We start from the raw sequence: 115,343 nt of genomic DNA on the forward strand, positions 1-115,343 counted from the left end.
ATGGTTATCGTCTGTATTGTAAAGCAGCGTAATTTCCGGCAATTCACTCAAACCTTCTTCAGCCAATCCTTCAGCAAGAAGCTTCTTGGCTTCTTCGACATTGTCCGTGAAATAATTGTCCGGATACGCTTCACGGAAATCTTGTCCTCCAGGAACAGAGATGCTTGGTGGCACCATTCCGTACGCCGGTTGTTGATTCGCTTGCGCAACATTATCTACCAGAGATTGACGATCAATAGCCATAGCGAACGCTTTACGAACCTTTACGTTATTGAATGGCGGTTTTTCATTGTTAAACAGGTAGTAATAAAGCGATGCGACCGGTGTTACTTCAGCTTTGCCGTCCTTAATCAACTGCTGTGTCAGGTCGGCAGGCAAACTTCCTGCTTGAGCACCAATCCAGTCGATTTTGTCCGTTTCGAACATTTGGTAAACCGTGTTGTTGTCTACCACAATGGAAATTGTGACTTTGTCGAAGGAGATGGCATCCTTGTTAAAGTAATTCGGATTTTTCTCCAACACCAACTTGTCCCCATGCGCCCAACTCGTCAGAATAAAAGGACCGTTGGATACGATGCTCTTCGCTTCAGACGCCCAATCAGGCGCCGCTTCCACGGTTGCCTGATGAACCGGCAAATAAGTGTAATGGGCAATAAGGCTTGTGAAGTACGGTGCAGGAGCGTATAGTTTGACTTCCAACGTGTAGTCATCTTTAGCTTTAACGCCTACTTCATCTGCAGTAGCTTCACCATTATTGTATTTCTCGCCATTCTCCAAGTAGTACAACATGTATGCATATTCAGAAGCCGTTTCAGGGTTCAAAGCACGTTTCCAAGCATATTCGAAATCATGCGCGGTTACGCTGTCGCCATTACTCCACTTTACGTCGTTACGAAGTTTGATTGTGTACGTCTTTCCGTCTTCAGAGACTGTAATATCTTGGGCAATCGCGTTTTCTGGTTCGCCTTTCGTGTTCAGACGAGTCAGACCTTCATACAGACCCGCAGCCACGATGCTGGACTGCGCGTCCGTCATTAAGGCAGGGTCCAAGCTTGGCGGGTTGCTTCCAAGCGTGAAACGGAATTCTTGCGGAGCTTTTGTTTCTTCATTGCTTGCATTTGTGTTTCCTTCGTTCGCGGTTGGCTTGTCTCCGTTGTTTGTACAAGCTGAGAGTAACATACTGATGGCGATGACAAGAATAGACAAGAACTTCGCAGACTGTTTGAACTTCCCTTTCATACACATCATCTCCTATATATATCATTTTGTTAAAACCGATACTATCGACATAAACTAAATTAGTCATGTTATGAAAACTAACATAAGGAAAATATACATCTTTAGTTTTAGTATTGTCAACATACAATCACCAAATTTTTTCCACTTCATTGCGTATAATGCACTTCATCTCCATAATAAGTTTCATTTAATGTACATCAACTCCCATGTTTGTTATAATTGATTAAAAATTTCGAAAATTCAAAATTGTAAGATAAATAATTGTGTAATAAAAATTAACATGGACAATTTCCCTTTATTGTATAAAATATACATCTTCAATTTACAAATTGTCAATATAAAATCACCAAAATCTTTCCATTTTTATCGTACATAACGTGCTTCACCAATTGAGCAGACGGGCTGTTGAAATTGACCAAAATACGCAAGCGAATCATTTTCCAGAATGTCGACATGCGTGGTGCACGCAAAAAGCCCGTTGCTCTAATCCTGTTAGCAACGGGCGTTAAACTATATTTCAACTATATGTTTATGCTTAAACTTATACCATTACTTTGCAAATATTGTTGCTCAGCTCAACCGGATCCTCGATTGATAGACCTTCAATTAGCAATGCCTGGCTGTACAGCAGCTGAGTGTACAGCTCAAACTTCTCTTTGTCCTGCTCAAACGCAGCTTTAAGCGAGTTGTAAACGTCATGATTCACATTAATCTCAAGCACTTTATCTGCCTGGATGCCGTTTGCATCTGGCATAGCCTTCAAAATTTTCTCCATTTCTATGGAAAGCTCTCCTTCAGCTGACAAGCAAACCGGATGGCTTTTCAGGCGTTTGGACGCCTTAACGGTTTTAACCTTGCCTTGCAGCAGCTCGCCCATGCGCTGGAACAGCTCTTTTGCTTCCTCTGTTTCAGCTTCAGCTTGATCTCCCGCTTCATCAACGTCAAAGCCCAAATCACCGCTGGCAACGTTGCGGAATTCATTTTCCTTGTAATTTGCGATTACTTTAATGGCAAATTCATCGATATCATCTGTCAGGTACAGCACCTCATAGCCTTTGTCGAGCACCACCTCAAGCTGAGGTGATTTTTCAATGCGAGCTACTGATTCGCCAGTCGCATAGTAAATATATTTTTGCTCCTCAGGCATGCGCTCTACATATTCTGTCAAGCTGACAAGCTTTTTCTCTTTGGAAGAGGTGAAAATAAGCAGATCCTGCAGATCGCCTTTATTCATGCCGTAATCATTATAGACGCCAAACTTCAATTGACGACCGAATGCAGCAAAGAACTTCTCATATGCTTCGCGCTCATCCTTCAGCATGGATTGGAGCATAGATTTAATTTTGTTTTTAATATTTTTCGCAATCAGCTTAAGCTGGCGGTCATGCTGCAGCAATTCGCGGGAAATATTTAGCGACAAATCCTCGGAATCGACCATCCCTTTAACAAAGCTGAAGTAATCAGGCAGCAAATCGCCGCACTTCTCCATAATGAGCACGCCATTGGAGTACAGCTCCAGCCCTTTTTCAAATTCCTTCGTATAGTAATCAAACGGCGCATTTTCCGGAATGAACAGAATCGCGTTATAAACAACCGCACCGTCAGCACTAATATGCACATGCTTTAACGGCTTGTCGAAGCCATAGCGCTTATCCATATAAAACTGCTCATAGTCCTCATCCTTCAGCTCGCTTTTGTTGCGACGCCAGATCGGCACCATGCTGTTCAGCACTTGCTCCTCGGTAACTTCCTCAAATTCGCCCTCCGCATCCTCTTTCGGCTTCTGCGTAGTCATATCCATTTTAATCGGATAGCGAATGAAGTCAGAATACTTTTTAACAATCGCTTTTAAGCGGTAAGGCTCCAAAAACTCATCGTACTGCTCTTCTTCCGAATTTTCTTTAATATGCATAACGATTTCAGTGCCGACAGTCTCTTTTTCCGCAGGCTCAATTGTATAACCGTCTGCACCTGCCGAAATCCAGCGGTAGGCTTCATCGCTGCCCAGAGCACGCGAGGTGACAACGAGCTTATCTGCAACCATAAAAGCAGAATAGAAGCCCACGCCAAACTGCCCAATAATGTTATGTCCATCTTGAGCTTCAACTTCTTTTTTAAATGCTAGTGAGCCGCTCTTGGCGATTACGCCCAGATTATTGTCAAGCTCATCCTTCGTCATACCGATACCTGTATCAGTAATAGTAAGGGTACGAGCGGATTTATCTACTGCAATTTTAATATAGTAGTCCTCTTTATTGAATACCAAGCGATCGTCGGTTAAAGCTTTATAGTAAATTTTATCAATCGCATCACTTGCGTTAGATAGAAGCTCCCGCAGAAATATTTCTTTTTGCGTATAGATGGAGTTAATCATCATTTCCAGCAGTCGCTTCGACTCAGCTTTAAATTGCTTTTTAGCCATAGTTGATTATCTTCTCCTTTCAATCACCATTACTTTTATTTTTGTTAGCACTCACTAACCAAGAGTGCTAATCTCTATAAGATATATACCATATTTTGAAATTCATTGTCAATCATGATACCCGCCGCAAGTCAATGAAATACGGCGTTTGAGCAATTCTACAAATCTATTAGACATCGAACAACACAAGCTTTACATCGTTGTGTTAAATGCATGCAGCAGCGTGTACCGCTCCGGACGTACATGGTGAGCACTGCGAAGCGCTTCTTCCGCGAGCTCCTGAGAGATTCCGAGCTCGGTTACCGTTGTAGCGCCGCCAACCTTGCCTAGCATCTCCTTTAATGCCACTGCGCTGGGCATCTCAGCTACCAGCTCTTTAATTTGCTGCCAATTTTCGCGTACTGAGTCTCGTACTCCTTGCCGCAAGCCAAAATCCTCTGCTGCAAGCCTGTGATAAAGCTCGGCGATGAGAATACAGCTTACGCCAACCTTGGCACCGTGCAGCAGCTGCTTGCGCCCTTGCTTGATGAAGGACATTTCCCAATAGTGGGATACATGATGCTCTGCACCTGACGCAGGATGAGATTTGCCGAAAATAAGCATCGCAATGCCTGACTCGATTAGTCCGCTCATTAAATAGGCAATCCCTTCCTGATCTCCTGCTTCAATGAGCGAAGCCGCATGCACACATTTATGAAGCGCTTGCTTTGTAATCGTATAAGCTTGCTCCATATAAGGCTCCGCATTCGTCAAACAGCCAAATTTCCAGTCAAACAGCGACGTGTATTTGCCAAGTATGTCTCCAAAGCCAGCCGCAATCAGCCTGCGCGGAGCTGCTTGCAATATATGCAAGTCGGCAAAAACAGCATTGGGGCCAATCGATACAATTGTCTTTTTCTCGCCTCGAACGATAATCGGAGCTCCCTTGGAATTAAAGCCATCAACTGACGGCGCTGTTGGCACAGATATAAAAGGCAGCTCAAATAGATAGCCTACCATTCTAGTAATATCGTGCAGTGTTCCGCTGCCAACTGCGACAAGCACCTCCGGTTTATGCTGCTTGGCTGCTAAAGACAGCTCTATGAGCGACTGCTCGTCGGCCACCACATCATCAACAATGTTAGGTGTAATAAAAACAGTATGCAGACTTTGGGCATCGCGCTTTAGCTCGCCTTCTAATTGCTGGCCAGCTACCTTGTATGTATGTTCATCAACGACTAGCATAATACGCTGAAAGTGCTGCAGCACGTATGGAGCCACCAGCTGCAAAGCGCCTGCTTCTATTACAATTTTATCCATGCCGATGCTCGCCTGCACTTCCGGCTCCAATCCTTTCATGATCGCGTCAATATCTGCTGTATAGCTCATCAGCTTCACTCCTAAATGAATATATTTATTTTAACTGCTTGCAAGTTGACAAAAGGAGGCCGCTGCCCAAAGCAACTTGCACATTGGACGTGACCTCCTTTTATTATAGCCCTAGTTATGACCTGCGTCATGCTAATCAGCAATTATTATGCGCCGCCAAAAACATAACCTCTAACTAAATAAACCTTCTCTTCCATTGCCTCGGAATCCCATAATGTAAGTCGATACAATACATCCCCATATGAATCGAGCAAAATCAAATGATTGCCGTCCATATCTGGCGTGATCTCGATCCATTCTCCTTCAGCATTATATTCGAGTCGTACGATTGGAGCGGAAACAGGCTGCACGTATAAATAATATGGCAGAGTCCAAGCAAAAACATCACCAAGATTCAGTTCACGGAAATACTCCCCGCTTTGGTCCTCACTGCTGGAATACGGCTGCTCCCAATATTCGCTTAGCTCCGACTCAACGTGTCCTACATAAAAACGGACAGGCATATTCGTTTGATCCGGGGTAATGTTCAATTGCAAATAGAATGTCGCATTGCCATATTCCGGATGCTCCATGTCAACGATGAGATCGAGCGTCCAATATTCTGGATACACAAACCAGGAATAACGGCCTTCTTCTCCCCAAATTGACTCGCCATTAATGGAGATATTCTTAATCGAATATTCCCCGGAGGATGACTCGAAATAAAGCTCAGAATCCGCCAAGACTTCGATTGGCTCTTCTACAACCAACGTATAGTGATCGAGATCATGACTGTAGCTAATCGGTACAGCATTCATACCATTAGTCAGCAAAATGCTGATTGGATTATAAATCGTTTCCCAGCTCGGCTCTACATACGATGCATTGCCTTGCAGTACAAATTGCGTTGTGCCATACAGCTCATGGCTCATCACGATCGTCGCTGTAAACTCCAGAGATTCCATCGGCATTAGCCAACTATAATTTCCTTGCTCCTGCGATAATGGCTCGCCATTGACCTCTACATAGGTAATCGTTAGGTCTTCTGCTGCTGGCTTGAATACGATGGACAAGCCTGCTGTTCCATCAATCGATTCGTCCAGCATAAAGCTTCTATCTGCGCTTTCCCCGCTATAGCTCAACGCTACATCTCCGTTTGACTGCTGCTGCTCCACAATAAATGGTACAGCTACATCATCCCAGCTTGGCGGCACTTCATACAATGCACTGCCCTGCAGCTCGAATAGCGCTGAGCCATACAGCTCATGACTCATCTCTAACAATACGGTAAACTCTTGCGATTGCATTGGCATTAGCCAATAGTAATTTCCTTGCTCCTGTGATAATGACTGTCCATTAACGGCCACAGACGTAATCGTAATGTCTTCTGCTGCTGGCTTGAATACGATGTACAAGCCCGCTGTTCCATCAATCGATTCATCCAGCATAAAGCTTCTATCTGCGCTTTCCCCGCTATAGCTCAACACTACATCTCCGTTTGACTGCTGCTGCTCCACAATAAATGGTACAGCTACATCATCCCAGCTCGGTATCGGCGTTGCGGTCGGTGTTGCCGTCGGCGCTAACGTCGGCGTTGGTGTTGCCGTTGGCGTTAACGTTGGCATCGGTGTTGCCGTTGGCGTTAACGTTGGCATCGGTGTTGCCGTTGGCGTTAACGTCGGCGTTGGTGTTGCCGTCGGCGTTAACGTCGGCGTTGGTGTTGCCGTCGGCGTTAACGTCGGTTTCGGTGTTGCCGTCGGCGATAATGTCGGCGTTGGTGTTGCCGTCGGCGTTAACGTCGGCGTCGGTGTTGCCGTTGGCGTTAACGTCGGTTTCGGTGTTGCCGTCGGCGCTAATGTCGGCATTGGTGTTGCCGTCGGCGTTAACGTCGGTTTCGGTGTTGCCGTCGGTTTCGGTGTTGCCGTCGGCGCTAACGTCGGCGTTGGTGTTGCCGTCGGCGCTAATGTCGGTTTCGGTGTTGCCGTCGGCGCTAACGTCGGCGTTGGTGTTGCCGTCGGCGTTAAAGTTGGCGTTGGTCTTGGTGTTGGTACAACAGTTGGTGCCGGAGTATAGGTGCCTCCTCCGATTAGACGATCACGATCCTGTATAAATTTATTTTTGTCTGCCTCGTTCAGCGAATCCAAATACTTTTCCAAAGCCTGCTGCTCACGCTTTTTCTTTTCGTCCTCTAGCGCTTGCTTTTGCTGCTCACGCAGTCTTTCCAGCTCTGCTTTTTTATCTCCCAATTTATTGGATTGCTCTATTTGCTCAAGCATTTGCTGAGTTTTTCGGTTTAACATAAAGTCATAGTTGTTGTTCGGGTCAACTCCAACAAGTTTATCAATCGGATCGACCGCAGCAGTGCTGAACAACTCTTTCATTTTGGCATCCATCTCATTTTGCGATATAAGCTGTTTGTCCAGTGCTGCTCTCAGAATGGCCGACGCTACTCTTTCAATATTGGTTTGCAAAACATCATCCTGCAGCAAGCCTGATAAATTAGGAGCTGAATCATTTCCACTATAGCCTTCACGAATTTTTTCAAGCATTTGCTCGTTTTCCTGCTGAATTGCTTTTAAGTTTTCAAGCACTGCCTGCATTGTTTGCGGCGAGGTGAGCTGAAGAATTTGCTCCAGCGACTGGTTGGACATTAATCCAATCATTTCGCCATCATCCGGACTTGTAAAAAAGATTTGTGCCGGAAAAATCTGTTGAATGCCGGAGTAGTTATCCTCCCTTGATTGAAGATCTACAACGCCAGCAAACATCCCAAGCACAGACTTTCCATTGTTTGGATCTATCCCGATGAAGAAGTTTGTACCGCGCACGCCCATTATCGCTGTCGGAGTTTCTAGTTGAAAATCATCTGAGCTGTTCGAAATCGACTTCACATCGACCCAGGCTTTGCCGCTTTTCATTTTTACTTTTGTAACAGTGCCATCTTTGTTGGAAAGCTTGCTGAAGGTTACTTCGGTGTTGCTTTCGAGAACTAATGTATCATCGGTCGAGCTTCCGTTGGAAAATTTCAGCTCGACGCTGCTTTTATCGCCAGTGGAGACAATATCGCCTTCATTAAGGCTCATATTTTTAAATCCTTTAAGCGTCTTCTTGCCGCCTGACTTTTGGACCTCAACTGTGCCTTCCAGCTTGGAAATGATCGCAACCCGTGAGGTCGAAGCTTCTGCCAAGCCTGCATTGGCGGTTAGTGCAACAAATGCGAATAACAGCGTGAAAGCCAGCACCAGATTCCTTTTCATCTCGTCTGCTCCTCCTTCTTAAATTTTATTCTGTAAATACTGCCGAGCGAACAACGACATGCTTGCTGCTGGCATCCCATTGCACATCAAAGCCAAGCTGCTCCGTAACAAAGCGTACTGGAATGAGCAGGCGATTCTGATATGTTATGCTGACAGCCTCCAGTGCCTTATCGCCATCTGCAGTCTGCTTTACAATGTTATGATCCTCCTCAGAAAACCTGTAGGAAAGCCCCTCATTAATTACGAGGCTTACCTGTCCATTCGCCTGATTGTAGCTCACAGCATAACCAAGCTTATCCGCCAATGCCCGCAAAGGCACATAGGTACGGCCATTGAACATTTGTGGGGCAACATCCGTTTGTAGCAGCTCTCCTTCAATAATGACATGAATGAGACCATCTTCTTCATGCACTGGCGCCTTATAGCGCTGGATGATGCGTATTTTATTGTTGTTTGCATCTGCAACCGCAAGCGAGCCATCGCTGAGCTCGATTACATCGCTCGGCTCGTTAAGCATTGCTGCTGACAGAATGCCATCCGCCTTGCCATGCTCTGCGCCTTGACCAGCAAGCGTGTAAACATTGCCGTCCGCCAGCATCCGAATCGCATGGTTATTGCGGTCAGCGATGAGCAGGGAGCCGTCTGCGGCAACTGTAATCCCCATCGGGCTGGAAAATCTCGCTTCTCCTGCTGCTCCGTCCTGATAAGCTCCTTCTACATATAAAGAGTCTTTCGCGTACTCGCCGCCTCCTGCAACTGTCGTTACCGTTTGCGCAGCAAAATCAATATAGCGAATGCGCTGATTGCCTGTGTCGCTCACATACAAATTGCCGTTTCGATCAACGGCCAATCCTGAAGGCTCGTTGAATAGCGCTTCGGACAGCTTGCCGTCCTTGTAGCCTCCAGAATCCGCAACCATGCCTGGGTAAAACTCGACAACACGCTCAGGGCGCATGTTCAGCGTCGTTACCTTACCAGCCTGATCTATTTTGCGAATCGTATGATTGAGCGTGTCAGCAACATAAATGTTGCCCTGCTGATCTATCGCAACGTCAGACGGATAAAAGAACCGCGCATCCTGCTTGCTGCCATCCAAATCTCCAGGCAAGCCGCTGCCAGCAATCGTTTTTACCTCTCCAGCTGCCGTAATCTGGCGAATGCTGTGGTTGTTGCTGTCAGCAACATAAATATTGCCTGCCGCGTCTTGAGCAAGACCGCCGGGCTCATTATAAAACGCTGTGTCCAGTCTGCCATCGTGATAGGCTCCGATTGGATTGCCTTGATCGTCAAAGTCAAGAATAAGTCCGCTGTAGGTCGTTAGCTGATCGTCCTCCAGCATTCTCAAGCGATGATTATCCGTATCGCTAATTAATAAACCTCCATGATCCAGCTCAATAATAGATGTAGGCTTAAAGAGACTTGCTGTTTTTACTGAACCATCATTGAAGCCAGGCTGAAACTGACCCGCCAAGGTTCGCAGCTCGTAGAGCTCTTTCTTGCCATACACTTGTTGGTTGGCTGCCGCTGAAAACGGCATTAGCATGCATGCACTGCATGTTGCAAGCGCAATAGCTAGACGTATTCCTTTCCTCACCTTGTCACCATCTCCCTATCTTGCCCGGCATTTTGCCAGCTTTGCTATGCCAGGCTAAATTTATATTAAAGTGTTTGAAACCGCTTTTCAGTAATCTAGCTCTCAGTTTCATCGTTTTTCTGTATTTGCTTCGGCGCCAGCAGCTCATAGATTTGAATGGGGTGCGATTTTCCTTTAAACAGCTTCGCTTCTCCCTTGCTATAGTCAAAATAGTGCGACGTTGCCTCGTAAATATCCTCAGATACGAGAATTTGTCCTGCGGTCGTGCCCGATTCAATGCGCGAGGCGATATTTACGCTGTCGCCAATCGCCGTATAATCCATGCGCAAATAAGAGCCGATGTTTCCGATTACGACATTGCCGGTATGGATGCCGATGCCGATAGCGACCTCAACGCCGTACTTTTCCAATAGCTGCTCACGAATCGGCTTCATATTTTGCTGAATATGGTAAGCGGTCAGCACAGCCATCCGCTCATGCTCCTCCACATCCAGCGGCGCATTGAACAAAATCATCGCCGCGTCGCCAATGAATTTGTCGATCGTTCCATTAAATTGCAGCGCTGTATTTGTAATCATCGTAAATTTCGTATTCAAAATATCAACAACCTCGGCAGGAGAAAGCTTTTCGGATAATGATGTAAAGCCGCGAATATCGAGAAATAAAATGGTAATACGCTTCGAAATGCCGCCAAGCTGTATATCAATTCCTTGATCAACGATGCTTTTAACCAGATGAGGCGAGATATAACGGCCAAATTGTCGAGTTACAAAGTTTTTTTGCTGCTGCTCTTTATACGATTTAAGAGAAACATTAAAGATATATACAATTAAAATAGCGCCGATCAAATAGACAACGCCAAGCTGATAGTTGTATTGCTTGAACAGCCAATATTGCAGCGCATAAAGCGAAACAATCGCTAGCACCGCTACAATAAATGTATATTGGTTTTTAAAGCGCCATGGCAGCCAGGCAAATATAATCGCGGCCGCGATAATGAGCAGAACCTCAAGCCAATTGGGAGCAAAGATGATGGCGGTTCCTTCAAGCAGCTGATTGGCGATGTTGGCATGCACATAAACGAGCTTGGAGTCGCGCTCAAGCGGGGTAGGTCCTGAGTCTTGACCGCTTTCGCCAGAAAGCCCCGCTGCGGTTACGCCAATAAATACAATCGCATCCTGGAAGGTTTCAGGCGGAATTTCTCCGTACAGCACGTCTACAAATGAGATCGTTAAAAAATCATCGGTGACAAGGTTGTAATCAATGGTCATCGTATTTTTGGCTAGCTCATCGCTCGTTTTTTTACGATCGGTCCAATTGTCATAGCGCGACAAATCTGCTCCTGTCATCTCGACAGCTTTATAAGCAAGAGACGGGATAACTTTTCCGTCAGGCGCTTGCAGCTTAAGCCAGGCTTGACGGATGACTCCATCGTGGCTAACTACCCGGTTAATATGGGCGTTTTCAGTATGCTGGGAAAATAAATCGTAGGCGTAGGATATTGCATAGGCTTGCAAATACTGTTCTCTGCTTACCGCAGTAGTGCGAAAAACATCACCCGTTGTGATGCCCACAGCAGGCAATATAATATTCGAATAGGAGGCTAGTGCTTCGGCGAAAATGTGATCGCTGTCCTCGTTGCTCGGATCAGCAAACACGATATCGAACGCAATCGCTTTAGGTTCAAAATCAGGCTCGTTGATAATAGCCAGCAGCGAAGCATAAATCGAGCGGTCCCACGGGAACATGCCAAGCTCACTTATAGAACGGTCATCAATGGCGATAACGACAATATGAGGGTCGGGATCATGACTCGCAGTTTGCTTCATATTATGGTCTATCATTATCGACTCTAGCTTTTGGAAGGTATGTAGGGAATAGCTGAGTAGTAAGACAAGCACAATTAATAAATTGACGATCATAAACATGGTGCGGATGGAAGCTTTCAAAATACCCCCACTCTCTAATCATTTATTTGGTAGCTTCTATACCATTATTAAACCTATCATTTTTCTCGTCAATAGAAAGCTGGTCAACTTGATTGAATTAAATGAGGATGAAACAAAAAAGAGACAATTATCGCCTAAATTCAAGCCATAATTGTCTCATATTGTCATTGCTGCTTGCTCAGATGCTAGCTTAGTTGCACGATGACTTCGATTTCTACAAGCGCATCCTTTGGCAGTCTTGCCACTTCAACGGCGCTGCGGGCCGGATACGGCTGTGCAAAAAAGCTGGCGTACACCTCGTTAACCGTTGCAAAATCGTTCATATCCTTAAGAAACACAGTTGTTTTCACAATATCATTCATCGTTGCCCCAGCAGCCTCTACAATCGCCTTCACATTTTCCAGAGATTGCTTCGCTTGCTCAGCCACTGTTGCAGGAAATTGCCCCGTTGCAGGATCAATTCCCAGCTGACCGGAAGTAAATAATAGATTGCCTGCTTGCACGGCCTGTGAGTAAGGGCCAATTGCTTGCGGCGCTTGCTCCGTATGTATCGGTTTCTTCATGCTACATTACCTGCCTATTCATTTATATTATCGTTGCTTTAAAACTATTATAGCTTATTTTTGAACGGACGAAAAATAAGCTGCAGCACTTAATTGAGATGAAGCGACATTTGAATATGAGGAATTCCATCCTCGATATAAGGCTCGGACTCAACTTGAAAGCCGACCTTCTCATAAAAGCGGGTTAACCGCTGCTGCGCAGAAATCGTAATATGCTGACCGCCCCAATGCTCGGCAATAAATGCCACCCCTCTGCGCACCAGCTGCTCGCCATAGCCTGTTCCGCGAAGCTGCAGATCGATAATCACTCTGCCGATGGAATAACTATCGTAGCTGACACCTCGGTCAAGCATTCGCAAATAACCAAGCAGCTGATTCTGCTCATCTCGAAGCTGTAAATGGTAGGCGTCTAAATCCTTATTGTCGCAATCGGAATAAATACTTTCCTGCTCAACGACAAACACTTCTGTTCGCAGCTTAATAATCTCATAAACCTCAATATTAGTTAGCTCATTAAAATGCTTAATACTCCATTTCATGCTGACTGCCTCCTTCTGCTTAAATCAGCGATACTACCGTCAGCGGCAGTGCCTGCCTGCATTGACTTCCTTCTCAATCATACAATGCCTATACCACTTGAACAATCCTCGTATTCTACTAGCGCACACTCTTCCTGGTCCTGCACTCAAAAAAGCTACAGCGGAGGATGCTTTGCTCCGTAGCGCTGAACCTCCACCATCAATCGAAGCAACGCATACAAAGAAAAAGCACCAGCGGAGGAGCAAAGCATCCGTAAAACGAAGTGAGTCGCCTTTAACATCGTAATGCGACCTTCAACATTCCAATAAGGAGGCATTACGATTTAAAAAGCGACTGAAGGATGCTTTGCTCCGCAGCGCTGAATAGAGCTTTGCTTTGCATGCAAGCATCGCTTATACTATTGACTAAAAGTGTACTCGGGAGTGGAACAATGAACTTATTATTCTCCAAATTCAAAAGATTTACTAGCGTAGCGCTAATCGCTCTGCTTGCCTTGCTTATCGGCGTTATAACGGGCTGCGGCAATTTGCTGAACGATCCTGCAGCTACTAACAACAGCACAAGCACAATCAACCACCAATCGGCCGGTCAAACAGAAAGCAAGGCTGACGATGCTCCTTTAACCTCATTTGAAGAGGTCGCGGCCTATATTCGCGAGCATGGCAAGCTGCCGGACAATTTTATTACTAAGAAGGAAGCGCAAGCATTAGGCTGGGTTGCAGCAGAAGGCAATTTGCATGAGGTTGCACCTGGGAAAAGCATCGGCGGAGATCGTTTTGGCAATCGAGAAGGGCTGCTGCCTGACAAAAAAGGGCGTATATGGTATGAGGCCGATATTAACTACAACGGCGGACGCCGCAACGCTGATCGAATTGTATTTTCCAATGATGGCTTAATCTATATGACTACGGATCACTATAAAAGCTTTACTGATATAACGGAGGCGACGAAATAATGGCTCATACCGTTACATTACTGCAATCTCAGCTTGCCCAATATCCGTCCGTGCATCACTGGCTGGCTGATCAGCTACAATTGCCTGAGCATTACGGCCATAATCTTGATGCATTATGGGACTGTTTAACCGGCTATGTCAGCTTGCCGCTGCATATTGAGTGGCAGCAAGATTGCGATGATCATACCGACTATTCCAAATTCATTCAGCTGTTCGAGGAGGCTGCCGCAGAGGTAGACGGCCTGTCCTTCCGCTACATTACAACGCAGCAATAATTGCACAGCTTCGCACTCATCAGCAATCAAATGTAAAGCATCCTTGCTCACCTGAAGGCTCAGGTCCTATTCAGGTGAAGGCAGGATGCTTTTTATTTTTACATATAGCAACGCATATTGCGCTGCTCTTATTCAGCAAGCTTGATTTGTTGCAGGAACGATGCAATGCCTTGCTCGATATTCGATTTTGCCCATGACAAATGCCGTTCATCTGTATAGCCGCGATAATGGCATTCCACATACATAATGAGATCGAGACATAGCTTGTAATATAATACCCGCTTCTGCTCATTCGGCGACAGCTGCTCATACTTTCCATAGCCTTGAACAAAGCTTGCCGCGTCAAGCGTTGTATTGCTAAAGTAATGCTCCATCAGCGGATCGGCCCATAATGCGCGTTCAAAATCGATTATGCCCGTAATTTTGCCATCCTTCACAAACAGATTGCCATCCCATAGATCCCAATGTATTAATGAAGGCGTTGTCACATCACTCATACAAACGCTGTGGCTGTACAATATATCTCTTAGCTCTTGATAAGCAATCGGCAACGACAAGCCTGCCTCCTCTCCATCATCCAGCACGCTATTCAGCAGAATGAGAAACACTTCCCGCCAGCTCATCGTTTCATCCATAGGAGCGCAGTATGGACCAAAGCCTGTGCCTTTAATATCATGCATCAATCGAGCATAACGTCCCAGTTCACTTTCAACTGAACTGCGTTCTTGCTCAGTCATGCTTTCCTTCAATTTATTATAGGGCGCGCCCTCCAGCTTCTCCATAATAAAAAATTCGCCATCGAGCAAAGTGCGAGAACGGTCGAACGCGATCACCTTCGGTACAGGAATTTGATCTACCTGACTCAGCAAGTATAATACCTCGACCTCTGTCTTCATTAATTCATACTCGTAACGCATTAATTGCGTGGATGTCGGGGGAGAAACCTTCATAATATAGCTTGCCCCATCCTCCATGCTCAACTCATAAGCGCTATTGGCCCAGCCATCAGGCAGCTCTTGAATCTTTACCGCCTTGCATCCATATACGATATGTAGAGCATGGTTAATTTGTTGTTCAGACAGCTTTTGTTTATTAAGTCCATACATGCAGCAAGCACTCCCTTCGTCTTATGATACCTATTGTATCGACAAAACCTGTAAAAATTCTGAATAATGCATCGTATGATGCTTTTTTACATAAGCCCTTGCTTCTCAATTTATACATTCAGCATGCATTATTTCGCGCACACTTGAATATTTATACAATATAATGTATCATTATACATGTTGTTGACAAGGAGGGAATCATGATGTCATTGCCGTTAAAACAATTAGAAGAGCTGAGCCTGACGCATTGGCCAGCTTTAAATACAGAATTTATGGATGGCTGGAAGCTTCGTATGGCTAACGGCTACACAAAGCGCGCCAACTGCATTAGCACACTAAAAAGCACAAGCAAGCAGCTGCATGTTAATATTGCGAGCTGCGAGCAAATATACAACTCAGTTAAGCAGCCTACTATATTCAAAGTTACGCCTTTTTCGGAGCCGCAGCTTGATGAAACATTGGAAAAGCTCGATTATACGATGCTGGACCCTTCGTTAATGCTGACGCTTGATCTAAAGCAGCTTCCGCATACGGAGCCGAAGGTAAAGCTAAATGAAACCGATAAACTTGAGCTTTCGCTTCAGGAGCATATTTCTTTACGCTGGCTCGAGCAATATTGTGAGCATAGCGGCGTTGATCCTCAGTACATTCCTACGATGATTGATATGATCGCTGCTATGCCCGGACAAGTGCTGCTTGCAAGCAGTTTGTTGAATGGTGAAACTGTTGCACTAGCTATGGCGGTTATTGATCAAGGCGTCGTTGGCATATACGATGTCATTACCGCGGCACCATATCGCAACCTCGGTCTATGCAGTCATTTGCTATGGCATGTACTGCAGCAGTGCAAGAAGCAGGTCAGCCTCAGCTATTTAGCTGTGCTGGAGTCCAATACAGCGGCTCTAAGCGTATACAGCAAGCTGGGGTATAAGGAAGCCTATCACTACTGGTACCGCATTAAACCACAGCTCGACTTTGATGACGATGTAACTTCTTTGTAGTATAGTCGACGGCGAATATGTCACGCTACCGAGTAGATTATGCTTCCGATGTATGTTTTCTGCGAAAACATTGAAGGTGCTCACGTAGCTTTTTGCCTACGCTGCGCTCCTCGCCCTCTAGTATCGTGCCATCTTCTTGGTCCTGAAAGCCGAGCTTTTCAATTAGCTTTGATGACGATGTAATTTCTCTGTAGTATAGTCGACGGCGAATATGTCACGCTACCGAGTAGATTATGCTTCCGATGTATGTTTTCTGCGAAAACATTGAAGGTGCTCACGTAGGTCTATCTACGCTGCGCTCCTCGCCCTCTAGTATCGTGCCATCTTCTTGGTCCTGAAAGTCGAGCTGTTGAATGGGCACTTAGCATTCATAAAATAAACAAAGGCTGCTTGGAAGGTCAGTTTTCACTGGCTTTCTAAGCAGCCTTTTTATTTATTGGGCTTTGTCTGTTGATTCAAGTACAACCATGTCGTACCCATAATATTTTTAGCCTCCGCATACAGCCTTGTGCCGCGGAATGAATCGAGAAACGGCGAAAGCAGCGCATTAATAATGCTGTATCTTAACTCCTCTTTTTCCAGCTCCTGCTTCAACCCTTCTGCCAGCTCAAGCTGAACCTTGGTCAGCTGCGAATGCCTAATAATTTCATCCAACAGCTCAAGCACTTCTTCACGCTTTACTTGCTCATGCTCGAAATTGGACTTGAAAAATACGATTCGTTCAGGGTCTAAAATAGCGGTCCCTTCATGAATCAAGCTATTGATAATTAGCCGCATGTAGTGGAATACTGACTTTACAATCTGCTCAGTCGTAGTGCTGCGCTGGTTCGTTAGCTTTGCTGCAAAATGCAAATGCTGCTGGATGCCAAAATAAATAACAGCCGCTTCTAGTGCATGCGGCGACAGATCGTCTCCGAATACTTCAACAAAGCGTCCTGCAAGCCATTCAATTTCTTGCAGCCGATAATTCATAACAACCTTTTTTAATTCTTTATCTCCAGAATGCATAATCTCTTCAAATAAACCACTTATGCCCTGCTGTTCATTTGCTCTTGTAAACATGCAAATTTGTTGAATTAAAATATGCAGGTCCTTCGGGTTATTTTTTAACAGCAGCTCGAGCCTGCTGACGGTAATTTCATAGTACGATTGCTCTAAAATAGCGGATATGCATTCATCTTTCGAGGAAAAGTAATTGTAGAATGTTCCTTTGGAAATGCCGGAACGCTCTATAATATCTTGAATTGAGGTTTGTTGAATCCCTTTTTCCAGGAAAAGCGCCTTTGCGTGATCAACGACAATTTTTTTTCGCTTGTTCATTGAGCGCCTCCTTACTGTTTATTAGCTATAGTATAACCATCATTTCAGATCATTTTCAAGGTATTTGGACTTTGAGTTCAAAAAACTTGATAAAATTGTACTCATGATATAAAATCATCAAGTGACATTAAAAATTGAGATAGGAGCGACTAACACAATGAGCGAGTCTTTACAGCAATTAAAGAAACCTCCCTACTTTATGTTGGGAATTTTATTTTTCGGTGCATTCGTTTCTTTCTTGAATAACTCATTAATGAACGTTGCCTTACCGACCATTATGGCCGACTTAAATGTTGCTTCCTATGCAACAGGTCAATGGCTGTCAACAGGCTATATGCTTGTTAGCGGCATTTTGATTCCAGTCTCCGCCTTTTTGCTTACCAAGTTTACGAATCGTCAGCTATTTATTACAGCTATGCTATTATTTACACTTGGTACAGCAGTCGCGGCATTAGCGCATAGCTTTGGCATGCTGCTGGCTGGACGCATGATTCAAGCGGCTGGCTCTTCCGTTATGTCGCCGTTGCTGATGAATGTTATGCTGATTAGCTTCCCGCGTGAAAAGCGTGGAGCGGCAATGGGTGTTTTCGGGCTTGTTATGATCGTTGCCCCGGCACTCGGCCCAACCCTGTCAGGCTATATCGTTCAATATTACGACTGGCGCCTGCTGTTTGAAATGGTATTGCCTTTTGCGATCCTCAGCCTGGTGCTTGCCATCTTCAAGCTGGAAAATGTAATGCCAACTCGTCCAACTTCTTTGGACTATCTTTCTGTTGTACTTTCAACGCTCGGCTTCGGCGGCTTGCTGTACGGCTTTAGTGAAGCGAGCACGACTGGCTGGGGCGATCCGGTTGTAATTACAACCATTGCAGTTGGAGCAGTAATGATCGTATTATTTACGCTGCGCCAATTTAAAATGAATGTGCCCTTACTTAACCTGTCGGTTTACAAATACCCGATGTTTGCTTTGAGCTCCTTGATTTCTGTTGTTAACTCAGCGGCACTTTTCTCCGGGATGATTTTAACGCCAGCCTATGTGCAAAGCGTACGTGGCATTACAGCGTTTGAATCTGGTCTGATGATGCTGCCAGGTGCGATTGTAATGGGAATTATGTCGCCAATTACAGGCAAGCTGTTTGACAAGTTCGGTCCGAGAACACTCGGCGTCATCGGCTTGCTCATTACGAGCATTACAACGTATATGATGACCATGTTCGATACGGAAACAACGTACACGCATATTATTGCGCTTTATTCTGTTCGCATGCTGGGGATTTCCATGCTAATGATGCCGATTATGACCAATGGTCTTAACCAGCTGCCGACCCGTCTTAATCCGCATGGTACTGCGGTCAACAATACACTGAACCAGGTGGCAGGCGCACTTGGTACGGCGATCTTCGTCTCGTTGATGAACTCCCATGCAGAAAGCAGCATTGCCGAGCAAATGAGCAAGGTCGATTTGACGACGATAACTGATGCAGAAAAAGCGCATATTGCACAGCTAGGCTTGCTCGATGGCATTCAGTTCTCATTCTTGATTGCAACCTTTACTACCCTGGTCGCGCTCGTACTAACGCTGTTTATTAAACGTGTTGATGTGAGCAAGGAAGCGATCGCCAAGCTTGAAGCAGAGGATGCAGCTGCGAATCAGGCATAAAACGTGAAATGACTGCATATATTGTTAAAGGACACGGCAGTAAATGCAAGGGGAGCGAATGGCATACTCGCTCCCCTTTGGCATTTTCCTTGCAGATACAATCTTTCGTCATACGGTCTACGTATGCTGGCGAAGCATATAGACCAGCTCTGACGCAACGAACAATACCGAGTATATAATCACGTAAGGCGTCAGCTTTTCTTTCTTTTTCTTCAAATAGCGAATTTCGGCAACCATGACGATGGCGAAAATCATAGCGATCAAAATCATGCGTTTTCCTCCATTTGCTCATTTTTCCCCTTGCCTCGTATAATATCAACGATGTAATAGAACAATGGAATACATTCAATGATATAAAAGCTGGTAATCAGCATCGGGTTGTTGAAGATAATAAACTGAAGAGGCGACTTTGCAAAATGAATCGCGCCTACTCCTACAAATATGGCTAGCGGATAAACAATCGACTCATCGTACTTCAAATTAAATATTTTAGATATAATTTGGCTTGTTATTAGCAGCATAAAGCTCATTTTAATAAATATGCTGATCAGCCATAGGCATATAATAATTGGATCCAATGTTTCCAGGTATGATCCACTGCGAATAAGCCTAATCATCTCCAACTCAGGATAATTGAGGTTTGCAGCCAGGTCTGGTCCGATCACTAAAATTATCGAAATCAGATGAACGAGAACAAGCAGCATCGTTAAAGGTATTAAAAACCATATCGTTCTGCCTGTACGCTCCTGCTTGCTCAAATACGGAAAAACATAAATAATTAGCGCAGTTTCCCCAAATATTGAGCCGATATAATATCCTTCCGATGTTGTCCTTACAAAATCAATTTGCTTAACAAAACCTTCTATCATAAACCATTCCACATTGGATTGCACAAGGAATGGAATGATAATAAACGAGAGCATGCTTATGTAAAACAACCCTTCTGCTGCTCTGAAAACGGATTTTACGCCAAAGCGCGCAGTATATGCGATACATAAACCGCACAAAATAATTACAATAAATGGTGGAGTATCCAGTAAGTAAAACTGGAGCAAGAAATCCTGTATATTCCATAGATCAAGCACAATAATAATCAGATTGACGGCAACTACAATCATAATGAGCGGATAATGGACCCAACGTGACACGATATCCGCTCCATAACACGCAAAATGCTGTTCTGGACGACGCTGTGCAAATTTAACAGTTAAAAGAGTGATAACTAAAGCGATGATGCTCCCGAAAATAACACCTGTAGGGGCGCTGAAGCCGCCAATTTGCAGCATTCGTCCTGTGAGAAATGCAACCACTGTGGCAATCAAATGCAAGGTAAAAAACTTCAATACCTGTTTTTGGGTGATCAGTATGTTATTCATTGTTCAGAGCCTTCTTTCTCATGGGCGCTTTGATGCTTATTCCGAAATGACCGGACAACAGAGCCTTTGCGACGCAAATTAATAACGTTTTTGATATCCACGACAAGCTGATCCCGATAAAACTCCCGCCAATCTGCTTGAATTTTATTAAACTCGCGAGGGTACTTAGCGCTAAAATAACGGTCAAAATGAAAAACATCAGCTCCTGTCTGCTGAATGATACTCATTGTTTCCCTGAGCATATTATCCCCGAACTCTTCTATTTTTTTCTCCATCATACGAGTTTGTTCATACTGTGAAAAATCAATATTAGAGTTGTTAGAAAGCACAAGTACTTCAGAGGTAGGATTGACAATAACATGATATTTATTCTCTTTTCTTGTAATCCGGGTCTTTACGTTGACTATTGTGCTGTAAAACCCGACAGTATTGCCATCTGTTGGTGACGCAACGCTATAATAGTACTGTCTTAATTGATTACGTATGCTCTTTGCCCCCGATGTTTGCTCAGGAGTCAATAAAGGCTCTATTAATTTGCCATTGCGAAATATGCCCGCGCCCCCAGTGCCAACGGTAGAAGCAGTGCCGACAACTGCACCTTCCGAAATCTGCGAAAACTTAAGAATCGGAATAAGCCCATCGCCACCGCTTGTATTGGAAATAATAAGATCCCTAACGGTGGTTTGCATGGATGTTTGCTGTTCGATATATTTGTTTAAAATTGTAGCCAAAAAACGTTCCGATACTACCGTAGCCTTCGTAACCTCATCCTTGGCATAGCCGTCAACCATAAACAGATTCGTGTTTAACCTTAAGAATGGATTGTTGGAGGAAAACTCCAGAATTGGAGAAATCCCACTTTCTGCATATGCTCTACCAAAAATAATGTTGCGGTTCTGTCCAAAATTTGCTTTGCGTGACAGATCTCCTTGTACTTTTTGCAGAGCATCCTCGAAGGTTGTCGCTGTACGGCTAAAAAAACCAAATTGCTGGTTTCCTAAGGATTGTCCGCCAGCATCCCCTACAGCCATGTTGTTAGTCAATGGCAGGCCAAGTGTTACCTCAACGCCTTCCTCCGTTTTATCTACAATAATGACACTGACAAACGCTTGGTCATTGAGCTCCTGTGAAGACCAGCAGCCGGTCAGCAATAGCATAAAAAGTAAAATCAACAGCAGCTTCCTCACGATTGATCCCCCTCTTTTTGTGTCCAGCCCCGATTATCGTCAGCTTGTCTTTTCTTTTGATTTGACAAAGCAAAGGTTGGTCGGCTTTTCAGCTTCCACCAAGGCGCGCGAATCAGCACATCCTTCATCGACCCGTAGCTACTCGGTGCCCAAGGCGACAAATAAGGCACGCCGAACGACTTTAGATTCAACATATGGGTATAGATGAGAATCAAGCCGCAAGCGATGCCGAAAATGCCCAGAAAGCCTGCCAAAAGCATAAGCGGAAAGCGCAGCAAGCGGAAAGACAGACTCAGGTCAAAGCCTGGAATAATGAACGATGCAATGCCTGTAACCGATACGATGATGACCATCGCAGAGGATACAATTCCAGCCTGAACAGCCGCCGTTCCGATAATAAGCGCTCCGATAATCGATACCGTCTGGCCGATATATTTCGGAATTCGCACAGATGCCTCACGCAGCGCTTCAAATGAAATTTCCATAATAAAGGCTTCAAGCAAGGCGGGAAACGGAACGATTTCTCGCGCCGACGCAACCGAAATTAACAGATTGAACGGAATCATCTCCGCATGAAAGGTAGTAACTGCAATATAAAAGGATGGCAGCATAATCGAAATAAAGGAAAACAGAAAGCGAACAATTCGAATAAAGCTGGTCGCAATAAAGTTTTGGTTGTAATCCTCCAGCGACTGCATTTTCATAAACATCGTAGCTGGAGCGATCATCGAATCTGGCGTATTTTCCATCAAAATCGCTATTCTGCCTTCCAGTATAGCCGCACTCACCACATCAGGACGTTCGGTATGCTGCATTTGTGTAAATAAGCTGTGAGGATTGTCAGCCAACATTTCCTCGATTTGTGTAGCGGCGATTACGCCAGCATCGTTAATATAGCTTAATCTATTTCTAGCTTCATGAATAAGAGACGGCTTGCATACTCCCTCCAAATAAGTGAGTATAACCTTGGAGGAGGTGTACTCGCCCAACTCGAACACCTCTGTTTTCAGGAGGTGAGTTTTTATTCGTCTTCTTATTAAGCTAAGATTCGTTTGCAGATCCTCAACAAACGCTTCACGAGGTCCGCGAATTACAGTCTCGTTAGGCGCCTCCTCAATTCCCCTCTTCTCAAATTTGCTGAACGGAAAAAGCAGTATTCGCGAATCTCCATCGAAAAAAAAAGCGCCATGACCTTGTAAAATGCTTTTTCTCGCTTCTACTCCATCCTCCACCCATTTCATCTCTGTAATAGGCAACTGATGGAGCCTGTACAGATATTGCGTTAATTCTTGTCTCGTATAAAAGGTACGCCCCAGCAAAGGCCTCAGCACGTGATGCTCAGCTTGATCGATATCAAACATCCCATTCATATAAATGAGTACAGCATTATAATCACGAGCTCCAATCCCCGCATTGATTGAAAAATTGTGGAAAACGAGCTCCGAACAGCGGTCAAACTGCTGCTCGAACCATTCCAGCCGCGGCTGGAGTTCATCTGTCATAATATACTCGATTTCCTGCTGATTTCTGGCAGCTTCAGCTTCATAATCTGATAATTGTGAGTGATTGCCTGACTGCTGGTATTGCGGATTCGATTGTAGACCTTGATATCCGACAGATTGATTCTGTTGCTCGGCCTGCTGTGAATGCTGCGCTCCATTTTCTCCTTGTTTACTTGACGCAGCTGTTTCGTTATTCATATCTTTCCCGTTCTGTTTATCGCTCATGATCATTCACCGCCTTCGTATATAACTTTCATTAGTTTGAACAATATTTGTAAAAATATGAGTCTTTCTTGCAGGATCAGCAGAAAATAATATTCCGCTTATTGCATTCTCAACTCCAGCGCAACCGTTTTTCAGCAGCAAAGCTGAAGCTGATGTACTACAATAGATATAAATAGCAAAGAAAGCTTCCGAGCAAATCTGCTCAGCTTTCAAAAAAGGAGAAGAGGATGACAAAGCACGCTATCACTTCATGGGCCAGGCAAATGCATATCGTTGATTATAGTAATCAACTTGCAAGCAATGATCCTTATTTGGCATTTGCAATGGATGAGTGGCTGTGCAGGCAAGCAGCGCAAAGCGGGATCAGCATTTGCCATATTTGGCGTCATCGCAATGCATTTATTTTAGGGCAGCGGGATGCCCGTCTGCCGCGCGCAGAACAAGCGGTGGAGTGGCTGCGTTCGAACAATTGGTTGCCGATCGTACGCAATTCGGGCGGGGCAGCTGTGCCGCTTGATGCTGGCGTAGTCAACATCTCGCTAATATTTCCGCTGCAGCAACCTGCCAGCTTTCATCAGGATTTTGAAAAAATGTTTGAGCTGATTGCGGCTGCATTAGCGCATACAGGAGCCTCGGTACAAAAAGGGGAAATTTCGGGAGCTTACTGCCCTGGAGATTATGATTTGAGTATAGACGGCTTGAAGTTTTGCGGAATTGCTCAGCGCAGACAGTTGCATGCGTACGCTGTACAGGCGTTTATCATCGCGTCCGGAAAAGGGAAGCATCGTACAAAATTAGTACGTGAATTTTATGAGAGGGCCGCAGTTGGCGCCGAGCAGTCCAGCTATCCGAATGTAACGGATCAAAGCACAGCAAGCCTGGAGGAACTAGCCGGGCTAGGCGCTCTAGCTCATCACAGCTTTGCCGAGGCGATCAAGCAAACGATACAGTCCAATCAAAGCGCAGAGCTGCGCAGGCTGCAGCAACCACTGAACCTTAGCAGCCTTATTAGCCTGCCGGAGAACGAGCAGCTTGCAGCGATTGCAGCCCAGCTAAGGCAGCGCTACTACAAGCTCCACTCCCGGTCCTGAGGCATGCGTGTTATAGCGTATATGCTGCAACATTTTTCAACTAATTTTTTTGCAAGGACTACTATACCTGTGACACATAATGTTATATAATTAACGTGTTGAGAGATACAATATAAAGGCAATGCTACCGCCACCTATGTTCTATGCTTTGCATGAACGTTTTATTTTAGGAAAAGGTACAACCTCGGACTTAAATGAGCCCAGGTTGTACCTTTTCTTATTTATTACACATTTTAAGGAGGAATTTTAATGTTGCTGGAAGCGGTATATCACAGACCGAAACAAAACTGGTCGTACGCCTACGACAAGCAAACGGTCCATTTGCGGATCAGAACGAAAAAGAATGACTGTATCAAGGTAGAAGCCATTGCAGGAGACAAATATGCGTGGGCCTTCACCATGAAAAGCATGGAAATGCGTGTATTTGCTCAGGATTCGCTTTATGACTACTGGGAAACGACTGTAGTCCCGCCTTTTCGCAGACTTCGCTACGCCTTTCGTTTAACTGACGCTAGCAATGGCGAGCAGCTCATTTTTATTGAAAGCGGCTTTATTAAGGAGCTGCCGGAGGACCCGAAAAACTTTTTCGAATACCCGTTTATTAATCCTGTAGACGTGTTTGAGCCGCCAGCATGGGTTAAGGATGCCGTATTCTATCAAATTTTCCCTGAGCGCTTTGCCAACGGCGATCCATCGCTTAATCCGGCAAATGTGGAAAAATGGGGCGGCAAACCAACTCCATCCAATTTCTTTGGCGGCGATCTGCAGGGAGTTCTTGATCATCTGGATTATATTGCCGAGCTTGGCGTTAATGCGATTTATTTTACGCCTGTTTTTGAAGCAACAACGAATCATAAATACGATACACACGACTATTTGAAGGTTGATCCTCATTTCGGTACAAATGAAAAGCTGAAGGAGCTGGTCGCAGCTTGCCATGAGCGCGGCATCCGCGTTCTGCTTGACGCTGTTTTCAACCATTCCGGACGCACCTTCCCGCCATTTGTCGATGCGCAAAAAAATGGCAAGGACTCCAAATATGCAAGCTGGTTCCATGTGCGCGAATGGCCGCTGCAGGTGGTCGATCGCGTTCCAAGCTATGAAACCTTTGCATTCGAACCTCTGATGCCAAAGCTTAACACAGAAAATCCTGAGGTTAAGGAATATTTGCTGCAGGTAGCCCGCTACTGGATTGAAGAGGTCGGCATTGACGGCTGGCGGCTTGACGTGGCGAACGAGGTTGACCACCAATTTTGGCGTGAATTCAGACAAGTCGTAAAAGGGGTAAATCCGGAAGCCTACATTCTTGGCGAGATTTGGCATGACTCCATTATGTGGCTGCAGGGCGACCAGTTTGACGCTGTAATGAACTATCCGTTCACGAATGCGGTGCTTGATTTCTTCGGTCATCAAACGCTAAGCGCACAAAGCTTTGCAGACGCTATCGGCAAGCAGCTTGCCGCATATCCGCAGCAGGTTACTGAAACAGCCTTCAACCTGCTGGACAGTCATGATACACCGCGCCTGCTTACGATTTGCGAGGACAATGAAGCCGCTATGAAGCTGGCAGCCTTGTTCCAGCTTACGTACCCGGGAACGCCTTGCATCTACTATGGAGATGAGATCGGCTTGAATGGCGCTGGCGATCCGGACTGCCGCAAATGTATGATATGGGAGTCAGAGAAGCAAAATCAAGAGCTGCTCAGCTTCTACAAGCAGGTTATTGCGCTGCGCCATAGCTATAAAGCGCTGCGCAGCAGCGACATTTCCTTCCTTCATACAGGCGCCCAAGAAACAGATGGCACACTCGTCTATGAGCGTCGTGACGGAGACGAGCGACTACTGATCGCCCTCAATGCCCGCAAGCAAGCATCGAAGCTGGAGCTTGCCAATAGCTCTGGCTCAAGCTGGACAAAGCTGCTTACCGAAGGGGGCGCCGAGCATGCGAATGATCAAGCAGCTAATGCGCTCAGCCTGTCATTGCCCGGCTTCAGCTTTATTGTCCTGAAATGCGAAAACTAGGGCGCGTCTGAAAACTAAATTTATCGTTAAATAATAAAACCCACAAGACTGCCACGTTTTAAGTGATCAGCTTGTGGGTTTTCCTGCTGCCATAATAATTGAGAACAATTAATGATGATACGGCAGTAACTATATCATGTTACAGCAAAATCAATTTTATACGTATGGGCAGTAGAGAAATCACTTACTGCCACGTGTAGACTGGAGTGTCTGCCGAGCCGGTAGAGCTTGTTGGCGAAGTAATGACCCGATTGCTGCCGCTTTCCCATACGACATTGCCGGCTCCGTCCTTCTTAATGAATTTGAACTCGATCGTTGTGCCCTTCGGTACGCTGACCGGCAGGAACCAAATCGGGTAGTCCGGATTCAGCATCGCTTCAGTTGATTTTGCCGGGTCCCAGCTGCCCAGCTCGGGAATATTTCCGACAATGTGAATGTTTTGCCCATATACGGTTGAAGCATTAACCTTGAATATCACCTGCACCTGATCGCCAGACAGCACTTCATAAATAAAGCTGTTGCTGACATTAGCGCCTTTGGTAACTGTTATCGCCTGTTTGCCTGCTGCTACATTAGGCACAATAGCCTCGATAAACGTATCGTTATTCGCGACAACCGTCGCAGCAGTCGTGCCGAATTTCACCGTTACCGAGCCTCCCAGGCCAGTTCCGTAAATGTATACAGTATTGCCTGCACGCCCGGACGTCGAGACAACGTCGCCGATTTTAGGAGACTCGCCAAGCGGTGGATTGTACGACCATACGCTAACCTCGCCACCGGAAAGCGTAAAGCTGGAAAGCTTGTTTTGACCGCCAACAGTCGTTACCGTGTTGCTTGCACCGTATAACAGGCCTCCTAGCACATCCTCATAGGTGCCGGCAGGCAGCGTTGTGTTCAATGCAGGAACTGTAAAGGAGAGGTCTGGCTGTCTGTTGATCGCGACAATCACCTGCTTATCGAAAAACTGGCGCTGGTAGACAAGCACATCATTGGTGCTGTATAAAACGGAGGTTGTTCCGTAAGCGACAGCATCATTGGATTGACGCAAATCCGACAGCTTCTTAATTAATTTGTAGGCAGTGGAATTTTCGTTGAAGGCCACTTCCTTCTCCATAAATACACGACCTGCAATATCGCTGCTATTATCGGATGTAATATACTGCTCTGTCCCATAGTAAATGTTAGGCGTGCCGCGCGAAGTCATTAGAGCAGCCAGAGCGGCATGATACGGCTTGTCATTCGGCTGAATGTAGCGGAAGCGGGTTACATCATGGTTGTCAAGGAAGGTTACCGCCTGATTCTCATACGAATAGTCTGCACTAGTCGCCAGCATCATATTGCCAAAGTCCGTCATCGTCTCTGAGAAATGACCGAACGCATTTGTAGCGGCACGGAAGTATTCAAAATCAAGATTGTTAACGCCGGTGCGATCCGGGAAGGTACGGTATTCATCGTACTTCGGATCTGGTCTGCCGATAAAGAACTCCCCGAAATGAGTAACAGGGCCACCTGCGGCTGAATCGATTGCATCCTTTAGTCCCTTGGTAAAGGCTGGGCTCATATGAAGCGTTGCATCATGTCTGAAGCCGTCTACACCTTTGCTTTTCCAGAACAAGGCCGCTTTCTCCAAATGCTCTATAACCGCCGCATTTTCATGCGAAAAATCTGCAAGCGAGCCGAGATCCTTATGTCTGTAGCCGAAGCGGGAGCCATCATTGCCGCGATCGCCGATGCCGTGGAACCAGCCGTTCACATCATTATTCGGATCGGCCAGCAAATTTTCCACCTTACCATCGCCGTTGTAGTCGTAAGGCTCGCCATTGGCATCAAATGCGTACTCGCCGCTGCTTGTTTTGTCAGGCTCATAGAGCTTGCCATCCTCTGGAGCAAAGCCTAGCGTCGGATTTTGCCAGCGGCTCGTATGATTCGTAACGAAGTCAATCACCAGCTTAATGCCTTCGGCGTGCAGCGCATCGCGCAGCTCTTCAAAATCCTGCAGCATGCCAAAATGCTTGTTCGTTGCAAAATAGTTGCGTACATGATAACCATGGAAGCTTGTCCAACGATCCATGCCGCCGCCCGCCTTATGATCCTCAATGACCGTATCGCGGTTCTCATACGGCGCTGAAATCCATACAGCGGTTACGCCCATATTTTTTAAATACGGAATTTTATCAATGATTCCCTGCCAGTCGCCGCCTTGATACAGCTTCAAGTCATTGCCGTCACCGCGGCCATCCTGATTCGCGTCATCAAATAAAGTCGGATCAAAGCCAGCAGGTATATTGTTGCTTGTGTCACCATCTACGAAGCGGTCTGTAATGATTTGATAAACTGTATCCTTCGGTGTAACCGGGCCCAATGCGCCAGATGCTGTCAGCGCATCAGCAGTGGAAGGATTTGCTGTCCATACAGGCAACAGCAAGGCAAATGATAATGCGAATACGAGTAAGCGTTTCCATTTGATTGACATAACGAACTCTCCTCATCTCTTAGTAAGATAGCATTACACCTGACCTGAACCATTATCAATATTGCTTCTTCTTCGTCTTCCCGCTCCGGCATCCCCCCTTTCAATATTGCAAATGATAGCGCGCAAACGATTGCATTATCATTAAAAAATAGCACCGCTCTTAAAGCGGATGCATTAAAATTGAATACTTGCTGAGCTTTGACGCACAACCAGCTCTACACCGAGCACAATGTGCTGCTGCTCCACTGGTTCGCCATCCATTAATTGAATGAGCTGCTTAATCGCACGCTGGCCTTTTTGTGCGATATCCTGATGAACGGTCGTTAAGGCCGGAATTGTATAGCTTGCCTGAAGGCTGTTGTCAAAGCCTACGACCGACAGCTGCTGCGGCACGCTAATGCCTAAATCATACAGCCCCTTGAGCAAGCCAATCGCTGCCACATCCGATAGGCAAAATACAGCACTTGCCTCGCTTAATTGAGCGGCGATTTTTCCAGCAACGCGATAGCCGCTTAACGCGGATACCGGCTCCTGCAGCACAAGCTCCTCACGCGGCGCGATTCCTGCTTCCGCCAACGCTCTGCAATAACCAAGCCAACGGTAATAATTGACGCCTTTTTCGCTCAGCTTGCCTGACAGCAAAACGATATTGCGATGGCCCAACGAAATAAGATGCTTCGTCCCTATATAGCCGCCCAGCTCATCGTCAAGACTTATATGCGGCAAGCGATCATTCTGCAAATAACTGTCAACAAATACAACTGGAATGCTCAGGCGTTCAATGCGACTCATAATTTCGCTTCCCTGAATCGCACCGATTACAATGAGCCCGTCAATTTGCCGCTCGCGTACAAATGAAAACGTCTCATCTGGCTCCACACCTACCAAAATAATTTGCAGTCGCTTCGAACGAGCCCCTTCCTCTATGCCGGCTACTAGCTGCCAATAAAACGGGTTGTCCATCAGCTTTCCGGTCTCCATATACGGAACAATAACCGCAATTAATGAGGAGCGCTTGTCCCGTAAATTTCTCGCTGCTGTGCTTGGTGCAAATTCCAGCTCTTCTATGATCCGATTGATTTTCTGCTTCGTTGCTTCAGCTACTCTGCCCGTCCCGTTAAGCACGTTGGACACCGTAGCAATCGATGTCCCAGCGAGCCTGGCTACATCCTTGATTGTTACTTTATTCCCTTCCACAATACTGCCTCCAAATAAAACGTTTCATCATTAATAATAAGCGAAATGAAAGATTATCTATTTAGGTTTAGATTATTTTGATGAAACGTTACATCACTATCTCTAGCTTAATAGATCCAACAAATTTTGTCAATATTATCCATGGAATTTTTCTTCTCCATTTACGAGCAGTAAGAAGGGATGCTCCAGCAGAACGATCATGACGGAGCATCCCTTCTTTAATTAAAAGCTTTTTTGCACACTTGACCCATATAAAAACCTGCAGTACCCGATCTCAGAAGCGTTTTTCATCAGCTCCAGATTAAGCCAGCCAGCTAGCTCATAAAATGGCTTGTTTGCAAAAGGCCAGCGCGTTCGCTCGGCTTGAAGCAGTTGTTCATCCGTTAACGACTCTATTGCAGTATTCCACTCATCTCGAAGGCTTGCTATTTTCGCCTTTGCTAGTGCTATGCTTCCGGGCCATTGTACAGCTTCACGAGTCAGACTCGCATTGCCGAATGAATGGTCGAGCGTCATTGACCACCAAAATATAATATGCCAGGTGAGCCATGCGATGCTGGCAGGTCCGATATCATAAGCCTCCGATTGTGGCCAATCTGCTCGTCAGCCTCCACCTTCTTGCTTGCGGACATGCAGTCCTGCCGTCGCGGGCTGCCACAGTCCTTCATCATCATCCAAGTCATGAAGATGATACTCCAGCAGCTGCCAAGCGATATCCAATTGAGACTGGAGCAGTTGTCGAATATGCTGCCCCTCATTATTGTCAGGGGCAGCTCCCTGTATAGCAGCTTCCACAGTACTTCCTCCCTTCATCACCATCATGCAACACTGCGCATCTAAGCCTTCTTAGTTCAGCTACTTCAGCCAATACGCATCGCCTTTGCTTGTTCTGTCCAAAAAGCCATAATCCACCAAACTGCGCCGAAGCGCAACATGGTCGCTATATATGTTCTTTAACAGCTCTGTAACTTCTCGCTCGCTATATTTTTTGCCAGCTTCAAATTCTTCTGCTATTCTCGCTAAAATAATAATTTGCTTCTTCGCTTTTGGAGAAAATTCTTTAAGCTTCAAAGGTGAAAGGCTTTCAAAGGAAGTATTAAGGATCCGCGTTCTTTCCTTCTCTGTCGTCACATAGCGCTCGTCAACCATTGTAGCGCTATTATGGATCGGCACGATTTCATTTTCGTCAGCATTTTTCTTCTCGAATGCTTGCTCATACAAGGCTAAATACAATTTCGCCTGCTTCGCCTTTTCCCGAAATGTAAATTTTTGATGGCGTACTGTTGAATCGGACAGGCCTAGCTCCTTTGCAATATCCCGATCCGATTTTCCACTATAAAACAATGACAACAGCCGTTTTTGCACATCGGTTAGCGTATTGTATTTTGTAGTGGAATGCAGCAAAAGCTCAAAGTTACCGCTGTGCTCGGCTTCAATATGTTTGGCAACTGCATGCTCAGCATCATAAAAATGGTCATCAATCGAAAAAATTTGCCCAATTTGAAACCTTAGATCACAATGAATACAAATGTACATATTTTCTTGCTCTGCAAAACGATAGCCTGCTTTCAGCTCTGCCAGCGATAGGCTTGAAAAATCCATACCATCACCTCTCGGTTATCAAAATCTTAAACTTATTATAATAATGTTTATTAAATTAGTCAACAAATTTGAATTTCGCTGTATTGCTATAGCTTACATTATCGCTGCATAATAATAGACCCTCAAATGTCTCTGGACGTTTTGAGAAAGCTATGCGATAATGACTTAAACGATTAAGTGATAATGCTAGCACTGAACACGAAGGAGCAATCGAATGAAAAAAGTAACGCTGAAGGAAATTGCCAAGCAAACTGGCGTGTCCACTGCAACTGTCAGCTATGTGCTTAACAATGTTGCAAATCAAACTATTGCAGAGGAGACGCGCAGCCGCATTTTGCAAACAGCAAAGGAGCTCGGCTATGTACCTAATTTGGCAGCCCGCTCATTAGTCAAGCAAAAAACAGGACTCATTGGCTTGCTTATCAATCAGTCAACCCGCAGTGAGAGCTGGCGGAAAATTCGTTACAGCTCGCTTATTGATGAAATAGAAGCTGCACTGAGCGAACGTGGCTACCATCTTATTTTGCATAGCCTGGATGCAGCTGCTCCCAAGCTGGATATTATTGCTGAGCGCAAGCTGGATGGCGTTATTGTCGTCGATGCCCGAAGTGATCGCTTTCATCACATATCCAGCCACTTCCCGCGCGGCGTACCCGTTCTAGTGATCGACAGCCTGATTAATGACCCTTTATTCAATCAGCTGATGTTTGATTATGCATCTGCGTTTGCACAGCTTCCAGAGCTGTTTCACCAGCCGCAAAACTACTATGCTGTGCTTGATGATTACAACAATGAAGAGCTGCTGCGTCATCTTGCGAGCTTGCTGCCGCTTACGTCCGAGCAAATTCATATTATGCAGTGCGAGGAGAAGCTCAAGCAGTTTATTAACAAGCAGAAAGCGCGAAAAGGCATTATTATCAACGAAGCGATTGCTTTACTTGCTGGCAAATATACCGCTAGCGAGCAGCTAACGGTCATCTGTACGGCAAATATGGCGCAGCTTTTGCCTGCAAATGCGACAGCAGTCGCATTCAAGCAGCAAAAAGGCAGGCTGGCTGCTGAGCAATTAATTCAATTGATTAACCGTTCAGAGCTGGCAGCGTCGAACAAAACTATAAAAATAGAAGCAGAGTAAGGCTCTGCTTTTATTCAGGACTACTTAATCGTTTAAGTTACATTGATATCAGACTAAATTATCTGAATACAAACTGTGTTTATCAATCTTATCCTTGAAGGAGGAGCTGGCATGTTGGAATCAAAAACGTACAGCCATAACGAGGCTGCTGCACTGGACAGCAGCCTATCGCTAAATGCTGCACATTCGCAAACATTGTGGAGGAACCGTTCCTTTTTATTTGTATTTACGAGCTACAGCTTGTCTCTGCTAGGCAACACCTTTCATAGCATTGCCTTAAACCTGTGGGTGCTGCAAACAAGCGGCAGCGCGAAGCTGATGTCGGCAGTGCTAATTACACATCTTGTCGTAAGCATGCTGTTCAGCTCAGTAGCCGGAACGATTGCTGATCGCATAAATCGCAGGCTGCTTATGTGGTCAAGCGACTTTATCCGTTTTGTACTCGTTGCAATTATCGCTTTGCTAATCTATCTCGAGAACACTTCCTATACCGCGATACTTGCGTTAACAGCGCTTGTCGCATTTGTCGGCAGCTTCCGCGCACCGGCGTTTCAGGCGGCGCTGATTGAAATCGTCGGCAAGCAGCAAATTGCCAAAGCGGTTGCCGCGATCAATATTTCAGACAATTTGGTACGTATTTTAGGCTTTGCCGCTGGTGGCGCTGCTGTCGCTTTTTTAGGCGGAGCGATCGCCATCGCAATCGATGCAGCGGCATTTCTAATTTCCGCTATACTTGTCATCCTCGCAGGCGCCTTTCGCTACGAAGCAGTCAAAGCAGCTGAGCGAAGCAAAACCTCGTTCAAGGAAGATTTAATCGAAGGATTTCGCTTTGCGCTGCAGCATAAGCTAGCCAAAGCATCGCTTATTATATTGCCTGTTGTGATGCTCTTCTTTCTTTCCACCTTCATGCTTATTCAGGTAATGGCCGTTCAGGTGTGGCGAGCTGGAGCGGTAGTATTTGGCTTAATCGAAATGTGCATTCCGCTTGGCTACGTGATCGGCTCGCTGCTCATTATGGGCTTTGACAAACGAATTGTGCACAAGGGACGAATCATCGCGCTCAGCATTATTTTAATGGGCGGATCATTTGTACTTATTTCTTTTATTGAGCAGGCATTTGCGGCACTACCTTTCATTTTGCTGGTAGGCTTTTTGTTCAGCTTTAGTACAACGATTATTTTTATCGAGCTGCGTTCACAAATTGCACCGGAGCTGCAAGGCAGAATATCCGGCTTGCTCAGCTCGGCGACTAGCGTTGCGCCTCCGCTTGGCCTGGCCATATTTTCAGCGTTATCCGATCTGTACGGTCCTGCCGTTATTATAGCTGCGAGCGGAGGCATGCTGCTGCTCACCGGATTGCTGCTGTCCAGAACAATTAGCTCGTCTTATTCCAGCGCCGACACAAGCGCATAGGGCATAGGGCAGCAAGCCGACGCCAGCGTCGCAAAAAATGGCAGTTTAAAATGAAAAACTGGAATGATAGCTTGACCCATCATTCCAGTTTATTTAAGTACTTAGCTTTCGTATTAACCTTAAGCTTGAAAATTAACGAATGACAACCGAGCTGTATGGCGGTATCGTTAATTGGCCTGCTTGCAGCTCGGCAGCATTATCAGTTGCATAGAGCAGCGTGTCAAATGAGCCGTACTGTTCAGAAGCAGCAAGCTCTGCCTGCTGAGCCTCGCCTGACAGGTTATGCACAACGAGCAGCCGATCATCGGCAGTAACGCGCAAATAAGCGCTAAGCTTATTGTTGGCAGCTGTCAGCTTGTATTCCGCAATCGCTCCGTTTTGCAGTGCCGTTTCACTGTTGCGCCAGCTAATCAGCTTGCGGTAATGATTGAGCAGCGACTGCTCATCAGCCAGCTGAGCTTCAACTGACGTCTCGCCAGCCTCTGCATTATAGCGCGAAGCCTGCCACGTTGTTTGGCCCTCGCCGCCTGCTGGATCAGCGTGCCACAGCATCGGCTCGCGAATATATTCATCAGGCTTGGCGCCAAGCATGCCAATTTCCTCGCCATAATAGACAAATGGCGTACCAGGCAGCGTCAGCAGCAGCGAAGCCGCCATTTTTGCATGGTCGACATTGCCATTCAGCTGCGTCATTACCCGGTTCTGGTCATGATTCGTCAAAAATGGCGCATCAACAAATTTTCCACCGGAGGATTGTGCATAAAAAGCATGAACACGTCCCAGCGTATGCGCAAGATCCGGGTCGCGCTCCTCGCGGACTGCGCCAAGCAGCCGTTCCGAAAGGTCAAAGTTGAAGGCCGAGTCGAGCGCTTGATCAAAATAAGGGCCAATTACCGACGTCGTATCCCATACCTCGCCAATTAGAAATGCGTCGGGATTGACTTCATCCATGCCGCGTCTGAACTCCTGCCACCACGCTTTGTTGGCGGCTTGAATTTCTTGTGAGTGCACCGTTGATTTAAAATCTCCGTAAATATGCTTGGCTGCATCAAGCCGGAAGCCGTCCAGTCCCTTTTCCAGCCAGAACTGACCGATTTTAATCAGCTCCTCGCGCACCTTGGGCTCATCGAAATTAAAATCAGGCATGCCCTCCCAGAAAATGCCCAAATATTTCGAGCCGAGCGCATTGTGCCAAGGACTGCCGCTGCCCGCAGCATTGTCGCTTGGCGTCTGCTCATCTGCAGACACAAAATGATACCAGCTGCGATATGGGCTGTCCGGATTAGCGAGCGCCTCCTGGAACCATGGATGCTCCCTGCTCGAATGGTTAACGACCAAATCCATAATCACCTTAATATCGCGCTTATGTGCTTCCTCAAGCAGGTTCGTTAAATCATCAATCGTGCCATAATCGGGATTGATCGCATAATAGTCAGTCGTATCATAGCCGTGATAGCTGGGCGAGCTGTTGATCGGCATCAGCCAAATCCCGCCTACGCCCAGCTCCTGCAAATAATCAAGCTTTGCTGTTACGCCATTCAAATCGCCAATTCCGTCACCATCGCTGTCATAGAAGGAACGAACGAAAATTTCATAGTATACAGTTCCCGGCTGCTCCGTAACCTCATAAGGGCCAACTGTCTTTGCAAGCTCTGTAGCCTGCGGCTCTCCCGTTTGCTGCGGCTCATTGGAGCTTTGCGGTTCGGCTGCTGGCTCGCCCTCACCAGTGCAAGCGCTAAGCACAAGCAGCAGCACCAATATGCTAATGATAAACGACGCCGCTTTGCGATAGCTTCTCACAGACGTCATCCTTTCATTGCCCCGGCTGTAAGTCCTTGTACCAGGAAGCGCTGCAAGAACAGGAACAGAATCGTAATCGGAATCGCGATAATGACACAGCCTGCAGCAAACAGCGTAAAGTTGCTGTTCGTTTGCGAAGCAATCAGCTCATACATGCCGACTGCAACGGTGTAATTGTCCTTCGAGCGCAGAACGAGACGCGCAAAAATAAAGTCGCCCCATACCCCTGTAAACGAGGTTAGCGCTACAAACGTTAAGATTGGCTTCGACAATGGCAGCATAATTTTCAAAAATACTTGAAGATGGGTCGCTCCATCAATTCTTGCCGATTCATCCAGGCTGCGCGGAATCGTATCGAAGTAGCCCTTAACGATAAATCCTCCCAGCGCTGCCCCTGCCGAATAGACGAGAATCATTGCAAAATGCGTGTCAAGCAAATTAAGCTGCAGCAAAATAATATAAATCGCAATCATACTCATAAAGCTCGGGAACATGCCGAGAATAAGCATAATCGTCAGCATCGTTTGCCGTCCGCGGAAACGGAAGCGAGACAGTGCATACATGCTGAGCGTCATTAGCAGTACAGAGAAAATCATCGTAAAAATCGCGATTTTAAATGTATTGGCATACCAGACGCCAAATGTATACTGCGTGCCTGTAAACAGCTTCTCATAATGATCAAGCGTCCACGTTTCAGGCCAAAAGTTTTTGCTATATAAGGAGCCGCCAGGACGAAAAGAAGATACGACAACCCATATAGACGGATATAGCGCGCATACCGCCAAAATGATAAGCGTTAAATAGCTGAACGACAATCGTATAACGCTATTTCTTTTCCTCATGACAGCATATCCTCCTCTTTAAACGATTTCGTTCTGCGGAAGCTGAATATCGAAATAGAAGCAATAATAATAAAGATTAATATACCGATCGCAGCAGACATATTGTATTTGTTGTTAACGAGCGTCAGGTTGAACAGCCAGGTTACAAGCAAGTCGGTTGATCCGGCAAACTGGTATTCCCCTTTTGGCGGTCCGCCGCCCGTCATCAAATAAATGACGTTAAAGTTGTTAATGTTGCCTGCAAATTGCGTAATGAGAATCGGAGCCGTTGCAAACAGCAGGTACGGCATCGTAATGATTTTGAACTTTTGGAAGCTGGTTGCGCCATCCACCTCTGCAGCCTCATACAAATCGCGCGGAATGGCAGTCAGTACGCCCATCGCCAGCAGCATGCTGACAGGGATGCCGATCCACATATTTACAACGATTAGTGTAACCTTGGCCCAAAACGGATCTGTCAGCCACGGCAGTCCATCGAGACCAAAATATGCGAAGTATTGGTTGATCGGACCGAACTTGGCGTTGAACAAATTGCGCATTACGAGCAAGGAAATGAGCTGCGGAATCGCATATGGGATAATAAAAATGGTGCGCCAAAGCTTTTTAAAGCGAATGCCCTTCGACTCAACCAGCAAGGCAACGAGAATTCCGCCAAAGTAACAAGTGACGGTTGCAAGCACTGCCCATATAATCGTCCAGAACAGCAAGCCATAAAACGTCTTGCTCCAAGACTTCATTTGCAGCAAATCTATAAATGACTGGAATCCGACCCAATCGACCAAATTGGCAGGCGGTATATTGTTAGGCGCTGAATAGTTCGTAAACGCCAGCATAATCGAGAATAAAATCGGCATAATTGTAAAAAACAATACGCCTATTACTGGTATAAACAGCATAAAATAAGGAAAATGCTTAACCGTTGCATGATTCCATGAATCTGCAAATTTCGGAACACCCTTGCCTTCGTCCCGCTTCTTGCCATTTTGATACGCATCGTACACATTTAATGCATAGATTAATAAAAATACTAGCAATACAAGAATCGTAATGATCCCTTCCAGCATTAAAAAGATGGAATGATCGCCTTTAATCAATTGTGTGCCTTTGCCAACTCTTACAAACTTTTGTGTCGTTTCCCCTAATGTGACCAATCCCCAAATTGCATTGCCCAGTCGGGGAACCAGATAATAAAGCCCAAATGCATGTACACAAAGGAATATAATCCCCTTTAGCCACTGCCGATTGTACAATTGACCAAGTCCTTGCAGCGCTACCGATAGCAAAGCTGCTATATTGCGATGTCGCTTCATCATCCTTCGGCTCCTCTCTTAATTGCACAGAATGAAAGGTTTCCCCACTTTAGGTGAGGAAACCATCGCGTTTCATTCCTGCATGGCTAATATTAGTTCGTGCCAATGCTGTCCTTAATTTGATTTACAGCATTATCAAGTGCAGTTTTCGGATCCTTGCCGTCGTTCCAGATTTCAGAGAAAGCGGAAGTGATCGGATTCCATACACTGTCCATTTCCGGAATGGATGGCATTGGAGTGGAATTTTCAAATTGAGTCAGGAAGCCTTTAATGACTTCATCATTAGCAACTACAGGATCGCTATTCGCTTCTAGGTTGGATGGCATTAGGCTGTTCATTTCATAGTTTTTCATTTGCGCTTCTTTCGTAGACAGGAAGCGTGCAAGCAATTGCGCTGCTTGCGGGTATTTGGAATAAGCATTGACATAGTAAGCTTGAACGCCAGAGAATGAAGTCATCGGCTGTCCGTCAATTTTAGGAAGCGGCGCAATGCCAAAATTAATACCTTCTGCTTTATAATCTGCAATTGCCCAAGGACCGTTCAGCTCCATAGCTAGCGAGCCTTCAAGGAACAAGCCTTTCTTAATGTCAAAATCAATATCGCCTGTATTGATTGGAAGAAGCTTATCTTTAATTTCTTTCAACAGATTAGCACCTTTTACAGCGCCTTCATTGTTAAGCCCGATATCTTCAGGGTTTGTATTGTCGTCGCCGAACATGTAGCCGCCTTGAGATGCAAGGAAAGCAAAGTTGTAATAGAACTGTTGAAGCTCCCAAGCAAAAGCAAACTTGTTTTTCGCCGGATCAGCGAATGTTTCAGCAAAGGTAAAGATGTCTTCCATATTTTCTGGCGCCTCTGCAACCAGATCTTTATTGTAAATAAGCGCATAAGTTTCTACTGAACGAGGATAACCGTACAGAATTCCGTCATATGTTACCGCTTTAACTGTTTTTTCAGCGTTTTCGCTCAACACTTCTTCTTCATAAGCTGTGTTTGGCAGAAGCAAGCCTGCTTCAGCTGCCTTCCCTACATGGTCATGCGGGAAAAGCAAGACGTCAGCTGCAAGACCTGCAGGGCCATCTGTCATTAGCTTGTTAACTTGATCTGTGTTGCCAACTTCTTCAAATTTAACGCTTACACCATATTGCTGTTCGAATTCTTTTGCCATTTCCTCAAGGAATGCAGCCTGATTGTTGGCATCCCAGATTACAAGGCTTGCACCTGGCTCCGGCACTATCTCGCCTTCTTCTTCTGTGCCGCTGTTTACAGGTTCCTGAGTGTTGTTGTTGCCGCTGTTGTTCGTAGGTGCTACGTTGTTGCCTCCTTGATTTCCTCCGTTGTTACTGCTGCAAGCCGCTACAAAAAACAGAGCAACAATCATCGTTAATGCAAGCATTTTTTTCATTCTAAGTATTCCCCTTTCAAAATGTATACTTCAAACGAATTACTCATAGCCCGCTTCTACAATCCTTAATTGTGCAGTCAAGCGCAAACGTTTGTTCACAATTTAGCACAAAGGCCAAATTTTCGCTATTTTCCCCGTTTTGCAACTAATATCAAGTCGAAGGATTAACATGTAAGCGTTCTATTCGTGTCCTCATCATACAACAGACTGCACAATTTGTTAAAACGTTTGCATAGGTCGATTTTGGCGAATTTTTCTATAAATGCTTTGATTATCTCCTTATTTCTTCTGTTTTAATAGTTTCTCATCATTTGTGAACCGCTTTCATTTGATATATATTAACTTCCAGACAATATATGCATGAAGCTTTACACGAATTGAACAATCGATTGCACATAAAAGGGGCATTCCTTATGGTTACAATCAAAGATATTGCAAGAGCTGCCGGCGTATCGCCGTCTACGGTGTCCAGAGTGATTTCCAACCACTCGCGAATTAGCGCCAAAACGAGCAGCAAAGTAAAAAAGATTATGGAGGAAATGGGCTATCATCCAAATATGATGGCCAAAAGCCTCGTATCGAAAACGACGAAAACGTTAGCGATTATGCTGCCGCGACCTGCTGAGGAGCTGTTTCAGGACTTCTTCTTTGGCGAGCTGCTGCGCGGCATTTTAACGCAATCTACGCCTGCCGGCTACGATATGCTGCTAACGGCCGCCACCTCGCCGTTCGACGAGAAGGAAACCGTGTCACGGCTCGTGTTCGGCAGACGAGTGGACGGCGTCATTTTGCTGTCGGCAAGAGTGGATGATCCGCTCATTACGATGCTGAGCGAGCAGCAGTTTCCAACGGTACTAATCGGTCGCACGGATGGCTCTGCCCGCATTCTTTCCGTCGACAATGATAATGAGCAGGCCGCATATGATGCGACGCGCCATCTTATTTTGCAGGGACATGAACGGATCGGCTTTGTGAGCGGGCCGCCGAATTTGACAGTGGCATTGGATCGGATGGCTGGCTATCGCCGCGCTATGCAGGAGGCGAATTTAACGGTACGGGCTGATTGGATCGTGGAGGGGGAATATTTGCAAAACGGCGGCTACCGGGCTATGACGTTTTTGATGAGCCTGCATGAGCGGCCAAGCGCGCTAGTCGTTATTGATGATGCAGTCGCATTTGGCGTGCTGCATGGCTTGACCGAGCTTGGCTACAAGGTACCGGACGACTTGTGCATCGTCAGCTTTAACAATATTGCACTGTCCGAGCTCGCCTCCCCACCAATCAGCTCGATTGATGTCGGCACCTACCAGCTCGGCTATACAGCGTCGCAAATGCTTATTCGGCTTATTCAAGATCCTGACTCGATCTATCAACAGCGCATTATTATTCCGCATCGTCTAATTGTCCGGGAATCATCGCTGTTCTCATTGAGGATTTAAGCTCAAAAAAGGATGTTTGTAGTTCTGCGCTTCGGAGCAAAGCATTCCTCCAGTCGTTTTTCGGATTTCTTTGCTCCTTCGCTGTAGCTTCCCACTCTAAGGACTTCCATTCCAGGGACATGTTCAGCAGCCTTTTGTATGCATTATCGCCTGTTATTCAAACAGCTGCTGATGCTTTTGGAAAAACTGCTGAAAGAAGCGAACATTGTCCAGCTCATACCATTGTGCGGTGCGCAGCGGCTTGGCATCGAGATTATAAATTTTGGCATGCAGCGTTCCGAGCATGAATGGGGAATGCGTAGCGATTATAAATTGACAGTCAAAATAGCGAGCCAGCTCGTTCATTTGCTCGGCCAGCTTGATTTGATTGGCTGGAGATAATGACGTTTCAGGCTCATCCAGCAGATAGAAGCTGCCAGGCAGTAGATGGTCCTCAAAAAGCTGCATCGAGGTTTCGCCATTCGAATATTTTTCCTGCGCATAGCTCACAATGTCCAGCTTCTTATACAGCTCAAATGAGCCTTCATACTGGGCAAGCTCTGCCCGATTGGCTCCTTGCTTTGCCTGCTCGAACAGCAGCCCTTCGCGCAGCACTGCCTGCTGCTGGATCTTTTTAATTTCGTACAAAATATCTTCAGACTTTAAGTACAAGCTTTTATCCGGCAAGCCAGCGAGCTTGTGCTCACGCTCGTCTTCACCCAGCTCAAAGCTGCAATATTCCATAAAGCGCTCCGCATATTTGTTTTCTCCGTAGCTCGCCATTCGCTCATTGCCTTTAATCCCCAGCTTATTGGCGATTATATTAAGCAGGCTTGATTTGCCTGAGCCGTTATTGCCGTAGAAAACAGTGATGCGCTCAAACAGCAGCACCTCGCCCGCCATATGCTTGAATACACGATCAGGATAAGCGTTAGGGTTGCGGTCGATAAACGGAGAAAGCTTGAAGCTGCTTACATAAATCACAGTTGCTCACCTCTTTCGTTCAAATGCAGAATGCTTTTTATAGTGTAGCATGAGAGAAAAAAAGCTGACAGTCCAATGCAGATGCTACTGTTCTGCAATAGGCCAGCAGCTAACCGAGTCATTATCCTGCACAAAAAAATCAGCCCTCCTGATCCGAGCGATCAAGGAAAGCTGATTCGATTTAATAAATGATGGATGCTTCATTCAACTCAAGAAGCTGGTTCAAGCTCTTGAGCAGTCTCCTCTTCCTGTTTCGAGGATGACAGCAGCAAATTAAGCACGATTGCCGTAATCGAGCCAGATACAATTCCGTTTTCAAGCAGCATGCCAGCAAAGTCTGGCAGCTTGTCAAACATTTGCGGCAGAACAGCAGAGCCAAGGCCAACTGCCAGACTGCATGCGACAATAATTAAATTATTTCCTTTTTGCAAATCGACCTGTGCTAAAATCGACATGCCTGAGACAGCAACCGAGCCGAACATCACGAGCATCGCGCCGCCTAGCACCGCGCTAGGGATCACGGTAGTAATCGCAGCCAGCTTGGGAAGCAGCCCCAGCACAACCATAATTCCGCCCGCTGCAAAAATAACATCACGCGTTTTTACCCGCGAAATCGTTAGTAGACCAACGTTTTGTGAAAATGCGGTATAAGGAAAAGCATTGAAAATACCGCCCAACGTAATCGCCACTCCCTCGGAGCGCAAGCCATTAACAATTTGCTTCTGTTCCACGCGCTTGCCGATCGTTTTGCCTACCGCCAAATAAACGCCGGTCGACTCCACCATGCTGACAAGATTAACAATAATCATTGTCAAAATCGCAGTAATACTGATTTGCGGTGTTCCGAAGTAAAACGGCTGCACAACATTGACCCATTTTGCCTCTGCAACCGATGAAAAATCAACAATACCGATAAAGTAGCCAACTACCGTACCAAAAACAAGGCCGATCAACACCGAAACCGAGCGAATAAAGCCTTTTGCAAAGCGGTTTACAAGCAAAATAATGATTAGCGTCATTAAGGCAAGCAGCAAATTTCTCGGCTCGCCAAAGTCAGGGCTGTCGCTGCCGCCGGCAACATTTTGCATTGCTACCGGAATAAGCGATAACCCGATAATAGTAACGACTGTTCCCGTTACAATCGTTGGGAAAAACTTTAGCAGCTTGCCATACAGCGGCGCTGCCAGCACCACGAAAATTCCAGATATAATAATAGCGCCATAGGCGGTCGGCAAATTGGAAGCAGAGGCTATCGCGATGATCGGACCTACTGCGGTAAAGGTACAGCCGAGTATAACAGGAAGCCTGCTGCCGAAATATTTCGTCCCCATCACCTGCAAAATTGTCGCGATCCCGCATGTAAACAGATCGGCCGCAATCAAATACGCCATTTGAGTTTGCGTCAAATTAAGCGCTCCGCCGACAATTAGCGGTACAATGACCGCCCCCGCATACATCGCTAGCACATGCTGAAAGCCTAACGCGGCAACCTTCTGTTTACTTAACATAGTTCGACTCCTTGTCCAGTTGAAGATTGGCTTCATCATCGCCAGGCATAAACTGAACCTCTCCAGGCGACATCGCTGTTATTTTCGCCAGCGAGTGAACGGTTACGCCTTTTTGCTCCAGCAAGCTGCGGCCTTCCTGGAAGCATTTCTCAATGACACAGCCAACGCCGACAAGCTCAGCGCCCGCTTCTTTCACAATATCAACGAGTCCAATCAAGGCTGCTCCTGTTGCCAAGAAATCATCCACGATCAAAATGCGATCATTCGCTCCGATATAAGCCTGCGACACGCAAACCTGATACGTTTCCTGCTTCGTAAACGAATGGACAGGCGCCGTATACACTTTTTCCTGCAAGGTAACAGCTTTTTTCTTCTTCGCATAAATAAACGGCACCTCAAATGCCATTGCCGTCGCCATCGCAAACTGAATGCCGCTCGCCTCAATCGTCAGCACCTTCGTAATCCTTTGCTCAGCAAAAATGCGATGAAACTGCTTGCCAATTTCCAGCGCAAGCGCAGTATCCACCTGATGGTTAAGGAAGGAATCCACCTTTAACACCGTATCAGATAAAATCTTTCCTTCCTGCCTTATTTTTTCTTCAAGTCTTTTCATGCTGCTTTTCCCCTTTGCATAATAAATATGGTTCGTGCTTTTTGAACTGCCTCTAAAAACATGAAAAAACAGACCTCGTTTAGAGCAATTATGCTCAAAAGTGAAGTCTGTTCTCATAGTAGCCGCTTTATCACAGATGCATAGCTGCATGCATAAATCTATGCATGATCGCATCTCATGCTCGCGTTTAAACCTATAGATCGTCATTCACTCATAGTTGGCTGATTACAGTGGTCGCCAGTAGAAACTTATGGGCCATATTCCCAAAATTATACGAGTAGTGTATGTCTGATTTTGTTATCCTACAACAAATCATGTCAGGATTCAATACTAATTTTTTCTAACTGCATTTCTCTGCATCCTTTGGAAAAAAGAAGCTGCACATCAGGACGGTGATCGCCATCCCGATGTGCAGCTTCTGTTCTATATATCAATTACCAAGGGGGGGTAATTAACACAATTACTATGATAGCTTAAGTTCCTTCATTATTTACAATAAAACTTTGAACAATATGTGTAGCTATTGATCAATCCCCATATTTTTTCTGGAACTGCTATGATTTAGGAGGGTATTCGCCATTCGTACAAATAATGAAGTTTAACCCCACATAAGGCTGCATGTTATTGTGAGGTGCTCCAGCACCATTGCTTGTTAAAGCTAAAGGGCTCATTGGCGTCAACGAAGTGCCTTGGTTGTATGGCTGAGGGGCAGGTCTCCCTGTTGTGCTTGTCCAAACGGCACCATTGCTTGGCGCCGAGCTGCCTGAGCCTAAAGCTGCCTGAGCAAGATGAGTATGTGCTGGCATCTCGTTCAAGCTAAGTGTTACGTTGGCGCTGCCTACCTTTACGCCAAGGGGGCGAGGAGTTAAGCCGCTTCCTGCCCCTGCATGCATCGGTGCACAGCCGCGCAGGTCTGGCAATGCAAAATTCGTTTTTCCATCCCCGCCATAAGTCGTGCCAAGAATAGAATATAACACTGAATATGCGGGAATCGACAGCAATCTTCCATCACAAAAAAACCAGTTTACCGGCTCAAAGCTTCCTGCAAAAATACGAATTTCTCCAACATACGAATCTGCCATGCTAACCCCTCCTATGGTCTTGATGGAAATATTCCATTATAGGCAATGCAATATTGCAGCGTTAAATATGGCTGCATGTTATTATGCGGCTGACTTCCACCGCTTGCCGAGATTGCTTGCGGCGACAGGGTTGTGTCCGCTGCACTATTCGAGTACATCGTATAGTTGGCGGAGTTAGCCCATGCTGAATCCACAGGCGAATTCGTATTTGGAGCATCGGAAGAGCCATACGCAATATGTGTATGAGTAGGCATTTCCGTTGCGATCAGCGTATGAGCTGCATCTCCTGCTTTCTGGCCTCTCGTAATCGAAGCATCGGGATGAACAGGCACACTGCCGCGCAAATCAGGAATAGCGAACGTTGTTGAACCGTTGCCTCCGTAAGCAACCCCTAGTAATGCGTACAAAGCCTGGAATTGAACAATCTGCAAAACTCTTCCGTCACAGGGGAACCATCCCTGTGGTGTCCGATCAAAGGCAAATAAACGTATTTCACCAACAAAAGGCTCCATCGCATTCAGCTCGCTTTCTTTATATGAAGTTGTAAATTGGGAGTATGGGAATAGACAGGTTAACCATTTGGTACAATTAATTAAAGGAAGGATATAATCCATCAAGAGCAATAATAAAGTTGAGCGCTACCGAGGGCATCATATTGTTATGCGGCTGATTTCCGCCAGATGCTGAGATAATGTTGGAATTCATCGCGCTGTTGGGAGCTACAGCGGCAAACTGGTTTATTGTTGACGCAGCCCAGACGCTATTAGCAGGCGAATTGCTGTTGCCTGACTGTGAGGAGGCATGTGCTGCATGCGTATGGGAAGGCAGCTGCATCATCGTTAGCGTGACAGTCTCTGTGCCTCCGCCTTGCGAAAGCGTATAGCCATTACCTATTCCTATCGGCACTCTGCCTTGCAAATTCGGCAGTGCAAACGTCGATTTCCCGTCTCCGCCATAGGTCGTGCCAAGTAAAGAAAATAAAATTTCATATTCTGAAATGCTGAGCAGCTGCCCATTGCATAGTGCCCAACCTTCCGGAGCGAAATTGCCAGCAAACATGCGAATTTCTCCAATCGTACGTTCCGACATCGTTATGCCTCCTTATAGAGCATTGTCATATATACCTCGTCTTCATCCTGCTTAACAAAACCAAGCCTTGCATACAAGCGTGAAGCAGAATTCGTTTGCAGCACAGACAGCCTGATCGATTTGCCTAGCTGTACGGCCTCTGCTTGAAGCTCGCGAATTAGCATACTGCCTATACCTTGATTCTGGTATAGAGGTAGTAAGGAAATATCGACGATCCGCCATACTTCACTGCTGCGATCAACGATGAATCTGCCTATCCGCTGCGAATCCTGCCAAACAATATAGTAGTCGCTCTCACTAAAATGGCTCGAATATTGCCTGGCCTGCATCGCATACTGCATCTGCAGAAAAGCTGCCTTCTGCTCATCTGTCATTGCCCAATTGCTAACCTCAACTGCACGAATCGCACAATACAGACCAAGTAAAAACGGCTCGTCCTGCTCGCATTTTTGTACTAAATGGATGTCCACCCCTCCTTTTGTCAGTTGTTTTTCAGTACTTAATATAAAACTATTAAAAGGGAATTTAACTGTAATTCCCAATGCTTTTATATCATTTTATGAATCTAATTGTCAACGAAATAAAGACATATCAACGAAAAGCGCCGCAATTGATCCGCTGCTATGCCTCATTGACTGCTGCCAAGCCGTTCGCGGTTAAACGAGGCAGCGAGATTAAATAAAAGAAGCTGACGCCAGCTGTACAAATCGCGAGAGCAAAATGAAGCCATGTAACCGTTATTAAGCCTGGGAAAGTAAACGAAATAACGCCAAGTGCCAAGGAATGGCCGAGCATCATAACCGGCTCAATCAAAGCGTTCACTCGGCCAATACGTTGTGAAGGAACAAGCTCAGGCAGCCAGCTGCCAAGCACGATGTTGATCGGCGCAACTGTAATACCTGCCAACAAAATAAGCACCAAATAAACATCAATTCTATCAGCAAAGCCTAAGCCGCCAATTAGTATGCTGGCTAAAAACAGCGCAGCAATTAACGTAGTTGTTCTTGTATAACGGCGAATCAGGAACGGTCCAAGAAAGCTGCCAAGCAGAAAACCAATACCAAGAAATACTGTTATAAGTGAAGAATGAACAAGATATTGATCAGGACTAAGCTTGTATTTCATCGTAAAAACAGGCAGCAAGGAGAACACTCCATTCACGATTCCGAAAAACAGAAAACCGCTAATTAATACTAAAAGCAGCTTATTGCTCATCATATAGCGAATGCCTGACCAGAAATCTTTAAGCAAAACGATGAGCCGCAGCTCGCGAAAATGGCTTTTTCCATTCGGAAGTCGGGCATGCTCCGGAAACTTGCCCCAAGCGAGCAACAAGCCTGATATAACAAAGCTGATCCCATCTATCATGATTGCTCCTTTAATCCCGACAAAATGGTAGGCGGCCGCCCCCAAACTCATCCCCAAAAGCATAAACATGCCTGAAATCAACTGATTGAGACCCGATGCTTGAACATACTGCTCTCTATTTATGCTCCCTTGCAGCAAGCCCATTTCGGCCGGACCAAAAAATTTGGAAATCGCGCTGCGCATAAACAATACCGCAAAGCAAAGGACTAGCAAATCCAAATGAACAAATAGAAGCAGCAGCACGGTTAGTCCCGCTCTTATCCAGTCGCTGTATACCGCTATCCGCTTGCGATCAAAGCGATCTGCAATTACGCCAACGAGCCAAAATATCGCCAAAGTGGGGAGCGAGTACATTAGCTCCGCTGTAGATGCCAGTGAAGGCTGCTCGCTATATGTATCGACGATATAGTAGACCATTGCCATATTTCCAACAACGGTCCCCAGCTGCGATGTAAATGCTGCGAGAAACAGCTTGCGAAATACAGCATTGCGAAAAAGTTCCTTCATTCATCTTTTTCCTCCATTAGCTTGTTATTGGTCTAAGCAATGACTTTACGTAGTCGATAAAGCTCTCTAGCTGTATTTTCGTGTTCGCTGTTTCAATACCGACCGTAATCGCATGGGTTATAATCCCCTCTTGAAAGGAGGCGACTATTCTGGAAATATCGATCACACTCATAATTGGCGAGAACTGTCCGCGATCAACGCCAGCTTGAAGAATCGCAGCAAATCTGGCTATCCCTTTCTCATAGCGCTGCCGGAGCAGCTCTTGACGCTCCTCATTCCGATATCCAAGCAGGAAATACTCATAAAATGCTGGCATTAAGTCGCCTTTATGCGAAACAAGCAGCTCCTGCAGCTGCTGAAATTGCAGCTCATACACCAGCTCCCATACAGAAGCGCATTGCTCTAAACGTTCAGCTAGCTCGCGTTCATACTGCTCATCCTGATAATTGAGCAAGTCTTCGAAAATTTCATCCTTGCTTTGGTAGTATAAATAAATCCACCCTCTGCTCATGCCGGTTTCCTCGATAATGTCCTTGAGCGACACTGCTCCATAGCCTTTGTCCGCAAATACTCGCTTGGCCGCTTCAAGAATTTGAAGCACTCTTTGTTCCTTTGTTTGATCTGATAGTTTAGGAGACAACTGTTCCTCCACCTTTCCCAACAACATAATGACACTCGTGTCATTTTTATTATAGTGACACGATTGTCATTATGCAACCATTATTTCCTAATCACCTCTGACAACTAAAAAGATCGCTTTGCCGCGAGCATTAGCTCGGGCAAAACGATCTCCTATTAGCTTTCTATAGTTGAAATACCTGCTGACCATTGATATACGTTTGCTGCACGCGCAGCTCGCCAGACTCCTCTAGCTGCAGCAGCACGATATCGGCAGGCGCGCCAATCGCCAGTCCTGCTTCATTGTTCAGCCCCATTAAGCGCGCCGGATGAAGCGAAGCCATATGCCAGGCTTGCTCGAAGCTGGCTATGCCCGCTTGCTGCATATAGCGAATCCCGTCTGTCAGCCTGGAGACAGAGCCTGCCAGCAGCTGCTCATCATGTGCCAAATGCAGCTTGCCTGCCTCCGTTAGCACCACCTTGCCGCCGACAAAGGTAGTGTACTGGCCCGCAGGCGAGCCTGCCAGCGCAACGGCATCGCTTACGAGAATCATTTGCTCTCCCTTTACCTTGTGCACCACCTTAAGCACCTGCCGCGGCAAATGATAGGAATCCGCAATGACGCACGCGTACAGCTGCTCCTGTGCCAGCTGCTCCCACAAATAATTCGGATGACGCGGTAGCTGCAGCTGCACACCGTTGCCAAAATGAGTCACCATCGCTGCGCCAGCTGCAGCTGCACCGGCAATTTGCTCTGAGCTGGCTGCTGTATGGCCGATCGATGCGACAATACCCTGCTGCTTGCAATATTGAATAAAGGCTATGCTTTCCTCCCATTCAGGAGAAAGCGTTACGATCTTTATCCGGCCTCCTGCTGCTGCTTGCCACGCCTTAAGCCAGTCAATGTTGGGCGGACATACAAATTGGCGGTCATGCGCCCCTCTTGCACCATCAAGCGGCGAAATAAACGGTCCCTCAAGATGTATTCCCGTGATAGTCGCATTGACCAGCGGATAGCGCTCGCAGGCTTGTCTGATGACGGTTAACGCTTGCTGCAAAGCGTCAAAAGCATTCGTAATTAGCGTTGGATAGCATTTGACAACGCCCAGCCGCCACATATGCCGGCAAAAGGCAAGCACCGTTTGCTCTGTAAGCGGAAGCTGATTGAAATCCTCACCCAAATAGCCATTGATTTGCAAATCAATCAAGCCCGGCGCAATAAGAAGCTGTCCAGTCTGAAAGCTGCTTTCCTGCTCGCCTTGCTGCTCACATATCGGCTCGCAGCGCACAATGATGCCATTGTCCACTGCAAGCTCCACCATTTTGCCGCTGCTGTAATGCTTGCCTCGAATCATAAAAGCTCACCGTAGGACGCTTGATCAAGATAAAGCGTACAATGCTTTTGCTTTCTTAAAATAGTCGAAGGACAAGCTGTAGCTATATCGTCCAGCAGCGTACGTCGTACCGCTTCAGCCTTGCTCGCGCCAGGCACGATGCAGAACAGCCGCTCTGCTGACAGCAGCGTTGGTATCGTTAAAGTTATCGCATGAGTCGGCACCTCTGCAAGTGATGCAAAACAGCCATCATTCACCTGCTGCTGACGACAGGCCTCATCAAGCTCTACTGTTTTCACTGCTGCGGGATCAGCAAAATCAGCTACCGGCGGATCATTAAAGGCTAGATGACCGTTTTCGCCAATGCCCAGGCAAACCAGGTCAATCGGCGCCCGCTGCAGCAGTTCGGCATAGCTCGCGCATGCGATTTCGCTCTCCTGCTCGCTTTGAATATAATGAACCGCGTAAAACGGCACTAACGCGAATAAACGCTGCTGTAAAAATTGACCAAAGCGCTGCTGCGCTGCTTGCGGCAGACCGATATATTCATCCATATGAAAGGCTTCGACGCGCTGCCATGGGATGGATCTGTCGGCAGCGAGACATGCCAGCACCTCATTTTGCGAAGGAGCCGCGGCAAATATAATCCGCACACGCTCCTGCTGTGCCAGCTTCTCCTTTATAAATGTGCTGATGTCGGCCGCTGCGGCAGCTCCCATCTCGCTGCGGCTGGCATATACGAAAGCCGTTAGCTGGTCGACAGCATGCTGCTTAATCGGCAGTGGCTTCATATTACGCTGCCCCCTTTCCCTAGAGGAAGCTGAACAGCCTGCCCCGTGCGCGAGGATTGGTAGGTTGCCAATATTATTTCCAGCGCATGCACGCCATCCTCGCCAGTAATGGACGGCTCGCGCTGCTCCAGCACGGAACTAACCATATCCTGTATTTGCAGGCGATGCCCGTCTGGCAGCACCTTGAAAGGTGCAAATTGAGGCAATTCAACGTCCTTGCCGTCAATATGAAGCAGGCTGATCGTATCCTCCGTCAGCACCGCCGTCCCCTTGTCGCCATGAATTTCAATGCGCTGCTCCTGCTCGGGCAGAGCTGTTGTTGTCATTTCCAGCATGCCAATCCCGCCGCTGTTCAGCCTTAACAGGGAAACTGCCGTATCCTCAACCTCAATGCTGCGCTGCAGCGCCCCTGCATGTCCGTAGACGCTGGCCACGCCGCCAACAAGCCACTGCATTAGATCGATCAAATGAATCCCCTGATTCATCATCGCGCCCCCGCCATCCATTTCCCATGTACCGCGCCAGCCCGCACTGTCATAATAATGCTGGCTGCGATGAATTTTCATAACGGCATCGGCAAGCGTAATATTGCCCAGCCCGCCCGACTGGATAATTTGCTTCAAATATTGCGCCGCAGGGGCTACTCGTCTCGGAAATACAGTAGACAGCTTGACGCCCTGCTCGCGGCATACGGCAATCATTTGCTGCACACTGTCCATGTCGATGCCGATCGGCTTTTCACACAGCACATGCTTGCCTGCTTGTGCAGCTGCAATCGTTTGCTGAGGATGCAGGCCGCTTGGCGTACAAATATTGACCACCTGAATATCGCGATTATCGAGCATTTCCTCGTAGCTTTCATAAAAGCGTGCGCCGTAGCGCTCAGCAAATTGCTGGCCTCGCTCTACTTGATGATCGCATACTGCGAGCAGGCTCGCCTCCTTCGTATTGGCAATGCCTTGAGCATGAATGTCGGCTATAACCCCACAGCCTACTATCGCAAATTTAACGATTTCTCCCACTATGTTCACCCCTTGTACGGCGTTACTGCATATTCAACCTGCTCATCCGCCATCATAACGGCTTGATGGGCCTGCAAAATATGCTGATGCGTAATCTGACTTGAAGCCGCTCCGTTCACGCGCTGCAAAAAGTCGGCCGTTATCGTTACAGGCGGCTGTCTTAACGCCGCTTCATGCCATGGCAGCTGATCGTTGACTAACAGCAGCATAGGCGCTGAACCGGATTGCGGCTCGCCGTTCAAGCGCAGCTCGGCAAAGCCCCTTGTGCCTGTTACAAATATTCTTCCGTCTCCCCATGTCCAGCTTTGCTCGGCAGTATGCCAATCTGCATAAAGCTGCATAACAACGCCATCGCCCATCGTTACCTGCACATTAACGGTATTGTAGAAGGTGGGATGCTCCGGCAAAACATTTTTGCCGACTGTGCCTGTACTGGATACGACCTCGTTGCCAGTAAGCCAGGCGAGCAAATCATAATCATGTATAAGCAAATCGATCAAAATGCCGCCGCATTGCGCCTTGTCGAAAAACCAGCCCGGGCGTGAGGCTGCGTTAAGCCGGTGCGGCTTGCGCATGCTGATCGCTACGATCTCCCCCAACTGCTGTTCGTCAATTAGCTGCTTCAGCGTATAAATCGCTGGGTGAAACCGCTCGGTCAACAGCATGCCGACCTCGATGCGGCCGCGCTTGATGACTGCTTCCAGCCGTTGCAAATCGCGGCGATTGACTACTGCAGGCTTGTCGAGCATAATCGATTTGCCGTACTGTTCGCACAGCTCGACAATATCAATTTTTTCACTATTAATCGCCGAGCTGCCAATCAGCGCGATCTCCGGGCCAAGCAGGCTTTCTGCATCCGCTGCGATTGGCAGCTTGAATTTAGCTGCAATGCTTTCAGCCAGCAGCTTGTTGTCGCGCTCGTAAATGCCTGCGCAGCGATGTCCCAGCTGCTCCATTTGCTCGATAAAAATTTCAATATGGGCATGCTGACAGCCAATGATTCCATATGCAATACTCATGTTCATGTCCCTCATTCATTGTTGTTTTTAGCAAATATTTTATTGCCTTCAGTACGAAACTCAGCGATTACCTCATCAATTGTCGCAACGCCAAATTGATGCTTTTGCACAACCTGCTCAAATAATGAAGTCACCTCGCCGGCTCCTTTCGGTCCAGCATCGTACATGGAAGGCTTAATCGACGATACATGCTCCAGCATCGCAATCATCCTTTTATCGCGCTCTGTATATTTCGGCTCCAAATAGCTGCGAATGCTTTTATTTTCCGGAAGACCTCGCTCTGTTTCCAGCACATCAGCCGCTTCCTCGCTGTTAACAAGGAAATCAATAAGCAGCGCTGCCTCTTCCGGATGCTTCGATTGCGCCGCAGTTGAGAAAAACATCGCCGTCTGCAGCACACTGCCTGTTTGCTCGGCGTAAGGGTACGCAATCATATCTACATTTTCCGTCATAAGACTTTCGTAGGCCGGGAACACAGCCACCCAGGTAGGACCGTATACTGCGACCTGTCCCTTCAGCAGCGCATCCTTGTTAGGGTCTGCATTGCTAAGCGGCAGCGCAGCCGCCGTCACATTAGCCGGAGTCGCCAAGCCTTCATTGCGAGCCTGCTCCCACATTTCCAGCCATGCTCTAAAATTGTCATCCGAATAGCCCAGCTCATTGCCGGTATATAACGAGTCTCCTTTGGAGAATAAATAGTACATAAACGCCTCCAGCGAGGAAGAAGCATCGAACACGCCATAAACACCGTCACCCAGCGCTGCTTTCAGCTCGCTTGATTTGGCGAACAGCTCCTCCCAGGTAGAATCAATCGCTGGCGGCTCAATGCCTGCCTGCTTGAATATTTCTTTATTAATAAGCATGACGGAAGCATTATCCGCTGCCGGAATGCCTGTCAGCTTGCCATCCACTGTGCCTTGATTGGCAACGACGTCAGCGTTCAACTGCTCAATGCCAAGCTGATTGCCGACATAGGGATTCATATCACCTAGCACATTTCGCTCAGAATATTCCTTAATGTATAAAATGCTCATTTGCATCACATCAGGCGCATTTTTAGCTGCCACCTGTGTGGACAGCCTTTCCCAATAACCATCCCAGGAGGAATACTCAGGCACTACCTTAATATGCGGATACTTTTTCTCAAACAGCTCGATCGCCTTTAAGGTGCGGTCATGTCTGCCCTGGCTGCCCCACCAGGCGAATCTTAGCTGTATCTGGTCGCTGCTGCTGTCAACAGTGCCGCTGCCATTAGCCCCTCCATTGTTGGACTCCCCTTTTGCATTGCCTCCACAGCCCGCCAGCATAGCGATTACCAGCATGACAGTAACAATCGTTAACAGATGCTTGATGCTTGACGATTTACGCTTGCTCATCCTAATCACTCCTTATGTTGTTAATCTTGCTAGCTCTAATGTAAATAAATCATTAAGGCATTGATATAAGATAAATCTATAAAAAATATTGAGATTTTACAGAGAATAAACAATAGACTAGCAAAATTCCGAGGGTGATTTTCCCGTATATTTTTTAAATTGCTGGCTAAAGTAGGCATTATTTTTGTAGCCGACCATTTGCGATATTTCATAAAGCTTGTATTTGCCTGACAGCATCATTTCCTTCGCCTTTTCCATGCGAATTCGCGTAATATAGCTGTTGTAATTTTCTCCAGTCACCTGCTTGAACAATTGCGACAAGTAATTGCGCGTCAAGAATACCTTGTCTGCTATATCGTCCAAAGTAAAATCTTCGCTGTAATGCTCCTGCACATAGCGCTTCATGAAGTCCACCGTTCTTTGATGCTTATGGCTGCCGCGATTGGCCAGCACCTGGCAAGCCTGAAGCATCAGCTCGCTCATATAATCGATATAATCATTCAGATGGTGAATGCGGTCAATTTCCTTATGCCACTGCTGGCGCAGCTGCAAATCCTCGAACAATATTCCTTCATCATACAGCGCAACTGTCAGCATGCCGATCAGCTCGACAATTGCATTTTTCAGCATGTGGACCGTTAGCCCTTCGTATTGCTGCAGGCTGGCGCTAATGCTGCCTATTCCGTGCTCCACCATCTCCTGCTGACCATCAAGCAGATGGCGAATCAGCTGCTGGTAGCTTTCCGTCAAGCGCGGAAGCTCCTGAGCATGCTGGCTTGCCTCAGCCTGATCCTCCATCAGCCATTGCTGATGAACGTATTCCCGCTTGGACAGCAAATCGAGCGCAGCCGAAAACGCAGCTGCCAGCTCATGCACGCTGTATACGGTTTTGCCTATCGCCGCCCATACCTCCAGCTTTAGATACATTTTAATTTTTTCGGTATACTGCCCGGCAACGTATTTGACGCGCTGCTTTATCGTTTCCTCCCGCAAATGCTTCGGCATTCGAACAATTAAAGCAATCGTATGCTGCTCGATATTGGCAAGCAGCACCTCCCTGCTGTCCTGCGACAGCTCTTCAATCAAATTGCTGAGCGCATACGTATAAATATACAGATCGCTGCGTTTCACATCATGCCGGCTGCGCGGAATGCCGTATTCCAGCAGCACAATCGTAAATGCCTGATTGTCAAAGGAAAGCTGAAGCTGCTTGCAGGCTTTCTCGAAAAAGGGCGTGCGCGTAAAATTAGCCTCCAGCAAGCCCTGCTGCAGCAGCTTGCGCGTGACCGGTCGATGCAGCTCCAACAGCTCGCGCAGCTCCTCCCCCTCTTGTGCGCCTTGACGGCTTGCAGCTATTCGCTCTGTAACTGCGCGCAGCACCTCTTCAATTTCCATAATCGTTGCTGGCTTGGACAAATAATCAGCTACGCGCAGCTTGACGGCAGATTGCGCGTATTTAAAATCCTCATAGCCGCTCAAAATAATAACCTCTGCATCATTGCCAGCAGCGCGAACCCGCTTCAGCATCTCAATCCCGTCCATAACCGGCATATAAATATCTGTCAGAATAAGCTGCGGGTGATGCTGCTCGATTAAAGCCAGTCCCTCCTGACCGTTGCTCGCTGTGGCGCATAGCTCAATATTGTAGCGCTGCCACGGAACGGCGTTGCTTAAGCCATCGATCGTTGTCATATCGTCATCAATAATAATCGCCTTAATCATTGTGCAAGGCACCACCTTTCCTGTCATGCTGCTCATTGATTTCCTCCGCTGCAAGCGGCAATGTTATCGTAACCGTTGTACCTGCATCGGGCTCACTCTCGATATGGAGTCCATACTGCATGCCATAATACAGCTGGATGCGCTCCTGCACATTGCGCAAGCCATGATGCTCGGAAGCAAATATATCGCTGTCAGTGGAAAAGCCGTGTCCATTATCCTTTACCCTCAGCTTCATCTGCTCGCCTTCGATCCAGCCTGAAATGTCAATTCTGCCTTTGCGCCGCGAATGAAAGCCATGAATGATCGCATTTTCGACAAGTGGCTGCAGTGTAATTTTCGGTATATAGCAGGCATGCAGCTGCTTGGCGATTTGCACGTCGAACTCTATATAATGCTTGTACCTTATTTTTTGCAGCTCGACGTAGCAGGACAGATGCTCCACCTCCTTGGCAACGGGTATGATCGCCTTGCCGCTCGATAAGCCGATGCGCATCATTTTGCCAAGCAACGACAGCATATGGCTAATATCGTTGGCGCCAATCGAGATCGCATGCCAATTCATAGAGTCGAGCGTATTGTATAGAAAATGAGGATTCATCTGCTCCTGCAGCACCTTTAGCTCAGCCTCTCGTTTTTTCTGGTTCTGCACATTGAGCTGGTTGATCAAATCCTCGATTTCAGCTGCCATGCTGTTGAAATGCCCATTCAAGTAACCAAATTCATTTTCGTAGTCGTTCTGAACACGGCTGTTCATCTTTCCGCTTTTCAGCTTGGCCATAACTTTAACCAGGCTTCGAATTGGCGTAATAAATTGTCTGCCCAGCAGCAGGGCAAAGTAGATCGCTAGCTGGATGCAGATCAGCACCGCCAATAAAATCGTTTGCTGAATTTGCCTGCTGCCCTCAGTAATGCTTTGCCATGGGATCATATCCATCGCAATCCACTGCGTCCTTGCCTGTTCGTTCCAAATTAAAAGCTGCTTCGCGCCAAAGCTTTCGATTACATCGTGATTGGATGCATCCTTCTGCTCCATTAGCGCAACAAGCTCGCTTTGCACCTGCTCGAACGGCACACCGCTTGTTTCCTCGCCATGCGCTTCCACAATCAAGCGCATGCTCCCGTCGAACACATAGCGGCTGCCGTCAGCCGAGCCTGCCGATATAAGCTCGTTCATATAGGAAAGCTTCATATTGAATACAAGAATGCCCAGCTCCTTGCCTGAAGCGGACAGCACCTTGCGATAAAACGAGATGACCTCGTCATTGATCGACAGATAGTCGCCGACTTCAATGCGATGCGCCCCGAGCCACGCCGAATCGGCATGCTGAATATCCGCATAGGCTGGAGACTGCTCTATAATCGAGTAGGCAAACACGCCGCTTGCTCCGCGATAAGCGCTGCTCGTGCTGTTGCTGGCATAGAGCTGCACAGAATGAATCGCGTGCTTTATATAGCTGAAGCGGCTGAGCAGATCAATGATTTCATCATTTTTCTGAATTCTTTCATAGGAATGCTCTTGCTCCTCCAAATAATGCTGAATGGTCGGGTTGCTGGCGACTACTAACGCGTCATATTCAATCGCCTGCAGCTGGTAATCGATTTGCTTGTTAATTTCATTAAGCAAAAGAATGCGCGAAGAGATCGTCTCATTGACGACCTCTCGATTCGTAATATAATAGCTTGTTATGCCCAGCAAAGCGATTAGTACAGCAGAAATGGCAATAAATGAAGTAAAGAAGGTAACTTGCAGTGAAAATTTCTTGAATGGATTTTTCATCAGTTCACCCTCGGCATGAAGTTTTTCTTACATCATAATGAGGAATCATATCCTTAGCAACTAGGACCTGTCTGTAAGCCTTAAAAAATTTACTTAATGCCTGTCGTGGCGATCCCCTCAACAAAATACTTTTGCGCGAACGCGAACAGCAGGAAGCTGGGTACAATCGCCAATACGGCCATTGCATACATCGGCCCCCAGGTGACCGCAGACGAGTTGTCGAGGAATAAGCGCAAAGCAAGCGGAACGGTATATTTCGCCGTGTCTGTCAAATACAGCATTTGAGCCAAAAAGTCATCCCAGGTCCATATGAAGCAAAACAATGCAGCTGTAACCAGCGCAGGCACACAAAGCGGTAAAATGACGCGGAAGGCGATGCCAGGCATGGAGCAGCCGTCTATTTTGGCGGATTCGTCAAGATCCCGCGGAATGCCGCGAATAAACTGGACAATAAGAAATACGAAGAACGGACTTACCGCTAAAAAATGCGGTACTATAATGGGCAGCGCTGTGCCAACCCAATCAAAACTTTTAAACAAAATGTATTGCGGGACAAGCGTTACCTGCGTTGGCAGCATAAGCGTAAGCATCAGAATAGCAAACCATAAATTTTTAAGCGGAAACTGAATTCTCGCAAAGCCGAAGGCGACGATTGCGCTGGACAGCACAGTGCCGACTACAGAAAGACCGGCAACTAAAAATGAGTTGGAAAAAAATTGGCCAAAGGTAAAGCCGGGTATCGCCGACCAGCCCTCGACGAAGTTTTCCCAGCGCAGCTCGCTGGAAAACAGCTGCGAGCTTGTCATCTGCTCATTTGGCTTTAACGAGCTTCCTAACAGCCACAATATCGGATAAATCATCAGCAAGCTGCCTGCCGCAAGCACGATATACCGTGCCGCTAATTTCAATATAGTATTCATCGAATGATGCTCCTCTCTGTTCGCATTTGCTTATCAGTTTTCATAATGGACCCAGCGCTTCGACGTCGCAAACAGCACTGCAGTAAATACCGCGATTATAATGAGCAGAATCCAGGCAAGCGCGCTGGCATAGCCCATATCAAAAAAGACAAATGCTTTTTCATATAAATAGAGTGCATAGACGAATGTCGAATGAATTGGGCCGCCCTTGGTAACAACAAAGGCTTGCGTAAACATTTGAAAGCTGTTGATCGTCTGCATAATTAGGTTGAACAAGATCATTGGCGTAAGCAGCGGAAGCGTAATTTTGAAAAATATGCGCAGCTTGCCCGCTCCATCGACGGAAGCAGCCTCATACAAATCCTTCGGAATTTGCTTAAGGCCGGCGAGAAAGATAACCATGGCCGAGCCGAATTGCCAAACAGACAGTGCAATTAAAGTAGAGAGCGAGGTGCTCGGCATATTGATCCAGTCAACCGGCGTAAAGCCAATCAAGGATAGCGTCTTGTTGATCATGCCGTCCAGACCGAACAAATTGCGCCAAATTGCAGCAATTGCCACACTGCCGCCTATGAGCGACGGCAAATAAAAGATCGCGCGAAACAGCGACATGCCGCGAATCGACTGATACAGCAGCATCGCCACCAATAATGCGAATGCAAGCTTAAGCGGCACAGAAAACAGCACATAAATAAAGGTCACCCGCAGCGACTGAGCGAATGTTTTGTCGCTGTTAAAGATTTCTTCGTAATTGCCGAGTCCTATAAAGCTCGGAGATTCCAATAAATGAAACTGTGTCAAGGACAAATATAGCGATTGCAGCATCGGCCACAGCGTTAGTACAAGCAAGCCGATCAGCCACGGGGAGATGAATATATAGCCCCAATAGCCTTCCTTGATTGAGCTTAGCTTGAAGCCGCTGCTGCTTTGGTTTCCTTTCGTTGATCTTGCCTTCATCATCATTCCTCCAGTACATGCCTATTAGTAGATAGGTTCATTGTAGAAGGATTGACGCAGCCGCAAAATAAGATAAATCTATAATTTATTACGCATATATACAAAAAACCGACAATGGCGCTGCTGCGCCGCTTGTCGGTTATGCTGCAACCTGCTTTATTTAATTTTGCTTTCGCGATACTGCTTTGGTGTAACGCCCTCGCTTTTCTTAAACATTTTAATGAAATAGCTGGTCGATTGGATGCCGATGCGCTCACATATTTGTTCAAGGCTGAGCTGCGAGTCTCTTAGCAGCGCCTTTGCTTTCTCAGTACGCATCTGGATCACATAATCGGTGAAGGGAACACCAACCTCGTCTTTAAACAGCACGCTGAAGTAGCTTGGATTAAGATGAACATAGCTGGAAATATCCTTGATCGTAAATGACTGTGCCATATAGGTTTCCATATATTGCATCGCTTCTATAATGTAAGGGTTTCTGCTTGTCAGCTCGATTTCCGTTTCTGACGAGCTGCTCTTGCTGTCCGCAGGCAATTGCTCTAGCACGCGCTGTACCGTCGCGATCAGCTGCTCCTGATGGACCGGCTTCAATAAATAATCGGCTGCGCCCAGCTTAATGCCTTGCTGCGCATATTCAAACTCGGCAAAGCCAGTCAGCAAAATGGTAGGCAGCCCGTTTTTTCGCTTGCGCAGCGCTTCAAGCAGCTCCAGGCCTGACATTTGTGGCATGCGAATGTCGGTAATGAGCAAATCATAGCGCTGCTGCTGGATCAGCTCCAAGGCTTCGCTGCCATTAACCGCCGTATCGACCTGCATGTCATCCTTGAACCATGTTTGTAAAGTTGAGGAAACGCCTAATCTAGAATGCTTTTCATCATCGGTCACCAATACGCGATAGGTCATTTCACATTCTCCTTTCTGCATCGTTCAATGGCAGCTCCAAGGTCATCGTTGTCCCTGCCTGTCGTGTACTGCTAATGCTTAAGCCAAAGCCTTCGCCATAATGCAGCTTCAGCAAGCGGTGAATATTGTAGAGGCCGATGCCCCGCTTGGACTGCTGCACCATCAGCTCATTGCTTTGCTGGAGCCTTTGCCGAAGCTGCTCCACCTGCTGTGCGGTCATGCCTATGCCATTGTCGGCTACCTGGATATAGAAGCGCTCGCTGCGGGCGTAAATGCTAACGCTCACCTTGCCGCCTTCGGGCAGCGGCTCGATGCCGTGCACAATGGCATTTTCAACAAGCGGCTGAATAATTAGCTTGGGCACCTTTTGCTGCAGCAGCGCTTGCTCGCATGCAACGCTTATTTGCAGCCGCTCCTGCCATCTCAGCTTCATTAGGTTGCAGTAGCGCTTCACCTGCTCCAGCTCCTCCTTAATCGTAACGAAGCCGTCCGGATGACTGGACTGGATGCTGTAGCGAAACAGATCGGCAAGCTGCACAACGATTCCTGCCAGCTCTTTTTCTCCCTTTTCGATATGATCCCAATAAATGGCATCAAGCGTATTGAACAGAAAATGCGGGTTAATTTGCGAGTGCAGCGCTCGAATTTCACTTCTGCTCTTCAGCAGCTCCTTCTCATAAACCGACTTAATCAAGTAGTCGATCTGATTGACCATTTGATTGTATGTCATATTAAGCTGATTGACTTCCTTGTTGTAGTACGTGATCGGATTATGCTTCGGCGCGCCATGCTTGCTTCCTTGCATAATGCGAATCAAGCTTTTCATCGGTGAGGAGATGAGCTTGGCCAAATAATAGGAGATTAACGCAAAAATCGCGACACTGACAGCAAAAAACAGCAGCAGCAAATTTCGAAGCCAGTAAATGTCCGACAGCACCAGCTTTTTCTGGAGCATCATTTGCAGCTTCCAATTCGTTCCTTTAATTGCACGCTCGAACATAAAGTACTGCTCAAGATTGCCAGCGATTTCGCCTGTCTCCAGCAGCACGCTGTCCTGCTGAACGACTCGCATAATTGCTCCATTCGTTTGCTCGCGGTTGGAGGTCGCCAGTTGAATCAAGCTCGGCTTTACCTTTACCAGCAAATAGCCGCCGTTAGCATAATCGAGCTTTTCCAGCTTGATCTGCCGCAAGCCGAGCAAATAGCGATCATTGGCCGGGTCCTTGCCCGCCCATATTAAGCTTCCTTTCAAGTGAAGCTGGTCGGCTTGCTCAATAATGCCTTGATCCAGCCTTGCTTCAATCGTTGCATCCACCAGCGGATAGATGCTGCGCTCACCGCTGTACAGCTCTACTTCCTCTATCGTATCTGAGTACGCTGTCATATCCAGCATCAGCTTTCTCAGCTTCATTCGTTGTTCATAGCTTGCCAATTGACCCTCGTATTCATCTGCGAGAATCGTCTGCATTCGCTCATCCATCGCCATCTGAAGCGTTAATACATTAATTTCATTCAATAAAGATTCCAGTCTGCCGCCTGCTTGCTCGGCAATTTCCTCAATATACAGCATCGCATCTTCTTTCTTTTCCTGCGATAAAAAGGTATAGATAAAATAAAACATAACGCACATTACAATTAACATCGTCAAGACGAAGCCTGTGAAAATTTGTCCTCTTGTCGTTTCCAGCCTTAAAAGCTTGCCCAGTTGCTTCATTGCCTGCCGCTCACCTCCTTGCCAGCCGCTACTATAAGAAGGGGTAGCTCACAATTACCAGTGATTACTGGCCATTTGAACCCCCCTCTTGCTTCTTCGCTGTAAATTTTTTATGGCCGGTGGAATTAAAGGCCTGGATAGATCATAACCTTAATGCTTGTATCCTTTTGCGTGCGCGCCATTTCAACAGCCTGCACGGTATCATTTAACGAAAATTTATGGGTAATGACCTTTTCGATGTCAAGCTCGCTGTTCGACAAAGCCGCTATAGCTGCAGGGTACGTATTGGCATAGCGGAATAGGCCGTAAACATCCAGCTCGGCATCAATAATGGCATTAACATCAACCGGGATTTCGTCGACAGCAGGCATGCCAACCAGCACGACGCGGCCGCCGCGCTTGACAGCTCGAAGCGCATCGCCAATCGCCCGGCCGTTGCCCGAGGATTCCACGACAACCGTAACGCCCTGACCATCAGTCAGCTCCAGCAGCCGCTCCTTGACAGGATGCTGCGTCGGATCGATTACAGCCGTTACGCCCATTTCAAGCGCAAGCTGCTGACGGAACGGCACCACATCTGTCGCATAAATTTCCTTAACACCGAACAGCTTGGCAGCTTGAATCGCAAGCAAGCCGATCGGGCCGAGACCTGTTACGAGCAGACGGTCTGCAGGCGTCACGTTTGCCCGGTTCATCGCATGAATGCCAACAGACAGCGGCTCAAGCAGCGCCCCCTGCTCATAGCTCATCGAATCAGGCAGCTTGAACAAAAAGTCCGCGCGTACCGCCACATATTCAGCCCATGCTCCATCCACTGGCGGCGTTGCCATAAATACAACATCCGGACATAGATTGTAGCGGCCCGCCTTGCAATATTCGCAGCGGCCGCAGGTTACGCCCGGCTCTACCGCGACGCGGTCGCCAACCTGAACATGCTTCACAGCCTCGCCAATCGCTACCACCTCGCCTGCCAGCTCATGGCCTAAAATAATCGGCTTCTCTACAACATAGCGGCCAATTTTGCCATGCTCATAATAATGAACATCGGAGCCGCAAACGCCGATGCAATACACCTTGATCAGCGCTTCATCCTTGCCTGGAACAGGAATTGGAACCTGCTTCATTTCCATATCGAGCGGTTTATTCAGTACCGCTGCCAGCATCGTTTTACTCACCCTTAATCCCTCTCTTCATACTTAAAGTAGTCAAAATCAGCTTGCTTTCTCGTACCGCCCAAATCTTGAGCGCACAGACCGATAAATGCGCCTGTAAAGCCTTGATCAAGCATAATGCCATCCTTAACCAGCTCGGCATGCTCATCGGATATAATGCTTGCATCAAGCGCATTCCCCACCTGCTGCCATTGCTCGCCATCCAGTGAATAATAAAATTGCAGCTTGTCCCGCAGCACAACGGCCTTCAGATAGGTTTCGCCTTCAGGCAAAGCGATTGTTTCACTTAACGGCTCATCATAAACGCCGCGGTCACTTGAAATTATACCAAGACATTTCCCTTTTTGCTCATCCCAGCTAACAAAAAGATAATAGTAGTTTTTCGTATTGTAATAATAAATGAGCCCTGCCATTTGCTGATAGGAGTCAGGCGCATAATCAAGCTTTGTCTCCGCTTCGATATGGAAAGCCTGCTGTCTGCGCGCAATTAAGCTTTGCCGATGCTGGGAGTATAGCGATTCTCTGCCATACAAGCGCAGCCAGCCTGGTCTCGCTGATTTGCTTGCCCATGCTTCCGTTATTGGCTCGCGCAACGAGCTCCAATGCACGCTCCAGTCCTGCTCAGTAAAATGATCAAGAAAATGCTTGCTGTCAGCTGTTTGCCAGCCCGGTAGCTCAGGAGCCTCTACCTCCAAGGCCGGTGTCTGCTCGCCGTGGCTCAGGCGCAGCCAGCCCTCCTCCGTCCATTCAACGCACTGGATTGCAGTTTCGCGGCCTAATATGCAATGGCCCTCTGCCGTTACCGGGCGACCGCATAGATGAGCAATATACCAGCTGCCATTCTGTGTCTGAACGAGCGATGCATGCCCTGCCCGCTGCAGCGGATGATCAGGCGCATAGCGCGACGTCAGCAACGGACCGTTCGGATCCGTTTCATACTTGCCCAGCAGCGTTCTGCTGCGCGCTACTGTTTCAGCGTGCCCATAGCGGGTGCCGCCTTCGGCAACTAGCAAATAATAGTAGCCCTCATGCTTGTAAATATGCGGCCCCTCGGTCAAGCCAAGCTCTGTACCATCGTAAATAAGATGAATGTCTCCGACCAGATTTTGCTGCTGCTCATCGTACTGCTGAATAATGATGCCACCAAACGGATTTTTCCCTTTGCGGTGATCCCATTTCAAATTAACCAGCCATTTGCTGCCGTCCTCATCATGGTAAAGTGAAGGATCAAAGCCGCTGCTATTCAAGTAAACAGGCTCAGACCAAGGACCTTCTATGCTTGTCGCGGTTACTACATAATTATGCGTATCCTTGTATTGGCCCATATGACTTTTCACATCAGTATATACTAAATAAAAGATTCCATTGCTGTAGCTAAGGCAAGGAGCCCAGACTCCTCCAGAGTCTGGGTTTCCGATCATATTAAGCTGGCTTGCTCTCGTCAGCGGATGCCCGATAAGCTGCCAATGAATCAAATCCTTGGAGTGATGGATTTGCACGCCTGGAAACCATTCGAAGGTAGATGTTGCAATATAGTAATCATCTCCAACGCGAATGATCGAAGGATCGGGATTAAAGCCTCGCAATATTGGATTTTGAATCAATGCCATTGCTCATCCCTCGCTTATTTTTTTACTTTTGCCAATTCCTCGACAATATTGGAGTTCGCTTCGCTCAAAATGGCGCCAATCGAGTTCAAAAACTGGTCGGCACGCTTCGCGTCAAGCGCTTGGTCGTAGTAGCTGAAGAAGCCTTCCAGATTTGTACTAATCGAGCTGTCATACTCATAAGCAAGTGGGTGCATATTCGCTTCTTCAAGACCCGGCGTCTTCATCGGGCTAATGTTTGCCCCTTCGTTAATCGCCTTGCGCTGTGCCGGATCAGTCAGGAAACGAATCGCCTTGTAGGCTGCTTCCTGATTAGTTTTGGAGGAAATCGCCATGCCCGCGCCAAAGCCGCCGTGATAAACATTTACACTGCCTTTGCCGCCTTCAACAGTCGGAAACGGAACAAAGCCGATTTGCTCGGAAATTTCATCATTCAAAAATCCATCCATCGCCCACTCGCCCTGCAAATACATGGCTGCACGGCCTGTCGTAAACAGCGATTCAGCCGCTGCATAATCAAGTCCAAGGAAGCCGTTAACAAAGCCTTTATGGTCAACTGCCAATGTTCTCAACAGCTCGGCAGCCTTAACAAAGCTTTCCTCTGTAAAGTCGGTCTCGCCATTTTTAGCTTTTTCAAATGGCTCCGTGCCGCCAATTCGCTCTGCCAAGTAAGAATACCAGTGAAGCATCGGCCAACGCTCCTTGCCGGCTACAGCAATCGGAATAATGTTGTTCGCATTTAGCTGATCGACTACTTGCAGCAGCTCATCATAGGTAGCAGGCGGAGTCAAGCCCTGCTCCTCAAAGATTTGCTTATTATACCATAGCGATACGCCGCTAAATAAAACAGGAATTCCGTAATTGCGCTCATCATAAGTGAACGTTTCCAGGCCGCCTGCCAAAAAATCATCGCGGAAAGCAGCATCCTCATTCAGAAAATCTGTAATGTCGCCAATCATGTTTTGCTCGACAAGCGTATCGAACGTCTCACCGCTCCAATACGTAATAATGTCCGGCACTTGGTTGCCTGCAATCGCGACCTTCATTTTTGTTTTTAGCGCTTCGTCTTCAAAAAATTCTGCTTTAATTTGAATATCCGGATTTTGCGCATTGAACTCGGCAATGGAAGCTTCGATAATTTCCTTGTTTCTTGTTTCCATGCTCCACATTGTCAGCTGCGTTGCACCTGAATTCGATGCTCCTCCGCCGCTGCCTCCGCTATTTGCAGGTTGATTGCTGCCGTTTGAGCAGGCTGCAACCAGCATCATCATTAGTGCCAATAAAGCAATAAAGCCTTTCTTCATGTGAACCTCTCCCTTTTTTGTAAGTTGACTTTATGTTGCTGCCAATCATCAAACTAACCTTTTACAGAGCCTGCAACCACTCCTTTTTGTATATATTTTTGCAGGAATGTATATAAAATTATGATTGGAGCCGTAGTTATAACGAGCGCAGCACTTATAAGCGAATAATTTGCGCTGAAATTGCCCTTGAACATCATCAGTCCGAGCGGCAAGGTTTTCAAAGATTCCTTGGATACCATAACGAGCGGGAATACGAAGTCATTCATAATGTTAAAGAAGGACAGTATTGTTACGGTAGCCAATATCGGCTTTGCCAGAGGAAAATATACTTTGAAGAAGGTTTGATAGATGCCGCAGCCGTCCACCACTGCCGCTTCCTCCAAATCCTTCGGAATCGACTGAAAAAAAGTATAGGACAGAAATACCGCAATCGGCAGGTTGAACGCAATATACGGCAAAAACAATGACCAGAATGTATCATATGTGCCTGTAGCATTCGCCATCGTAAACAGCGGTATGAGCGTGCTATGAACAGGAATTAGCATCCCCAGGAAAAATGCGCCAAGCAGCACCTTTGAGCCACGAAACGGTCGAACCGACAAGTAGTAGCCAATCAAGGTCGCTACGAGCAGCAAGCCCGCAACTGAAAATACTGTAATGTAAAGGCTGTTGAACAAATAGCCGCTTATCCCTTGATTCCAGGCATCGACAAAATTGCTGAACTTCCATTCTGAAGGCAAGCCCCACGGATTGGCGAAATATTCCTTGTTGTCCTTAAACGCCGAGATCGTCATCCAAACAAACGGGTAGCCTGTTATGACCAAATGCAGCAGCAGCAGCGCATATAAAATGATGCGGCCGATCTTATTCATATACAATGTCCTCCCAAGCTATTGAAATTTTTTGTTGCCTTGGCCAAGCCCTTTGGAAATGATGAATGCCAAAGCAAGACCAAACAGCAGCAAAAAGGTTGAAATCGTACTGCCGTAGCCATAGTCCATTAAACGGAAGGCATTTCTCATCATATAGCTTGCCAGCACCTCACTGGCATTGTTAGGTCCGCCGCCAGTCATAATGTAGATCAAATCAAAATATTTCAGCGAGTTAATGACACAATTCAGTACCGTAAAGGTAATCGTCGGCCATATGAGCGGAATTTGAATGCTGAATATGATGCGCCATTCGCTTGCACCTTCGACTCTTGCCGCCTCCAGCACCTCATCGGATATGCCCTGCAGCGCGCCAACGTACACAATAATATAGAAGCCGATATATTGCCATGCAACGACTGCGATAACCGACAGCAAGGCAGTCGATTCCTCACCAAGCCACGCATGCGTCCATTGCTCCAGACCAAGCGAGATCAACACATTGTTCAGCAGTCCAAAGTTCGGATCGTAAATTTGCCCCCACAATATGCCGAGCACCGCAGTAGACAGCATAACGGGTGTAAAGTAGATCGATTTGAAAAAATTCGAGCCCTTCAGCTTATAGCCAAGAATAATCGCAAACATTAATCCGACTGGAAGCTGAATAAGCAGCGCCCCTAATGTTAGCCATATTGAATTTTTCAATGAAATCCACAGCACGGGATCATGCATCAATCTTGAATAGTTGTCAAAGGCGATAAAAATCTTTTCTGATATGCCATCCCATTGAAATAAGCTGTAGTACATGCTCATTAGAATAGGGAGGATAATAATGCCCGTAAAGATGAGCAGCGCTGGTCCCATAAAAAATGAGCCGCTAACTAATCGTTTAATTCCTTTCTCATGCATGCTTGCATCTCTCCTGCCTGTCTAATCTGTAAACGCTTTTGTAATCCGCTTTCATCATGATAACAGCGTTTTCATATCATTTGATGGAACATTGATTAGGTAAAATTGCTCTTTGATTGGGAAATAAACCGTTTACAATAGGTAAGCCCTGCTGACTTCAACAAAATTAAACGTTAGAACTATGACAAATGTCCTAAGTTTGCCTCAATTCGATAGATAATGGCTCAATTCGCAGGAACTTTGCATCATTTTATAAAATCTTGAAATTTTTAACAAAATTCTACCCCATTCATCGTTTTGTTTTTGGTATATTATGGTTGTGGATACAATTTGAAGAACCCTCCCCAGTCTCCACTATTAAGCAGTCGATGTGTTTTGCAGCCGTTCTGGAGAATGCAGCACGTCCTTTATGAATTGCTTCTCAGTTCCCCTTCTCTTCATCCGATCTCTAGTAAGTATGCAAAATGCTAGACGAAGCGAGGTGATTTCATTCAATCTTCTTAAGAGCAGCACAACCGTATTAGCCTGCTACGAACGTTCTGCACAGTGATTCCAGTCCTCAGAAACTATTAATTTCAATGAAGGAGGATTACAACTGTTATGAGTACATGGTTAAGACGTAGTGTTTTTTTAGTTTCCGGCCTATTGCTAGCGCTTTCAAGCTTGACTGTCTGGAAGCCCTCTGCTGCCAATGCCAGCCCTGCTGACTATAACTACGCAGAAGCGCTGCAAAAAGCGATTTACTTTTACGAAGCTCAACAATCTGGAGTTTTGCCGGACTTTAACCGCGTTGAGTGGCGCGGCGATTCCGGCTTGCTCGATGGAGCCGATGTGGGCCATGATTTGACGGGGGGCTGGTATGATGCTGGCGATCATGTTAAATTCGGATTCCCGATGGCTTCTACCGCGACAATGCTGGCCTGGTCGGTATATGAGTATAAGGAGGGCTATGAGAAGACGGGACAGCTTGAAGCAATCCTGGACAATTTGCGCTTTGTTAATGATTACTTTATAAAGGCTCATACAGCACCTAATGAGCTGTATGGTCAGGTCGGAAACGGAAATGCCGACCATAATTGGTGGGGGCCTGCCGAGGTAATGCCAATGGCGCGGCCTGCCTACAAAATTGATGCCAGCAAGCCAGGCTCTGATCTTGCAGCTGAGACGGCTGCCGCGCTTGCTTCAGCTTCAATCGTATTTAAGGACAGCGATCCCGCATATTCCAGCGAGCTGCTGCAGCATGCGGAACAGCTTTATGCATTTGCCGATCAATATCGCGGCAAATATTCCGACAGTATTACAGATGCCCAGCAATTTTACAACTCATGGAGCGGCTATGCCGATGAGTTAAGCTGGGGGGCAGTGTGGTTGTATTTGGCTACTGAGGAGCAGGACTATCTCGATAAAGCAATTGCCGCCAGCAACCTGTGGAACAAGGACCAGCAAGGAAGCTGGGGCTACAAGTGGACGCATAACTGGGATGACAAGCAATATGGCGCACAGCTGCTGCTGGCGCGCATCACCAATGACCCGAAATTTGTAGAGTCTACGAAGAAGAGTATGGAATTTTGGACAACCGGTGTCACCGGCACAGGCGAACGCGTTAGCTACACGCCAGGCGGGCTGGCTCATCTCGATCAATGGGGGGCCCTGCGCTATGCAGCCAATCAGGCATTTCTTGCCTTTGTCTATTCCGATTGGGTAAGTGATCCTGTTATGAAGCAAACTACACGCCAATTTGCCGAAAGCCAAATTCTTTATATGCTTGGCGACAATCCGAGAAACAGCAGCTATGTCGTGGGCTTTGGCGATAATCCGCCAGAGCGGCCGCATCATCGTACCTCGCACGGCTCTTGGGCTGACAGTCAAAGCGTGCCTGCCAACCATCGCCACATTTTATACGGCGCTCTGGTCGGTGGTCCTGACAAAAACGATAACTACACCGATTCGATTAGCGACTATGTTTCCAACGAGGTTGCAACCGATTACAATGCAGGCTTTACCGGAGCTTTAGCGAAAATGGCGATCTTGTATGGAGATGGACAAGAGCCGTTGGCTAACTTCCCTGCTCCTGAAGCTCGCGAGGATGAAATGTTTGTTGAGGCATCGGTTAATGCAAGCGGCAGCAATTTCGTTGAAATCCGCGCTCTGCTCAACAACCGCTCAGGCTGGCCTGCACGAGCAAGTGAAGAAATGTCGTTCCGCTATTTTGTTGATTTGACTGAGCTTGTCCAAGCTGGCTATGGTCCGCAGGATGTTACTGTAACAGCAGGCGGCTACAATCAAGGCGCTGCAGTGTCGCAGCTTATTCCGCACGATGCAAGCCAGAACATTTATTATGTTGATGTTGATTTTAGCGGCACGCGCATTTATCCTGGCGGTCAATCCGCATACCGCAAGGAAGTGCAATTCCGCATAGCTGCGCCGCTTAATACTAATGTATGGGACAACGCCAACGACTTCTCTTATCAAGGCTTGGCGACACAAGGCTCAAGCCCGATCAAAACCGCCTATATTCCTGTATATGACGGCGGCGTCCATGTATTTGGCCAGCTTCCGGCAGGCGGTGGAAATCCCGGGCAGCCTGTACCTCCTGGCAAGCCGCAGCAGGTTTCGGTAGCAACAGGCAACGCTCAGCTAACGCTGACTTGGAGCAATGTATTCGGAGCAGATGAGTATATCATCAAGCGCTCCACCTCCAGCAGCGGACCGTTTGCAGTCATCGCCACGACCACAGGCACAAGCTACGTGGATACTGGCTTAGTCAACGATACTACGTACTATTACACCGTTACGGCCAGCAATGCAGCCGGAGAAGGAACAGCTTCCAATGTTGTCAGCGGCAAGCCGCGGGATGCCGAGACGCCAGTTGATCAAGGCATAACCGTGCATTACAAAACAAATGACACTAATCCGCTCGACAATCAAATCCGTGCGCTGTTCAAGGTTTACAACAACTCTGATCAAGCGATTGATCTGAGCAAGCTTAAAATTCGCTACTACTACACAGTAGACGGCGACAAGGCACAGCAGTTCCATTGCGATTATGCGGTACTCGGCAGCAGCAACATTCAAGGCAGCTTTGTCAGCCTGAACCCGGCTGCTGTAGGCGCTGATTACTATTTCGAAGTCGGCTTTAGCAGCAGTGCAGGCATGCTTGCGCCTAACTCCGATACAGGAGAAATCCAAACGCGCATCAATAAAATAGACTGGTCCAACTACAATGAAAACGATGACTACTCCTACAGCTCAACACAGCAAAACTACGGAGAGTGGGATAGGGTGACGCTTTACTACGATGGACAATTAATTTTCGGAACCACACCTTAGAGGTCGGAACAAAACTCCGACTTTGATGACGATGCAGTTGCGTTGGAGATTAGTCGGCGGCGAATCTTGAACGCTAGCGAAAACTGCGGTGCTCACGTAGCTTGTGCTCTACGCTGCGCTCCTCGTTTTCTACTAGCGTCCAAGCTTCTTGGTCCTGAAAGCCGAAGTTTTGTTCCACTATTTGAATGGAAAGAACAAATCTCCAACTTTGATGACGATGCGCCGCTTCGTAGTGGATTCGACGGCGAATCTTGAACGCTAGCGAAAATTCCGGTGCTCACGTAGCTTTTGCTCTACGCTGCGCTCCTCGTTTTCTACTAGCGTCCAAGCTTCTTGGTCCTGCATTCAAAAAAGCTACAGCGAAGGAGCAAAGCATCCGTAAAACGAAGTGGGTCGCCTTTAACATCGTAATGCAACCCTAAAAAATTCAAATAAGAGCATTACGATTTAAAAAGCGACTGGAGGATGCTTTGCTCCGCAGCGCTGAAAGAACTTTGAGGTTTATTCGACATCGAAGTTTAACAATCAAGAAAAAAAGCTACAGCGGAGGAGCAAAGCATCCGTAAAACGAAGTGGGTCGCCTTTAACATCGTAATGCTACCTTAAAAATTCAAATAAGAGCATTACGATTTAAAAAGCGACTGGAGGATGCTTTGCTCCGCAGCGCTGAGGATGCTTTGCTCCGTAGCGCTGACTAATTATTATCTAATAAAAGGATGGTGTTCGGTAATGACGTTCAATTATTTGCGAAAGCCGCTTTCACTTATTGTTACCTTTACGTTGATGCTCACCATTGCAACTGGCTTGGCGCCTGGCAAGGACGCTGTTGTTGAAGCGGCTTCTGCTGAGGAAACGCGCTTTCTTACGATGTACAGCCAACTGAAGAACCCTGCAAATGGCTATTTCTCGCCTGAGGGCATTCCTTACCACTCCATTGAAACGTTGATTAGCGAAGCGCCAGACTATGGACATATGACAACATCAGAGGCGTACAGCTATTGGATCTGGCTCGAGGCGCTGTATGGCTACTATACTCAGGATTGGAGCAAGCTCGAGGAAGCATGGGATAATATGGAGACCTATATTATTCCAATCAATGAAGGCGACGGCAACGAGGAGCAGCCAACGATGAGCTATTACAATCCGAACAGTCCTGCTACCTATGCAGCAGAGTACGATCAACCCGACAAGTATCCTAGTGAGCTGAGCGGACAATACGCTGCAGGCCGTGATCCGCTGGACGCCGAATTGAAAGCTACCTATGGCAACAACCAAACCTATTTGATGCACTGGCTGCTTGATGTAGACAACTGGTACGGCTACGGCAACCTGCTCAACGACAGCCATACAGCGACTTATGTCAACACCTTCCAGCGCGGCGAGCAGGAATCTGTATGGGAAGCGATCCCTCACCCTTCGCAGGATGATAAATCATTCGGCAAACCAGGCGAAGGCTTTATGAGCTTATTCACCAAGGAAACTCAAGCTCCTGCCGCTCAATGGCGCTATACCAATGCGACGGATGCCGAGGCACGCGCGATCCAGGCGATGTTCTGGGCTAAGGAGCATGGCTACGATAATGAGGAATATTTGGATAAAGCGAGAAAAATGGGCGACTATTTGCGTTATGGCATGTATGACAAATACTTCCAGCAAATCGGCAGTGCTGCTGATGGCTCGCCTACAGCAGGTACAGGCAAGGATGCCAGCCACTACTTGATGGCTTGGTATACAGCTTGGGGCGGAGGTCTTGGTCAAAGCGGTAACTGGGCATGGCGCATCGGAGCTAGCCATATGCACCAGGGCTACCAAAACGTAGTGGCAGCCTATGCATTGTCACAGCAGGATGGCGGCTTGATCCCTGATTCACCTACAGCGCAAGTTGACTGGAATACGTCCTTGACTCGCCAGCTGGAGTTTTACACTTGGCTGCAATCGGCTGAAGGCGCGATTGCCGGCGGCGCAACAAATAGCTTCAACGGTGCATATGAAGCTTATCCTGCTGGAACTAGCACCTTCTACGGCATGGCCTATGATGATGCGCCAGTCTACCATGATCCTCCTTCCAACAACTGGTTCGGCATGCAGGCTTGGGGCGTAGAGCGCATTGCGGAGCTTTACTACATTTTGGCTTCCAATGGTGATACTTCCTCACAAAACTTCCAAATGGCCAAGCAAGTTGTAGAAAACTGGATCGATTGGTCTACAGATTATGTATTTGTTAATGAGCGTCCGGTAACGGATAGCGAAGGTTACTACCTTGATGCACAAAACAATCGTATTCTTGGCGGCAACAATGTACAGGTAGCCACTACAGCGGCACCTGGCGAGTTCTGGATTCCAAGCAATTTGGAATGGCAGGGTCAGCCTAATACGTGGAACGGCTTCAGCAACCATACGACAAATAGCAATTTGCGTGCGATTACGAAAAATCCTGGTCAAGATGCTGGCGTGCTCGGCAGCTATATTAAAGCACTATCATTCTTTGCTGCAGGTACGAAGGCCGAAAATGGAAGCTTTACAGCGCTAGGCAGCGAGGCTTCGCAATTGGCGAAGGATTTGCTTGATACAGCATGGGATTACAATGATGGCAAAGGCATCGTAACGGTTGAGCCGCGCGGCGATTACTTCCGCTACTTTACGAAGGAAGTATACATCCCTAACGGCTGGTCCGGCACATTAGGCCAAGGCAATGTTCTTCCTGGCAGCAACGCTGTACCGTCTGATCCTGCAAAAGGCGGCAATGGCGTATATGTTGGCTACACCGATATTCGCCCTAACATTACGAATGATCCAAGCTGGGCTTATCTTGTTGACAAGTACAACACGTCCTGGAATCCGGCTACACAGGAGTGGGAGAATGGCGCGCCTGAATTCGTCTACCATCGCTTCTGGTCGCAAGTCGATATGGCAACTGCTTATGCAGAATACGATCGTTTGATTAATGAAAGAGGCACGACACCAACTGAGCCTACTGTTCCGCTTGCGCCTACTAATGTAGCGGCAGAAGCAGCAGACAGCGAAGTGATGTTGACCTGGAAAGCTGTCTCCAAAGCGGACAGCTACAACGTATATCGTTCTACTACTAATGGCGGACCTTACAGCCTGGTAGATACGGTAACGACGAATAGCTATACGGATACGTCGGTCACAAATGATACTACCTACTATTATGTCATTGCAGCCGTTAACTCGGTTGGAGAAAGCCCGCAATCATTGCAGGTTAGCGCCACGCCAACCGATGCGCCTACACCGGTAGAGGGTGATCTCATTGTCAAGTACCGCAACGCCGATTCCAATGCCGCGGATAATCAAATTCGTCCTCATTTGCAGCTGGAAAATACCGGATCGCAAGCGATTGACCTGCAAAACATTAAGCTTCGCTACTACTTTACAGTAGACGGCGATGTGCCGCAGCAATTCCATTGCGACTACGCAGTTATCAGCTGCAGCAATATTCAAGGCCAGTTCGTGAAGCTAACGACACCAGTCAATGGCGCAGACTATTATCTGGAAATTTCCTTCACGGGTGGTTCGCTGGCGGCGGGCGCAAACAGCGGCGAAATGCAAATTCGTTTCAATAAGACCAACTGGACCAATTACAACGAAAGCGATGATTTCTCCTATGACAGCACAAAAACAAGCTTTACACAGTGGGATCATATCCCGGCCTACCAAAACGGTACGTTGATTTTCGGGCTAGAGCCGTAAGGGGCACGTTAGGAAGTTAAAAGCTTGTAAATAATTATGCAGGCTTAAATTTTAACACTGCTGCAAGCTTGAATACAGCAAAATGCCAGACACCCCCATTTAGCGAATTTGCCGAATGGGGGTGTCTTTTTTACGTAAAAGGCTTGCGGTCATTCCTCCACTTTAACCTCGATAACTGCTTACGCAAAAGTTTTAGTAGATATCCGGTTAAAAATCCAATTAAACCAAGAATGTATGCGATTAGAGCACTTAGTAGCGCCAGATAAATATCAGAGCTGCCACCAATAATGGATCTCAAACCATACAGCGGTCCAGCAAAAAGAAATAAAATGCAGGGCTTTCAGGACCAAGAAGCTTGGACGCTAGTAGAAAACGAGGAGCGCTAGCCGCGGCACTTGCTACGTGAGCACCTACAATGTTTCCGCAGGAAACATACTTCGGAAGCATACTCTTTCGCTAGCGTTCAAGATTCGACGTCGACTACGCTACAACGAAACCACATCGTCATCAAAGCCCTGCATTTTGAACATCCCTTCCAATGAGAGTTCAAAATGCAGGGCTTTCAGGACCAAGAATATGGCTGGCTACTAGAAAGTGAGGAGCGGAGCGTAGGCACTTGCTACGTGAGCACCGGAACTTTCGGTAGACAGCCATATTCGCCGTCGAATCCGCTACAGAAAAGCCACATCGTCATCAAAGTCCTGCATTTTGAACATCCTCTTCCAATGAGAGTTCAAAAACGGGGCTTTCAGGACCAAGAAGCTTGAACGCTAGTAGAAAACGAGGAGCGCAGCGTAGGCCAAAAGCTACGTGAGCACCTACAATGTTTCCGCAGGAAACATACTTCGGAAGCATACTCTTTCGCTAGCGTTCAAGATTCGCCGTCGAATCCGCTACAAAGAAGCCACATCGTCATCAAAGTCCTGCATTTTGAACATCCCCTTCCAATGAGAGTTCAAAATGCAGGGCTTTCAGGACCAAGAAGCTTGGACGCTAGTAGAAAACGAGGAGCGCAGCGTAGGCCAAAAGCTACGTGAGCACCGCAGTTTTCGCTAGCGTTCAAGATTCGACGTCGACTACGCTACAACGAAACCACATCGTCATCAAAGCCATGCATTTTGAACATCCTTTACGTTAGTTCATAATATGCATTAACTGCTCGGCCTCATCCCACTTCACAGAATAGCCCGCTCCCTTGGCGCAAAAGATCGATGCTGAAGTATATTCAGGATCAGCGTCTTTATTATAGCCAATCCGCTCAATCACCTCGGCTGCATTATGGCAGGGAGCGTAGCCGCCAAAGCTGAGCTGAAGTCTGCCTTTCCCTTGCGTAAACGAAGCTAGCTCGCTGGCATAATCGAGGAAAGTAGCTACCGGTGCCCTGCCTGTTATGATCGCTTTCTCCCCTTCTGTCTTAAGCGGCTCCAGTTCGCCGTGTGCACGCTGAATATCGGAAATGACTCTGCCCATTTGCTCGGATTGCACGACGATTTTAAAGGCATAGTAAGGCTCCAGCAATACATTTTCTGCCTTTTCCAGAGCTTGGCGCAAGGCGCGCAGCGTCGCTTCGCGAAAGTCGCCGCCATGGGTATGCTTGTTATGCTCTCTGCCGCGCAGCAGCGTCACATGCACATCGGTCAACGGCGAGCCTGTCAATAATGCACGATGCTCGCGCTCCAGCACATGCTGGCCAATCAAGCGCTGCGAGGCTGCCGCCAGCTCGTCGACATGGCATTGCGAGGCAAAGCTCACTCCTGCTCCACGCGGTGCTGGCTCCAGCTTAAGATGCACCTCAGCGTAATGGCGAAGCGGCTCAAAATGCCCATAGCCAATTACTGGCGCAGCAATCGTTTCCTTATATAAAATTTCCGGCGCAGCAAAGGAAGCCTTCAGCGCAAAGCGATCGCGCACAACCTGCTCCAGCACCTCAAGCTGTATTTTGCCCATTACATGAAGCTGAATTTGTCCATGCAGCTCCTCCCAAACCACATTGAGCGAAGGGTCCTCTGCTTCAAGCATGCGGAAATAAGGAAGCGCCTCCTTCGGGTTAAAGTCATGCGGCAGCACAACACTGGAGCGCAGCGCTGGCGTCATTTCATAAGCAAAGCTTTCACGCAGCATACCGAGGCCATCACCGATTCGCGCCTCCGTCAAGCCTGTTACAGCAATCAGTTCTCCTGCTGCTGCAGTCTGCACCGCCTCGTATTGCGCTCCGTTATAACGGCGAATTTGCGTCACCTTCTGCTGCAATCCTGCATGCTCATTGCCATAGGCAAGCTCGTCTCGTACGGACAAGGTCCCGCTCAGCAGCTTAATAAAGGTAATACGCGTGCCTGCTTGGTCGTAGCGAATTTTATAGACGCGTCCAGACAGCGGCTGATGCTGATCGTAGCTTGTCGTAGTCAAGCGGTGAAATGCGTAAAGAAACTGCTCCACGCCTATATTTTGCAAAGCGGAGCCCGTAAAGCAAGGAAAAATAGTGCTGCTTGCCACCATTTGCTGCAAGGCTGAGATCCAGCGCTGCTCCTCAAAGCCATGCTCAATGTAGTAGTCCAGCAAAGCCTCGTCCCGCTCGGCTATCGCTTCAATTTGCTCCATCGTCAGCTCCATTTGTCCGGTGGTTGCGTCAAGCAGCATAATATTCTGGGAAAATTCCCGCTTCAGCTGCTCCAGCACCTGATCGGCAGCAGCGCCTGTCCGATCGATTTTGTTAATAAAGAAAAAGGTCGGGATGCTCAGCTTGCGCAGCAGCTGCCATACCGTTTCTGTATGCGCTTCGATACCTTCCACAGCACTTACAATAACAATTGCTGCATCCAGCACAGCAATTGACCGTTCCATTTCGGCTGAAAAATCAACATGACCCGGAGTATCGATTAGATAGTAGGTGCTATCGTCGTATTGAAAAATAGCCTGCTCGGCAAAAACAGTAATTCCGCGCTGCCTTTCTATTTCATGATGATCCAAAAAGGCGCTTTGGTGATCGACTCGCCCTCGCTGCTTTATGCTCTGCGTATAATATAGCAGCTGCTCGGAAAATGTCGTCTTGCCGGCATCGACATGCGCTAATATTCCGATCGTTTTATTCAAATTTATGTACATCCTTCCGCTTAAGCCTCGACTTATCATGAATAATTGAACGTTTCTATCCTCATTATAATATACAGCCGCTCAATGGCTATGGCATAAAGCAATAAATTGAGCTGCAGCAGCCATCTTTTATTCACATCAAATGGAATTGTATCCAAATACAACCTCAAATGTGGCAAAAGAGAGTAAAATTTTTACTTTTTACGACGTCCAAATCATCCGTTTACTCGATTCCGACAAAAATCTTTTAAAAATTTTAAAAATCCACTATTCAATTTTATAGGTTTTGTGCTAGCATAGGAAAGTAGGTAATGGAGAAAGGTAATATTCAATATATCTGGATCATTGGAGCAGATAATTTTTTGACCACATTCCTCAACGGAATGTTAAGGCCATACGGACAGCCGGGTCAAATGCCGATTGGCAACTTTAGTTGCCCTATTGATTGAGTTAAAAGCTCAAATTTTATAAGTTGGTTACTTTACAACCAGTGCATTCGCACATCAACTTGTGAAACGGTCAATAAGAGTGGTAAAAGTAATTATTTGCTATATAGACTCTGATCCTTTTTATGATATGTTCCGAATATTAAAAAGCCTTGTTACGAAAAGTATGCCATTACTTTTGTAGCATGTCTGAATGTGCTTTTTAATGATGTGATTATATCAAAAGCAAGTGTGATGCGCGGCTAAGCGTCTTACACTTGCTTTTTTTGCTTATAGGCAGTTTTTAGTGGATGATTGCGAATCGTGAAGCGCGAAGTGATCTGGGATTGTAAACATTTCTTTATTACTTATGAAAAATTATTAGGTTAGGAGCTAAAAACAATGAGCAAAGCACTAATTATCGGCTGCGGTGGCGTAGCATCAGTAACTATCCATAAATGCGTTCAAAACAGTGATGTATTCTCAGAAATTTGTATTGCAAGCCGTACGAAATCAAAATGCGACGAGCTGAAAGCAAAGCTTGATGGTGGTAAAACAAAAATTACAACAGCACAAGTGGATGCCAACAATGTAGACGAGCTTATTGCACTAATTGAAGAAGTGAAACCGGACATTGTTATGAATTTGGCATTGCCGTATCAGGATCTTACGATTATGGACGCTTGCTTGGCTACGAAAACTCATTACTTGGATACAGCGAACTATGAGCCAGAAGACACAGCAAAATTTGAATATAAATGGCAATGGGAATATCGCGAGCGCTTCGAAAAAGCTGGAATTACAGCTTTGCTCGGCAGCGGCTTCGATCCGGGCGTAACAGGCGTATTCTCTGCCTATGCGCTTAAGCATTATTTTGATGAAATTGAATATATCGATATTTTAGACTGCAACGGCGGCGATCATGGCTATCCGTTTGCAACCAACTTCAACCCGGAAATCAACATTCGTGAGGTTTCAGCGAACGGAAGATACTGGGAAAACGGCGAGTGGATTGAAACGAAGCCTATGGAAATCAAGCGCGTATATAACTTCCCTGAAGTTGGCGAAAAGGATATGTATTTGCTATACCACGAGGAGCTTGAATCTCTTGCGTTGAATATGCCGGGCTTGAAACGCATTCGTTTCTTCATGACGTTTGGCCAAAGCTATCTTACACATTTGAAGGTGCTTGAGAATGTTGGCATGACTTCTATCGAGCCAATCGAATTTGAGGGCAAGAAAATTGTTCCGCTTCAATTTTTGAAGGCGGTATTGCCAGATCCGGCATCACTTGGACCTCGTACAGTTGGTAAAACAAATATTGGATGTATTTTCCAGGGTAAAAAAGACGGGCAGCCTAAAACATACTATGTGTACAACGTATGCGATCACCAGGAATGCTACAAAGAAGTTGGCTCTCAAGCGATTTCTTATACAACAGGTGTTCCAGCTATGATCGGAGCTGCAATGATTTTGACTGGAAAATGGAACAAGCCAGGCGTGTACAATATTGAAGAATTTGATCCAGATCCATTCATGGAAGAGTTGAACAAATGGGGACTTCCATGGGTAGAGGACTTTAATCCAGTGCTAGTTGACAGTGAGCAGCCAGCCGCGAAACAGCCGGAGTTGGTTCGTTAATATGCGCTTTGAAGAATTGCCAAGTCCTTGCTATGTAGTCGATTATGAGCTAATTGAGAACAATCTGAAAATCCTTAACGGCGTTATGCAGCGTACAGGAGCCAAGATTGTACTGGCGCAAAAGGCTTTTTCCATGACAACCATGTATCCCCTAATTGGAAAATATCTTAGCGGCACGACTGCCAGCGGCTTGTTCGAAGCTCGTCTAGGCTACGAGGAAATGGGCAAAGAAAATCATGTCTTTGCCCCTGCCTATCGTGATGATGAAATCGACGAAATTATTTCAATTTGTGATCACATCATCTTTAATTCATTTTCTCAGCTGGAGAAATTTAAGGATAAGGCTCTTCAAGCAGGAAGAAAAGTAGGCCTTCGCATCAATCCGGAATGCTCTACTCAAGTCGGACATGAAATTTATGATCCGTGCTCGCCAGGCTCTCGCTTTGGCACAAAGCGCGACCAAATGCGCCCCGACCTGCTTGAAGGCGTATCTGGACTGCATTTCCACACACTTTGTCAGCAAAATTCCGATGATTTGCTAACTACACTAAATGCTGTGGAAGAAAAATTTGGCGAGTGGCTGCCGCAGATGGAATGGATTAATTTCGGCGGTGGACATCATATTACAAGAGAAGATTATGATATTGCCACACTTGAAGCTTGCATCAAAAGAATGCAGGACAAGTACAATCTGGAAGTTTATTTGGAGCCAGGCGAGGCGATTGCGCTTAATGCAGGATATTTGATCACCTCCGTCCTTGATCTTCATGAAAATGGGCTGGATATTGCGATTCTTGATACATCAGCTACTTGTCATATGCCAGATGTATTGGAAATGCCTTATCGTCCGCCGCTTTTCGGTTCAGGCGAGCCAGGCGAAAAGCCTTATACCTATCGTCTTGGCGGACAAACTTGCTTGACAGGCGATGTAATCGGCGATTACTCGTTCGATCAGCCTTTAAAAAGCGGCGACAGACTGGTGTTTGGCGATATGGCGATTTATTCCATGGTCAAAACGAACACCTTCAACGGCATGCCGCTGCCAGCGATTGCTGTGAAATATCCAGACGGCAATTATGAGGTTGTGCGCCAGTTTGGCTATGATGATTTCAAAGTAAGACTTGCATAAATGTGCATCGAGCATGCTTCCGACATGCTTATGGCATGAATGAATCATGTGGAAACACACTCAGGTTTCATATATAATGGAAAAGACGCAATGGGAGCGGACAACTGCACCATTGCGTCTTTTTGTGCTGCGAGGCTTTATCGTTGCTTTATAGGAGGCTATATGTGAGGATTTATGATCGTATTTACTTGCGCAAATTGCATGGCGACAGCTGCCATAGCCTGCTTCTCGACAGGTTCCATAAGCGCTGCGTTAGCTGCTGCAGTTCCCACACCGTGCTGCCAAGCATCCTCACGACAATGCCGCCGCGGCTTGCCAAGCTGGCGGCAGCAAGCAGCTTTGTTTGATCGCATGCCTCCAGCTCAAGGCGAATAATTTGCAGCAGCTCATCCTTTGCCTGTGGAGAAAAAATCCACATCATCGCTTGATGCGTGTAATGCTCCAATACACCGATTAAAGCATGCGGATGACGCTGCGGAATGAGACAAAAAGAATCACAGGCAACCAGTTGACCTTCCATATAAATTTCCGTTGTCGTCGCACACTTCGTAAATTGGAATTTTTCATCACGATGCGTTCTGCCTGGCGTCGTAATTTCCACAAATATAAGCGAGGCATCCTCAGACAAATAAAACTGATTGCGCCCTTGAAAAATACTGTCCTTGTACGGTATCGTCGGCTCAGGCATATATTCCAATCTTGCACCTTTTCCGAGCTCAAACTTTGCGTTAACAGAAGCTCCGTTCATTAAAGCTGGATGAATTTTCGTAAAGGACTGGTTCGTCAAGACGAGATGAGTTTGCTCCTCCTGCTTAATACGCAGCTCATACTGATCTCCTTCCATTAGCCCGGGCGACACATCCATCATATAAAGCATCAGTGCATCACTTTCTGGCTCACGAAATGTTTTCGTAATTTTGAGCGGCGTTTGATGATAACGCTCAGTCAGCACCGATTTTTGATCAACAAGCTTGCAGCTCGCATGCAATACAGAGCGATTAATGGTTATCGGCAGGCTCATAAGCCCATTCCTCAATGATGGGAATGGTGATGAATGCGATGCTGCTTGCCTGGCAATTGATGCTCCAGCCAATGCACAATTTGCTTGACACCGATTTCTTCACGCAAATTCGTCATAATGTACGGACGATTGCCGCGCATCATTTCCGTATCCTCTTTCATTACATCCAGGCTCGCTCCAACGTATGGCGCCAAATCGATTTTGTTAATGATCAGCAAATCCGAACGCATAATGCCCGGCCCGCCCTTGCGCGGTATTTTCTCACCTTGCGCAACGTCGATAATGTAAATAAAGCGATCAACAAGCTCTGGACTGAATGCCGCAGCCAAATTATCGCCGCCGCTTTCGATAAAAATAATTTCCAGCTCAGGGAAGCGTCCTTCAAGCTCCTCCACTGCTTCAAAGTTCATTGAAGCATCCTCGCGAATCGCTGTATGCGGACAGCCGCCAGTTTCTACGCCGATAATGCGCTCCTCAGGCAAAGCATCCTCGCGAATTAAAATTCGCGCATCCTCAGCTGTATAAATATCGTTTGTAATAACGCCCAGGCTGTAATGCTCGCGCATAGCTTTCGACAGCTTCTCCACCAATGCAGTTTTGCCTGAGCCTACAGGCCCTCCGATCCCGATCCGAATTGGACGATCCAACGCAATAACTGGTGTTTCCCATTGTTCATGTGAATGATTAGCTCCTTGACACATACTAATTCCTCCTCAAATTTTTCATAATCCTTAATGATAACACTGTCTTCGTACATTTAAGACATAAATAAGCGAGAATATAGCGTTTCATGCTGCATCGCATAAATCTCTTGCACAATTCCATAGCTGAACGGCTCAGTATAATCGTATTGCTTTATTTCTTCCCATAAATCAAGTGCATACGGCACAGTTTTGCGGATAAGCAGCTGCCCATCGGTTTGCCCAAGCGACATAAGCCGCAAGGCGCTATTGACCATCATTTGAATGCTGGTATGCAAATAGCCCGAGATGGCAAGCTCTATATCCAAGCGCAAATGCCAGGCGATCCAGGCAAACACAGTAGGATAAGTACCGTAGCCGTTATGCTGCTGCAACAGCTTTTCAAGCTGCGGCAGCCTTGCTTCAGGATAGAGCGATTTGCCAAGTCTGATCAGCCGCTTGCCCATCTTATGCAGTCCCTCCCGGCTTTCCCGAGCCGCCCGCTGTGTATGGCAAATCGCATCCAGTCGAATCAACCGCTCTGCAAATGGACTTGCAAACCACGCATCCTCTAAATCGCCATCAGCTTGCTGAGCTTGCGCAGGCTCTGACTGCTGCCGCTTCATACTACCTAGCACTTGCTCTGACTGCGGCGGCATCATACCCTCCAACGCCTCATATATCCCCTTCAGGCATAGCGCCTCCAACGGAACAATCGACGCCTGAAGCTGCGCCTTCATATATTGCTCCAGCTGCTGTAAATTGTTAATTCTCCTTTGCTGAACAAAGGTTTCCAAGCCAAAGGAATGCGAGAAGCTGCCAATCGGAAATGCCGAATCCAGCATTTGCACATAAGCAAGCAACCGCGATGTATTGGTCAAGCTCCATCCCTCCCTCAGCGCTCCGGAGCAATGCATCCTCAAGTCGCTTTTTAAATCGTAATGCTCTTATTTGATTTTTATGGTTGCATTACGATGTTAAAGGCGACCCACTTCGTTTTTCGGTATGCATTGCTCCTCCGCTGTAGCTTTTTTGAGTGCAGGACCAAGAAGATTGGGCACTAGTAGAAAATGAGGAGCGCAGCGTAGGCACTTGCTACGTGAGCACCGGAATTTTCGCTAGCGTTTAATCTTCGCCATCGACTACGCTACAACGCATCACATCGTCATCAAAGTCGGATTTTAAACCACCTCTTCCAATGAGAGTTTAAAAAGCTGGGCTTTCAGGACCAAGAAGATGGCACGATACTAGAAGGCGAGGAGCGCAGCGTAGGCCAAAAGCTACGTGAGCACCGCAGCCTTCGGTAGCGTGACATATTCGCCGTCGACTATGCTACAACGAAGTTACATCGTCATCAAAGTCCAGCTTTTTAAACTTCCTCTCTTAAAAGAGGTAGTAGCGTTGTGCCATTGGTAGCTCTACAGCCGCCTCACAGGTGATCGGCTCACCATCTACTGTTACCTCATACGTTTCCGGGTTGACTTCAATTCGTGGCGTTTCACCGTTATGAACCATGTCTTTTTTGCCGATGGAGCGTGTATTGCGCACCGCGGTAATTTGCTTTTGCAGGCCGAGCTGCTTGTGAACGCCTCGCTCGTAGGCGGCTGCTGACAGAAAGGTGAAGGAGCCCTTCGTTACTGCTTTGCCGAATGACCCGAACATCGCTCGACCATATACTGGCTGCGGCGTAGGGATTGAAGCGTTTGGATCGCCCATTTGCGCATAGGCGATAAAGCCGCCCTTCAAGATCATTTCAGGCTTTACTCCGAAAAATGCAGGCTGCCAGATGACAAGATCAGCCCATTTGCCTGGCTCAAGCGAGCCTACCTCATGCGAGATGCCGTGGGCTATGGCCGGGTTAATTGTATATTTGGCAACATAGCGCTTTATACGCTCATTATCGCTCGGACTATCGCCTTCATTTTGAGCAGCCGAATATGGGCCGCGCTGAGCTTTCATCTTATCAGCAGTTTGCCAGGTGCGTGTAATGACCTCTCCTACCCGTCCCATCGCCTGCGAATCGGAGCTAATAATGCTGAACACGCCCATATCATGCAAAATATCTTCGGCCGCAATTGTCTCTGGCCGAATGCGAGAGTCGGCAAATGCAACGTCCTCAGGAATAGAAGAATCCAAATGATGACAAACCATCAGCATATCAAGATGCTCTTCAATCGTATTAACCGTAAAGGGGCGTGTTGGATTCGTTGAGGACGGAATAATATTGGGATGGCTCGCAGCTGTAATAATGTCAGGCGCATGACCGCCGCCCGCTCCTTCTGTATGATACGTATGAATCGTCCTGCCTTTAATCGCTGCCAGCGTATCCTCAACAAAGCCTGCTTCATTCAGTGTGTCAGTATGGATCGCCACCTGCACGTCATAGCGGTCAGCTACGGTCAAGCAGGTATCGATTGTGGCTGGCGTCGTGCCCCAATCCTCATGCAGCTTTAGGCCGATCGCACCTGCTTCAATTTGCTCAATCAACGGCGCCTCTGTCGCACAGTTGCCTTTGCCGAGAAAGCCAATATTCATCGGAAATGCCTCGACTGCTTCCAGCATGCGGTGAATATGCCACTCTCCTGGTGTGCATGTTGTCGCATTCGTGCCGGTCGCTGGCCCGGTTCCACCTCCAATCATCGTAGTAATGCCGGAGGCGAGCGCCGTTTCGATTTGCTGCGGACAGATGAAGTGAATATGCGTATCAATTCCGCCTGCTGTTACAATTTTCCCTTCTCCGGCAATGACCTCGGTTGAAGCGCCGACAATGAGCTGGGGATGCACCCCATCCATCGTATCGGGATTGCCTCCCTTGCCAATCGCCACAATGCGGCCATCGCGGATGCCGATATCTCCCTTCACGATGCCCCAATGATCGATAATGATCGCATTCGTAATTAGCACATCAAGCGCCCCTTCGCCTCGTGTAATGCGAGACGACTGGCCCATGCCATCGCGAATGACCTTGCCACCGCCGAATTTGCATTCATCGCCATAAACCGTGTAGTCATGCTCAATTTTCGCCCATAAATCGGTATCCGCCAGCCTTACCTCATCTCCGGTTGTCGGACCAAAAATAGAAGCGTATTGTGCTTTGGTCATGCTTGGCATGGATCATCCTCCTCCCACTTCTTCAATACTTGCTGCAGCTTCGCAGAGTCGGACCAGCTTGCTGCCGCGCTTCCCTCGGTCAGCCGATTGAGGCCTAATACGTGTCGCTGTCCGCCCAGCTCTACCAGCTCAACCGGCTTTTCCTCGCCAGGCTCAAAGCGCACCGCCGTACCAGCGGCAATATTCAAGCGCATGCCGAACGCAAGCCTGCGTTCAAAGCGCAACGCACGATTCACCTCATAAAAATGAAAATGCGAGCCAACCTGAATTGGCCGATCGCCTTTATTAATGACGAGCAGTGAAGCAGTTCTGCGCTGACTGTTAATTTCAATTGAGCCTTCCTGCAGGCGGTACTCTCCTGGAATCATTGTCTCATCTCCCCTATATAAAATAAGAGCCTTTTATCCGGGAATCCGAATATTCTGCTCAGAATAGCTGCTGGCTACTGCCGAATTGGCTCATGAATGGTTACCAGCTTTGTACCGTCAGGAAAGGTCGCTTCAACCTGCACTTCTGCTATCATCTCAGGAACCCCTTCCATGCACTGCTCCTTGCGCAAAATCGTCCCGCCATATTCCATAAGCTGTGCGACTGTTTTTCCATCGCGCGCTCCTTCCATTACCTCTGAAATTAGAATCGACATTGCTTCAGGATAGTTCAGCTTTACGCCTCTTTCCATTCTTTTACGAGCCAATTCTGCCGCATAGCTGATCATCAGCTTTTCTTTTTCTCGCTCTGTCAAATGCATCGCTTGGTGTCACCTCCAAAAATTACCTGGTCATTTTTCAGTTTATGTTAATATATATAACATATGATTGGCGATTCAGAAAGAGTTTTTTTGTATATTGGTACAATTAACCCAATAATTTGTATTAATCGAACTTTTTGTGTAAATATAATTGACGCAAAGGGAAAATATTCTTATAATTGGGAACACGAACATTTGGTGAAAAATACGAGAGAATGTTCATGTTTCAACTAATGTCAATCAAAAAAAGGGAGTGGAGAAATGAAGAAAAATGTATGGAGCAGTGTAGTGATGGTCGTGCTTGTATTTAGCTTAATTTTGGCAGGCTGTGGCGGTAACAGCGCCAATAATGGCAATACCGGCAATACAACGCCGACGCCTGATGCTACAAATGAGGGTACAGGTGCTGAAGGCTCAACGGATGATGGAGACACCATTAAAGTTGGGATTTTGCACTCGTTAAGCGGAACGATGGCTATTAGCGAGGTTTCAGTTAAGGATGCCGAGCTTATGGCGATCAATGAGATCAATGCGGCAGGCGGCGTGCTTGGCAAGCAAATTGAAGTCGTAATTGAAGACGGCGCATCCGATTGGCCAACCTTTGCAGAAAAAGCTAGAAAGCTGCTGCAGCAGGATCAAGTAGCAACCGTATTTGGCGGCTGGACCTCTGCTAGCCGCAAAGCGATGCTGCCAGTATTTGAAGAGCTGAATGGCTTGCTTTGGTACCCGGTTCAGTATGAAGGACTTGAATCATCCCCTAACATTTTCTACACGGGCGCAACGACTAATCAGCAAATCGTTCCTGCAGTAGAATGGCTGCTGGAAAATCGCGGCAAAAAATTCTTCCTGCTCGGTTCTGACTATGTCTTCCCGCGCACAGCCAACAAAATTATTAAAGCACAGCTTGAAGCTTCTGGCGGAGAAACGGTTGCCGAGGAGTACACCCCGCTTGGACATACCGATTACAGCACAGTTATTAGCAAAATTAAAGAAGCAAAGCCTGATGTTGTATTCAATACATTGAACGGCGACAGCAACGTAGCCTTCTTCAAGCAATTAAAGGATGCGGGCATTAGCGCTGATGATTTGACAACCTTATCCGTTAGTGTAGCCGAGGAGGAGATTCGCGGTATCGGCACAGATGTGCTGGAAGGGCATCTTGCAGCGTGGAACTACTACCAAACAACGGATACACCTGAGAACGAAAAGTTTGTAGCTGCCTATAAAGCAGCATATGGTGAGGATCGTGTAACAGCCGATCCGATCGAAGCTGGCTACATTGCGGTTTACCTGTGGGCGGCTGCCGTTGAAAAGGCTGGAACAACCGATGTAGATAAGGTGCGTGAGGCTGCCGACGGCATCGAGTTCAACGCTCCAGAAGGCAAAGTAACAATTGATGGAGAAACTCAGCACATTTATAAGAAGGTGCTGATCGGCGAAGTGCAGGCTGACGGCATGTTCAAGACGTTGCACAGCACGGAAGAGCCGGTTAAGCCAGACCCTTACCTGAAGGGCTATGAGTGGGCATCCGGTCTTGCCGAACAATAAATCATTCTGATTGCTGATGGGCATTGCAGCCTGCGCAGCTGTCACAGTCTGCGCAGGCTCTCCTCATAAGCAGCTTAGACTCGAGCATTTGAAAGGAGTTCATTAGTATGGAAGTTCAGCTCCTGCAGCTTTTTAACGGAATAAGCGTCAGCTCAATTTTGCTCCTGATCGCGCTTGGTCTGGCGATTACCTTTGGTCTGATGAACGTCATTAATATGGCGCATGGCGAGTTTATTATGATTGGCGCCTATTCGACTTATGTTACCCAGCTGTTTTTTACCTCCAACATACCAGCTGACTATTTCGGCTATTACTTCGTGCTGGCGATCCTGGTTTCATTCGCAGTCGCCTTCATCTTCGGCTTCGTACTGGAAATCAGTCTGATTCGCTTCTTGTACGGTCGTCCGCTTGACAGCCTGCTTGCTACCTGGGGAGTTGGCTTAGTGCTGCAGCAGCTGGCGCGCTCGATTTTTGGCGCTCCAAATGTGGCGGTGCAAGCGCCGGCCTGGCTCAATGGCGGCCTGGAAGTTATGGATGGTATCATTTTGCCTTATAAGCGCTTATTCATCATTGCGCTCGTTGCCGTTGTGCTGCTCGCGATGTACTTGTTCATTTACCGCAGCAACGCTGGACGAAGAATGCGGGCTGTTATGCAAAATCGCGAAATGGCTGCCTGTCTCGGCATTTCAACACGACGGGTAGATTCAATGACCTTTGCGATCGGCTCCGGTATTGCCGGTATAGCCGGCTGTGCGATTACGCTGCTTGGTTCGATTGGTCCGTCGCTTGGCACCTACTATATCGTTGATGCGTTTATGGTTGTTGTGCTTGGCGGTGTAGGCAAGCTGATCGGCTCAGTGTTCGGTGCGCTTGGCATTGGCGTTACGGGAACGTTTTTTGAATACTGGACCAACGCATCAATTGGAAAAGTGCTCGTATTTATTGTCATTATCGCCTTTTTACAGTGGAAGCCGAAAGGTCTTGTGACGATGAGAACGAGATCTTTAGATTAAAGGGGGAGTTCGATAATGGAATTAACAGCGAAGGCTTCCTTGCAGAAGAAAATACTATTAACTTCCGTTTATTCAATAGTCGTACTATTTTTGTTATTAGCACCAACCTTTCTATCCGATTTTCGGTTAAGCCTGCTGGCTAAATTTCTTGCTTTTGCTATTGTAGCGATTGGACTCGATCTCATATGGGGCTATTCGGGCATTTTAAGTCTTGGGCACGGTGTATTTTTCGGACTTGGCGCTTACTGCATGGGCATGTTTTTGAAGCTGGAGGCAACAGGCGGCAAGCTTCCCGATTTTATGAGCTGGAGCGGATTAAGTGAAATTCCTTGGTTTTGGAAGCCCTTTGCACACGCATGGTTCGCATTGCCTGCTGGCATCCTGATTCCGGCAGCATTAGCCTTCATTCTCGGCTTCTTTACGTTTCGCAATCGAATTCGCGGTGTGTATTTTACAATATTAACGCAAGCACTGGTCATTATTGTGACTACGCTATTCATTGGTCAGCAGCAATACACTGGCGGTACAAACGGCATAACCGGCTACCAAACGATTTTCGGCTTTTCATTAAGTAATCAATCAACGAAAACTGTGCTTTATCTTGTAACGGTTGTACTGCTTGTTGCAGTATTCATTTTGTGCCAGCGCCTGGTACGAAGCCGTTCAGGACGCGTGCTGCGCGCTGTCCGCGACGCGGAAAATCGAGCTCGCTTTATCGGCTACAATCCATCGAGCTATCAGCTGTTTGTATTTTGCGTATCAGCAGGAATTGCAGGCTTGGCGGGCATGCTGTTCGTCCTGCATGTCGGAATTATTTCGCCAACGACGATGGGGATCGTGCCTTCAATTGAAATCGTGCTTTGGGTAGCGCTTGGCGGACGCGGCACGCTGATAGGTGCCGTAATTGGCGCGGTGCTCGTCAATGCTGCGAAAAGCGGGCTTAGTGAAACCTATCCCGACTCATGGCTATTCTTCCTTGGTGCGTTATTCGTCATCGTCGTCGTCTTTATGCCGAGAGGCCTGGTCGGCTTGTTCAACGATATTGTCGGCAAATTAAAGCCGCGTATGCAAACCATCATGCAGGCAAAAGGCAGCAAGATGAAAAAGGCAGGCTCAAATGGTTGAGCATGCTCTTGAAAAGTTAGCCCTTGCTTTCGATGCAACTTTTTTTCCCATCGAAGCATGCAAGAAAGGTATGAAAAAAAGTTTTGCTTATGCTTCCGTAGTACTTTTTATGTACGAGGAAGCATAGCCAGACAGTCCATAAAAAGTTTTAGGAGGTTTGATGATTATGTCTACAGCACCTATTTTGTCTTGTGAGAAAGTGACGGTTGCGTTTGACGGGTTCAAGGCAGTGAATGGCATGGATTTGCAGCTGATGCCGGGCGAGCTTCGCTTTTTGATCGGCCCCAATGGGGCTGGCAAAACGACGATGCTGGATGTAATTTGCGGCAAGGTTAAAGCAGCTTCCGGTACGCTGCGCTTTATGAACGAGTTTGATATTAGCCGCAAAAAGGAGTATGAAATTGCCGAGCTTGGCATTGGTCGCAAGTTTCAGGCGCCGTCCATTTTTGTAGGCTTGACGGTTTACGAAAACCTTGAGCTGGCAATGAGCCAAAACCGCAGCGTCTGGGCTACCTTGCGCGCCACGATGTCGCGTGACGAGCATACGCGCATTATGCGTCAGCTCGACATGATCGGCTTGACGCATCGCGCCAATACGGTCGCTGGCGGACTGTCGCACGGCGAAAAGCAATGGCTTGAAATCGGCATGATGTTAATGCAGGAGCCTTCTTTGCTGCTGCTTGATGAGCCTGTTGCCGGGATGACCGATACAGAAACAGAGAAAACAGGCGAGCTGCTGCAGGAAATTATTAAAGAGCGCACCGTTGTCGTCGTTGAGCATGATATGGATTTCGTACGCAGCTTCGCGACAAAAGTAACCGTCATGCATGAAGGCAAACTGCTTAAGGAAGGGACGATGCAGGAGGTTCAGGAGGACGAGGTCGTGTCGGAGGTGTATTTGGGACACGGGAGGGATTCACGTGCTGTCGGTTAAACATATTGAAGCTGGCTATGGAGAAAGCATTATACTGCGCGATATTTCGCTTGAGGTAAAGCCTGGTCAGGTTGTATGCTTGATGGGCCGCAACGGGGTAGGCAAAACAACCTTAACCAAAACGATTATGGGCACAATTAAAGCGAAAAGCGGCAGCATCATCTACGACGAGCAAAATATTACGAAGCTGGCTCCGTATGAGCGAGCGAAGCTAGGCATTGGCTACGTACCGCAAGGCAGAGAAATTTTTGCCCAGCTGTCGGTGCAAGAAAATTTGCTGCTTGGACTGGAAGCAAGCCGCGATCGCAAAAACGGCGTGCCCGCTTCCGCTATTGATAAATTCCCTGTGCTCCCTTCCATGTACCAACGCAAGGGCGGAGATTTAAGCGGCGGTCAGCAGCAGCAGCTTGCCTTCGCCAGAGCGCTTGCCTCGAAGCCGAAGCTTTTGCTGCTTGACGAACCAACTGAAGGCATTCAGCCTTCCATCGTTTACGACATCCAGGAGGTTATTCGCAGCATTAAGCAGCAAGGCGATACCGCCATCCTGCTTGTCGAGCAAAGCATTGAGTTTGTAAAAAGCGTTGCGGATTACTACTATATTCTTGAAAAAGGCGCCATTGTCGCAGAAGGCAGCATCGACACCTTCGATGATTCCGTCGTTCGTCAGCATCTTGTTGTGTAGGACGATGCTTAAAAGCTTAATAGCTAGTAGTAATATGAAAACAGCTTAAGCATACGTGTATAAACACTCGCTTAAGCTGCTTTTCATTGTTGCCTCATTATACGTAATGAAATGGCTCCTTAGCATCTACAAATGAAACTGGAACGCCCTCAACTAATGGAGCCAGCCATTCGGCCATATGCTTCATGCCCCATTCTTCAGAACGCTCGTGACCAATCACGATCATCGCTTTTTTCAAGCCTAGCATTGCAGCATCATTCACATAGGCACAAAGAGTCCATTCTGTAATTTCCCCACATAACATAACATCGAGATTTTTTTCGTTCATTAGTTCCATTGGCATCTGCTCTCTACCTAATCCTAAGCTTCCACCACCTACTAAAATACCAACTCTTGAGCAACTCATTTCAGGATTTCCGACAACTCGAATCGTCTTCATTCCTAATTTATTTTTCAGGTATTGTGCAAGCTCCTTGACAGTAGTTGATTCTAGCTCGTATATCCAAGGCGAGTTAGTGTCTGCTTTGAACGCATCCCATTCCAGTTCCTTGATCAGTCCATCATAGATACGATCTGTATCTGCCATATGCATGTGATCGTGGAATCTCCAAATCGTAATCTGGTGTTCATCGATTAGCTTTTTCTTTTCTGCATATACTGCATCCTCAGTAAGCCAATCTGTATGATCTTTCCCAGTAAAGTAAGTCGGCTCATGTGTAATGATTAGATTAGCGCCTAATGCAATCGCTTCTTTTATAACATCTGCCGTCGCCATAAATGTTGTGACAATTCCCTTTACTTCCATCTCCATATGCCCACTAGCCAAAACATCACAAGTCTCCTCTAGCTTTTTTCCACCACAGCAATCCAGCAAGATTCGGTCAATAACCTCTTGTACCTTCATATTCCCAGCTCCTTATCAATTTTTTATCCTTTAACTGCTCCAATAACAACGCCCCGGGTCAAATATTTCTGTGTTAACGGCAGTACGAATAGAACAGGAACAATCCCTAATACAGCCATCGCCATACGTACTGATGTGCTAGGCATATCAACTGCTTCTGCACCAAGCACGACATTCGCTTGTCCGGAATTCAAGTATTGGATATTATTCATTAATTGAACGAGAAGATTTTGAATGCCGTAATATTGCGGCTTAGAAATATAATAAAGTGCATTAATCCAATCATTCCAATACGCAAGTCCCATAAATAACCCTACAGTTACCATAACAGGTACTGACAGCGGCAGCATGATTTTGAAAAATGTGCGCAGCTCGGACGCTCCGTCAATCTGTGCCGATTCAATAATTTCTAACGGCACATTGTTTTTGAAATAATTGCGAACTAACAGCACGTTAAATCCGTTAGCTAATAAATTCGGTACAATTAATGCCCAGATTGTATCTTTTACATTAAAAAATTGCGTCCACATAATATAGGAAGGAACTACGCCGCCATTAAACAGCATTGTAAAAAACACGACAAATGCGAGTACATTGTGATATTTAAAGTCTCTTCTAGACATGGGGTAAGCTAGCATGCTTGTAATTAATAAGCCAACCGCTGTACCAAGCACCGTAACAAGAAACGATACCCCGTATGCACGAATAAACGTATGAAGGGATGCCTCCAAGTACAAATAAGAATCAAAACTAATTTGAGTTGGAATAAAACTATAACCGTTTCTTATAAGTGACGATTCTTCCGTAATAGAAGCAACTACAATAAGAACAAATGGTAAAAATGCTAATAACGTAAACAGCACCATCATTATTGCAGAGAAAATGACAAATGCTCGTTCTCCTCTTGTTTGAATCATATCATTCTCCTCCTAGAAAAGTGCGTTCTCCGGACTAACCTTTCTAACGATTGCATTTACAATTACAACTAATGCAAAGCCTACAATCGACTGATACAGTCCAGCTGCAGCGGACATTCCAATATCATTCAACTGCATGAGTGCACGATAAACGTACGTATCAATCGTTTGTGTTGTACTGTACAGCGCTCCTGAGTTCATAGGGACTTGATAGAACAAACCAAAATCAGAATTGAATATTCGACCAAGCGACATAAGTACCAGGATGATGACAGTTGGTTTTAAGAGTGGAAGGGTTATCGTACGAATTTGTCTGATCTTCCCAGCTCCATCAATTTTCGCAGCTTCATAGATGCTTTTATCGATCCCTGCTATCGAAGCAAAATAAACGATAGATCCATATCCTGCTGTCTTCCAAATCTGAATAAAAACGAGGATATAAGGCCAATATTTAGATTCCGTATACCAGCTTATTTCAGGTAAGCCTAAGGGCGCTAAAATAGATTTGTTTACGAAACCACTATCAGCATTTAAAAATGCGAATACCAGCATGGAAAGCACAACCATTGAAATCAAGTTAGGTAATATTAAACCTGACATAAATAGCTTGGCATATACTTTTTTCAGCAGCTCAGCCATAAAAATTGCAATCATGATTGAGAAAACGGTACCCAACGCAATAAATACTAAATTATACAACAAAGTGTTTCGTGTCATGATCCATGCATCTTTTGTCTGAAACAAAAAGGTAAAATTATCAAAGCCTATCCAGTCACTACCAAAAATTCCTTTAGCGTAGTTCACATCTTTGAAGGCGATAAATACCCCGAACATCGGTAAGTAACTGTTGATTAAAAAATACAACAGCCCCGGAATCGCTAGCATAAATAGTGGAAGCGTTTTTTTCAACGCTCTAGCTTTCGTCATTGTCTCCTACCTCCACTTACGGAAAATGGAGCCTAGCATCGACTCCATTTTCCTTCCGACTTTTATTGTGTATTATTGTTGTTCTGCAATCCATGCATTCAATTGATCTTGCTTGCTCTGGATAATAGCTTCTGCCCCTGCATCCTTCAATGCTTGTACAAATTTAGGGATGATTGTCTCAGGATCTAGCGCACCTGTAACAAGTCCAGGAAGGTACTGATTCACAACGTTTGTTACGGCACTAATTTGAGTTTTCACTGGGCTTGGATCAAAGATAAATCCAAAGTAAGGGGATCTCTCTGTTTCTTTGTTTTCTTTCAGCTTCAACTCGACATCAGACCAATTAATACCTTCAAATTGATATTGAATAGATTCTGAGCCTACAATGCCTGTGCTTAGCATAGCTGTATAAGAAACTGTGTTTGCATTTTTACCATCTGGAAATTTCACATGGTGCTCATCAACCTTGATAAAGTCTTCGCCTTCAATACCGTACAAAATCGTGTTAATGAGTTGTTGATCTGTATAAAGCAGGTTCAAGAATTTTACCGCAGCTTCAGGCACTTTCGTTGTACTTGATACCAACCAGCTTACAGAGTTAACAGCATTCGTATCAAAGTAAAACGGAGCAATACGCTTCATTTCAATATTTTTACCTGTTTGGGCACTAATTGAGCTTGCTGCTTCCATACCACCGTATCCTCCCATATAAGAGAACAATCGATCAGAAGCCATGAGCTCAGTTGAGGTGATCGTCGTCGTTGCTGCATCCTTTTGCAAATAACCATTGTTAAACCAAGCATTCATCATCTTTACACCATCAATAAATGCATCAGTTTCATACAGATTTACAACTTGTCCATCGCCATCTACGACAACACCAATACCAGAAGTGTCTGTCAAAAAGTCAATTTTTGATGTGCCTTTAATGTAGTTAATAAGGCCGGTATCACTTGGATTGACGTTAATTGGACCAAATGGGACGACATCAGGGAACTTCTGCTTAATTGCTTCAAAGATAGCTGGCAAATCCTCAATAGATGTTATATCATCAGAAGTCTTGCCAATTTCTTTCAACATATCTGCGTTATAGACGAAGCTAATTGGCAGTGACATTCCTTTGTTTACAGGCACACCATACGTATGTCCACCAATCGTTGTAGCTTTTAGGAAGTCAGGTCCAAAGTCCTTCTCAACGATTTCAATTAGCTCCTTTCCATGTTCAGCTAGTAAATCCTCAATCGGATACAGCTGATTTTTAGATACATAGTTTGTAAACTGACCTAGTGTGGTGAATACATCCATCTTATCCCCACTTTGAAGCGCTAGATTTACTTTTTGTGCATAGTCAGCAGGTCCATAAAGCTTAAAATCAACCTTTACGCCAATTTTATCGACCGTAATGGCATTAATCGCTTCTGTTACTTTACTTAGGTCTTCTGGAATGGCATTGAAGGTCGGCATAGCAAAAACTATTTCATCTACTGCCTTTTCGTCAACTTTATTGGACGAGGAAGAATTATTGTTGCTTCCACACGCCGATAAAATCAAACTGAACACTACCATTACCAAGATGCCTAAAGTTAACCCCTTTTTTGTTTTCATCATTACTCCTCCTGTTCTGTAAGTTCGCTTTCAGTATACTGTAAACGGATTCAGGATGACTTTAATAAAAACGGCCTGTTTTTTTAAAAAACAGGCATATATAACTTCACTATTACGTTGTAATATAGAGGCTTACTTATGCCTTGCTCTATAATTGTTAGGAGTTTCACCTGTCAGTTTCTTAAATACTGTTGAGAAATAAGACATACTGTCAAAGCCCGTTTCCATCGCGATTACACTAATACTTTTCGAGCTCTCTACGAGCAGTTGCTTCGCTTGATTGATGCGCCATTCATTGAGATATTCTCTAATCGTAAGACCCGTTTCATTTTTAAATACTTTGGAGAAGTAATCAGAGGTTAAAAATACACTCGCAGCAACATCCTCCCTCGTAAGGTCTTTCATATAATTTTCTTGAATAAAACGCTTCGCTTTGTCTACAACGCCCTCTGACTGCTGAGCAGCGTTGACGGAGATAATCGTTTGCTCTGTGAGCATATGGGCCCACTTAATAAAATCAAATATGCTGCGCTCAGCATGATGACTTAGCTGCTGGGCAGTTTCACTTACAAACAAACGATGGGCTTGTATATGGTTTCTTGTTAAGTATGAATATACAACCTGCATAAAATCCTCTTTAATCGAATGAAGCGTTAATGAATCGAGCCGATTTTGCTCAGACAGTGCTTCAAGTTCTTTTCTTAACTTATTAATAATTTGAAGCTTCTCACGTTGAATAAACAATAAAGAAAACTGCTCAACGTCAAGCATATAGCTGCCTGTTTCAGCATAATTAAATGGATCATTCTGATAGTGTACGATTCCCCTAAAAATGATGTTGGAGGCATCCATGCCTTCAAGAGCTTGTTTTGTTTGAGCTAGCTTTGCAATAGATAACGGTTCACCAATATAGCAGGTGGCCGTGCATTTGAAATATTGCTTGCAATGCATAATAATCAGCTCGCTTTTTTGTTTCAGATGTTCAACCTGACCTTCTTCTACGACAATAGCGGTATAGAAGTCATGATCAACTTGGTAGGAGATCACTCTGTGATGATTAACTCGATCGAACATAATTTCAGAGCAAATATTAGAAAGCGCAGTCAGGAGCAAGCTTGGTTGCCAATTCATTTCAATACCCGAGCTAGGGATACTAATAAGTAGCAATGTATAGGCTCGCTCGGCATTAATCGTTAGTTCACGTTTAACAATTTCTCCTTGGATGATATCAGCTCTGGATGGAATTGATGATGATAGTACGTCCTTCCAAAAGCTATTTTCAATGACATCCTTATTTTTCAGCCATGATTGACCTAGCTTACTGTATTCGCCCATTTCTCTCTTCTGCTTAAGCTTGTCGATTGACTTTTCTAATGCTTCTTCAAGCTTATTTTTATCCAGAGGTTTTACAAGATAATTATCAGCATGATATGAAATTGCTGTAGCAGCGAATTCAAAGCTTTGATGGCAGGTAAAGAAGATAAAGCCACCTTCATAGCCCCGCTCATCTCTTACCCATTTAATCATATCGATGCCTGAACCACGCGGCATTTCAATATCACAAATAATTAAGTCAGGAACAGCTTCCTCATAAAGCTTTATCGCATGCTGCATGTTGTATGCAGTCACAACTTTCGCTATTCCATAGCGATGCCAATCTATAATTTCTACTAATGCCTCAATCGTTGGAATATCGTCATCGATTATTAAACAACGCATGACTCTCTCCCCTTCTTCGCTCTTCTGTACATGGTATCCACAACTCGACTTTTGCTCCAGAATTTTCAATATTCGATAGTTGCAATAAATCATCACGCTTGTACAATAATTGCAATGTTTTTCTTATATTCGCAATCCCCACTTTATGTTGCATTTCCTGATTCTGCTGCTCTGACTGCCCCAGTAAAACCTCTTGGGGAAAACCGCAGCCATTGTCTTCAATCGTTATTTTCACAAATGAAGCTGCATCCTCATGCGTTTCCATATCAACACGGATAAATATCGACATCATTTCCCCATATACAATCGCATGTTTAAATATATTTTCTACAAAGGTTTGAATCATATATTGCGGAATATATTCCTTGCGTGCCATCTCATTAATCTCTGTCATGAAGAAAACTTGATTAGGAAAACGGATATCCTGCATCGCAATATAGTTTTCGACGTGCTTAATTTCTTCTCCAATTTGGATTTCTGTCAATACCCCATTAAACATATAGCGCAAATGATCAGACAAATGACTTATCATTTTTCTGATTTCTTTGTTTTTATGCTGATAGGTTAAACTCGTTATTGTAGAGATCGCATTGAGATAAAAATGAGGGCGAATTTGCATCTGCAAATATTTAAGCTCTAGCCTGTTGCGCTCCAGCTGCTCTTCATACGAGGAAATTTTCAATTCCTTTATTTCACGAATCATGGATCGAAATGATTGGAACAGCTTCATAAATTCAATGGAATAGTTTCTAGTGGGATCACGAAATTCGAGCTGTCCCTTTTCTATTTCTTTAGAAGCTTTTACCAGCTCAAGTACAGGCTTTACAATATCTCTTGCTAGGTTACGAAGCACAACTGGTACAACAACGCATGAAATTACTGCCAAAGAGATAATCATCCATTGAATTGATTTTAATTTCCAAAAGACATTTTTCTTTTCCACCATGTTAGTGAGCTTACCAACTTGATCAACGGCCTCCGAAACAATAAAATACTGATCGCTTTTCATGGATACGAGCTCATCGAGCGCGATACCTACGTCACTTTTTTGCTGTTCGCTAGCGGCAATCACAACACCCTGCTCATTGCTAATAGCATATTGATTTGAATCTGTATCACTTTTATGGATTAACGCTAACAATGTATCTGCTTTTACAATTGTACCGAATCTAATTCCTGAAAAAGAAATGATTTTAACTAAATAATACTCTCCCTTTATATTAAGGCTTGTCCACTCATTACTATCGTAATCCTCCGTCATGAATGAAGCCGATCTGATCGAATCACTTAATATTAATTTGTTTTCTGAATAGATTCGACTGTTGTATTGTTCCAGTACGATATCGTTTTCACCTATTTTAATAAACATGCCATCGCTTGACTCGTTTCTTGACATTTTTAACTGTAAAGCATTTCTTAATTGAACTTGTCTAAAGTAGCTCGTGTTTGAATCAAGATCAATTAATGATGAAGCCAAGTCGATATTATTTTCAAATACATCAATCAAATCTCGTTCATAGCTATTAAATGCATGTTGTACATTTGATTTATGAATAGCGAGCGTACCTTGGGAATGCGCTAAAGAGTTGTTTCTCACAACCTCCAAAGAGTACACATTGCTCATTACAAGTACCGTAATTAAAATGACAAGAATAAGAGTTACTTGCAGAGAAAACTTAAAGACGATGCTATTCGTTTTAATCATACTTGCTGCTCACGTCCCACGTATAAAGTAAAACCCTGTTGCCAGTAAACGTTTTTGTGACGTTTACTGGCAACAGGGATAGGAACCATAGAAGGCTTATTCCTTAGTAGAGGGTAATGCGGATATCCAATTTAGTGCGTCTTCAATACCTTCATCCCAAAACTCCCACGTATGGTCGCCTGGCTTCTCTTTATAAGTATGCTCAATCGCTTCACTTAATAAAAACTGATGATAGCGTAAATTAACATCATATAAAAAATCCTCTGTTCCGCAAGACAGATACATGTTCGGCAGCTGTTTGTCTGCTGCTGCTAATTGCTTAATTAACGCCTCAGGATCCTTATCGCTCCCTAGCAGCTTCGTTAAATCTCCAAATACGCTTTGAAAATAGGGCTGTCTCATCGAATTATGCGTAAAATCCGGTGAAGCGTTCGCAATTTTGTATGGGATTAATGCCGCTGATAACGCAATAATTCCAGCGAATCGCGTATTATACTTTAATCCGTTTCGAATAGCGCCATATCCACCCATAGACAAGCCGCCTATAAATGTATGCTCTCTGCTCGTCGATATAGGAAAGCATTCTTATGCGAGTGTAGCATATCCAATCGTTATGACTGCCAGTAAAACCATTAAGAAGGTATAAAGATTTTAATGGTTGCTGAGATGGCAAAGTCCAATTTATTGGACCCGTCTATTGGCAGCAACGCGTTAAAAGTCACTTTTCTTCTTAAGCTATGCGAAAAAAAAGCTAACGGTTAGGTACGCCATGTCAAACTCCCTTATTCATAGTTATACGATATAATCGACAAGTTTTCCATCCTCATTTTGATACGTAATCACTGTTTTATAAGTTGTTAAATCGACAGACAGCTGACAATAACGATCTGAAGTTTTCCAACACATATGCAGCTTATGATCATCCGTATCAGCTACTTCAAATTCACCATCGAATGCCTCATAGGTATTACGGAATTGGATAAGCTCTAATTGACGTTTCACAACAGACGTTTGTAACGCAGATTCAATTTCCTCTATGGTGTAATTATGGCGATTGATTTCTCTTCCTTCACCTGTTGCTTTTACCCGTTCCATATCATTTTCACCAGCTAACAACCCGACGTAATAAACCTGAGGAATACCAGGAGTAAAGAGTTGAATAGCACGAGCAGCGATATACGCATCATCGTTCTCTTCCAGCACACTATAATAGGTGCAGCGAATTTGGTGGACATCGAATCCATCGGCCGCTTTATGCTCCTCAGACATAATTAGACTTAAATTTGCGCCTCGCTCCACACACACCTTAACAAGCTCTCGGGCATCCTCTGTGTGAATGAGATCATCCATATCTGGCTTCACAGGAATTCCATCGTGGCAATCCAGCATTGTAAATTGATTGTGAGGCCTTGTTTTAAGATAATGACGAAGCGCTTTACTGTTGCGATTTACTAATGTATCCAATACGCGATATGGCAAAATAAAGTCGTATATCCAGTAGCCTTTTTCAGCTAACCTGTATTGAATGCTGTAATGCGCATGAACCTCTGGTAAAAGCTCAATATCGAGTGAATCCGCCAGTTCTTTTATTTCATCTAAAAAATTATAAATGTCCGGCTCAACAAAGAAACAGCTCGTTCCTAGCTTTTTAATCACATAGCCAACTGCATCAAGCCTAACAATTTTAATGTTATTGCGCTTGAAATTTTCGAAAAATGCGCGTAGTAACGCTTTTGTTTGAGCCGATTTAATGTCTAAATCAATTTGCTCTGAGGGGTCTGTTTTGCCAAAGGTTGTCCATACCTTTTCTTCTTTATTATCCTTTTTCGTTATAAATGTGGAATAGGGCAAGGGACGTCTTAAAAACATCTTGTCTATATCACGCTGAATCGGTTCTCCATCTGGCCATATTTTATCCAACGTAATAAATAGGTCTGCATATTCAGAATCCCTGCCATGTTCCAGGAAATGTTGAAAAAATGGCGATTGCTGCGAGATATGATTAACCATCAAATCTACTAAAACATCAAATCGCTCTCCAATTTTCCTTATATCCTCCCACGAACCAAACTCAGGCTCAATTTCAAGATACGTTAGCGGTGCAAAGCCGCGATCTCCTGATGACGGAAAAGGTGGAAGGATATGCACACCTCCAGTAAATGCATCAGAAAAATATTGATTTAGAACGTGGTCCAAACTTTTCAAGTTACCGCCTAATGAATCCGGATATGTTATGAGCTGAACTTTATTTTTGATTGCCATGTTGCTGCCTCCTCCTAGCTGAAATATTGCTGTTCAATCTGTTCTAGTACTGGAAAATCTATAACGGCTCCCGCGTGCTTTAATTTATAGGCACTTACTGCAAAACCTAATTGAAGCGCCTTGTTAAGTGGATATCCCTTTACAATAGCTGCATAGAAGCCTGACCAAAAAGAGTCGCCCGCTCCTGTTGTATCTATAATTTCAGTTGCCAAGCTTGGAAAGGTGAGCGTCTCACGACCATTAGACACGAGTGCACCATCTTTGCCAAGCGTCAAGATGACCAGCTTAGCACCTAAATCCAAAAACTTATCCAGTTGATTGTTTGGTGTATCTGCTCCAAACAAGCGCTCGGCATCGTCTTCAGAGGGCTTTATGACATCAACCTTCGGAATAATTGATTTCACATATTGAACGCCATCTTCGCCACTTGGCCAGAGCATTGGATGATAATTAGGATCAAAGCCAATAAGTAGCTGATGTTGCCGCGCAGTCTCAATCATTTGCTCTACGGTTTCACGAGCAGGATTTCTTGAGAGTGGCCAGCATGAAAAATGAAGCACCTTTGATCCCTTCAGGCTTGTTTCCAATTGTGCCGAATACGATAAGTGATAATCAGCTCCACGGTAAAATATAGGAATTGGTGTAGCCGTACTTCGTGTTACGACAACTAGACTAGTTGCAGCATCCTTATACTGTATCGTTTGTAACGGTAGGCCTTCTTTTTGCAATTGATCGATAAGGAATCTCCCAAATCCATCATGGCCGACAGCGGAGCATACTTGTGCGTTTATTCCTAATTTCTTAGCATTTATTGCGATATTAGACGGAGATCCTCCAAAAAATTTGCTAAAAGAATTGCCTTGAAATGGATCATCATACTCGTCCGCAATTAAATCAATTAGCAACTCGCCGACTGTCAACACATCATTACTTCTGTCTTGCAATGGAATAATGCTGTTATACTCTAACATTTAAGCCCCCCTAGCATTGCCTTATTCTATCTAATATCTACACTGTAAAATAATGAACCTAGGGGTACATCAAATAATACGGTTTATTTTTTAAAAATCTAGGCTTTTATAAATATGAAGCAACGCGTGTTAGATGGGTCGTTTTCGTTAATACTATACAATTGTCAAATAACTTTGCTATGGCAACTAAGAATAGGAGCATTAGGATGAGAAGCGAGGATCAAGTTAAAAGCAAGCTGTATGAGCTGCGCCAATTAATGCAAAACAGTCAGGATGAAATGAGACTTGCGACGGTGCAGGCTCAAATCGAAATGCTGGAGTGGACGCTGCATAATCCAACCGAAATATATCACATTGAGGATTTGGAGCAGCTGGACAGCTAACTGAAACAAAGAAGCGTGAGCTGTATGTGAACAACTTACGCTTCTTATGTTAACAGCTACTTTATGGACTTCCACAATGGCTTAGCTACCAGATGTACAGCACTGTATCGGCATGTCTCATTGCGACCTGCTTATAGCAAATGCCATCATCCACTTCACCCGTGGGATTCATAGCAGAGCGATCGTCATGAATGCCATCAATCATCGTTGTATATGGAATTTTAAATCGGGAACGTACACTTACCTTGTCAATCTTGTCGGTCACTTTCTTAATCGTTCGATCCAGCCACTCTTTTTCCGATTCCTTCAGCATATCCGTTCACAGTCCTTCCGTCTCTTAACTGCTCGAACTATCTTGAAACGTAACATTTTGCTGAAAGTCACTGCATTGAAAATTGCCTTCCTCTAGGCTGCGAATGATCTTTCCGTTTATTCGCAAATTCCGAAAGTGAATGCCACTGACTATGCGCTCCTCATCGTAACCAGCGATTACTGAAGGATTCTGACACTCGCCATCGAACGAGATATCCTCAAAATAAACGTGCTCTACAAGGCGCCCAGGAGTCGGATTGTATTTCGGGTTTTGGAATACTCTAATATCAAAAAGTCGTCCAAGCTCGAATTGTTCAATGCGGATACGGCGAAACACCGCATGTCGTACCGTATTGCTATCACCTGCATTAATTGCAATGCAACCCCAATATCCATCCTGAGGCTCATGATGCTCTAATATATCAATATTGTCGAATACTAGGTTTTCAATTACATTTCCGTTATCGTCATAATCACCATGACAACCTATCATAATGGGATGCGCAACATCTGCCCATAAAATGGCGTTAGTAACATGAATATTGCTCGTATCGCCTTTATACTCACCTCTACTGCCGTATACTGCGATACAGTCATCCGATGTTCTTAAGAATACATCGTCTATTCGCACATTGCTGCACGACATCATGTCAATGCCATCACACCAACCTCTAGTACTAAATGCTTTGAAATTGTGAATTCGAATATTTTCGGATTGACCTAAATGGATGCTGTAATGTGGCGGATCAATTGAAACAAGATCTCGAACTGTCACATTGCTAGAGTAGCGAATATCTATGCTTCGCCAATACGTTGTTTTTTCAATCTCGCGAAGATAAATAAACCCCCGTCCACCTATCGTAACATTCTCGGCATGACTGCAAAGCAAAGAACCAACGATCACTGCGCCTCCAGCAATATAAACGGTTGTGTTTGAAGGGATATTAAACAATCCATCCTCGAAGTAATGCAAGCCTTCTGCAAAATAGATCAAACGAGGATTCTCTATGTTAACCCGTTCATTCACACAATAGCTACCAGCATGAAGACAAATTGTATCTTCACCTTGCGGGTCAGGCACATGCTGTTCGAGTTCATTCGCAAATAAATGAAGATTATGAAACCGTTCTCCATTTATTTCAACGGTAAGCTTCGCCGGCTCATTTAACGTAAAGCGAATGGTTTTACCTGCGATCTCAGCGTGAATAGTTTGCGATAATGGACGGATTACTGCTTCCTCAATCTCATTTACACTCGTCACCTCCACTTGGACAGTTCCATTAAAGTCAAACGATGCCATCGTAGCTTCTCTTACATTATGCATATCTACCCGAACAAGGTACGTACTAAGTTCTACCCATTCTCCTACAGGCGTCTTCACACGCACTGAATAATCATTGCTTCTTGGCAGCTCAGTCGGTGCGTTGTAGGTGACTAAGATCGATTCTTTCATGCTCATATTGCGTTCCCCTTTACTAGTTTAATTGTCTTTCATTGTAGGGTTCGCAGATAACGAGAATCTATTGTAATTTTTCTGGAAAACGTATAATTTTTTCATTTCTTTTATTAATTCGGTTGTTTTGAACGCTCTATGACGATTTTATTCGCTTCATCCAGCAGCTCTTGACCGCCCGATTTCAGCCATTGCGATACAAAATCATCAAAATCTTTATCAGTGTCAGCCTCACCGCTAATCGCTTTAATAAAATATTGATCCTGCATCGTGCGCAGCAGCTCGTCATATTGCGGCTTCGATTGCAGCACGACCGTTCCCAGCACATCGGTAATCAGCTCATAGCCCTTGGAATGCTGTTCTCTGAATTCAACTTTCTCCGGCGTCAAATAAAATTTCTCCATCGCAATGACCCGGCCATTTAATGGATTGTAAAATCCGCCTATGCCGAGCTGCGCTCTCGCTTCTCCAGTACTATATTCCTCGGTGAACACAACGACATCTCCGTCAAAGGTATAGGAAACATCCTCAATGCCAAATACTGTCGTCAAAAAGCCCTCCTCTTCCATCCCGACGAACTCCAGCATTTGCAAAATTCGCGCCCGCTTTTCCGCATCCTGTTCCAGCTGAATACCGAACATTAACGGCGCTTGAATCGAGCCATTAGACAGCGAATAAGACTTGCCCTGGGGCCCGATTAAAGGCTTACCGATCACCATGTTAACGCCCGCCTCAATCGCTGCTTCGCCAAAATAGCCATCCTCATACAAATGCTGCCACATCCCCGTATCAAACATGCCGATTTGGCCTTCGATAAATTTGCTGCGAATTTCGCCATTGCTGTCGGTAATAAATTCGGGATCGATCAACCCTTTTTCAAACCATTTATTTAACAGCTTCAACCCTTGCCGTGTTTCCTCCGCCAAGCCGGAATACACAATTTTGCCGTCTTCTCCTACGGCGTAATAGTACGGATTAATGCCGAATGCCGAGAACACCGCATTGAACATTTGGTTGGTCGCATCCCGAGCGCGGCCAGTCATGCCATACGTATCATGCTCACTGTTGCCATCAGGATCGTTTAATGTAAATTTGGCAAGTACATCCTCCAGCTCCTCCAATGTTCGCGGCGGCTCCGAATAGCCAATAGCCTGCAGCCAGTCTTCGTTGTAGGCCGGCAAAAAGCCCAGCGTGCCATTGCCCCAAACCCGCGGCACACCCCAATTTTCTCCTTGATACTGGCCAACATCCCACGCTTCCTTCGCTACCGACTCAAAATCCGCTACATATTTGGGCATATACTGGCGAATTTCCTCTTCCGTAATGCTGGCGATAATGCCCTGCTCCGCCCATTCCACCATGTCTGAATCAATGGCAATCCCCGGCATAATATCAGGAATTTCCCCAGAAGCAAGCAGCATATTCAATTGCTCGCGCCAGCGTATCGTATCCAGTCTTATATTTTTGATCTTCACATTAAATTTTTGCTCCAAATAACGCTGAACAAAGTTGTAGTCATTTTGCGGCAAGTCGTAAATGCTGGCAATGCTAATTTCCAAAGTAGTCTGAAACGGCGAAGTCTCTCTATTGTCTATCTCCGCAGCCATTCCTTTCTGATCTGCGCGCTCAAGCTTCAACTGTTCCTTGCCGTTGCAGCCAGCTGCCAGCATCGACAAGAGCATTAGCAGCAGCACACTGACCGCAATGAATGCTTTTCGCTTAACCATGCCTGGTTCCCCCTTACTGCACCCCTGAAGCTTTTTTGGACACATTGCGATATTGGACTGGCGTTATGCCAAATCTCGCTTTAAATTTGTTATGGAAATATTGCGGATTGCGGTAGCCTACAAGCGCCGAAATTTCCGCCACCGATATGCGCGGCTCGCTTTGCAGCAGCTGCGCCGCTTTGTCGAGTCTCGAGCGTGTTACATATTCGGTGAACGACTCCTTCATCACCTCGCCAAACAAGGTGGAAATATAGGCAGGAGCCAGCGAAGCCCGCTCCGACAGTACATTCAGTGACAAATCCTCATGCAAATGCTCATCGATATACTGCTTAAGCTCCATAATGATGTCGGTGTGAGCATGACTGCTCGTTTCCTTAACATGTGCAACAATTCGTTCAGAATGGCTGCGCACGGACTGAATCGTTTCCTCCAGGCTTTCCTTCTTCATTTCATCAAACAGATTCGACGGCGGTACAATTTTTTGCAGCTGCATATCAATAACCGCTTGATATAATGAGGAAACGAGCTGCAGCACGCTTAATTCAATCGCCTCCAGCTGGCGATTGCCGCTTTGCAGCCTGCAGCTGAACTCGTCAAGAAATTTGTTGACATGCTCCAGCTCACCGGCTTTAAGAGCATTCACATATTGATCGAAAGCGATCAAATACGGCGTCGCCTCCAGCTTCGTGATGTCAGAGTATGCAATAATCGCTTCCTTACCGTATATGAAGCGATAGCGATAGGCATGCTGCGCATACTGATATGAAATCGGAATTTCGTCGCTTGTCGCTACAATGGTTCCAATTGACGCGCTAAAGCTGATACTGCCCGCATGCGTTGTTCGAAATTGCGCCAGCTCATTTGCCAGCTGCTGCTCTGCATGCATATCCTCGTCGGAAGCTACATAATAGATGAGCGCAGCCTCCTGTGCATTCAGGCATACGACCTCCTGCATATGCCCGCTAGGCTTCAGCTCATATTGCTGTTGAAACTGAGTCGTTTGCCCGTCGTGCATATAAATATAAGCCGCAATAAATCGGGTATGCTCGGGAAAGCTGCCCGTATGCTCAAGATTAAGATTGGCGCCCAGCACCAAATTTTTCATCTCTATTTTTTTCGCACTCGTCTGCAAATGATTGATTTTTTCGCCCATTACATTAAATGCATTGCCGATAAAGGCATACTCGTTGCCAGACATTTGCTGTTGATTAGGCATGTAGTAGGTTCTAACCATCTGGATCAGCTTCTTCATCGGCATATAAAATTGCTTGGAAAACAGATACGATATTACGAAGCCAAGCACGAGCACAATGCCGCAAATGACAAAAATATTGCTTTTGAAGCGTTCGGAGGAAAGCGAGAACGTATTGATCGGCCGCATGACCGCATAGCTCCAGTCCAGCCCCGAATACTGAGCATTCAAATGAGAAAACACCGCATTGCCTTGCGTCATCGTATGCACGCCGTCTGACGCTGCCGAGGATGCCAGCGCCTTGCGCACCTGCTCCTCATCGCCTTGCTCCACCTCACCCGTTGTAAGAATAATCTCCTCCTGTTTGCTGAAAATGTACAGCTTTTCATGTGGCGAGGTAACAATTTGCGAAATCGACTCGCGCAAATGATCCACCGTAACATCGATATAAATATAGCCCTTTGGCTTGGCGCTCGGCTGATTGTACGGAAGCTTCAGCACATAGGTTAAAACCTGCTGTCCGTCAGACAGCTGTCTAGTAATCCATCTATCATGATAATCCGGATTAAGCTGCTCGATAAACGCATAATCCGTAGAGTTTTCCGGTTCCATATAAAACGATGTTTTGTCTATTGCATAATTTCCGTTAATTAAATAAACCGTCGTATTGTGCACGCCCTCGCTTGTGAGCGCATAAAGCTCCATGCCTTTGCTGAATAGTGCAATTCTGCTTAAATTGTTCTGCCATGAGTTGTCCAGCAAATAGTTCAAATTAACAGAATTGCTGGCAAAGCCCGTTGACATTGAAATATTTTGCACATGATTCTCAAATCGGCTCAGCATCGTATTTTCCATATAATCCTTGACGGCCTGCAATCGCTGCTGGCTATCCTTCGATATTTCTTCAATCATCAGCTCATTCGCCCGCGAATATAAGTAGCCGCCTGCAAGACTAATGAGTATAACAGTCATTAAGGTATAGGATAAAATTAAACGATAAAATACGCTGTTTTTATATTTTGACATCGCTTTCAAATTTGTGCCCCCTTGCCTAAACGAATAACAAGTGAAAATATGCTATTTTTATCGTAACTTTATCACAGAACAAAGCTTCTCACCTATTGCAAATTTATTCACTTTACTTATATTTCTTTAAAAATAAGCAGCCTGTTCTTCCATTTGCTTGAAAGAACAGGCTGCCGCTCAGGAAATTATTATTTAAGAGAATACTAGTTTATTGACGTGCTGCCTGGCGCTCCTGATAGACTTTGGTAGCCTCATCAAGAATGTCTTGACCGCCGGCTTTCAGCCATTGCGTTTTGAACTCCTCCAAAAGCTTATCTACTTCATTATTGGAAATAATCGCTTTCGTGAAATATTCATCCTGCAGTGCACTCAGGTTGGCAAAGTATTTAGCTTTGCTATCAAAAACAGTTGGGCCCAGTACATCGGCAATCACCTCTGCTCCATCTGTAAGCTGCTGTTTAAAGTCCAATTTATCCTGCGGCATATGGAACTTCCATGTAGATACCGCTCTTTCAATAAATGGATTGTAGAAGCCGCCAAGGCCCATTGCCAGTCGCTGATCGCCATCTGTGTCGTACGGCGGCAGGAACGTAGGCACGCCATCCTTCATTTCATAGGTAACGCCCTCTTGACCAAACACAGTCGTCAAGTAAATTTCGTCGTTAGTAGCCAGTTCATTCAGAATTTGCAAAATTTTAATACGTTTCGCTTCATCCTTCTCTACCTGTGCGCCAAGCAATAGTGGAACCTGCAGCGCACCGTTGGACATTTGCAGCGGCTTGCCTGCTGGTCCGAGCAAGCCCTTTCCATATACTGGCGTTATGCCGTTCTCCTCAAAAGCTTGCTGCTGGCCATACAGATGATGGTACATATTCGTTTCGATAAATCCAACCTTTTTACTGTTGAACTTCTGGCCGATCAAGCTGTTGTCATCTGTCATAAACTCAGGATCGATCAAGCCTTCCATATACCATTTGTTGATCAGCTTCGTCGCTTCCTTCGCTTCCTCCGTAATACCGCCCCATGTAATTGTGCCGTCCTCAGCTGCTTTAAACTGGTACGGGTTGACACCATATGCTGCATAAACCGTATTGAACAATTGCGCTCTTGCATCCTTGCCGCGGCCGGTCATGCCGTACGTATCCTGCTCGTTGTTGCCGTCTGGATCTTCGTTGCGGAATTTGATCAGCATTTGCTCAAACTCCTCAAGCGTAGCAGGCGCGCCACTCAAGCCAACCGCTTCCAGCCATTCGCCGTTGTAGGTTGGAATAAAGCCGGTTGAACCGTTCAGCCAAACTCTCGGTATGCCGAAGTTTTTCCCATCAATTAAGCCGATGTCCCATGCATTCGGATCAATCGATTCAACATCTGCTACATAGTCAGGCATATATTGCTTGATTTCATCGGCTGAGATGCTGGCAATGACGCCTTGGCGAGCCCAGTTAACCATATCGCCCTCTGAAATATTGTGAGGGAAAATATCCGGAATTTCTCCACCGGACACTTTTATTTTAAAGTTTTCATCTGTTGCGCGCAGATTTACAAATTTAACATTGAACTTCTCTTCCAGGTACTGCTGCACATACGTATTGTCTTCCTCTGGAACCTCCCAGGTCGAAGCGGAAATTATAATTTCGATAGGCTCTTCTGCATCTGTAGAATTGCCGGACTGATTCCCGTTATTTTTCGAATTTCCGTTAGCGGCAGGCGTGTTGCTGTTGGACGAGCAGCCTGCAATCATGATCGACAGCGCTAGAAGAAGTGCAAGCGCCAATTTGAAGCTGTGTTTCATTTTGTCATCCCCTTTTAATAGTTGTTTATTTATTTAATCGAAACGGTTGAGCGCTTCGAGTAAACCTTGGCCCGGCCTATCCTTTAAGTGAGCCGATCATCGTGCCTTTTACGAAATACTTTTGCAGGAACGGATATACGATCAATATTGGCAATATCGCAAATATGACCGTAGCCGCCTTAATTCCCGGCTCGTACTTGATGTTGCCGACAACCGATCTGCCGAACGTTTCAGCATCGGCATTGGTAATGACAATTTCCCTTAAGAAAAATTGCAGCACCTGCTTGTCTTGATCTGAAATATAGAGCACCGCATCAAACCATGAATTCCAATGCCCGACGGCCGTCCACAACGCAAGCGTCGCCAGAACCGGCTTGGATAACGGCAGCACAATCTGGAATAAAATGCGAATATCGTTGGCTCCGTCAATTTTTGAGCATTCCTCCAGCTCGACTGGTATCGACATAAAGAAATTTCGCAGCACAAGCATCGAGAATGTCGGGATCAATCCGGGTACGATATATACCCACAAGGAATTCATCAGATAAAGATCCTTAATTAGCAAATAGGTCGGAATAATACCGCCGCCGAAAAACATCGTAAACAGAATGATCATCGTGTAAAAGCTGCGATGAGGCAAATATTTGCGTGACAGCGGATAGGCGCAAAGCGCCATGACAAACAGAGTAAGCCCTGTTCCAACCACAGTGCGAAATGCCGAGTTGCCAAAGCCGATCCATATTTTTTTCTGGCTCAGCACCTGCTTCCATGCTGTCAGGTCAATCTCTTTCGGATACAAATGAAAGCCGAAGCGCATCGCTTCGCTTGGCGAGCTTAGCGATACAGATGCGATATGAATAAATGGATATATCGTAACGATACATAGCAGCGAAATAATAATGACTAGAAAGACTTGAAAGATGTTTTCCCCTACGGTTGGCTTCACAGTAGTTGTCCCCTTTCATGCACCATCTCTACAGCACTCCTTCTTGACCGAGCTTCTTGACGATATAGTTGGTCGTCAGCACCAGCGTAATGCCGATAATGTTCTTAAACAGGCCGACAGCGGTCGTCAAGCCGAATTGCGCCCCCAATATGCCCGCGCGATATACATAGGTATCAATAATGTCTGCCACCTCATAGACGGCAGGATTGTACAGGTTGAAAATTTGGTCGAAGCCGGCATTCAAGATGCCGCCAAGTGACAGAATGAACATAATCGTTATGACCGGCAGGATCGACGGCAGCGTAATGTACCACGTCTGCTTCGGCCGGCTCGCTCCGTCTATTTTCGCCGCTTCATACAGCGTCGGATCTACACCTGACAGCGCTGCCAAATAAATGATCGTTCCCCACCCGATTTCCTTCCAAATGCCCGTCGCTACCAGCGTCGAGCGGAAATACTGCGTATCTGCGAGAAAATAAATCGGCTCCATGCCGAGCATCTTCAAGATGTAATTGACCGGTCCCTCCGAGGGTGACAGCATGACCGTAATAATGCCGGCAAGCACGACCCAAGAGAAGAAATGCGGGATGTACGAAATCGACTGAGCAATCCGCTTAAAAAACTTAAAGCGCAGCTCGTTGAGCAGCAGCGCCAATATAATAGGAGCTGGAAACCCGAATACAATATTGTACAAGCTGATTAACACCGTATTGCGAAAAATTCTTAGAAAATCAGGCGACTGAAAAAATAAAAACTTAAAATGCTCCAAGCCTACCCAAGGGCTGCCCCATATGCCCTTCATCGGGCTAAACTCCTTAAATGCAAGCTGCACGCCGTATAAAGGGCCATAATGAAAAATGACATACCATACAAGTGTAGGAACAAGCATGAGAAACAAGTATTTGCTCTTTTTATACTCGTTCCATGTCGCTCGCAGATTGAGCTTTAATCGTTTTGCACGTTTCGTTTTTGGTTGTACTGCATTTTGCACACGTTCACTCCCCATTCCAATAACATGTAAGCACTTACATCAAGCTAACTGCAAAAGCTCGTTCGCCGTCGAATCCGCTACAACGCAATTACATCGTCATCAAAGCCGAGCGCCTTATTTGAGATTAGCACCAGGAGCACCATCAACCAATTGCAACTTTGTCAGAAACGTTGTAATATGCCCATTTTCGCGATTGTAATTTTTAAATAGCGTTTATGTTTTTATTAGAATGGGCTTAACACTGGCTTTGATGTAAATAGAGAAAACGCCTGGCCCTCGGTGGTTGCCGATTGCCAGGCGTTTTCGTAGTTGAGCCTTATTTAAATTTTGATCGAAACTTCGGGTCCAGCCCTGCCCAGTAAATAAGAATCGCAAGCAGTAATAAGTAGCAGGGTGTGAAAGTCTGCTATAAATTGTTATATAAATCTTAGCAGTTCGCTCATGAACGGGTAAATCATAGATACATGGCCTTCGCCCTCGTATGTGCATAGCTTGAGCCTTAGCCGCTCGCCTGCAAATGGCTTTAAGCGACGGTACAGCTCCTCGGCATCCGATAGCATCTGCTTGCTGTTGTCCTGCTCTACGCCAAGCAGCAGGGAAGTCTTGATTTCCCCTTTCATCACTTGCTCTGTAAAGGCTGGCAGCCAATCATACAGAATATGATTTTTCCACCAGATCGAAGGGCTTCCTGCAATATAGCTTTGAAAGGATGCCGGATGCAGCAGCATGGTGCGGATAGCAAAGTATCCGCCCAAGGAATGCCCGAATAAGGATTGACGGTTTCTATCAATCGGCAGCAATCCTTCAATGCACGGCTTCAGCTCCTGCTCAATAAATGCTGTGAACGCCTCCGCCCCGCCGTTAGCCGGCCAAGGCGAGCCGTCAGGGCGTGTACGAAGCTCATCAGGCGAAGCTGGATCGGTGTAATCCATAAAACGATGCTCAGTTGCGATCGGCCCTTCGTTATTATAGCCTATGCCAACAACAACTTGCGGCTCAATGCCGCGCGGCTTGCGACCTTGCAGCCGCATCGCTTCGGCAAACGAGCCGAAGGTTGCGTTAGCATCGAGCACGTATAGCACCGGATATCCGTTCTCTGGCGGTGGCACTGGCGGTACAGAAATAAAGATGCGGTATTCTTTGTCGCTTTGCTCTGAAATCAGGATGCGGTGCTCCGTACGCGGCACTTCATAGCCAGTAGTCCATCGGCCATATGTAGTAAGTCTTCCCTCCAGGCTGCTCTTGGATAAACGGTTGGCGGGTAAGAAGTTTGTTGCCTTGGCACTTATTAGCTGTGCCTTTGTTGACCGTGCATTCATTGGCTGTGCATCCGTTGGCTGTGCATCCGTTGGCTGTGCGTCCGTTGGCTGTGCGTCCGTTGATCGTGATGGAACATCAGGTACGACTGGAAACAGCCATTGCATCGCCTTTGCAAAGTTAAGCGCCATATAATGGGCATCATGCGTTCCACCTTGGTCAAGCGAAAAGCATAGCTGCTTATCATCGACTCTGTGTTCCCGCCACAGCTTATGTACAGCCAGTGTCGCCGCTACCATTTCGCGTTGTCTCGTATGCTTGTAAATGCCTTCACAATCGCCAACCGACATATAAATGCGCTGTCTGGCTGCCGGAAGCTTATGCTGCTGCAAATAGTGCAGCACGCCTTCATACCAGAACGATGCCGAAAGCAATCCAAGCCTGCCGAATACCTCGGGCCGCCAAAGCCCTGCAAACAGCGAAACCAAACCGCCAAATGATCCGCCAATGATCGCTGTATGCTCTGGCTCCGGCTTGGTACTAAAGCTGGCATCAATGTATGCTTTGCATTTATCTGCAAGCTCGTCAATATAGCTACGCGCTCCGCCACCAAACGGCGATTTGCCCTCTAGCAGCGCTGAGGCTGGCCAAGGCGTATATTCATCATTGCGGTT

The 115,343-nt window shown here is 46.2% G+C and carries 92 protein-coding genes and 1 riboswitch (2 of these 93 running past the window's edge); of the genes, 20 read left to right on the top strand and 72 right to left on the bottom strand.

Features of this window, described 5'->3' with window-relative positions:
- The 8 genes from KJS52_RS07580 to KJS52_RS07615 form a co-directional block, all read right to left on the bottom strand.
- A protein-coding gene (locus tag KJS52_RS07580; protein WP_213514138.1) for a peptide ABC transporter substrate-binding protein crosses the window boundary here: on the bottom strand, positions 1 to 1,239 show its 5' portion. The gene continues 438 nt to the left of window position 1, outside the view; the window shows 1,239 of its 1,677 coding nt (coding positions 1–1,239); its start codon is at positions 1,237 to 1,239; its stop codon lies beyond the left edge, outside the window.
- A gap of 541 nt (positions 1,240 to 1,780) precedes the next feature.
- On the bottom strand, positions 1,781 to 3,661 hold the full coding sequence (gene htpG, locus KJS52_RS07585; RefSeq protein ID WP_213514139.1) for a molecular chaperone HtpG: 1,881 nt from the start codon (positions 3,659 to 3,661) through the stop codon (positions 1,781 to 1,783).
- A gap of 192 nt (positions 3,662 to 3,853) precedes the next feature.
- Positions 3,854 to 5,029, bottom strand: a complete 1,176-nt coding sequence (locus KJS52_RS07590) for a sn-glycerol-1-phosphate dehydrogenase (RefSeq protein ID WP_246563284.1) — start codon at positions 5,027 to 5,029, stop codon at positions 3,854 to 3,856.
- A 146-nt stretch (positions 5,030 to 5,175) separates the two neighbouring features.
- Positions 5,176 to 8,265 (bottom strand): FecR family protein, encoded by a 3,090-nt coding sequence (locus KJS52_RS07595; RefSeq protein WP_213514140.1) that lies wholly within the window; start codon positions 8,263 to 8,265, stop codon positions 5,176 to 5,178.
- 25 nt (positions 8,266 to 8,290) lie between these two features.
- Positions 8,291 to 9,859 carry a stalk domain-containing protein gene (locus KJS52_RS07600; protein ID WP_213514141.1) on the bottom strand — a complete coding sequence of 523 codons (1,569 nt, stop codon included), beginning with the start codon at positions 9,857 to 9,859 and terminating at the stop codon, positions 8,291 to 8,293.
- A 95-nt stretch (positions 9,860 to 9,954) separates the two neighbouring features.
- Positions 9,955 to 11,787, bottom strand: coding sequence for a CHASE2 domain-containing protein (locus tag KJS52_RS07605; protein WP_306433575.1), 1,833 nt, complete (start codon positions 11,785 to 11,787; stop codon positions 9,955 to 9,957).
- Between the two features lie 206 nt (positions 11,788 to 11,993).
- Entirely contained in the window at positions 11,994 to 12,371 is a 378-nt protein-coding gene (locus KJS52_RS07610; protein ID WP_213514143.1) for a RidA family protein, read from the bottom strand.
- Between the two features lie 89 nt (positions 12,372 to 12,460).
- Positions 12,461 to 12,910, bottom strand: a complete 450-nt coding sequence (locus KJS52_RS07615) for a GNAT family N-acetyltransferase (RefSeq protein WP_213514144.1) — start codon at positions 12,908 to 12,910, stop codon at positions 12,461 to 12,463.
- 431 nt (positions 12,911 to 13,341) lie between these two features.
- On the opposite strand from KJS52_RS07615, the gene KJS52_RS07620 reads away from it, so the two are divergent.
- Positions 13,342 to 13,866 (top strand): ribonuclease domain-containing protein, encoded by a 525-nt coding sequence (locus KJS52_RS07620; protein ID WP_213514145.1) that lies wholly within the window; start codon positions 13,342 to 13,344, stop codon positions 13,864 to 13,866.
- Complete coding sequence (locus KJS52_RS07625; protein ID WP_213514146.1) at positions 13,866 to 14,141, top strand: barstar family protein; 276 nt, start codon at positions 13,866 to 13,868, stop codon at positions 14,139 to 14,141. The genes KJS52_RS07620 and KJS52_RS07625 overlap by 1 nt, the downstream gene beginning before the upstream one ends.
- A 128-nt stretch (positions 14,142 to 14,269) precedes the next feature.
- On the opposite strand, the gene KJS52_RS07630 is transcribed toward KJS52_RS07625, so the two are convergent.
- Positions 14,270 to 15,247, bottom strand: coding sequence for a phosphotransferase family protein (locus KJS52_RS07630; protein WP_213514147.1), 978 nt, complete (start codon positions 15,245 to 15,247; stop codon positions 14,270 to 14,272).
- Positions 15,248 to 15,450: 203 nt separating this feature from the next.
- Between KJS52_RS07630 and KJS52_RS07635 the strand changes: the two genes are divergently transcribed.
- The gene (locus KJS52_RS07635) at positions 15,451 to 16,248 is read left to right on the top strand and encodes a GNAT family N-acetyltransferase (protein ID WP_213514148.1); all 798 of its coding nucleotides are present in this window, start codon (positions 15,451 to 15,453) and stop codon (positions 16,246 to 16,248) included.
- A gap of 429 nt (positions 16,249 to 16,677) precedes the next feature.
- Here the strand turns inward: KJS52_RS07635 and KJS52_RS07640 are convergent, their stop codons facing one another.
- A complete protein-coding gene (locus KJS52_RS07640; RefSeq protein ID WP_213514149.1) occupies positions 16,678 to 17,568 on the bottom strand; it encodes a TetR/AcrR family transcriptional regulator in 891 nt (296 codons plus the stop codon).
- A gap of 157 nt (positions 17,569 to 17,725) precedes the next feature.
- Between KJS52_RS07640 and KJS52_RS07645 the strand changes: the two genes are divergently transcribed.
- Positions 17,726 to 19,228 (top strand): DHA2 family efflux MFS transporter permease subunit, encoded by a 1,503-nt coding sequence (locus KJS52_RS07645; protein WP_213514150.1) that lies wholly within the window; start codon positions 17,726 to 17,728, stop codon positions 19,226 to 19,228.
- 117 nt (positions 19,229 to 19,345) lie between these two features.
- Here the strand turns inward: KJS52_RS07645 and KJS52_RS07650 are convergent, their stop codons facing one another.
- From KJS52_RS07650 to KJS52_RS07665, 4 genes are read right to left on the bottom strand one after another with little or no spacing between them, the layout of a single operon-like run.
- The gene (locus KJS52_RS07650) at positions 19,346 to 19,498 is read right to left on the bottom strand and encodes a hypothetical protein (RefSeq protein ID WP_213514151.1); all 153 of its coding nucleotides are present in this window, start codon (positions 19,496 to 19,498) and stop codon (positions 19,346 to 19,348) included.
- Positions 19,495 to 20,604: a GerAB/ArcD/ProY family transporter gene (locus KJS52_RS07655; protein WP_213514152.1), complete on the bottom strand. Its 1,110-nt coding sequence runs from the start codon at positions 20,602 to 20,604 to the stop codon at positions 19,495 to 19,497. Before KJS52_RS07655 ends, KJS52_RS07650 begins: the two co-directional genes overlap by 4 nt.
- Positions 20,601 to 21,791 (bottom strand): Ger(x)C family spore germination protein, encoded by a 1,191-nt coding sequence (locus KJS52_RS07660; protein WP_213514153.1) that lies wholly within the window; start codon positions 21,789 to 21,791, stop codon positions 20,601 to 20,603. Before KJS52_RS07660 ends, KJS52_RS07655 begins: the two co-directional genes overlap by 4 nt.
- Positions 21,788 to 23,518 carry a spore germination protein gene (locus tag KJS52_RS07665; protein ID WP_213514154.1) on the bottom strand — a complete coding sequence of 577 codons (1,731 nt, stop codon included), beginning with the start codon at positions 23,516 to 23,518 and terminating at the stop codon, positions 21,788 to 21,790. Before KJS52_RS07665 ends, KJS52_RS07660 begins: the two co-directional genes overlap by 4 nt.
- A 227-nt stretch (positions 23,519 to 23,745) precedes the next feature.
- Between KJS52_RS07665 and KJS52_RS07670 the strand changes: the two genes are divergently transcribed.
- Together KJS52_RS07670 and KJS52_RS07675 are read left to right on the top strand one after the other, a co-directional pair.
- Positions 23,746 to 24,609 (top strand): lipoate--protein ligase family protein, encoded by an 864-nt coding sequence (locus KJS52_RS07670; protein WP_213514155.1) that lies wholly within the window; start codon positions 23,746 to 23,748, stop codon positions 24,607 to 24,609.
- A 249-nt stretch (positions 24,610 to 24,858) separates the two neighbouring features.
- Positions 24,859 to 26,631, top strand: a complete 1,773-nt coding sequence (locus KJS52_RS07675; RefSeq protein WP_213514156.1) for an alpha-glycosidase — start codon at positions 24,859 to 24,861, stop codon at positions 26,629 to 26,631.
- A gap of 184 nt (positions 26,632 to 26,815) precedes the next feature.
- Here KJS52_RS07675 and KJS52_RS07680 read toward each other — a convergent pair whose 3' ends face one another.
- From KJS52_RS07680 to KJS52_RS07695, 5 genes are all read right to left on the bottom strand, one after another.
- Positions 26,816 to 29,104, bottom strand: coding sequence for an alpha-amylase family glycosyl hydrolase (locus KJS52_RS07680; RefSeq protein WP_213514157.1), 2,289 nt, complete (start codon positions 29,102 to 29,104; stop codon positions 26,816 to 26,818).
- A 174-nt stretch (positions 29,105 to 29,278) separates the two neighbouring features.
- Positions 29,279 to 30,301, bottom strand: a complete 1,023-nt coding sequence (locus KJS52_RS07685) for a LacI family DNA-binding transcriptional regulator (protein WP_213514158.1) — start codon at positions 30,299 to 30,301, stop codon at positions 29,279 to 29,281.
- Positions 30,302 to 30,523: 222 nt separating this feature from the next.
- Positions 30,524 to 30,871, bottom strand: coding sequence for a DinB family protein (locus KJS52_RS27340; protein WP_281425575.1), 348 nt, complete (start codon positions 30,869 to 30,871; stop codon positions 30,524 to 30,526).
- A gap of 33 nt (positions 30,872 to 30,904) precedes the next feature.
- Positions 30,905 to 31,096: a hypothetical protein gene (locus tag KJS52_RS27345; protein ID WP_246563290.1), complete on the bottom strand. Its 192-nt coding sequence runs from the start codon at positions 31,094 to 31,096 to the stop codon at positions 30,905 to 30,907.
- A 60-nt stretch (positions 31,097 to 31,156) separates the two neighbouring features.
- Positions 31,157 to 31,903 (bottom strand): DUF2087 domain-containing protein, encoded by a 747-nt coding sequence (locus KJS52_RS07695; RefSeq protein WP_213514159.1) that lies wholly within the window; start codon positions 31,901 to 31,903, stop codon positions 31,157 to 31,159.
- Positions 31,904 to 32,117: 214 nt separating this feature from the next.
- Between KJS52_RS07695 and KJS52_RS07700 the strand changes: the two genes are divergently transcribed.
- Positions 32,118 to 33,038: a LacI family DNA-binding transcriptional regulator gene (locus KJS52_RS07700; protein WP_213514160.1), complete on the top strand. Its 921-nt coding sequence runs from the start codon at positions 32,118 to 32,120 to the stop codon at positions 33,036 to 33,038.
- A 111-nt stretch (positions 33,039 to 33,149) separates the two neighbouring features.
- The gene (locus KJS52_RS07705) at positions 33,150 to 34,451 is read left to right on the top strand and encodes an MFS transporter (protein ID WP_213514161.1); all 1,302 of its coding nucleotides are present in this window, start codon (positions 33,150 to 33,152) and stop codon (positions 34,449 to 34,451) included.
- Positions 34,452 to 34,583: 132 nt separating this feature from the next.
- Here KJS52_RS07705 and KJS52_RS07710 read toward each other — a convergent pair whose 3' ends face one another.
- The 4 genes from KJS52_RS07710 to KJS52_RS07725 all read right to left on the bottom strand — a co-directional run bounded on the left by KJS52_RS07710 (position 34,584) and on the right by KJS52_RS07725 (position 39,809).
- On the bottom strand, positions 34,584 to 36,260 hold the full coding sequence (locus tag KJS52_RS07710) for an alpha-amylase family glycosyl hydrolase (protein ID WP_213514162.1): 1,677 nt from the start codon (positions 36,258 to 36,260) through the stop codon (positions 34,584 to 34,586).
- The gene (locus KJS52_RS07715; RefSeq protein WP_213514163.1) at positions 36,257 to 37,093 is read right to left on the bottom strand and encodes a sugar ABC transporter permease; all 837 of its coding nucleotides are present in this window, start codon (positions 37,091 to 37,093) and stop codon (positions 36,257 to 36,259) included. The genes KJS52_RS07710 and KJS52_RS07715 overlap by 4 nt, the downstream gene beginning before the upstream one ends.
- Positions 37,090 to 38,403 carry a carbohydrate ABC transporter permease gene (locus KJS52_RS07720; protein ID WP_213514164.1) on the bottom strand — a complete coding sequence of 438 codons (1,314 nt, stop codon included), beginning with the start codon at positions 38,401 to 38,403 and terminating at the stop codon, positions 37,090 to 37,092. Before KJS52_RS07720 ends, KJS52_RS07715 begins: the two co-directional genes overlap by 4 nt.
- 92 nt (positions 38,404 to 38,495) lie before the next feature.
- Complete coding sequence (locus KJS52_RS07725; protein ID WP_213514165.1) at positions 38,496 to 39,809, bottom strand: sugar ABC transporter substrate-binding protein; 1,314 nt, start codon at positions 39,807 to 39,809, stop codon at positions 38,496 to 38,498.
- Positions 39,810 to 40,222: 413 nt separating this feature from the next.
- Between KJS52_RS07725 and KJS52_RS07730 the strand changes: the two genes are divergently transcribed.
- Entirely contained in the window at positions 40,223 to 41,248 is a 1,026-nt protein-coding gene (locus tag KJS52_RS07730) for a LacI family DNA-binding transcriptional regulator (RefSeq protein WP_213514166.1), read from the top strand.
- Positions 41,249 to 41,401: 153 nt separating this feature from the next.
- Here the strand turns inward: KJS52_RS07730 and KJS52_RS07735 are convergent, their stop codons facing one another.
- The 25 genes from KJS52_RS07735 to KJS52_RS07855 form a co-directional block, all read right to left on the bottom strand.
- Positions 41,402 to 42,211, bottom strand: a complete 810-nt coding sequence (locus KJS52_RS07735) for an AAA family ATPase (RefSeq protein ID WP_213514167.1) — start codon at positions 42,209 to 42,211, stop codon at positions 41,402 to 41,404.
- Positions 42,212 to 42,420: 209 nt separating this feature from the next.
- Positions 42,421 to 43,719: a nucleobase:cation symporter-2 family protein gene (locus KJS52_RS07740; RefSeq protein ID WP_213514168.1), complete on the bottom strand. Its 1,299-nt coding sequence runs from the start codon at positions 43,717 to 43,719 to the stop codon at positions 42,421 to 42,423.
- Positions 43,709 to 44,332: a xanthine phosphoribosyltransferase gene (locus KJS52_RS07745; protein ID WP_213514169.1), complete on the bottom strand. Its 624-nt coding sequence runs from the start codon at positions 44,330 to 44,332 to the stop codon at positions 43,709 to 43,711. Before KJS52_RS07745 ends, KJS52_RS07740 begins: the two co-directional genes overlap by 11 nt.
- A 194-nt stretch (positions 44,333 to 44,526) precedes the next feature.
- Positions 44,527 to 44,629: riboswitch (purine riboswitch) on the bottom strand.
- Between the two features lie 257 nt (positions 44,630 to 44,886).
- Positions 44,887 to 45,414: a phage tail protein gene (locus KJS52_RS07750; RefSeq protein ID WP_213514170.1), complete on the bottom strand. Its 528-nt coding sequence runs from the start codon at positions 45,412 to 45,414 to the stop codon at positions 44,887 to 44,889.
- A gap of 11 nt (positions 45,415 to 45,425) precedes the next feature.
- Positions 45,426 to 45,926: a phage tail protein gene (locus KJS52_RS07755; RefSeq protein ID WP_213514171.1), complete on the bottom strand. Its 501-nt coding sequence runs from the start codon at positions 45,924 to 45,926 to the stop codon at positions 45,426 to 45,428.
- 76 nt (positions 45,927 to 46,002) lie between these two features.
- Positions 46,003 to 46,503: a phage tail protein gene (locus KJS52_RS07760; RefSeq protein ID WP_213514172.1), complete on the bottom strand. Its 501-nt coding sequence runs from the start codon at positions 46,501 to 46,503 to the stop codon at positions 46,003 to 46,005.
- Positions 46,504 to 46,505: 2 nt separating this feature from the next.
- A complete protein-coding gene (locus KJS52_RS07765; RefSeq protein WP_213514173.1) occupies positions 46,506 to 46,973 on the bottom strand; it encodes a GNAT family N-acetyltransferase in 468 nt (155 codons plus the stop codon).
- Between the two features lie 151 nt (positions 46,974 to 47,124).
- Positions 47,125 to 48,378, bottom strand: coding sequence for an MFS transporter (locus KJS52_RS07770; protein ID WP_213514174.1), 1,254 nt, complete (start codon positions 48,376 to 48,378; stop codon positions 47,125 to 47,127).
- 16 nt (positions 48,379 to 48,394) lie between these two features.
- Positions 48,395 to 49,018 carry a TetR/AcrR family transcriptional regulator gene (locus tag KJS52_RS07775; RefSeq protein ID WP_213514175.1) on the bottom strand — a complete coding sequence of 208 codons (624 nt, stop codon included), beginning with the start codon at positions 49,016 to 49,018 and terminating at the stop codon, positions 48,395 to 48,397.
- 163 nt (positions 49,019 to 49,181) lie between these two features.
- On the bottom strand, positions 49,182 to 50,351 hold the full coding sequence (locus KJS52_RS07780) for an N-acetylglucosamine-6-phosphate deacetylase (protein WP_213514176.1): 1,170 nt from the start codon (positions 50,349 to 50,351) through the stop codon (positions 49,182 to 49,184).
- Complete coding sequence (locus KJS52_RS07785) at positions 50,348 to 51,121, bottom strand: glucosamine-6-phosphate deaminase (RefSeq protein ID WP_213514177.1); 774 nt, start codon at positions 51,119 to 51,121, stop codon at positions 50,348 to 50,350. Before KJS52_RS07785 ends, KJS52_RS07780 begins: the two co-directional genes overlap by 4 nt.
- Positions 51,118 to 52,143 carry a Gfo/Idh/MocA family protein gene (locus KJS52_RS07790; protein WP_213514178.1) on the bottom strand — a complete coding sequence of 342 codons (1,026 nt, stop codon included), beginning with the start codon at positions 52,141 to 52,143 and terminating at the stop codon, positions 51,118 to 51,120. The genes KJS52_RS07785 and KJS52_RS07790 overlap by 4 nt, the downstream gene beginning before the upstream one ends.
- A 5-nt stretch (positions 52,144 to 52,148) precedes the next feature.
- Positions 52,149 to 53,162, bottom strand: coding sequence for a Gfo/Idh/MocA family protein (locus tag KJS52_RS07795; RefSeq protein WP_246563294.1), 1,014 nt, complete (start codon positions 53,160 to 53,162; stop codon positions 52,149 to 52,151).
- 11 nt (positions 53,163 to 53,173) lie between these two features.
- Positions 53,174 to 54,538, bottom strand: a complete 1,365-nt coding sequence (locus tag KJS52_RS07800; RefSeq protein WP_213514180.1) for an ABC transporter substrate-binding protein — start codon at positions 54,536 to 54,538, stop codon at positions 53,174 to 53,176.
- Positions 54,539 to 54,655: 117 nt separating this feature from the next.
- Positions 54,656 to 56,296 carry a response regulator gene (locus KJS52_RS07805; protein ID WP_213514181.1) on the bottom strand — a complete coding sequence of 547 codons (1,641 nt, stop codon included), beginning with the start codon at positions 56,294 to 56,296 and terminating at the stop codon, positions 54,656 to 54,658.
- The gene (locus KJS52_RS07810; RefSeq protein ID WP_213514182.1) at positions 56,253 to 58,037 is read right to left on the bottom strand and encodes a cache domain-containing sensor histidine kinase; all 1,785 of its coding nucleotides are present in this window, start codon (positions 58,035 to 58,037) and stop codon (positions 56,253 to 56,255) included. The genes KJS52_RS07805 and KJS52_RS07810 overlap by 44 nt, the downstream gene beginning before the upstream one ends.
- Before the next feature lie 89 nt (positions 58,038 to 58,126).
- Positions 58,127 to 58,957: a carbohydrate ABC transporter permease gene (locus KJS52_RS07815; protein WP_213514183.1), complete on the bottom strand. Its 831-nt coding sequence runs from the start codon at positions 58,955 to 58,957 to the stop codon at positions 58,127 to 58,129.
- A gap of 33 nt (positions 58,958 to 58,990) precedes the next feature.
- Entirely contained in the window at positions 58,991 to 59,914 is a 924-nt protein-coding gene (locus tag KJS52_RS07820) for a carbohydrate ABC transporter permease (protein ID WP_246563296.1), read from the bottom strand.
- 156 nt (positions 59,915 to 60,070) lie between these two features.
- On the bottom strand, positions 60,071 to 60,817 hold the full coding sequence (locus KJS52_RS07825) for a response regulator transcription factor (protein WP_213514185.1): 747 nt from the start codon (positions 60,815 to 60,817) through the stop codon (positions 60,071 to 60,073).
- 1 nt (position 60,818) lies between these two features.
- Positions 60,819 to 62,531, bottom strand: coding sequence for a sensor histidine kinase (locus KJS52_RS07830; protein ID WP_213514186.1), 1,713 nt, complete (start codon positions 62,529 to 62,531; stop codon positions 60,819 to 60,821).
- A gap of 125 nt (positions 62,532 to 62,656) precedes the next feature.
- Positions 62,657 to 63,694 carry an NAD(P)-dependent alcohol dehydrogenase gene (locus KJS52_RS07835; protein WP_213514452.1) on the bottom strand — a complete coding sequence of 346 codons (1,038 nt, stop codon included), beginning with the start codon at positions 63,692 to 63,694 and terminating at the stop codon, positions 62,657 to 62,659.
- A gap of 14 nt (positions 63,695 to 63,708) precedes the next feature.
- The gene (locus KJS52_RS07840; RefSeq protein WP_213514187.1) at positions 63,709 to 65,313 is read right to left on the bottom strand and encodes a glycoside hydrolase family 43 protein; all 1,605 of its coding nucleotides are present in this window, start codon (positions 65,311 to 65,313) and stop codon (positions 63,709 to 63,711) included.
- 14 nt (positions 65,314 to 65,327) lie between these two features.
- Positions 65,328 to 66,614: an ABC transporter substrate-binding protein gene (locus KJS52_RS07845; protein ID WP_213514188.1), complete on the bottom strand. Its 1,287-nt coding sequence runs from the start codon at positions 66,612 to 66,614 to the stop codon at positions 65,328 to 65,330.
- 53 nt (positions 66,615 to 66,667) lie between these two features.
- On the bottom strand, positions 66,668 to 67,486 hold the full coding sequence (locus KJS52_RS07850; protein WP_213514189.1) for a carbohydrate ABC transporter permease: 819 nt from the start codon (positions 67,484 to 67,486) through the stop codon (positions 66,668 to 66,670).
- 18 nt (positions 67,487 to 67,504) lie between these two features.
- Positions 67,505 to 68,392, bottom strand: coding sequence for a carbohydrate ABC transporter permease (locus KJS52_RS07855; RefSeq protein ID WP_213514190.1), 888 nt, complete (start codon positions 68,390 to 68,392; stop codon positions 67,505 to 67,507).
- A gap of 600 nt (positions 68,393 to 68,992) precedes the next feature.
- Here KJS52_RS07855 and KJS52_RS07860 point away from each other — a divergent pair.
- On the top strand, positions 68,993 to 71,722 hold the full coding sequence (locus KJS52_RS07860) for a glycoside hydrolase family 9 protein (protein ID WP_213514191.1): 2,730 nt from the start codon (positions 68,993 to 68,995) through the stop codon (positions 71,720 to 71,722).
- Positions 71,723 to 72,451: 729 nt separating this feature from the next.
- Positions 72,452 to 75,433 (top strand): glycoside hydrolase family 48 protein, encoded by a 2,982-nt coding sequence (locus KJS52_RS07865; protein ID WP_213514192.1) that lies wholly within the window; start codon positions 72,452 to 72,454, stop codon positions 75,431 to 75,433.
- Between the two features lie 1,134 nt (positions 75,434 to 76,567).
- Here KJS52_RS07865 and KJS52_RS07870 read toward each other — a convergent pair.
- Complete coding sequence (locus KJS52_RS07870) at positions 76,568 to 78,535, bottom strand: GTP-binding protein (protein WP_213514193.1); 1,968 nt, start codon at positions 78,533 to 78,535, stop codon at positions 76,568 to 76,570.
- A gap of 815 nt (positions 78,536 to 79,350) precedes the next feature.
- Here KJS52_RS07870 and KJS52_RS07875 point away from each other — a divergent pair.
- Both KJS52_RS07875 and nspC read left to right on the top strand, forming a co-directional pair.
- Positions 79,351 to 80,589: a saccharopine dehydrogenase family protein gene (locus KJS52_RS07875; protein WP_213514194.1), complete on the top strand. Its 1,239-nt coding sequence runs from the start codon at positions 79,351 to 79,353 to the stop codon at positions 80,587 to 80,589.
- Between the two features lies 1 nt (position 80,590).
- Positions 80,591 to 81,718 carry a carboxynorspermidine decarboxylase gene (gene nspC, locus KJS52_RS07880; RefSeq protein WP_213514195.1) on the top strand — a complete coding sequence of 376 codons (1,128 nt, stop codon included), beginning with the start codon at positions 80,591 to 80,593 and terminating at the stop codon, positions 81,716 to 81,718.
- Between the two features lie 184 nt (positions 81,719 to 81,902).
- Here nspC and KJS52_RS07885 read toward each other — a convergent pair whose 3' ends face one another.
- From KJS52_RS07885 to KJS52_RS07910, 6 genes are all read right to left on the bottom strand, one after another.
- A complete protein-coding gene (locus tag KJS52_RS07885; protein ID WP_213514196.1) occupies positions 81,903 to 82,739 on the bottom strand; it encodes an urease accessory protein UreD in 837 nt (278 codons plus the stop codon).
- Between the two features lie 11 nt (positions 82,740 to 82,750).
- Complete coding sequence (gene ureG / locus KJS52_RS07890) at positions 82,751 to 83,440, bottom strand: urease accessory protein UreG (protein ID WP_213514197.1); 690 nt, start codon at positions 83,438 to 83,440, stop codon at positions 82,751 to 82,753.
- A 56-nt stretch (positions 83,441 to 83,496) separates the two neighbouring features.
- The gene (locus tag KJS52_RS07895) at positions 83,497 to 84,300 is read right to left on the bottom strand and encodes an urease accessory protein UreF (protein ID WP_213514198.1); all 804 of its coding nucleotides are present in this window, start codon (positions 84,298 to 84,300) and stop codon (positions 83,497 to 83,499) included.
- A 502-nt stretch (positions 84,301 to 84,802) separates the two neighbouring features.
- On the bottom strand, positions 84,803 to 86,530 hold the full coding sequence (ureC, locus tag KJS52_RS07900) for an urease subunit alpha (protein WP_213514199.1): 1,728 nt from the start codon (positions 86,528 to 86,530) through the stop codon (positions 84,803 to 84,805).
- The gene (locus KJS52_RS07905) at positions 86,518 to 86,898 is read right to left on the bottom strand and encodes an urease subunit beta (protein WP_213514200.1); all 381 of its coding nucleotides are present in this window, start codon (positions 86,896 to 86,898) and stop codon (positions 86,518 to 86,520) included. The genes ureC and KJS52_RS07905 overlap by 13 nt, the downstream gene beginning before the upstream one ends.
- Positions 86,899 to 86,972: 74 nt before the next feature.
- Positions 86,973 to 87,278 (bottom strand): urease subunit gamma, encoded by a 306-nt coding sequence (locus KJS52_RS07910; protein ID WP_213514201.1) that lies wholly within the window; start codon positions 87,276 to 87,278, stop codon positions 86,973 to 86,975.
- A 261-nt stretch (positions 87,279 to 87,539) separates the two neighbouring features.
- On the opposite strand from KJS52_RS07910, the gene urtA reads away from it, so the two are divergent.
- The 6 genes from urtA (at position 87,540) to urtE (ending at position 92,580) form a co-directional block, all read left to right on the top strand.
- Positions 87,540 to 88,826, top strand: coding sequence for an urea ABC transporter substrate-binding protein (urtA, locus tag KJS52_RS07915; protein ID WP_213514202.1), 1,287 nt, complete (start codon positions 87,540 to 87,542; stop codon positions 88,824 to 88,826).
- A gap of 107 nt (positions 88,827 to 88,933) precedes the next feature.
- On the top strand, positions 88,934 to 89,839 hold the full coding sequence (gene urtB, locus KJS52_RS07920) for an urea ABC transporter permease subunit UrtB (RefSeq protein WP_213514203.1): 906 nt from the start codon (positions 88,934 to 88,936) through the stop codon (positions 89,837 to 89,839).
- Between the two features lie 15 nt (positions 89,840 to 89,854).
- Positions 89,855 to 90,964, top strand: a complete 1,110-nt coding sequence (gene urtC / locus KJS52_RS07925; RefSeq protein ID WP_213514204.1) for an urea ABC transporter permease subunit UrtC — start codon at positions 89,855 to 89,857, stop codon at positions 90,962 to 90,964.
- Positions 90,957 to 91,091, top strand: coding sequence for a hypothetical protein (locus tag KJS52_RS27670; protein ID WP_281425568.1), 135 nt, complete (start codon positions 90,957 to 90,959; stop codon positions 91,089 to 91,091). The genes urtC and KJS52_RS27670 overlap by 8 nt, the downstream gene beginning before the upstream one ends.
- A gap of 39 nt (positions 91,092 to 91,130) precedes the next feature.
- Positions 91,131 to 91,898, top strand: a complete 768-nt coding sequence (urtD, locus tag KJS52_RS07930; protein WP_213514205.1) for an urea ABC transporter ATP-binding protein UrtD — start codon at positions 91,131 to 91,133, stop codon at positions 91,896 to 91,898.
- Positions 91,885 to 92,580: an urea ABC transporter ATP-binding subunit UrtE gene (gene urtE, locus KJS52_RS07935; RefSeq protein ID WP_213514206.1), complete on the top strand. Its 696-nt coding sequence runs from the start codon at positions 91,885 to 91,887 to the stop codon at positions 92,578 to 92,580. The genes urtD and urtE overlap by 14 nt, the downstream gene beginning before the upstream one ends.
- Positions 92,581 to 92,677: 97 nt before the next feature.
- Here urtE and KJS52_RS07940 read toward each other — a convergent pair whose 3' ends face one another.
- The 9 genes from KJS52_RS07940 to KJS52_RS07980 form a co-directional block, all read right to left on the bottom strand.
- Complete coding sequence (locus KJS52_RS07940) at positions 92,678 to 93,484, bottom strand: Nif3-like dinuclear metal center hexameric protein (RefSeq protein ID WP_213514207.1); 807 nt, start codon at positions 93,482 to 93,484, stop codon at positions 92,678 to 92,680.
- Positions 93,485 to 93,507: 23 nt separating this feature from the next.
- Positions 93,508 to 94,401: a carbohydrate ABC transporter permease gene (locus KJS52_RS07945; protein ID WP_213514208.1), complete on the bottom strand. Its 894-nt coding sequence runs from the start codon at positions 94,399 to 94,401 to the stop codon at positions 93,508 to 93,510.
- Positions 94,402 to 94,413: 12 nt separating this feature from the next.
- The gene (locus KJS52_RS07950) at positions 94,414 to 95,328 is read right to left on the bottom strand and encodes an ABC transporter permease (protein WP_213514209.1); all 915 of its coding nucleotides are present in this window, start codon (positions 95,326 to 95,328) and stop codon (positions 94,414 to 94,416) included.
- Between the two features lie 72 nt (positions 95,329 to 95,400).
- Positions 95,401 to 96,933 carry an ABC transporter substrate-binding protein gene (locus KJS52_RS07955; protein WP_213514210.1) on the bottom strand — a complete coding sequence of 511 codons (1,533 nt, stop codon included), beginning with the start codon at positions 96,931 to 96,933 and terminating at the stop codon, positions 95,401 to 95,403.
- Positions 96,934 to 97,065: 132 nt separating this feature from the next.
- Positions 97,066 to 98,652 (bottom strand): helix-turn-helix domain-containing protein, encoded by a 1,587-nt coding sequence (locus KJS52_RS07960; RefSeq protein WP_213514211.1) that lies wholly within the window; start codon positions 98,650 to 98,652, stop codon positions 97,066 to 97,068.
- A complete protein-coding gene (locus KJS52_RS07965) occupies positions 98,630 to 100,357 on the bottom strand; it encodes a sensor histidine kinase (protein ID WP_213514212.1) in 1,728 nt (575 codons plus the stop codon). Before KJS52_RS07965 ends, KJS52_RS07960 begins: the two co-directional genes overlap by 23 nt.
- Positions 100,358 to 100,453: 96 nt before the next feature.
- A complete protein-coding gene (locus KJS52_RS07970) occupies positions 100,454 to 100,888 on the bottom strand; it encodes an alpha/beta hydrolase (RefSeq protein ID WP_246563298.1) in 435 nt (144 codons plus the stop codon).
- A 261-nt stretch (positions 100,889 to 101,149) separates the two neighbouring features.
- The gene (gene gtfA / locus KJS52_RS07975) at positions 101,150 to 102,619 is read right to left on the bottom strand and encodes a sucrose phosphorylase (RefSeq protein ID WP_213514213.1); all 1,470 of its coding nucleotides are present in this window, start codon (positions 102,617 to 102,619) and stop codon (positions 101,150 to 101,152) included.
- A gap of 14 nt (positions 102,620 to 102,633) precedes the next feature.
- Complete coding sequence (locus KJS52_RS07980; RefSeq protein ID WP_213514214.1) at positions 102,634 to 103,590, bottom strand: carbohydrate kinase family protein; 957 nt, start codon at positions 103,588 to 103,590, stop codon at positions 102,634 to 102,636.
- Between the two features lie 206 nt (positions 103,591 to 103,796).
- On the opposite strand from KJS52_RS07980, the gene KJS52_RS07985 reads away from it, so the two are divergent.
- On the top strand, positions 103,797 to 103,973 hold the full coding sequence (locus KJS52_RS07985) for a hypothetical protein (RefSeq protein ID WP_213514215.1): 177 nt from the start codon (positions 103,797 to 103,799) through the stop codon (positions 103,971 to 103,973).
- 85 nt (positions 103,974 to 104,058) lie between these two features.
- On the opposite strand, the gene KJS52_RS07990 is transcribed toward KJS52_RS07985, so the two are convergent.
- The 8 genes from KJS52_RS07990 to KJS52_RS08025 all read right to left on the bottom strand — a co-directional run.
- On the bottom strand, positions 104,059 to 104,286 hold the full coding sequence (locus KJS52_RS07990) for a hypothetical protein (RefSeq protein WP_213514216.1): 228 nt from the start codon (positions 104,284 to 104,286) through the stop codon (positions 104,059 to 104,061).
- Between the two features lie 24 nt (positions 104,287 to 104,310).
- On the bottom strand, positions 104,311 to 105,744 hold the full coding sequence (locus tag KJS52_RS07995) for a glycosyl hydrolase family 28 protein (RefSeq protein WP_246563300.1): 1,434 nt from the start codon (positions 105,742 to 105,744) through the stop codon (positions 104,311 to 104,313).
- Positions 105,745 to 105,851: 107 nt separating this feature from the next.
- Positions 105,852 to 107,465, bottom strand: coding sequence for an extracellular solute-binding protein (locus tag KJS52_RS08000; protein WP_213514217.1), 1,614 nt, complete (start codon positions 107,463 to 107,465; stop codon positions 105,852 to 105,854).
- Between the two features lie 13 nt (positions 107,466 to 107,478).
- Complete coding sequence (locus KJS52_RS08005; protein WP_246563351.1) at positions 107,479 to 109,683, bottom strand: AraC family transcriptional regulator; 2,205 nt, start codon at positions 109,681 to 109,683, stop codon at positions 107,479 to 107,481.
- 208 nt (positions 109,684 to 109,891) lie between these two features.
- Positions 109,892 to 111,475, bottom strand: a complete 1,584-nt coding sequence (locus KJS52_RS08010; protein ID WP_213514219.1) for a type 2 periplasmic-binding domain-containing protein — start codon at positions 111,473 to 111,475, stop codon at positions 109,892 to 109,894.
- 76 nt (positions 111,476 to 111,551) lie between these two features.
- On the bottom strand, positions 111,552 to 112,421 hold the full coding sequence (locus KJS52_RS08015) for a carbohydrate ABC transporter permease (protein WP_213514220.1): 870 nt from the start codon (positions 112,419 to 112,421) through the stop codon (positions 111,552 to 111,554).
- 28 nt (positions 112,422 to 112,449) lie between these two features.
- Complete coding sequence (locus KJS52_RS08020) at positions 112,450 to 113,412, bottom strand: ABC transporter permease (RefSeq protein WP_246563302.1); 963 nt, start codon at positions 113,410 to 113,412, stop codon at positions 112,450 to 112,452.
- Between the two features lie 416 nt (positions 113,413 to 113,828).
- Positions 113,829 to 115,343, bottom strand: the 3' portion of a protein-coding gene (locus KJS52_RS08025; RefSeq protein WP_213514222.1) for an alpha/beta hydrolase. 207 nt of this gene lie beyond the right edge of the window; 1,515 of the gene's 1,722 nt are visible here — the last part of the coding sequence; the start codon falls outside the window, past its right edge — the gene reads right to left on this strand; the stop codon is at positions 113,829 to 113,831.

It is taken from the genome of Paenibacillus montaniterrae (genome assembly GCF_018403185.1).
Lineage (GTDB): Bacteria > Bacillota > Bacilli > Paenibacillales > Paenibacillaceae > Pristimantibacillus > Pristimantibacillus montaniterrae.

Excerpts from the sequence above, each read along its gene's own strand:
- htpG (WP_213514139.1), bottom strand. The coding sequence starts at position 3,661 with ATGGCTAAAAAGCAATTTAAAGCTGAGTCGAAGCGACTGCTGGAAATG.
- KJS52_RS07590 (WP_246563284.1), bottom strand. The coding sequence starts at position 5,029 with ATGAGCTATACAGCAGATATTGACGCGATCATGAAAGGATTGGAGCCG.
- KJS52_RS07595 (WP_213514140.1), bottom strand. The coding sequence starts at position 8,265 with ATGAAAAGGAATCTGGTGCTGGCTTTCACGCTGTTATTCGCATTTGTT.
- KJS52_RS07605 (WP_306433575.1), bottom strand. The coding sequence starts at position 11,787 with ATGTTTATGATCGTCAATTTATTAATTGTGCTTGTCTTACTACTCAGC.
- KJS52_RS07610 (WP_213514143.1), bottom strand. The coding sequence starts at position 12,371 with ATGAAGAAACCGATACATACGGAGCAAGCGCCGCAAGCAATTGGCCCT.
- KJS52_RS07615 (WP_213514144.1), bottom strand. The coding sequence starts at position 12,910 with ATGAAATGGAGTATTAAGCATTTTAATGAGCTAACTAATATTGAGGTT.
- KJS52_RS07620 (WP_213514145.1), top strand. The coding sequence starts at position 13,342 with ATGAACTTATTATTCTCCAAATTCAAAAGATTTACTAGCGTAGCGCTA.
- KJS52_RS07625 (WP_213514146.1), top strand. The coding sequence starts at position 13,866 with ATGGCTCATACCGTTACATTACTGCAATCTCAGCTTGCCCAATATCCG.
- KJS52_RS07630 (WP_213514147.1), bottom strand. The coding sequence starts at position 15,247 with ATGTATGGACTTAATAAACAAAAGCTGTCTGAACAACAAATTAACCAT.
- KJS52_RS07635 (WP_213514148.1), top strand. The coding sequence starts at position 15,451 with ATGTCATTGCCGTTAAAACAATTAGAAGAGCTGAGCCTGACGCATTGG.
- KJS52_RS07640 (WP_213514149.1), bottom strand. The coding sequence starts at position 17,568 with ATGAACAAGCGAAAAAAAATTGTCGTTGATCACGCAAAGGCGCTTTTC.
- KJS52_RS07645 (WP_213514150.1), top strand. The coding sequence starts at position 17,726 with ATGAGCGAGTCTTTACAGCAATTAAAGAAACCTCCCTACTTTATGTTG.
- KJS52_RS07650 (WP_213514151.1), bottom strand. The coding sequence starts at position 19,498 with ATGATTTTGATCGCTATGATTTTCGCCATCGTCATGGTTGCCGAAATT.
- KJS52_RS07655 (WP_213514152.1), bottom strand. The coding sequence starts at position 20,604 with ATGAATAACATACTGATCACCCAAAAACAGGTATTGAAGTTTTTTACC.
- KJS52_RS07665 (WP_213514154.1), bottom strand. The coding sequence starts at position 23,518 with ATGAGCGATAAACAGAACGGGAAAGATATGAATAACGAAACAGCTGCG.
- KJS52_RS07670 (WP_213514155.1), top strand. The coding sequence starts at position 23,746 with ATGACAAAGCACGCTATCACTTCATGGGCCAGGCAAATGCATATCGTT.
- KJS52_RS07675 (WP_213514156.1), top strand. The coding sequence starts at position 24,859 with ATGTTGCTGGAAGCGGTATATCACAGACCGAAACAAAACTGGTCGTAC.
- KJS52_RS07680 (WP_213514157.1), bottom strand. The coding sequence starts at position 29,104 with ATGTCAATCAAATGGAAACGCTTACTCGTATTCGCATTATCATTTGCC.
- KJS52_RS07695 (WP_213514159.1), bottom strand. The coding sequence starts at position 31,903 with ATGGATTTTTCAAGCCTATCGCTGGCAGAGCTGAAAGCAGGCTATCGT.
- KJS52_RS07700 (WP_213514160.1), top strand. The coding sequence starts at position 32,118 with ATGAAAAAAGTAACGCTGAAGGAAATTGCCAAGCAAACTGGCGTGTCC.
- KJS52_RS07705 (WP_213514161.1), top strand. The coding sequence starts at position 33,150 with ATGTTGGAATCAAAAACGTACAGCCATAACGAGGCTGCTGCACTGGAC.
- KJS52_RS07710 (WP_213514162.1), bottom strand. The coding sequence starts at position 36,260 with ATGACGTCTGTGAGAAGCTATCGCAAAGCGGCGTCGTTTATCATTAGC.
- KJS52_RS07715 (WP_213514163.1), bottom strand. The coding sequence starts at position 37,093 with ATGAGGAAAAGAAATAGCGTTATACGATTGTCGTTCAGCTATTTAACG.
- KJS52_RS07720 (WP_213514164.1), bottom strand. The coding sequence starts at position 38,403 with ATGAAGCGACATCGCAATATAGCAGCTTTGCTATCGGTAGCGCTGCAA.
- KJS52_RS07725 (WP_213514165.1), bottom strand. The coding sequence starts at position 39,809 with ATGAAAAAAATGCTTGCATTAACGATGATTGTTGCTCTGTTTTTTGTA.
- KJS52_RS07730 (WP_213514166.1), top strand. The coding sequence starts at position 40,223 with ATGGTTACAATCAAAGATATTGCAAGAGCTGCCGGCGTATCGCCGTCT.
- KJS52_RS07740 (WP_213514168.1), bottom strand. The coding sequence starts at position 43,719 with ATGTTAAGTAAACAGAAGGTTGCCGCGTTAGGCTTTCAGCATGTGCTA.
- KJS52_RS07745 (WP_213514169.1), bottom strand. The coding sequence starts at position 44,332 with ATGAAAAGACTTGAAGAAAAAATAAGGCAGGAAGGAAAGATTTTATCT.
- KJS52_RS07750 (WP_213514170.1), bottom strand. The coding sequence starts at position 45,414 with ATGGCAGATTCGTATGTTGGAGAAATTCGTATTTTTGCAGGAAGCTTT.
- KJS52_RS07755 (WP_213514171.1), bottom strand. The coding sequence starts at position 45,926 with ATGGAGCCTTTTGTTGGTGAAATACGTTTATTTGCCTTTGATCGGACA.
- KJS52_RS07760 (WP_213514172.1), bottom strand. The coding sequence starts at position 46,503 with ATGTCGGAACGTACGATTGGAGAAATTCGCATGTTTGCTGGCAATTTC.
- KJS52_RS07770 (WP_213514174.1), bottom strand. The coding sequence starts at position 48,378 with ATGAAGGAACTTTTTCGCAATGCTGTATTTCGCAAGCTGTTTCTCGCA.
- KJS52_RS07780 (WP_213514176.1), bottom strand. The coding sequence starts at position 50,351 with ATGATTCGAGGCAAGCATTACAGCAGCGGCAAAATGGTGGAGCTTGCA.
- KJS52_RS07785 (WP_213514177.1), bottom strand. The coding sequence starts at position 51,121 with ATGAAGCCACTGCCGATTAAGCAGCATGCTGTCGACCAGCTAACGGCT.
- KJS52_RS07795 (WP_246563294.1), bottom strand. The coding sequence starts at position 53,162 with ATGAGTATTGCATATGGAATCATTGGCTGTCAGCATGCCCATATTGAA.
- KJS52_RS07800 (WP_213514180.1), bottom strand. The coding sequence starts at position 54,538 with ATGAGCAAGCGTAAATCGTCAAGCATCAAGCATCTGTTAACGATTGTT.
- KJS52_RS07805 (WP_213514181.1), bottom strand. The coding sequence starts at position 56,296 with ATGAGCAGCATGACAGGAAAGGTGGTGCCTTGCACAATGATTAAGGCG.
- KJS52_RS07810 (WP_213514182.1), bottom strand. The coding sequence starts at position 58,037 with ATGAAAAATCCATTCAAGAAATTTTCACTGCAAGTTACCTTCTTTACT.
- KJS52_RS07815 (WP_213514183.1), bottom strand. The coding sequence starts at position 58,957 with ATGAATACTATATTGAAATTAGCGGCACGGTATATCGTGCTTGCGGCA.
- KJS52_RS07820 (WP_246563296.1), bottom strand. The coding sequence starts at position 59,914 with ATGAAGGCAAGATCAACGAAAGGAAACCAAAGCAGCAGCGGCTTCAAG.
- KJS52_RS07825 (WP_213514185.1), bottom strand. The coding sequence starts at position 60,817 with ATGACCTATCGCGTATTGGTGACCGATGATGAAAAGCATTCTAGATTA.
- KJS52_RS07830 (WP_213514186.1), bottom strand. The coding sequence starts at position 62,531 with ATGAAGCAACTGGGCAAGCTTTTAAGGCTGGAAACGACAAGAGGACAA.
- KJS52_RS07835 (WP_213514452.1), bottom strand. The coding sequence starts at position 63,694 with ATGCTGGCAGCGGTACTGAATAAACCGCTCGATATGGAAATGAAGCAG.
- KJS52_RS07840 (WP_213514187.1), bottom strand. The coding sequence starts at position 65,313 with ATGGCATTGATTCAAAATCCAATATTGCGAGGCTTTAATCCCGATCCT.
- KJS52_RS07845 (WP_213514188.1), bottom strand. The coding sequence starts at position 66,614 with ATGAAGAAAGGCTTTATTGCTTTATTGGCACTAATGATGATGCTGGTT.
- KJS52_RS07850 (WP_213514189.1), bottom strand. The coding sequence starts at position 67,486 with ATGAATAAGATCGGCCGCATCATTTTATATGCGCTGCTGCTGCTGCAT.
- KJS52_RS07855 (WP_213514190.1), bottom strand. The coding sequence starts at position 68,392 with ATGCATGAGAAAGGAATTAAACGATTAGTTAGCGGCTCATTTTTTATG.
- KJS52_RS07860 (WP_213514191.1), top strand. The coding sequence starts at position 68,993 with ATGAGTACATGGTTAAGACGTAGTGTTTTTTTAGTTTCCGGCCTATTG.
- KJS52_RS07865 (WP_213514192.1), top strand. The coding sequence starts at position 72,452 with ATGACGTTCAATTATTTGCGAAAGCCGCTTTCACTTATTGTTACCTTT.
- KJS52_RS07870 (WP_213514193.1), bottom strand. The coding sequence starts at position 78,535 with ATGTACATAAATTTGAATAAAACGATCGGAATATTAGCGCATGTCGAT.
- KJS52_RS07875 (WP_213514194.1), top strand. The coding sequence starts at position 79,351 with ATGAGCAAAGCACTAATTATCGGCTGCGGTGGCGTAGCATCAGTAACT.
- nspC (WP_213514195.1), top strand. The coding sequence starts at position 80,591 with ATGCGCTTTGAAGAATTGCCAAGTCCTTGCTATGTAGTCGATTATGAG.
- KJS52_RS07885 (WP_213514196.1), bottom strand. The coding sequence starts at position 82,739 with ATGAGCCTGCCGATAACCATTAATCGCTCTGTATTGCATGCGAGCTGC.
- ureG (WP_213514197.1), bottom strand. The coding sequence starts at position 83,440 with ATGTGTCAAGGAGCTAATCATTCACATGAACAATGGGAAACACCAGTT.
- ureC (WP_213514199.1), bottom strand. The coding sequence starts at position 86,530 with ATGCCAAGCATGACCAAAGCACAATACGCTTCTATTTTTGGTCCGACA.
- KJS52_RS07905 (WP_213514200.1), bottom strand. The coding sequence starts at position 86,898 with ATGATTCCAGGAGAGTACCGCCTGCAGGAAGGCTCAATTGAAATTAAC.
- KJS52_RS07910 (WP_213514201.1), bottom strand. The coding sequence starts at position 87,278 with ATGCATTTGACAGAGCGAGAAAAAGAAAAGCTGATGATCAGCTATGCG.
- urtA (WP_213514202.1), top strand. The coding sequence starts at position 87,540 with ATGAAGAAAAATGTATGGAGCAGTGTAGTGATGGTCGTGCTTGTATTT.
- urtB (WP_213514203.1), top strand. The coding sequence starts at position 88,934 with ATGGAAGTTCAGCTCCTGCAGCTTTTTAACGGAATAAGCGTCAGCTCA.
- urtC (WP_213514204.1), top strand. The coding sequence starts at position 89,855 with ATGGAATTAACAGCGAAGGCTTCCTTGCAGAAGAAAATACTATTAACT.
- KJS52_RS27670 (WP_281425568.1), top strand. The coding sequence starts at position 90,957 with ATGGTTGAGCATGCTCTTGAAAAGTTAGCCCTTGCTTTCGATGCAACT.
- urtD (WP_213514205.1), top strand. The coding sequence starts at position 91,131 with ATGTCTACAGCACCTATTTTGTCTTGTGAGAAAGTGACGGTTGCGTTT.
- KJS52_RS07940 (WP_213514207.1), bottom strand. The coding sequence starts at position 93,484 with ATGAAGGTACAAGAGGTTATTGACCGAATCTTGCTGGATTGCTGTGGT.
- KJS52_RS07945 (WP_213514208.1), bottom strand. The coding sequence starts at position 94,401 with ATGATTCAAACAAGAGGAGAACGAGCATTTGTCATTTTCTCTGCAATA.
- KJS52_RS07950 (WP_213514209.1), bottom strand. The coding sequence starts at position 95,328 with ATGACGAAAGCTAGAGCGTTGAAAAAAACGCTTCCACTATTTATGCTA.
- KJS52_RS07955 (WP_213514210.1), bottom strand. The coding sequence starts at position 96,933 with ATGAAAACAAAAAAGGGGTTAACTTTAGGCATCTTGGTAATGGTAGTG.
- KJS52_RS07960 (WP_213514211.1), bottom strand. The coding sequence starts at position 98,652 with ATGCGTTGTTTAATAATCGATGACGATATTCCAACGATTGAGGCATTA.
- KJS52_RS07965 (WP_213514212.1), bottom strand. The coding sequence starts at position 100,357 with ATGATTAAAACGAATAGCATCGTCTTTAAGTTTTCTCTGCAAGTAACT.
- KJS52_RS07970 (WP_246563298.1), bottom strand. The coding sequence starts at position 100,888 with ATGGGTGGATATGGCGCTATTCGAAACGGATTAAAGTATAATACGCGA.
- gtfA (WP_213514213.1), bottom strand. The coding sequence starts at position 102,619 with ATGGCAATCAAAAATAAAGTTCAGCTCATAACATATCCGGATTCATTA.
- KJS52_RS07980 (WP_213514214.1), bottom strand. The coding sequence starts at position 103,590 with ATGTTAGAGTATAACAGCATTATTCCATTGCAAGACAGAAGTAATGAT.
- KJS52_RS07985 (WP_213514215.1), top strand. The coding sequence starts at position 103,797 with ATGAGAAGCGAGGATCAAGTTAAAAGCAAGCTGTATGAGCTGCGCCAA.
- KJS52_RS07990 (WP_213514216.1), bottom strand. The coding sequence starts at position 104,286 with ATGCTGAAGGAATCGGAAAAAGAGTGGCTGGATCGAACGATTAAGAAA.
- KJS52_RS07995 (WP_246563300.1), bottom strand. The coding sequence starts at position 105,744 with ATGAGCATGAAAGAATCGATCTTAGTCACCTACAACGCACCGACTGAG.
- KJS52_RS08000 (WP_213514217.1), bottom strand. The coding sequence starts at position 107,465 with ATGGTTAAGCGAAAAGCATTCATTGCGGTCAGTGTGCTGCTGCTAATG.
- KJS52_RS08005 (WP_246563351.1), bottom strand. The coding sequence starts at position 109,683 with ATGTCAAAATATAAAAACAGCGTATTTTATCGTTTAATTTTATCCTAT.
- KJS52_RS08010 (WP_213514219.1), bottom strand. The coding sequence starts at position 111,475 with ATGAAACACAGCTTCAAATTGGCGCTTGCACTTCTTCTAGCGCTGTCG.